Raw genomic sequence first — 114397 nt, 5'->3', positions numbered from 1 at the left:
GGCATCGGCATAGGACACCTTCCTGGCTTCAGGCGATCGGAGCCTGCGGAGCAGGGCAGTCCTTCGTCTGGCTCTGCAACATGGCTCGGAAGCTGGTCAATAGCTCGTTAAGGCTTGTTAGATGCTGTGAGCAGTTGCGTGATGCCGGGCAGGGTGAAGGAAGACAAGCTCAGCATTTCTGTCCCATGTCCGCTGACACGGACGGAGTGAACAAGCTGACGGGACTCTGTGCGCCGGCTCGTTGTCCGGGAACGCGTCAGCAGCGGGCCTCGCTGCGCAAGGACATCGCAAACTCTCTCTCTGCGACATCGCGCAAGCAAGCCTTCTCACGCTAGGTGGCTGCCTCCGCCGCAGCAATGATCGCTTCTGCCAAAACCAACGCCGATAAGGATGAAAACACGGTCAGGCAGGCGAGCGCATCGATTGGCCTGATTGGTGGCGCCGTAGAGTCATGCCGTCGCGCGATTTCACTGTCGCCCTCGTCGTCATGCTGTTGACGCAATGTCTGTCTTAGACGGCGACAAGTAAAACACGTGCTGGAACTGTTGGGGTTCCTACAAACGGTTCCGGAGCCAGGGGTTGGCTCGATCCGCAAAACGATTTGCGGCATCGGAACCGAACAATCGAAAATCACAGGAGATATAATGGGGTTCCGATCGAGCGCCGCAATCTGCGGCGCCGTGATTGCACTTGCCGTTTCCGTTTCTATTGCGCGATGTGAAGCTGGTGGGGTTCACTCAAGCGCTGTCGACAACGCCGCTTCCGGGGAAACGATCGTTGGCGCGGCATCCATGTACAATCCGTTCAAGCCAGGCAAAGAGGAGGGCGGCCCGAAGACGGCTTCCGGCGAGCGCTATGACCCCTCGGTCTGGTCGGCCGCCATCAAGACGAGCTTGCGCAAGAAATTCGGTGGGGTCCAATTTGGCGCGAAGCCGAAATACGCCCTCGTCGAGGCCGTCGGCAAGAAGGTCATCGTCAGGATAAATGACGTGGGACCGCTACGGCCCGGCCGCATCATCGACTTCAATGAGCGGACGATGCGCCATTTCGATCCGAGCCTGGAGCGCGGGGTCATTCCCGATGTCAAAGTTCGGCCGCTTGCTGGTGGCGATTGGACCCCCGGACCAGTTGGCTGAACCGTCGCACCAGGAGGTCGCGCAGCACGGCCCTTCCACAATAGGCGAAACGCTTCGATGGCTCTCCATGCGGTCGGCGAGGCGTTGCCCACCGGCGCGACGGTGGTCGGATGTTTGGGAAAACCGACATATCTCCATGCTCGACCAAAGCCGAATAGCGGAGTGAAATCTGCGCGTCTAGATTGAAAGAATGGAAAGGCAAGTGGGGCGGGCAGCCGTTGCTCCGGCGGTCTCATCAACTTGCCTTTTTCCGACGGTTTTTATCAGCGTTCTACGCCCACGCATGTTCGCCAGTATCGATGTCATTGCGAGGCAGTGCCACTGGAGCGGTGTGCGATTGCACGCAACCGCGGAGAACGCAGATGAGCAGCTTCCCTTGGCCCTTGTGGCAAAAGCACAAGAACAAATCGCTGGATCGTGCGGAGCCTCCTTCGGACAAGGTGGAGCCTTCGTCCGAACAGTTCGAAGGCGGGGGTCGGCGACACCTGCTGCAGGCGCTGTCCGTCTTCGCCGCCGGCAGCGCGTTGGGGGAGATGTCAAACCCCGCCGAAGCAAAAGACTCCAGTGATTTGCCACCTCCAAGACGTGCACTGACCGGCCGCGATGAAGCCGGCAAGTCGGTGTTGAAGTCTTTTGAGGTGACTCCAAAGCTGGTGGAAATCGATGCCAATCCAGGACTGACTTTCTATGAACTGTATATGACTGAGGGAGTGCCAGGACTGACTGGCCTGGAGCCGGATCCGATGTCGGCAGGAACGAAGGGCGTTTCCGGGGCCTGCGGGGACCATCTTTCGATTGATCTCGTATCCGCCGAAGCGTCCTGAAGGTTGGAAGCCGCCGCCTGGCGTCACGTTCGAGAGTGGGCTTAGAGAAATGTCGGACAAGATCCCCGGCATGGGAGATCATTTTGAGCGCGGCGCTCCAGGGATGCACACATCGGATACAATAGACTACGGAGTCGTGGTTCGCGGCGAGATGACGCTGGAATTGGACGACGGCCAGAAGGTCCATTTGCGTCAGGGTGATTGCATCGTGCAAAACGGAACGCGCCATCGCTGGCGCAACCCATTGCCCGAACCCTGCCTCATGGCGTTTGTTTCGATCGGCGGGAAGCGCGCCTGACGCGTGGAGACGCGGCGCCTCGTTGGCTGAAATCAGCCATGTCTAGCGTACAAACTGCTAAGCGGCCGTGATCTTCGAAGCCGGGCCTTCGGCTCCAGTGCCAAGGAGTCCACACCCGTCGCCTCTATGCAGAGTTTAAGCGCCCCGCCCAGAGTTGCAGCAGCCAGATCCGCCTTGGCACCTTCCCGCAGGCTTTCCAGCGCCGCTGGGTCGATGTCCTTCATCCAGCAACCCAGAATGATTGTGGCCTTCGGCAATTTACGGCGAAGGCGTCGCACCGAGTAACGCATGTGGGCGGGGCTGCTTGCATCCATATAGACGAGGCAGACAATGGCGACCCCGGTGGTCTCCAGCCGGAAGATATTCGCCGTCGATAGCGCTTCCGCTGCTTCAACTCGTGCCGACAAGCCATGCGCACCGGTCAGTTGAGCCAGCATGATCGCAGCGGCTTCGTCGATCGGATTTCGCCCGGCCACACAGAGGACGGGATGTTCGCCTTGCCATCCAGTGGGCAAGTCCTCCTTGCGCAGAACCCGCAGACTCTCATAAGGCGCGTCCTCAGCCACGCCCTCTATGGCAGATGTAGCTTCGACATCTGTGGTCGGGCCGACCTTCGGCGGCGGACGCTCATCCTGCTCCGAAATGTTATTGGCAAATTCCTGGACCGCATCCCTGATTTTGGTCAGCCGGTCGGGATCCAGAGCGCCGCGCTCGGCATCCGCTTGAGCCAGTTGCAGTCCTCGCAGGGCGACTTCGTCGTAATAGGAGCTGAGAGATCGCTCCTTCAAGAACTCCTCGGCTTTTGCAGATGCTTCTGTCGGGTCGCCGGCGAGCATCCGCTGATAGAATATCTCAGGCGGAGAGAGTGCTGGTCGGTCTCCAAACATGACGTCCAGGAACTCCAGCCGCTCGACATGGCGGCCCAGTACGACGAGACACACCGTGAGTGGTGTCGCCAGAACGAGGCCGATCGGACCCCAGAGCGCCGTCCAGAACGTCGCAGAAGCCACAACGGCCACCGGCGACAGTCCCGTGCTGTGTCCATAGACCATCGGCTCCAGCACATGGCCGACGACGGGCTCCACCACCACGAACAGCGCGATCGTCCAAAGCAGCATCGTCCAGGTTGGATCGACCGCGACCGCGAGAGCGAGAGGAAAGGCGGCGGCGATGACCGCCCCGATGTAGGGCACGAAGCGCAGCACTGCTGCCAGAATACCCCACAGGATCGCGCTTGGAACGCCGATCAGCCAGAGACCCATTCCGATGACGATGCCGAAGCTGCCGTTCACGAGAAGCTGGATAAGGAAAAGCCGGCTGAGGCGGCTCGCCGCGTCATCAAGGGCAGCCGTGGTGCGCTGCAGGTCATCCGAACCGGCCAGCCTGATCAGACGATTACGAAGATCCTCGCGTTGAAGCAAAATGAAGATCACGAATATGACGATGATCCCGGTCGTTGCGAGCGGATGAAGCAAGGGTGAAATCAGCGTTTGCAAGCTCTCCAGCGCGCCGGGATCGGGCTGAAGCACTTCCACAGGAACGGGCCTCGGCGCGGCCGCTTTCGGAGCTGCTATGGTCCCCAACGAATTCGTGGCCTCCTTGGGCTTGTCGAGTTCTTTGCTGAGGTCCTTCAACATGCTCGAAGCCCGCTCGAGCGTGCCTCGACCAGCGGTGGTCTCACGGAAGGATTGGATCTTCTCGCTTATTGTGGACTGATATCGCGGCAAATCGCCAGCCAGCTGCGTGAGTTGGGTAGCAAGGAGACTGCCCATCGCAAATATGAATGCGAAGGCGATCACGACCACGCTCACCACAGCCAAACTGCGTGGAATGCGCAGACGCTGAACCAGTCGAACCAGGGGCGCCAGCACGAAGCTGAGCAAGACGGCCAGCGCTATGGGGATGATGATCTCGCGACCATAATACAGCACCATGACAATGATCGCGGCGAGAATGGCCATCGCCACGGCGCTCAATAGCGAAATCAATTCTTCCGGTGTTCGTGCTTTGAATGGCTGCCTGATCACAGCTCCTCGCTAGGCCGGGAAAAGCGGCGAGTTTGTTGACGTCCAGTGAGTTCAAAAAAGCCGCGGATTGCTCCGCGGCTTTTGCATTCACAGGATTCGTATCTCAGTAGCGGTCGGTGCCGATCCCGACGCTCACGCCGGGAGCGCGGAAGCCGATGCCGCTGCGCTCTTCATAGCCGCGCCGCTCGATGTAGCGCTCGCGAGGCGCATATCCGTAGGAATCGCGCCCTTCGCGGATGATGACACGGCGTTCGCCGCGCTCACGCCAGCAACGACCGTCTTCGTTGCAGACCATGCGCACGTTCTGAATGTTGCTGTCCGGAGCGACAGACAGGGTGGGAGACAGCGGGGCTGCAGCAGCGGCGGTCACGAGAAGGGTACTTGCTGCGGCCGCCAGAGCGGCTGTGAAAAATTTCATCGTGTTTCTCCCAAATGTGATGTGTCAGTGAGGCAATAGACTGGGAACCCAATGGTTCCATGGCTGAACAGATATCGTCAGCTGCCGCCATTCTGTTCGCAGGCATTCCCTGCCCGAAAGACAGGTGAACTCGCCATGATTGGCGATCATGACCTGGAAGATGGGATTGCGGAGAGAGGCATCGCGCGGTCTCTGTGAAGATCGGCTTCGAGATCCTGCCGGCCCAGCGCGGAAAGCTCCAACATTGACATCATGCTCCTGTTTTGCCCGACGGAGCAAGTAGATTCGTCAAATCCGCAGAAGACGGGGCGGTAGCCAAGCCATTGAAATCGCTGTCCCCGGCTACTGTGCATGGGGTTGTTTTCGCGTTTTTGATGGAGCGACCCCACCGCCGGCTCTGTTGGCGATGGACGTGCGGCTACCCGGCCTTGGCGATGCGGCCGTCCGCCGCGCCTGCGCGCAGGTTCTGGAAGAACTTCTCCACCTCGCGCGACAGCGTCTCCGCCGTCTCGGTCACGCTGCTCGCAGCCCTCAGCACCGAGGAGGCTGCAGTATCGGTCTCGCCGATGGCGTCGCGGAGCGAGCTGATGTTGGCGACGAGGGTCTCGTTGCCTTGGGCAGCCGATTGCGCGTTGGACGAGATCTCGCGCGTGGCGGCGTCCTGCTGGCCGATGGCGCCGGCGATCGCCGAGGTGACGTCGTTGATCTCGCGCACCGCGCCGCCGATCTCGCGGACGGCGTCGACCGCGTTGCGGGTGGAGGACTGGATCATCGAGACGTTTTCGCTGATGTCGGCGGTCGCTTTCGCGGTCTGCCCCGCGAGCGCCTTCACTTCGTGTGCGACGACGGCAAAGCCGCGGCCAGCATCGCCCGCGCGCGCCGCTTCGATGGTGGCATTGAGCGCGAGCAGATTGGTCTGCTCGGCGATCGCCTGGATCAGGCTGAGCACGCCGTCGATGCGTTGCGTGGCGGCCGCCAGGCTCTCGATCTCGGCAATCGATTTCTCGGTGCGCTGCCCGGTCTGCTCGACCGCGCTGGCGGATTGCCGCACCTGCCGGCCGATCTCCACCACCGACGCAGACAGCTCCTCGGCCGCGCCTGCCACCGCCGTGACGTTGTGCGATGCCTGTTCGGTGGCGTTCGCCGCCGTGCCGGCGCGACTGCTCGCGTCCGCGGTGACGCGGGTGATGGTCTGCGCCGTCTCGCGCATGACGGAGGCGTTGTCGCTGAGGCCGCGCATGATCGCGCCGATCGCCTCGCGAAACGCGTCGACGGATTGCTCGATGTGGCGGGCGCGCTCCTCGCGCGCGGCGGAGTCCTGCGAGACCTGCGAGGCGAGGTTGCGGTTGCGCCCCATCGCGTCCTGGAAGATCTGGATCGCGCGCGCCAGTGCGCCGATCTCGTCGGCGCGGTCAGAGTGGGGCACCACGACGTTCTCGGCGCCGTCAGCGACCTGCTTGATGGTCGCGGTGATGGCGGAGAGCGGGCGTGCGATCGAGCGGGCGATGATGACGATGCCGATCACGACGAGGGCGAGCGCCACGCCGGCGAGGCAGGTCAGGACGAAGGACAGGATGCGATTGGTCTCGGTCTCGTGCGCGATTTGCCTCGCGCGCTCGGAATAGACTTTGGACAGCGCCTCGAGATCCTTGTTCAGCGCCGAGCGCACGGCGCGGTTGGCCTCGTTGTCGCCCCATTCGCGGCCCGCGGCCGCATTGATCTCGACGCCGCGGCGCACCAGCTCCTTGCGAAACTCGACGAACTGCTCGATGCGCTTCTTGAAGGTGGCGAACTGTTCGGCATCGTCAGCCTTGACGATGGTCTCCCAGCGCTTCACGACGTCGAGGATCTGGGCGTTGAACTTGAGCAGGCCCTCGCCGTATTTCTTCACCACGGCCGGTTCGGTCGACATGTAGACGCCGCGTGATTCCATCACGACCGCATAGACCAGCGAGTTGACCCGCTCAACGTTCAGCGCGGCGGCGTTCGCGGTCTCGATCGCGGTGGTCAGCTCGGCACCGCGGCGGCTGTTGTAGTCGGACAGCATCGCGATCGCGGCCGTGAGCAGCGCGAACAGCGCGAAGATCGCGTAGAGCTTGTTGGCAAGCGTGAAGCGGCCGGCGAGGCCGGCGGCATTCCCAGATTGGTCGGTTTTCATGGTTTCAGGGGCCCGAATGGCCGGGAGCGGCCGGAGAGCGCAGTCGTACAAATCAATGCAAAACTATGCAGAATGAAGATGGACGCGGCGTTAACGCCGGGTTTGGCCTCCTTCGCCCTCGGTCGAAAGAAAGGTCGATATTTCAGCGTCTTGATCTGAAGGTATAGTCTTGGGATTGCCCTGGAGTCGGCCTTTGGCCGACGAACCCCGGAGAGACCCTTGGTCTACCGCCACACCATCGACGCCACGACGTACACGTTCCCGGATTTGCGCGACCTGCTCGCCAAGGCGACGCCGCCGCGCTCCGGTGACCGGCTGGCCGGGATCGCCGCCGCCAGTGCCGAACAGATGATCGCGGCGCGGATGGTGCTGGCCGACGTCCCTCTCGGGCAGTTCTTACAGGAAGCCGTCATCCCCTATGAGACCGACGAGGTCACCCGCCTCGTTATCGACAGCCACGACGCCAAGGCGTTCGCGCCGGTGGCTTCGCTGACGGTCGGCGCCTTTCGCGACTGGCTGCTATCGGACGCCGCGACGCCCGAAATCCTACGCAAGCTGGCCGGCGGCATCACCCCGGAGATGGCGGCGGCGGTGTCGAAGCTGATGCGCAACCAGGATTTGATCCTGGCGGCGCGGAAATGCGAGGTCACCACCGCTTTCCGCAACACCATCGGTCTGAAGGGCCGGATGAGCACCCGGCTCCAGCCCAACCATCCCTTCGACGACGCCAGAGGGATCACCGCCTCCATCCTCGACGGCATCCTGCTCGGCGCCGGCGATGCCTGCATCGGCATCAACCCGGCGAGCGACGACCCGGCCGTGATCGGCCAATTGCTGCGGCTGCTCGACGAGGTCATCGCGCGGCTGAAGATCCCGACCCAGGCCTGCGTGCTGACCCATGTCACCACGACGCTGTCGCTGATCGGGCAGGGGGCGCCGGTCGACCTCGTGTTCCAGTCGGTCGCCGGCACCGAGGCCGCCAACCGCAGTTTCGGCGTCGACCTCGCGCTCCTCAAGGAGGCCCAAGAGGCCGGGCTGTCGCAGAAGCGCGGCACGGTCGGGCAGAACGTGATGTATTTCGAGACCGGGCAGGGCTCGGCGCTATCGGCCAATGCCCATCACGGCGTCGACCAGCAGACCTGCGAGGCCCGCGCCTATGCGGTGGCCCGCGCCTTTGCGCCCCTCCTGGTCAACAGCGTGGTTGGCTTCATCGGCCCGGAATATCTCTACGACGGCAAGGAAATCATCCGGGCCGGGCTGGAGGATCACTTTTGCGGCAAGCTGCTCGGCCTGCCGCTTGGGATCGACATCTGCTACACCAACCACGCCGAGGCGGACCAGGACGACATGGACAATCTGCTGACGCTGCTTGCGGCCGCCGGCGTCACCTTCATCATGGGTGTCCCCGGCGCCGATGACGTCATGCTGAACTATCAGTCCACGTCTTTTCACGACGCGCTCTATGTCCGCGACGTCTTCGGATTGCGTCGTGCGCCGGAATTCGACGACTGGCTGGTGCGGTCGGGCATTGCGGGCCCCGATTTCCGTCTTGCCGGCGATGCAGGCCTGCTGCCCGATTTTGCCTCACGGTTGATCGCGTGACGTGGCGGAAGCACCCGGTGGCCCGAGGAAACCATTGGTGCCCAAGGGAATTAAGCTCTGCCACAATATTGAGAAATTCCGGCGGCAGCATTACGCTATGTAGCTGTCTGGCAATTTCCGCAGCTAAGTCGAGCGTGGCGGGGGAGCTTTGATGCGAGCTGAAAGTAACGGGACGTCCCGGCGGATTCTCTGCGTGTTTCCGCGATACACATCGTCGTTCGGGACGTTCGAGCATTCCTACCCACTAACCGATGGCGTCCGCGCCTTCATGCCGCCGCAGGGACTTTTGCTGCTCGCGGCCTATCTGCCCGAGGAATGGCAGGTCAAATTCGTCGACGAGAACCTTCGCCGTACGACCAGAGAAGAGTTCGAATGGGCCGAGGCGGTCTTCGTCAGCGGCATGCACATCCAGCGCCAGCAGATGAACGATATCTGCCGCCGCGCCCACGAGTTCGATCTGCCGGTCGCGCTCGGCGGCCCCTCCGTCAGCGCCTGCCCGAACTACTATCCATCCTTCGACTATCTCCATGTCGGCGAGCTCGGCGACGCCACCAATCAGCTGCTCGAGATACTGTCGCGCGACATCTCGCGTCCCGAGACCCAGGTGGTTCTGACCACCAAGGACCGCGTGCCGATGACGGAGTTTCCGATCCCGGCCTACGAGCTCGCCGACGTGAAGAAATACTTCCTCGGCAGCATCCAGTATTCCAGCGGCTGTCCGTATCAGTGCGAGTTCTGCGACATCCCCGGCCTCTATGGCCGCAACCCGCGCCTCAAGTCGCCGGAGCAGATCATCGCCGAACTCGACCGCCTGCGGGAATGCGGCATGACCGACACGGTCTATTTCGTCGACGACAATTTCATCGGCAACCGCAAGGCGGCGCTCGACCTCCTGCCGCATCTGATCGAATGGCAGAAGAGGACCGGCTACATGGTGCGGCTCGCCTGCGAGGCGACGCTCAACATCGCCAAGCGGCCGGAAATCCTCGAGAAGATGCGCGAGGCCTATTTCGTCACCATCTTCTGCGGCATCGAGACGCCCGACCCCGATGCGCTGAAGGCGATGCACAAGGACCACAACATGATGGTCCCGATCCTCGAGGGCGTGCAAACCATCAACTCCTACGGCATGGAGGTCGTGTCCGGCATCATCATGGGGCTCGACACCGACAAGCCGAACACTTCGGAGGCGCTGCTCGCCTTTGTCGAGGAGTCCCGAATTCCGCTGCTCACGATCAACCTGCTTCAGGCGTTGCCGAAGACGCCGCTGTGGGACCGTCTGGAGCGCGAGGGGCGCCTGGTCGAGGACGACGGGCGCGATTCCAATGTTGACTTCCTGTTGCCCTACGACGACGTCGTTGCGTCCTGGAAGCACGCCATGGCCGTCGCCTACGAGCCCGAGAAGGTCTACGGGCGCTTCCAGTATCAATGCGACCACGTTTACGTGCACCGCCTCAAGATGCCAACGCCGGACGAGATGAAGACCTGGACCAACATCAGGCGCGGCCTCGTCATGCTGCGAAACATCTTCTGGAAGGTCGGCGTGCTCGGCGACTACAAGCGCGTGTTCTGGAAGTTCGCGCTGGGCCGCATCAAGCGCGGCGATCTCGAAGGCCTGATCGGCTGCACCCTGATCGCGCACCATCTCATCACCTTTGCGCGGGCGGCCTCGACCGGCCAGCAGAACGCCTCGAACTATTCGATCCGGCTACGCGAGGCCTCCGTTCCCGCCGAATGACACAACATGTCTGATCCGGCCATCCCGCGTCGTCCGACCCTCGATCTGCGGTCGCTTACGCCCGCGCGCGTCGCGCTCGGGCGCAGCGGCGCGAGCCTGCCGACGCGGGCATTGCTCGATTTCACACTGGACCACGCCCGCGCCCGCGATGCCGTACACGCCGTGTTCGATGCGCCGCGGCTGGTCGCGGATCTCTGCGCGCTTGGCCTCGTCGTCACCGAGGCGAACAGCCGGGCGGTCGACCGCGGGGACTATCTGCGGCGGCCCGATCTGGGCAGACGGCTCGATGCCGGATCAGCCGAGTCCTTGGCGCGGAGCGCCTCGGAGCCGTGCCAACTCGCACTCGTGATTGGCGACGGCCTGTCGGCGGCGGCGGTCCACGCCCATGCGGCCGCGCTGGTGATGCGCCTGCTGCCGTTGCTCGCGGCCGACGATGGTGTCGCGATCGGCCATGTCGTCGTCGCCTCAGGCGCGCGCGTCGCGCTCGGCGACGAGATCGGCGCCATTCTCGGCGCGCGCATGGTCGCGATGCTGATCGGCGAGCGGCCGGGCCTGTCGGCGCCCGACAGTCTCGGCGCCTATCTAACTTTCGCCCCCAAGCCGGGTCGCACTGATGCCGAGCGCAATTGCGTGTCGAACATCCACAAGGCCGGGTTGAGCTATGACGAGGCCGCCTTCAAGATCGCCTGGCTGGTCCGCGAGGGGCTCGCGCGGGAAGTGACCGGTGTGGCGCTGAAGGACGAGAGCGCAGACCGCGCGCCGCGTCGAATTGGCACGGCTTTGCCCGAATGAAGGGCATTAAGGCAAAATCGCCACATCTTGATCGATTCGGCCACACTCCGCCTGCTTGCGAGAAGGGCGATTGACCTGCTAAACCCCTCGCAGCGATTTTCTGCGCATTTTCAAAGGGCAAGCCTCCCATTGGTATGGCATTTTCAAGCCGTTCGCGGGGCGCGACAAGCTCACAGACCCGAGCCGATTTAGGAACTGGACAAGGCATGCTCGAAAAGCACAGCGAGAGTGAGGTTCATGTCGACAAGGTCGAGCAGGGACCTGCGTCCTCGATCGCCTTCGGGCTGGAGCGCATCGGGCTGATCGCAGTCCGGGCGCCCATCGTCTCCTGCGTCGTCCTGCTCGTGCTAATCGTCGGCGCCGTGTTCGGCATCCACCGGATCAAGATCGACGATTCGCTCTCGCAGCTGTTCCGGTCCAACACGCCGGAATTCCGCCAGTACGAAGCGGTGACCAAGAAGTTCCCGGCCGAGGAATTCGACGTCCTCGTCGTAGTCGAGGGCAAGACCCTGCTGGCCCGGAACAACCTCGAGAAGCTGCGCGACTTCGTCACCGACATGCAGCTGGTCGAGGGTACGCGCGGACTGGTCTCGCTGTTCTCCGCGCGTCAGGCGCCCGCTCCGGGCAAGCTTCCCGCCGCACTGTTCCCGCCCGAGCTGCCCGAGGGCGAGGCCTATGACAAGTTCATCGAGGGCGTCAAAGCCAACGAGATCATCCGCGGCAAGCTGTTGTCCGAGGACGGCACGCTGGCGCTGATCGTACTGTCGCTCGATCCGGAGGTGGTCGCCTCCAACAAGCTGACCAAGACCGTCGCCGACATCCGCGCGCTGATAAAGGAAGACCTCAGTGACACCGGGCTCAACGTGCAGCTTTCCGGCGTGCCGGTGATGCAGCTCGAGATCCGCAACGCGGTCGAGCGCGACGGGCTCACCTACAACATCCTCGGCATTCTCGCCGGCTGTGTCATCGCCATCATCTTCTTCCGCAAAATCTCGTTCATGGTGGCGGCGGCGTTCCCGCCGATGATCGCGATCCTGCTGGCGCTCGGCGCGCTCGGCTGGGCCAATTTCAATCTCAACATGTTCCTGAACGTGATGACGCCGCTCATCATGGTCATCAGCTTCTCGGACTCGATGCAGCTCACCTTCGCCGCGCGCGACCGGCTGATCGCGGGCCAGGACAAGTTCACCGCATTCAAGAACGCGGTGCTGGTGGTGGGACCGGCCTGCGTGCTGACGCACGGCACCGCAGGCATTTCCTTCATCGCGCTCCAGTTCTCCGACTCCGATCTGATCCGCAAGTTCGGCGAGGCGGGTCTCGCCGCCACCATCATCGCGCTGGTTGCGGTGTTGTCGCTCGTGCCGGTGTTCGGCGTGCTGCTCGTGCGCAACGAGAAGGTCTTTGCGACCAAGTTCCAGAGCGCGGATGCCGGCGTACAAGCGCTGCGTAATTTCTGCTACTGGATCGCGGTGCGCATGGTGGGCCGTCCCGGCCTGTTCAGCCTGATCGCGGTGGTGTTCGTGGCGGGCCTCGGCGTCATCTACGCAAATCTGGAGCCGCGCTACCGGCTCGCCGACCAGGTGCCGGACAAGCGCCAAGCGGTCGCGGCCAGCGACCGGCTCGACGCCAAGCTCACCGGCGCCAACCCGGTCAACGTTCTGATCCAGTTCCCCAAGGGTGAATCGCTCTATTCGCCGGAGACGCTGCAGACCATCGCGGACGTGCACGCGACGGTGGAGAAGGCCGCCGGTGTCGGCAATGTCTGGTCGGTCGAGACCCTGCGCCGCTGGCTCGCGGACAAGGCCGGCAGCGCCGACGTCGCGACCCTGAAGGAATATGTCAGCGTCATTCCGGAGCATCTGGTGCGCCGGTTCATCGATGCCGAGCAGGACGCGGTCGTGGTCGCAGGTCGCGTGCCGGACAAGGATTCCAGCCAGCTCCTGCCGATCGTCGACAAGCTCGATACCGAGCTCGACGCCGTCCGCAAGAAGCATCCCGGCTATGAAGTGGCGGTCACGGGTCTTGCCGCGATTGCCGCGCGCAATTCGGCCGGCATGATCGAGAAGCTCAACCGCGGGCTCACCGTCGAATTCGCGCTGGTCGCGATTTTCATCGGCCTTGCCTTCCGTTCCTGGGTCGTGATGTTCGCCTGCATCCTGCCGGGCATCTTCCCCGTCGTGATGTCGGGAACAGTGCTGTGGGCGATGGACGAGGGACTGCAATTTGCCAGTGTCGTAGCTCTGACCGTTTCGTTCGGCCTGGGCTTAAGCGCCACCATCCACTTCCTCAACCGCCTCAGGCTCGAGAGCAAGCCGGGCGTCGGCTCGGCGCTCGCAGTGGAGCGCGCGACCGTGCTGGTCGGCCCGGCGTTGATCCTGACCACGTTGGTGCTGGCCTGCGGTCTCGTCGTCACGGTGTTCTCCGATCTGCCGTCGCTACGGCTGTTCGGCTGGCTCAGCGCCTTCTCGATGGTGATGGCGCTCGTCGCCGACCTCTTCATCCTGCGGCCGACGGCGATGTGGTTGATCAATCTGCACGCCAAGCTTCAGGGCACCGACAAGCCGGCGATCTGAGCGGCTGCATCCATCGGACACGGAATCGGCGCGGTCCGGACGATTGCGCCGCGCCTCCGAAAAACAACAAGCCCCGGTTCGCGAGAACCGGGGCTTGTCGCTTTCGAAGCGGTAAGAGCTGTCAGCCCTTCGTCATCGTGATGTTGACGCCGCGAATCTCGCCCTTGGATGAGATCTGCACCGTCTGCTTGGTGCCGTTGGTGCGCAGCGACAAATTGGCGGCAAATCCGTTGGCCTCGACGAACACCTCGATCTGGCCGCCACCGGCGGTGCCTTGGAGATTGCCGAAGATGTTGCGGTTGGTCTCGCTCCAATTGCCGGAGATGCGCTCGCCTTGGCTGGTCACATCGCTGGTGAGGTCGAACTTGTAGCTGTCGGAGGCGCAGTGCAACGCCTGCTTGAGACTGAGACCGGTGCCGGCAACCTTGTAGTCCGCCTTGCAGCGGATGCGCTCGGTCGAGCCGTCGGACAGCGACACCGTACCCGTCCCGGTCCATGCGCCCTCGAAACCTGCAAACGGTCCGGACGACTGAGCCTGACTTGTCGAAACCGAGAAGAGCAGCGCAGCGCCGATGCCGGCCGCCTTGATTGCCAGTTCAGTCCGTCCAAAGAATTTCATCTCAAAATATCCCGTTTAGAACGACGTCCGCTTCTCACGAAGAACGTCTCGCCACATCGAAAGTTTAGTGTTCCGAGCCAGTGACAGGTTCAATGCCCGACTGCCAGAGATGGCAGTTCACGACGCCTTGCGCCATGCTTCCACCTCTCGATTTGTCGTATTTCGGCATGTTTCTTGGTCCCGAGGCGGTATCGAGAGATGCAGCTCTGCAACAGGTGCGCAGCAAAACGCGGCGCACCTGAATTATGACGTAGTATCAGTCTCTTACATTTGCCAGAGAAGACGCAGGGAAGCCCTGATTTGGTGGACGTGGCGCCAATTTGGCCGCATTTGCCAGTGCTTGTGCCTTCTCCGAGGCCGCTCCTCCCGCGGCGACTTGCCATCAGAACAATCCGCTCCGGTCGTCGCCCTGTGCTGTCCGGGATTGGTGCGATTCTGCCGTCAGAATGAAGGAATACAATGCGTAAGCTTCTCGTCGCTCTCACCTTGCTGTCGGCCTCCCTCTCGACCGCAGCGTTCGCCCAGCAAGGGCGCGGCACGGACGCCGAGCAGAAGGCCTGCTCGCGCGATGTGCAGAAGCTCTGCCGTCCGGTCATCGACCAGGGTGATTTCACCATCCTGGCCTGCCTCAAGGAGAACCGGGCCAAGATCTCTCAGGCCTGCGACCAGGTCCTGAAGAACCACAACCAGTAAGCTCGGCCACTGGCCCACAAAAGGCGGCCCCGGGGCCGCCTTTTCGACCTGATCCGCAAAGGGCAGCCATCGAGAGACAGGATTGGTTTTGCGGCCGTATTCCCCTATATGGGGGCCGCGGCGGCATCGCCCGCACGGGCTCGCGCGAGCGAAAAAGCCCTTCCTGTCCAAACGATTGTAGACCAGCCCTCGATGACCTCTGCGAGCGAATTGCGATCCGGCAAGGGTGAGCGCGACGAGAATTTTCCCGTCGCGTCCTGGATCATTCATCCGCGTCATCGCGCGCTGATCCTGGCGTATTACAATTTCGTCCGCACCGCCGACGACATCGCCGACCACGCCACGCTGCCGCCGGACGAGAAGCTCGCTTATCTCGACCTGCTCGAGGCGGAATTGCTCGGCAAAGGCGACACCCAGGCCGAGGCCGTCAGCCTGCGGCACGCACTGGCCGAACGCGGCATGGCGTCGCGCCACGCGCTCGACGTGCTCATCGCGTTCCGTATGGACGTGACCAAGTTGCGCTACGAGAATTGGGACGAGGTCATCCATTATTGCCGCTACTCGGCGATGCCGGTCGGCCGCTTCATGCTCGACGTCCATGGTGAGAGCACCTCGACCTGGGCCGCGTCAGATGCGCTCTGCGCAGCGCTGCAGATCAACAACCACCTCCAGGATTGCGGCAAGGATTTCCGCGAGCTCAACCGCGTCTATCTGCCGCGCGATGCGCTGGCCGCGAGTGGCGCCTCGGTCGAGCAGCTCGGACTGGCGCAGTCGCCACCGGCGATGCTGGCCTGCCTTCAGGCTCTCGCCGTCCGCAACGAAGCGCTGCTCGCCGAGGGCAGGTCGCTAGCTGCGGAGATCCGGGATTTCCGCCTCGGCGTCGAGGTCTCGGTGATCCAGGCCTATGCCGACCGCATCGTGCGCCTGTTGAAGGTGCGCGATCCCCTGCGCGAGCGCGTGCACCTGAACAAGCTCGAGCTCCTCACCTTCAGCCTCGCCGGCATGATCGGCGAAGTCGGCCGCCGCACGGTCGGACGCAAGGCCATTTCCAGACCGGGGACTGCACATGACGCTTGAGGCGACCTCGCCCGGCGCCAATTATGGCTCGACCGCATCCGGCAGTTCGTTCTACGCCGCGATGCGCATCCTGCCGCACGACCAGCGTGAAGCGATGTTCCAGATCTACAGCTTCTGCCGCCAGGTCGACGACATCGCCGATTCCGATGGCCCGCGCGACGAACGGCTCGCCGCCCTTCAGGCGTGGCGCAACGACATCGATGCGCTCTACCAGGGCAATCCGCCGCCGCGGCTGAAGGACTACGTCACCTCGGTGAAGACCTTCGGCCTCAAGCGCGAGGATTTCCTCGCCATCGTCGACGGCATGGAGATGGACGTGCCGCAGGACATCCGCGCGCCCGACATGGCGACGCTGGATCTCTACTGCGATCGCGTCGCGAGCGCCGTAGGGCGGCTGTCGGTCCGGGTCTTCGGCTTGCCAGAAGAAGACGGCATCGAGCTCGCCCATCATCTCGGCCGCGCGCTCCAGCTCACCAACATCCTGCGCGACATCGACGAGGACGCGGGCCTCGGCCGGCTCTATCTGCCGCGCGAAGCGCTGCTGCATGCCGGCATCACCTCCAACGATCCGGACCGCGTGATCGTCGAGCGCGCGCTGCCGAAGGTCTGCCTGCCACTGGCGCAGCGCGCAAAGGTGTATTTCGAGAAGTCGGACGAGATCATGAACCGCAACCGGCGCCGCGCGGTGCGCGCGCCGCGGATGATGTCGAAATACTATCATGCCATTCTGGATCTCCTGATCGCGCGCGGGTTCAACGCACCGCGCGAGCCGGTGCGTGTGTCGAAGATCACACGTATCGCCATCCTGCTCCGATACGCTCTCATCTGATGCAAAAAACAGCTCACATCATTGGCGCTGGAATCTCCGGCCTCTCCGTCGCCGTGCGACTTGCCAATGCCGGCTTCAAGGTCGCCGTGCACGAAGCGACGCAGCAGGCCGGCGGCCGTTGCCGTTCCTATTTCGACGGCGCCACCAATCTCACCATCGACAACGGCAACCATCTGCTGCTGTCCGGCAATAGCCATGCGCGCGCCTATGCGCGTTCGATCGGGACCGAGGCGGGCCTCGTCGGTCCGGAGCGCGCGCAGTTTCCCTTCGTCGATCTCAAGACCGGGCAGCGCTGGCAGATCGACCTCGGCGACGGCCGGCTCCCGACCTGGGTGCTCGACGAGAGCCGCCGCGTCCCCGACACTGGGCTGACCGATTATCTGAAGCTGGCGCCGCTGATCTGGGCATCGGAAGAGACGCTGGTCGGCAAGTCAATTCCGTGCGAAGGCGTTCTCTATCAGCGCCTGGTGCAGCCTCTGCTGCTCGCGGCCCTCAACGTCGATCCACCCGAAGGCTCGGCGGGGCTTGCCGGCGCGATCGTGCGCGAGACGCTGCTCGCCGGCGGGCAGGCCTGCCGTCCCCTGATCGCGCGCGACGGGCTCAGCGCGGTACTGATCGAGCCCGCCGTGACGTTCCTGCAGGGGCGCGGGCACAGCGTTCAGCTCGGCCATGAGCTGCGCTCGTTTGCGACCCATGACGGCAAGGTCGGCGCGCTGAATTTCGGCGGCGAGGATGTGATCCAGATCAGCGAAGGCGACGTCGTCGTGATGGCGGTGCCGCCGCGCGCTGCCTCCAACCTGCTGCCGGGCCTGAAGACGCCGACCGAATTCCGCGCCATCGTGAATGCGCATTTCCGCGTCGAGCCGCCGGCGGGATCGGCACCGATCCTCGGCGTGATCGGCGGCGTCGTGGAATGGCTGTTTTCGTTCCCGAACCGGCTGTCCGTCACCATCAGCAACGGCGACCGTCTGGTCGACATGCCGCGCGAGGAACTCGCGCAGGCGATCTGGAACGACGTCTGCAAGGCGGGCGGTGTTTCCGGCGAGCTGCCCCCCTGGCAGATCGTGCGCGAGCGCCGTGCCACATTTGCGGCGACGCCGGCGCAGAATGCCCTGCGTCCAGGGCCGGTCACTGCGCTGAAAAACCTGTTTCTTGCAGGCGATTGGACTGCTACGGGATTGCCTGCAACCATCGAGGGATCGGTCCGATCCGGTGATCGCGCCGCCGATCTGGTTCTGGCCGCCAAGGGATAGTGACAGGCGGCCCTGACGGGCATTTGTCCCAGTCAATTTCGGCCCATTCAATCGACTATCGGAGCAATCGAGCGAGATGGATTCCGTGAACGCGACCAGCCGCGAAGCCCAAGAATTCAGGAACTTGGAATCGAGCATTGCGTCGGCCACCGAAGGCGTCCTCGGCTTCCAGCAACCCGACGGCCATTGGGTGTTCGAGCTCGAGGCAGATTGCACGATTCCGGCCGAATACGTCCTGCTGCGCCATTATCTCGCCGAGCCGGTCGATGCCGTGCTCGAAGCCAAGATCGCCAATTATCTTCGCCGCGTGCAGGGCGCCCATGGCGGCTGGCCGCTGGTGCATGACGGCGAGTTCGACATGAGCGCCAGCGTCAAGGCGTATTTCGCGCTGAAGATGATCGGGGATTCCATCGACGCGCCGCACATGGTGCGTGCGCGCGAGGCGATCCATTCCCGCGGCGGCGCCATTCACAGCAATGTCTTCACGCGCTTCATGCTTGCGATGTTTGGCGTCGTGACCTGGCGCGCGGTACCGGTGCTGCCGATCGAGATCGTGCTGCTGCCGTTCTGGTCGCCGTTCCACATCAACAAGATCTCCTACTGGGCGCGCACCACCATGGTGCCGCTGATGGTCATCGCCGCGCTGAAGCCACGGGCGAAGAATCCCAAGGGCGTCGGCATCGACGAGCTGTTCCTGCAGGATCCGCGCTCGATCGGCATGACCGCCAAGGCGCCGCACCAGAGCATGGCCTGGTTCGTGCTGTTCCGCGCGCTCGACGGCATTTTGCGCGTGGTCGAGCCGATGTTTCCCAAGAGCCTGCGCAAACGCGCCATCGACGCGGCGCTCGCCTTCACCGAGGAGCGGCTGAACGGCGAGGACGGCATGGGCGCGATCTATCCGCCGATGGCCAACATCGTCATGATGTACGACGCGCTCGGCAAGGACGAGAACTTCCCGCCGCGCGCGATCACGCGCCGGGGCATCGACAAGCTGCTCGTGATCAAGGACGACGAAGCCTATTGCCAGCCCTGCGTCTCGCCGGTGTGGGACACGACGCTGACCGCCCACGCGCTGCTCGAAGCCGGCGGCGACAAGGCGGTGCCGGCCGCCAAGCAGGGTCTCGACTGGCTGATTCCGAAGCAGGAGCTCGAGGTGAAGGGCGACTGGGCGGTGAAGCGGCCCGACGTACGCCCGGGCGGCTGGGCCTTCCAGTACAACAATGCCCATTATCCCGATCTCGACGACACCGCGGTGGTCGTGATGTCGATGGACCGGATGCGCCGGGAGCACGGTGCGGCCGGCTATGACGCCGCGATCGACCGTGCCCGGGAGTGGATCGAGGGCATGCAGAGCAACGACGGCGGCTGGGCCGCCTTCGACGTCAACAATCTCGAATATTACCTGAACAACATCCCGTTCTCGGACCATGGCGCACTGCTCGATCCACCGACCGAGGACGTCACCGCCCGCTGCGTCTCGATGCTGGCCCAGCTCGGCGAGACCGCGGAGACCAGCAAGCATGTCGCGGACGGGATCGCCTACCTGCGCAAGACCCAGCACTCCGAAGGGTCCTGGTACGGCCGCTGGGGCATGAACTTCATCTACGGAACCTGGTCGGTGCTGTGCGCCCTCAACATGGCCGGCGTCCGCCATGACGATCCCATGATCCGGAAAGCCGCCGGCTGGCTGGCCTCGATCCAGAACCAGGACGGCGGCTGGGGCGAGGATGCCGTCAGCTACCGGTTGGACTACCGGGGCTGGGAGGCCGCCCCCTCGACCGCCTCGCAAACGGCATGGGCCTTGCTTGCCTTGATGGCTGCTGGCGAGGTTGATCACCCGGCCGTCGCCCGCGGGGTGGAGTACCTGATTGCAACACAGAACGAAAAAGGACTGTGGGACGAACAGCGGTACACCGCCACGGGCTTTCCCCGTGTATTCTATCTACGGTACCATGGTTATCCGAAGTTCTTCCCGCTGTGGGCGTTGGCGCGGTATCGGAACTTGCGGAACACCAACAGCAGGGTGGTAGGGGTCGGAATGTGACTTTGGGGACGGGGGACTATCTTACCGCGGGTCAAACCGTTGATCCGCGGCCGATATTGATCGTGACTGGACTGGTTCAGGAGGCCCGCATCGCGGCCGGGCCTGGCATGGCGGTCATCTGTTCGTCGAGCAGCCCCACCCAGTTGCGGGCGCTGTTGACGGTGCTGGATCCCGAGACGATTCGCGGTGTGATCTCCTTCGGCGTGGCCGGCGGGCTCGACCCGACGCTGCGCTCCGGCGACGTCGTGCTGGCGACCGAGGTGCTCGCGGGCGATACCCGCTGGGCCGCTGGCCTCTCGCTCGGCGACGACCTCATCGACCGCCTGACGTCGGGGCGCCGCCGCGTTGTGCGCGGCAGCCTCGCGGGTGCCGAGGAAGTGGTCACGGGGCGCTCCTGCAAGGCGGCGCTGCATTCGGAGACGGGAGCGGCCGCCGTCGACATGGAAAGCCACATCGCGGCGGCCTACGCCGCCGAGGCCGGCTTGCCGTTCGCCGCGGTCCGCGTCATCAGCGATCCCGCCCATCGCGCGCTGCCGGCGCTCGCCCGCGCCGCCATCAAGCCGAATGGCCAGATCGACGTGCTGGCCGTGCTGCGCGGCATCGCGCGCAACCCGACTGCGCTGCACGGACTGGTCTCGACCGGCCTCGACTTCAACCGCGCGCTACGCAGCCTGCGCGGCTGCCGCGACTTCCTGATCGGCACCGAACTGGTCGACAGCGAGGCGCTGGTCTCCGAGGCGGCCTGAGCGGGTTCTGCGATCACTAAAAACAAAAGGCCCGGTCGCCATTGGCGATCGGGCCTTTTCTTGTTGGTGGGACTAGCGCGCTTACGCGGCGGTCGACGCCTTCCGTGCGGCCTTCTCCTGTGCGGCGGCGGCCTCGTCCTTGCGGATCTCCGACAGGCGCTTCTGCACTTCCGCGGAGAAGATGTACTGCGCAGGACGCTGCTTGGACATGTCGATCTCCGGCGCCATCGGACCCGTGGTCCTGATGCCGCGCAGCGACACCCACATCGCCTTCAGCGGGTTGTTGATGGCGGCGGTCGCCGCCGTCGGCTCGTAGCCGCAATGGGCCATACAGTCGGCGCACTTCTCGTACTTGCCGGTGCCGTAGGTCTCCCAATCGGTGGTGTCCATCAGCTCCTTGAAGGTTTTTGCATAGCCTTCACCGAGCAAATAGCAGGGCTTCTGCCAGCCGAAGATGTTGCGCGCGGGCATGCCCCAGGGCGTGCACTCGTATTCCTGGTTGCCGGCGAGGAAGTCCAGGAACAGGCCGGAATGCATGAAATTCCACTTCTTGCCCTTGCCCATCGCAAAGACGTCGCGGAACAGCTTCTTGGTCTTGGTGCGGTTGAGGAAGTGCTCCTGGTCCGGCGCGCGCTCATAGGCGTAGCCCGGCGACATCGAGACGCCGACGCCGAGCTCGACGGTCAGGTCGAGGAATTTGGCGATCTCTTCGGCCGGGTGGCCGTCGAAGATGGTGGCGTTGACGTTGACGGTGAAGCCGCGGGCCTTGGCCGCCTTGATCGCGGAGACGGCGCGGTCGAACACGCCCTTCTGCGACACGGCCTTGTCGTGGTGCTCCTTCAGGCCGTCGAGATGCACGGAGAAGAACAGGTAGGGCGAGGGCTCGAACAGATCGAGCTTCTTCTCGAGCAACAGCGCGTTGGTGCAGAGCGAGACGAACTTCTTGCGCGCGACGAGGCCGCGCACGATCTCGCCGATCTCCTTGTGGATCAGCGGCTCGCCGCCGGGAATGGCGACCATAGGCGCACCGCACTCGTCGGCCGCGTCCCAGCACTCCTGCGCCGTCATGCGGCGGTTGAGGATCGCATCCGGATAATCGATCTTGCCGCAGCCGACGCAGGCGAGGTTGCAGCGAAACAGCGGTTCCAGCATCAGCACGAGCGGATAGCGCTTGCGGCCAAGCAGCTTCTGCTTGATCAAATAGCCGCCGATACGCATTTCCTTGAAGAAGGGGATAGCCATTACAAGTTTCTTTCTGGGCTTGAAATTCGGGTGGGTCAGCTCGCAGCCAGTTCGGCCGGAAGCCGGAATTCGATGTTTTCCTCGCGGCCCGGGAGCACCGAGACCTTGACCGGTCCGATCCGCCGCATTGCTTCGATCACGTCATCCACGAGTACCTCGGGCGCCGAAGCGCCAGCCGTGACACCGACGGTTCTGGCATCTTTCAACCACTCGGGATTGAGCGCGCTGCCGTCGGCAATCAGATAACTCGCGACACCGGCCTCAGTGCCGATTTCGCGGAGCCGGTTCGAATTCGAGCTATTGGCAGCGCCCACCACCAAGATCACGTCGACCAGCTTGCTCAAGTCCCTTACCGCAGATTGGCGGTTCTGTGTCGCATAGCAGATATCCCGGATATCCGGGCCTTGAATATCTGTAAAGCGGGCCTGCAGGGCCGAAATGATGTCCTTTGTGTCATCCACCGACAGGGTGGTCTGGGTGATATAGGCCACTGGCGTATCCGCCGGCAGCTCAAGGGCCTTAACCTCTTCAACGCTTTGGACCAGCAGTACGGGGGCGGGAACCTGGCCCATCGTACCCTCGACCTCGGGGTGGCCGGCATGGCCGATCAGGATCAGAGTGCGGCCCCTGGCGATGTAGCGCTTCCCCTGATTGTGAACTTTCGTGACCAAGGGGCAGGTGGCATTGAGCACCGGAAGGTCGCGCGCGGCCGCTTCTTCCTCGACGCTGCGGGCGACGCCATGAGCGCTGAAGACCGTCACCGCCTTCGGCGGCACCTCCGACAGTTCCTCGACGAAGATCGCGCCCTTGTTCTTCAGGCTCTCGACGACGTACTTGTTGTGCACGATCTCATGGCGCACGTAGACGGGCGGGCCGTACTTCTCCAGCGCCCGTTCCACGATCTCGATCGCACGCACTACCCCCGCGCAAAAGCCGCGCGGTTGCGCCAGATAAACTTCCATTGGACGGCCATCACGCAAGTTGCACCAATCCGCTCTCCAGTTCAGGGGACACCCCGATACGAACCAATGAGTTGCAATATCCGCACCATCGGTTCGGCGCACGCGGTAGCCGCCCACCCCTGCCGGGGCCCCGGTGCATGGAGGTGCAGTACTTTGTGTCAAAAAATCGGCAGTAAGGAAAGGTGGAATGAACTTTGGTTCCCTGCCGGATCAGTTTCGCGGTATTATAGTAGAGGGTGCCCGTGGCAGCAACGTGGCGACATTTGTGCGCACGCTTCGTCACTTTCCCGCCTCAACTCCTCGGCTATACCGATGGCCCGCATGATTATGCCATGGTCTTCCGCCGTTTACCTCGAAGCTTCTGACGGCGATAACCACTCAAAACAGCAATAGGTTTCGGCCGGGAACTCCGTTAAACAGCGGGCGTTTCCGGCAAGCTGTTAACCGCAGAAAGAAAAGTAGTGCTGCAAAGCGTCGTCGTTGCCATCGTCAGGGCCTGCACCCGGTTTGCCTCCCTCGTCGTCGTTCTCGGGCTCCTGCTGGCGGTGGGGGCGGGCTATTACACGTCCCAGCATTTCGCCATCAACACCGACATCAACTCGCTGATTGCCCAAAATCTGGACTGGCGCCAACGCGACCAGCAGTTCGATCGCGCCTTCGACCGCGATGCGACGATTACGGCGGTGGTCGAAGCCAAGACGCCGGAGATGGCGACCGCGGCGTCGGACGCGCTCTATGCCAAGCTGAAGGACAACAAGACCGAATTCCAGTCGATGCAGCAGCTCGGCACCGGCGAGTTCTTCGAGAAGAATGGTCTGCTGTTCCTGCCGACAGAGGAAGTTGCCAAGGTCACCGGCCAGTTCGAATCCGCAGCACCCCTGATCGAGATCATGGCGGGCGATCCCTCGATCCGCGGCCTGACCGGCGCGCTCGAGACGGGACTTGCCGGCGTCAAGCGCGGGCAGGTTAAGCTCGACAACACCGAACGGCCCTTCAACCAGATCGCGCAAACGGTCGAGACCGTGCTCAACAAGGGCAATGCGACGTTCTCCTGGCGCCAGCTCGTCAGTGACGAGCCGCTGACGGATTCGGACAAGCGCGCCTTCATCGAGTTCAAGCCGATCCTCGACTACAACGCGCTTGAGCCCGGCAAGGGCGCAACCGACGCGATCCGCAAGGCCGCAGCCGATCTGGATTTTGCCACCAAATATCAGGCGCGAGTCCGGCTGACCGGGCCGGTCCCGATCGCCAACGAGGAATATGCAACCGTCCAGGAAGGCGCCGTCGTCAATGGCATCGGCACGGTCCTCGTCGTGCTGCTCATCCTGTGGCTGGCGCTGCATTCGGCGAAGATCATCTTCGCGGTGTTCGTCAATCTCTTCGTCGGTCTTGCGCTGACCACCGCCGCCGGCCTGATGATGGTGGGCTCGCTCAATTTGCTGTCGATCGCATTCGCCGTGCTGTTCGTCGGCCTCGGCGTCGATTTCGGCATCCAGTACAGCGTCCGCTATCGCTCCGAGCGCTACAAGCACAACGATCTCTCGGGTGCGCTGATCCTGGCCGCCAAGCGCTCGGCAATTCCGTTGTCGCTGGCGGCAATGGCGACCGCGGCTGGCTTCCTCTGCTTCATCCCCACGGACTACAAGGGTATCGCCGAACTCGGCCAGATCGCCGGCGTCGGCATGCTGGTCGCGTTCCTCACTAGCATCACCGTGCTCCCGGCGATGCTGAAGCTGTTGAACCCGCCCGGTGAGAAAGAGCCGGTCGGCTATGCCTTCCTGGCGCCGCTCGATCACTTCCTGGAGAAGCACCGCGTGCTGGTCGTCGGTGGCACCATGTTTCTGGCGGTCGCCGGCCTGCCGCTGCTCTATTTCATGAAGTTCGACTTCAACCCGATGAATCTGCGCAACCCGAAGGCAGAGTCGATCGCGACCTTCCTCGACTTGCGCAAGGATCCCAACACGGGCGCCAATGCCATCAACGTGATGACCACGTCGGAAGAGCAGGCAAGGCAGGTGGAGGCGAAGTTGGAGAAGGTGCCGGAGGTGTTGCGGGTGATGTCGCTCAACAGCTTCGTTCCTGAAGACCAGCCGCCGAAGCTGAAGCTGCTCGCGCAGGGCGCCAAGGTGCTGAACCCCGCGCTCAATCCCGACCAGATCGACGCCGCGCCGTCGGACAAGGAAAACGTCGATGCGCTGAAATCGTCGGTCGACAATCTGCGCCGGACCGCAGGCGATGCGAAGGGCCCGGGTGCGGTTGCCTCGCGTCGGCTCGCGGATGCGCTGGAAAAGCTCGCCAATGCCGATGAAGCCACACGGAACAAGGCGCAGGACGTGTTCGTCGCGCCGATGAAGATCGTGTTCGACCAGCTCCGGAACGCGTTGCAGGCCGAGCCGGTCACCCTGAAGTCATTGCCGGCAGATCTCGTCAGCGCCTGGAAGAGCAAGGACGGTATCATCCGCGTCGAGGCGCTGCCGAAGGGTGATCCCAACGACAACGACACGCTACGCAAATTTGCGGCGGCGGTGCTCGTTGCCGAGCCGACCGCGATCGGCGGTCCGGTCTCGATCCTGAAATCCGGCGACACCGTGGTGAAGGCGTTCATCCATGCCGGAATCTATGCGCTGCTGGTGATCGGCCTGTTGCTGTGGATCACGCTGCGCCGGTTCGTCGACGTGTTGATGACGCTGGTGCCGCTGTTGGTGGCAGGCGCGGTCACGCTCGAGATCTGCGTGCTGATCGGCTTGCCGCTCAACTTCGCCAATATCGTCGCGTTCCCGCTGCTGCTCGGCGTCGGCGTGGCCTTCAAGATCTACTATGTCGTGGCCTGGCGCTCGGGCAGGACAAACCTGCTCCAGACCAGCCTGACGCGCGCGATCTTTTTCAGCGCGCTGACAACGGCCACCGCGTTCGGCAGCCTTTGGCTGTCGAGCCATCCCGGCACGTCCAGCATGGGCAAGCTGCTGGCGTTGTCGCTGGTGACGACGCTCGCCGCCGTGCTGCTGTTTCAGCCTGCCCTAATGGGCAAACCCCGCAATCTCAGGGAGTAGGCAGATGTCGCCGACCTGGTCGGCGGCGCCCTTCTGACCGGGTTTGGCGGTGCCGGCGGCCTTCGGGGCTGCGGGCGCAGGCTGCGCCACCGTAGCGCCGGTCGTTCCCGGGGCTTTCGGCGCCGCGCCGGTGGGCTTCGGCGCGCCCTTGGCCATGGCGTTGGCGGAGCTCAAGGGAATCGGGGGGCTGACCCGGGTCCAGGTCTCGCCACCGCACAGGAACCCCATCACGCAGCCCTTGATCTCGAGCTGGTCGGTGCCAACCGGCGTGATGGTTGCGCTGTAGAGCTGGCCGTCCTTGGCATTGTAGACCTGACCTTCCCATTGATCGGCGCCGGGCTTTTTCTTCATGTCGATCAGGGTCGCCATGCCCAGCGTGGGCCGGGTCTTTTTCGACGCGTCCGGATTGTTCTCGTCGCGGCCCCCGGGCTGTTTTTCCCAGGAAACCGCGCCCCACATGCTGCCATTGCATTGGGCGACACGAATGTTGGCGACGCCGTCGGCAACCCGCCAGTCGCCGGTCGGATCGGCCGCGAGCGCCGGGTTCAGGCAGGTGTAACCGCCAGCCAGTATTAGTCCGGTGTAAAGGGCTAAACGCATGATAGTTCCTTGGCAGTGCAACATGGTCTAAAGCTCTGCTTGCGAAGATGGTCCGAAAAAGGGCAAAAGGCCGCACAGACCGTTTTCAGCGACGTTCCGTTTTCAGTTGACGAGACGGCCCTCAACCGAAGTATGTAGCGGATGCACAGCCCAAATCCAGACATGTCTCAGCTGTTCGCGGACCGCCAGGCCCAGCGCAGCGCCCTGCATAATCGGCATCTGAACGAGCAGTTCGTTCGGGTTCTGAAGACCATCGGCTACGATGTCGGCTTCCAGAAGGGGCAGGGACAGTATCTCTACGACCGCGACGGGGCGCGCTATCTCGACCTCTTGTCCGGTTTTGGCGTGTTTGCGATCGGGCGCAATCATCCTGTCATGCGCGAGGCGCTCAAGAGCGTGCTCGATGCCGACCTGCCCAACCTCGTCCAGTTCGACGTCTCGGTGCTCGCCGGCGTGCTCGCCGAGCGGCTCCTGAAATACGTCCCCTATCTTGATAAGGCGTTCTTCGCCAATTCCGGCGCCGAATGCGTCGAAGCGGCGATCAAGTTCGCCCGCGGCGCCACCGGGCGTCCGGGGATCGTCTATTGTGCCCACGGCTATCACGGCCTGACCTATGGCGCGCTGTCGCTGACCGGTGATTCGAACTTCCGCACCGGCTTCGAGCCGCTGCTGCCGGGATGCACTTCGATCCCGTTCAACGATCTCGCCGCGCTCGAAAAGGCGCTGGCCTCGCGCGAGGTGGCGGCCTTCGTCGTCGAGCCAATCCAGGGCAAGGGCGTCAACATGCCCACCGACGAGTTCCTGCCGGGTGCAGCTGCGCTCTGCAAGAAATACGGCACGCTGTTCGTCGCCGACGAGATCCAGACCGGCATGGGCCGCACCGGCCGCTTCCTCGCGGTCGAGCACTGGAACGTCGAGCCCGACATGGTGCTGCTGTCGAAGTCGCTGTCCGGCGGCCATGTGCCGGTCGGCGCGGTGCTGACGCGCAAAAGCATCTTCGACAAGATATTCAACCAGATGGACCGCGCCGTCGTGCACGGCTCGACCTTCTCCAAGAACGACCTGGCGATGGCTGCGGGCATCGCCACGCTTGACATCATGGAGTCCGAGAAGCTGATCGAGTCCGCCGCCAAGCGCGGTGCCGAGCTGCGCCTCGCGCTCACGCGCATGGTGCCCGGCTACGAGCTGTTGAAGGAGGTCCGCGGCAAGGGCCTGATGATCGGCGTCGAGTTCGGTCCGCCGAAATCGCTGCGGCTGCGGGCGTCCTGGAACGTGCTGGAGGCAGCCAACAAGGGTCTGTTCTGCCAGCTCATCACCGTGCCGCTGTTCAAGGACCACAAGATCCTCACGCAAGTCGCCGGCCATGGCAGCCACACCATCAAGCTGTTGCCGCCGCTCACCATCACCGAGGAAGATTGCGGCTGGATCGAGCGCGCCTTCGACGACGTCATCGCCGGCAGCCACAAGGTCCCCGGCGCGATTTGGTCGCTCGGCAAGACGCTGGTGGACAATGCGGTGCGAAGGTCTGCGTAAGGCCTCTGCTGCGGCCTGATGTCGCGACGTGCGACCTGCTGAAGCAGTCCGTCTCCCGAAATTCCAAATCGACGCTTATTTTCCGGCATTGACCTGACCGGGAGAGGAGTGGGCGATGCCTTTGAGTGGCGGCTGTCATTGCGGCGCGATCCGTTATGAAGTGAACGGCGACATGATGGTGCATGCGCTCTGCCATTGCGCGGATTGCCGCCGTCACTCCGGGGCACCGATGGTTGGCTGGGCGATGTATTCGCTCAAGGCGGTCAAAGTCGTGCGCGGTCAGCCGAAGATCTATCAATCATCCGAGCATGGACGACGTCACTTCTGTGCCGATTGCGGCACGGGGCTGTTCTACATCAACGAAAACCTGATGCCTGATATCATCGATGTCCAGAGCGGCACCTATGATGACCCCGATGCCACGCCGGCGACGATGCACATTCAAGTCGCCGAGCGGATTGGCTGGATGGAGCGGGCTCACGAACTGCCCGTCTTCGAACGGTTTCCTCCGCTCGAATGACTGGATGCGCAGAGGCTAACCGTTCATCGCCGCCTCGAACTTGTCGACGAATTCGGCAAGCTCGTCTGCGCCGAGATCGCTGACGGCCCAGAAGCTCAGGCCGCGATTGCCCCAGCGCCGGCAGTTGAAGCCCTGCATGGTTTCGGTCTTGGGCGCGCGGTATTCCGCGTTCGATGTCTGCGACACGAACAGATTGACGACGTGCTGCCGGCGCTTGTAGACGACGGCACCGATGGCACGGGCGTCGATATAGTCGAGCCTGCCGCCGACCAGCGTAAAACCTTGCGCGGTGAGGTCGATCACGGGTGGGGCGACGTCGAGCTTGCCGTTGAACCACGGCTTCACCGTGTGCTGGTCGGTCGAGACCACGTCGATGAGATGGCCGGCCTGCAGCGAGCGAAGATGCGCGGAGACGACCTCCGACAGGATCCGCTGCTGGTCGTCCTGGCGCAGCACCAATGCGACGACGCCGGAGGCGGCGAGCGCGGAGACTGCCGAGCCCATCGCAAAGCCGCGCAGCACGGAGCGGCGGCTCGGCTGTTGATGCTGCGGCTGCGGCAGCGAGGCCTCGATACGCGCACGCAGACTCGCCGGTGCGGTGTAGCGCAAATCGGCGTCTGCGAGCACGCGCTGCATCTCGCGCTGCGCGGCGAACTCCGCAGCGCAGGCCGGGCAGCCGGCGATATGGGCTTCGACCTCGCGCGCGTGGCCGGCATCGAGCTCGTTGTCGAGCAGCGCGTGAAGCAGGATTCTTGCTTCGTCGCAGGTCATCTTGCTTGCTCCTCATCCGCCGTCCAGGCCGCGCGCAGCATGGCACGGGCGCGGGCGAGGCGGGACATCACAGTGCCGACGGGCACGCCGGCGGCCTCGGCGATTTCACGATAGGATAGGTTGTTGATCTCCCGCAGCACGAACGTTTCCTTGAACGGCTCGGCGAGCGCGTCGATCAGCTTGCGGATCGCGCCCGCATCGCGGCTGCGCAGCACTTCGGTTTCGGGGCTGGCCTCGGTCTCCTGCCAGATCGGCGTCTGCTCGGCAGCGCCGGGCGTATCCTCGATCGCGCTGTGCCTGTGTGCGCGCCGTGCATATTCGGCATTGCAGACGTTACGCAGGATCGCGAACAGCCAAGGCTTTATCGCCGGCCCGCGATAGCTGTCGAAATGCTTCAGCGAGCGCAGATAGCACTCCTGCACCGCGTCCTCGGCATCGGAGGGGTCACGCAAGAGATAGCGCGCGAGCGTGTAGACGTCGTCGAGATGGGGCAGCGCCGCCTCGCGGAAGCGTTGCGCCTTCTGCAAATCGTCGTTGGCGGGCATCGCTCCTCGCTTTGCCTCTTGTTCTGCTCGTTGCTTGGTTTCGTCGCTGTTCGTCTCGTCCCTATTCGTTTCGTCCCTGAGTGTGACCGAAGGCACACGGGCCCGGCCGGTGTGGGACCACCGGCCGGGCAAGACGTTGATGCCTTGGTTCGAGGTGTTACTCAACCTTGATCATCCCCGTCATGTGCGGGTGCAGAGAACAAAAATATTTGTAGTCGCCCGCATTGGTGAAGGTGAACGAGAACTTGTCGTCAGTGTCCAGGGTCTTGGACCTGAACTTCCCGGCCGACACCACGGTGTGGGGGATGTCGTCCCGGTTGGTCCAGGTCACGGTGGTGCCGACCTTGATCTTGAGCTCGGCCGGCTGGAAGACGAAATTGTCGATATGCACCTCCATGTCGTCGGCATGGGCGGTTGTGGCGGGTAACAGCATGGCCGCGGCCAAAGCAAGACCGAAGGCGACACCGAGGTCGCGGCGATTGAGAGTCTTCATTGTCAGCTTCCGTTAGTCCTGCATCAACTCTGGAGCGGCGTGTCGATGATCGCGAGCCGCTGCTCGTTCTGCTTGAAGTTGATGCTGGCAACGCCGAGCATCGCGCGGAGCTTTGCGTCCTCGACCTTCATCGGTCCGGGCGAGGGGGCAGCTCCCGGCGCCGGCTGCGGAAAGGCGGTGGAGCGTGCGGTGTGGAAGGTGACGTTGCCTTCGACCTTCTGCATCACCTGGTGAATGTGGCCATTGAGCACGGTGACCGAACCGAAGCCTTTCACCTGTTCCAGCGCGCGGGCGCCGTCCTCAGTGCCCCAGCCCCATTCGGGGTAGACGGTCCAGAGCGGGATGTGGGCGAACAGCACGATCGGCGTCGATTTCGACTTGCCGCGCAGATCGTCCTCGAGCCAGGCGAGCTGCTCGGCACCGAGATTGCCGAGGCCGCCGGCCTTGAGGTCGACGACATTGACGAGGCCGATGAAGTGCACGCCGCCGGCGTCGAACGAATACCAGCCTGCCCCCTTGGTACCGCGGCCGTAGCGCTCGCGATAAAACTTCACGTCCTCGTCGAGGAAATCATGCTCGCCGGGCACGTAGTGCACGTCGAGCTTGCTCTGCGAGATGATGCGATCGGCATTGTCGAACTCGGCGGCCTTGGAGAGATGCGTGATGTCGCCAGTGTGGATCATGAAGGACGGCTTGACCGGCATCGCGTTGATCTTGTTGACGGCTTCCTCCAGCGTGCCGAGCGCGTTGGGATTGGCCGGCTTGTCGAAGCCGACATGGCTGTCGCTGATCTGGAGGAAGGTCATTCCGGGCGCCGCCGCGGTCGCAGCCTGCGCGGAATCGATGATGCCGAGCGAGCGCGGGACGCCACCGGTGACGGTCCAGAGCACCCCGGTGCCCGCCCAGGTCATACATTCCAACACCTTGCGGCGGCTTAAGCCGTCCTCACCGTGATCGTGTCCGCTCATCGCGCAGCTCCACTCCGCCCGGAATTGGGCTTCGGAGATGTGATTGGGAGAGGAGGGGACTTATTCCCGGACGCGATGACGTTTTCGTGAGGTGGTTGGACGCGTAGCCCGTATGGAGCGTAGCGGAACACGGGACCAGACTTACGATACTCCCTGGATTTCGCTACGCCCGATCAAAGCTACGCATTCACTTTGCATCCTCCAAAATCATCGTCGCGCCTTTCTCGGCGATCATCGCGGTCGGCGTGTTGGTGTTGCCAGACGTGATGGTCGGCATGATCGAGGCATCGACAATGCGAAGGCTGCCGAGACCGTAGAAGCGCAGGCGTTCGTCGACCACCGCCATCGGATCATTTGCTGCGCCCATCTTCGCGGTACCGACGGGATGGAAGATGGTGGTGCCGATGTCGCCGGCGGCCTTGGCAAGAGAGGCATCGTCGTCGCCGACGGCGGGGCCGGGTAGATATTCGCTTGGGCGGTATTTTGCCAAGGCCTTCTGCTGCATCAGGCGGCGGGTGGTGCGGATGGCATCGGCGCCGACCTGACGGTCGTCGTCCGTTGAAAGATAATTCGGCGCGATGATGGGCTTCTCGTCCGGCGCCGCCGAACGCAGACGTACGGTGCCACGCGATGTCGGCTGGAGATTGCAGGCGCTCACCGTGATCGCGGGAAAGCGGTGCAGGGGATCGCCGAACTTGTCGAGCGACAGCGGTTGCACGTGGAACTGGATGTTGGCGCGTGCGCGCGTCGCATCGGAGCGGGTGAAGATGCCGAGCTGCGACGGCGCCATGGTCAACGGCCCGCGGCGGCGGAAGGCGTAGTCGAGGCCCATCAGGCCGCGTCGAACCAGGTTGTAATAGGTCTCGTTCAGTGTGCGCACGCCTTCGACCTTGTAGATCGCGCGCTGCTGCAGATGATCCTGCAGATTGCGGCCGACGCCGGGCTTGTCCATCACGATGTCGATGCCGAGCGGCGACAGCCAGTCGGCAGGTCCGATGCCGGAGCGATGCAGCACCTGTACCGAGCCAATCGCGCCTGCCGAGAGGACCACCTCGCGTTTCGCACGCGCCTCGATGATCTCGCCATTCTGGATGAAGCGCACGCCGACGGCGCGGCCCTGTTCGATGATCAGACGATCGACCAGCACATGCTTTTCGAGCCGCAGGTTCGGGCGGTTCAATACCGGCTTGAGAAAGCCGCGCGCCGACGACCAGCGCCGGCCGCGCTTCTGATTGACGTGGAAATAGCTGGTGCCTTCGTTGTCGCCGGTATTGAAATCCGGGATGCGCTTGATGCCCATCTCCTCGGCCGCATCGCCCACGGCATCGAGTATGTCCCAGGACAGCCGCGGCGCCTCGATGCGCCAGCCGCCGCCGGCGCCGTGATGCTCGCTTGCGCCGAGGAAGTGATCCTCGAGCCGTTTGAACAGCGGCAGCACGTCGTCATAACCCCAGCCGGTCATGCCGAGCTGGCGCCAGTGATCGTAATCGGCGGCCTGTCCACGCATCGAGATCATGGCGTTGATCGCCGAGGAGCCGCCGATCACCTTGCCACGGGGATAGGCGAGCGAGCGGCCGTTCAGGCCGGGCTCGGCCTCGGTCCTGAACATCCAGTCCGAGCGCGGATTGCCGATGGCGAAGAGATAGCCGACGGGAATGTGGAACCAGATCCAGTTGTCGTCGCCGCCGGCTTCGAGGAGGAGGACGCGATTGCTGGAATTGGCCGACAGCCGGTTGGCGACGATGCAGCCCGCCGTGCCGGCCCCAACGACAATATAGTCAAACTCACCTTCGAGCCGCCTTGGCATTCTGCTTCCACCCAATAGGCATTATGCCCAGGCTTGTCCCAGGCATCCACGCACTTTCCGTTCTAATAGTCAGACGTGGATGGCCGGGACAAGTCCGGCCATGACGGGAGGACAGAGCTACCCCAGATCCCCGCCAGTTGGGTGGACTGGTGCTTGCATGGTAGACAGGCCTGCATTTTCAACAAAGCTTGAGACCCTCCATGCCCATCGTGAACCGCGTCGCCGACCTTCAACCCGATATTCAGGCCTGGCGCCGGGACATCCACCAGCATCCGGAGCTGCTCTACGACGTCCACCGCACCGCAGCATTCGTCGCGGACCGCCTGCGCGAATTCGGCTGCGATGAGGTCGTGACGGGCATCGGCCAGACCGGCGTGGTCGGCGTGATCAAGGGCAGCAAGCCGGCCGGCGAGGGCCTCAAGGCCATCGGCCTGCGTGCCGACATGGATGCCCTGCCGGTCGAGGAACAGACCAACCTGCCTTACGCTTCGAAGACTCCCGGCAAGATGCACGCCTGCGGCCATGACGGCCACACCGCGATGCTGCTCGGTGCTGCGCGTTATCTCGCCGAGACCCGCAACTTCGCCGGCGATGCGGTGGTGATCTTCCAGCCGGCCGAGGAGGGCGGCGCGGGTGGCTTGGCCATGGTCAAGGACGGCACGATGGAGCGCTTCGGCATCGAGCAGGTCTACGGCATGCACAACGGTCCGGGCATTCCGGTGGGCTCGTTCGCGATCCGGCCGGGTCCGATCATGGCGGCGACCGATGAGGTCGATATCATGATCGAGGGCCTCGGCGGCCATGCCGCGCGGCCGCACAAATGTGTGGATTCCGTTCTGGTCGGTGCACAGGTGATCACGGCGCTGCAGTCGATCGTTGCGCGCAGCGTCGATCCGCTGGAATCGGCCGTGATTTCGATCTGCGAGTTCCACGCAGGCAATGCCCGTAACGTGATTCCACAAACCGCGACACTGAGGGGCACCATCCGCACGCTGTCGCCGGAGGTGCGCAAGCTGGTGGAGAAGCGCGTCCACGAGGTTGTGGCGGGCGTGGCGCAGATCACAGGCGCCAAGATCGATCTGCACTACAAGCGGAATTATCCCGTGGTGAACAATCACGCCGCGGAGACCGAGATCGCACGTCGCATCGCGGGGCAAGTTGCGGGCGAGGCCAATGTGCTCGAGATGTCGCCGCTGATGGGCGGCGAGGATTTCGCCTATATGCTGGAAGCGCGCCCCGGCGCCTTCATCTTCTGCGGCAACGGCGACAGCGCCGGCCTGCATCACCCCGCCTACAATTTCGACGACGACGCCATCGTTTACGGCACATCGTATTGGGTTAAGCTGGTCGAGGAATCGCTCGCGGCATCGTAAGGCCAAGCGCAAGATCAAGCCGAAAGCACAAACGAAAAAGGGCCCGCGCATCGCACGGGCCCTTTGTCTTCGAGTGACTGATCGGCTTCAGAAGATCCGCGAGAAGATCACGTACAGCGTGCCCGACAACAGGATAGCGACGGGCAAGGTCAGCACCCAGGCCATCACCATGTTCCTGATGGTGGCGACCTGGAGACCCGAACCGTTCGCGGCCATGGTGCCGGCGACGCCGGACGACAGCACGTGGGTGGTCGAGACCGGCAGGCCGAACGCGTCGGCGGCGCCGATCGTGGCGGCGGCGACGAGCTCGGCGGAGGCACCCTGCGCGTAGGTGAGATGGGTCTTGCCGATCTTCTCGCCGACGGTGACGACGATGCGCTTCCAGCCGATCATGGTGCCGAGACCGAGCGCGATCGCGACCGCGACCTTCACCCAGGTCGGGATGAACTTGGTCGCGCTGTCTAGCCCGCCTTTGTAGGCGTTCAAGGTCGCGACCTCTTCCTTGCTGAGGTCGTTTTCCTTGTCCTTCATCAGGAATCGGATCGCTTCCGAAGTCAGGTACATGTCGTTGCGGGTGTTGCCGACGACTTCCGCCGGCACCTTGTTCAGCGAACCGTATTTCGCGACCTGCTCGCCGACATCCTTCACCAGCGCTGACAGCGAAGGGTAGGTGCCTTCGCTGATGTGATGCGAGGTGACGTACTGCGTCACCGCAGGACGGGGATCGCCGATGATCGCATGGCCGGCGCCCTTGGCCGCAACCACCTTGGAGGCGGCATCCGAGACCTTCGCGAACTGGGCGACCTGCGACTCCGGCAATGCGCGGTTGAGCGCATAGGCTGTGGGCACGGTGCCGATCAGGATCAGCATGATCAGGCCCATGCCCTTCTGGCCGTCGTTCGAACCATGGGCGAAGCTGACGCCGGTGCAGGTCAGGATCAGCAGGCCGCGAATCCACATCGGCGGGGCTTTGTGACCCTCAGGGGCGGCATAGAGCGCCGGGTTCTTGATGATCAGCTTGAGCAGCAGAAGCAGGCCGGCGGCGCAGATGAAGCCGACCAGTGGCGACAACAGAAGCGCATAGCCGATCTCCGTAGCCTTGCCCCAGTCCACGCCCGAGGTGCCGTCGCGGCCGCGCATCAGCGCGTTCGCAACGCCGACCCGATGATCGAGCCGATCAGCGTGTGCGAGGAGGAGGCCGGCAGGCCGAAATACCAGGTGCCGAGGTTCCAAAGGATCGCGGCGATCAGCAGCGCGAACACCATCGCGAAACCGGCGCTGGAGCCGACCTGCAGGATCAGCTCGACCGGTAGCAGCGAGACGATGCCGAAGGCGACCGCGCCGGACGAGAGCAGCACGCCGAGAAAGTTGAAGAAACCCGACCACATCACCGCGACTTCGGCCGGCAGCGAATGGGTGTAGATCACGGTCGCTACCGCGTTGGCGGTGTCGTGGAAGCCGTTGACGAATTCGAAGCCGAGCGCGATCAGCAGCGCGACAAACAAGAGGATGTAGGGCAGATAGCTCGTGACCCGCGTGCCGGTCGCATCGACATCCGAATAGATGCTGTAGGCCACATAGAGCAGGCCCGCGGCGAGGATGCCGAAGAACAGGATCATCGTCAGCGGATTGAAGCCCTTGTCGAGATTTGGCCGCGAGGCCGGCTGGATCGGCGCGGGATCGGCTACCGCGCGGTCGAATGCAACATCGGTCATGTCTGGAGGCCCCTTAACTTTCTGTAGGGGCTATTGTCCGCGATGGATTTGAAGGCTGGATGACAGGCGAGGCATGAAAGGGGTTTTCCCGCCCGTATTCAGGCGGCGCGCGCGGCTTTCTTCTGCAACCCGGCGACGATCTTCAAATCTTCGACAAAGCGCCGATATTCCAGCACCTTGGCTTCCGGATCGGGCAGCCGCAGCAGATAGGACGGGTGCACCGTCACCAGCGCCTTGTGACCGTCGGGCAGGTCGATGAGCCGGCCGCGGTTCTTTCCGATCGGGGTGATCTTGCCGAACACGCTCTGCGCGGCGGTCGCGCCCATCGCGACGATGAGATCGGGCTGGATGACGGAGACCTCCCGCTCATACCACTGCCGGCAGGCCTTTATCTCCGGCGTATTCGGCTTCTGATGCAGGCGAATCTTGCCGCGCGGCACGAATTTGAAGTGTTTCACCGCGTTGGTGACATAGACCTTCTTGCGGTCGACGCCGGCCTCCTGCAGCGCCTTGTCGAGCATCTGGCCGGCTGGACCGACGAAGGGATGGCCGGCGAGGTCTTCCTTGTCGCCAGGTTGTTCGCCGACCAGCATGATATTGGCGGACTTCGGACCCTCGCCGAACACGGTCTGGGTGGCGTCCTTGTAGAGATGGCAGGCGCGGCAGTGGGCGGCCTCCTCGCGGAGCGCTTCGAGATCGTCGGCAGCGGTCTTGCGTTTCATCGGAGCCTCCGGCCGCTTTTGAGGCTTGTGCGGATCGGTTGGGGCATTGGCGATCATGGCGCCGGTCATGCGCTCGGCGTCCTCAATCAGGGGCTTAATGATCGAAGCCTCGGGCAGGTTCCTCCAATATTTCTTCGGCATCTCGGTCTGCATTGCCTTCACCTTCAGGCGGGCCGGATTGAAGATGCTGGCATAGTAGCGCCGCCAGGTTTCCTCCAGCCGGTCTTCGTTCGGCGCCTCGCTCTTGCCGACGCCGGACGTGAACGAGAGCGCGTGGCCATCCCAATGCGCGCACAAATCCGGCGTCAGGATCGACCAGGGCATATCGGCGAAGCGCTTGGCGAAGAACGGCGCGGCGAGCTCGACGATATGATGCTCCGGCTCGAACCAGGCGACGTAGTGTGCTTCGCGTTCCCTGCCGATCTCGCGGAAGCGCACGAAGGCATGCATCTTGTGCTCGTCGCGGTAGACCGCCTTTGCCATGGCCGTGACTTGCGCGACATCGAGATCGGTCGCGACCTCGATGAGGTCGTGATTGTCGTTCAGCCGAAACAGCAGGCGATAGAGGATCGCGAAACGCTCGGGATCGCGATGCAGGATCGCGGCCTTGGCGAGCTCGACGAATTTTGCTGGCACGTTGAAGGTGCTATCGCCACCGGCCGGCAGCGGAGACGGCGAGGGTGGCGCGAACAGCTCCGCTTCGCCGCCCTGCACGGTCCAGGTGACATCGACCGGTTTCATTTGGTGAAGCACGAGGCTACGCGCGGCTTTGCGCCAGCCGTCGAAATCGGTTTCGTTCTCGAGGGTGATGTACTGCATCAGAAGCCAAATCCCAGTTGTGTGGCCTTCGGCTTGAACCGTTCGATCAGCCGTGCCTCGTCGAGGCGGTGCGGCGCGGGCCGGTGATCGCTCAGCACGATGAACGGCAGCGCTTTGTTCCGGGGCACATGCAGCCGCGCGAGATCGGCGACGCGGATGGTGGTCGTGCGGCGCGCCGCGATGATGCGCTCGACCGCCTTGGTGCCGAAGCCCGGCACGCGCAACAATTCCTCGCGGCTGGCCCGGTTGACGTCGAGCGGGAAGCGGTCGCGGTGGCGCAGCGCCCAGGCGAGTTTTGGATCGATGTCGAGCGGCAGCATCGCACTGTCGTCGACGATCTCGCCGACGTCGAAGCCGTAGAACCGCATCAGCCAGTCGGCCTGGTAGAGTCGGTGCTCGCGCAGCAGGGCGGCGCGCGCAGAGGCAGCGCGCGGCTGGCATCGGGGATCGGGCTGAACGCGGAATAATAGACGCGCCTCAGCCTGTATGAACTGTAGAGATTGGCGCTGGTGTGGAGGATAGTGTGGTCGGAGGCCGCGTCGGCGCCGACGATCATCTGCGTGCTTTGGCCGGCCGGTGCGAAGCGCTGCGGCTTGGCTTTCGTCTTCGCGCTACGGCTTTCCTCGGCCTCGTCCAGCTTCAGCCGCAGTCGGCCCATTGTGCGGCGGATCGCGCGCACGTCCTTCTCGGGCGCGAATTGCTGCAGGCTCGTCTCCTGCGGCATCTCGATGTTGATAGAGAGACGGTCGGCATATTTGCCGGCCTCGGAGATCAATGTATCGTCGGCCTCGGGGATTGTTTTGAGATGGATGTAGCCACGGAAGTGATGCTCCTCGCGCAGTTTGCGCGCGACGCTTACCACCTGCTCCATGGTGTAGTCGGGGTTGCGGATGATGCCGGAGGAGAGAAACAGTCCTTCGATGTAATTGCGCCGGTAGAAGTCGAGCGTCAGCTTGACGACTTCGTCGATGGTGAAGCGGGCGCGTGGCACGTTGGAAGAGGCCCGGTTGACGCAATAGAGGCAGTCGTAATTGCAGGCGTTGGTCAGCAGCACCTTGAGCAGCGAGATACAGCGACCGTCCGGCGCGTAGGAATGGCAAATGCCCATGCCGGGCGCGGTCGATCCCATGCCCTTGCCGTCGCTGGAATCCCGCCTCTCGGTGCCGCTGGAGGCGCAAGACGCGTCGTACTTGGCGGCGTCGGCCAGGATTTCCAGCTTGCGTTGCACGTCCATATTGGATCCCTTTGATTCAGCTCATGAATCCCAAGGCCCGCCAATTCGATTGACTCCTGGGGCGTCGTTAGCTTTATATTAGAACATATCATGAACAAATGAGCTAGCCGCTGGTTCTCTTTTTGAGAGCCACCGGCAATCACTCCTGAGGAGCGGCGTATATGAGCGGCGCACGAACAAGCGCGCTTGCAGCCTTGCGCGGCCAGATCGAGCGCATCGAGACGGCGGAGGTCGTGCATCATCGCGACCGTGTCGCGCTCGGCCATCGCGAGGCCGACAGCGCGCTAAAGGGCGGGCTCGCACGCGCGGCAATCCACGAGGTATTTTGCGAAGGACGTCAGGGCGCGGCCGCGACCGGCTTTGTCACCGGACTTGCGGGGCGCATGACGGCACGCAAACCGCTGCTGTGGGTGCGGCAGGATTTTTCAGAAATTGAAACCGGTGCGCTGTCGATGAGCGGGCTCACCGAGATCGGTCTCGATCCGCGCCGTATGGTGATGGTGCGCGCCGCCGACGTGGAGAGTGCGTTGCGCACGTCGGCCGATGCGCTCGCCTGCGACGCGCTGGGCGCCGTCGTGCTCGAGCTCTGGGGTGAGACCAGGCAGTTCGATCTTGTGGCGAGCCGCAAGCTGACGCTGGCTGCGCAGTCTTCCGGTGTCACCGGCTTGCTGCTGCGGATGGCCGCACAACCTTTGCCATCGACCGCGGAGACCAGATGGATGCTGCGCGCGGCGCATTCGCCGCCGGGCGCGATGTGGAGCGCCTGGGGCGCGCCGCGCTTCGATGCCGAGCTCTTGCGCAATCGTCATGGCCCGTGCGGCCGGTGGATCATGGAATGGAAATGTGATGAGTGCCAGTTCTCTGAATCGTCGACGTATCCTCAGCCTGTGGCTGCCGCGCCTGCCTATCGACCGGATCCAGCGGTTCTTCGGCAACGTCGGACTGCATAAAAACAATGAGCCCAGCATCGTCGTCGCCAAGGACAGCAACGCGCTGGTGATCCATGCGCTGGACGAGGCCGCCGAGCGCCTCGGGCTGCATATCGGCCAGCCCTTGGCCAATGCCCGGGCGATGTGTCCGGATCTAAAGGTGTTCGATGCCGATGCCGTGGCCGATGCCAAGACGATCGGCGACATCGCCGACTGGTGCGACCGCTTCACGCCGCTGGTGGCGCTCGATCCGCCGCACGGGCTGTTCCTCGACATCACCGGCTGCGCGCATCTGTTCGGCGGCGAGGCTACGCTGTTGCAAACCCTTGTCCGTGCCCTCGATCGCCAGGGCTTTGCCGTCAGCGCGGCGATCGCCGGCACCTCGGTCTGCGCGCGCACGCTGACGCGGCAGGCATCCGGTAGCATCGTTGCCAATGGCGGGGAGGCGGCGGCAATCAGCCGGTTTCCAGTGTCCGCGCTTGGTGCGGGTGAGGCCATCAGCACCGGCCTGCGCCGCGCCGGCCTGAAAACCATCGGCGATGTCGCCTCGCGCACGCCGAGCGAAATCACGGCGCGGTTCGGTGCGCGGTTCTCCACGCTGCTTGCGCACGCGCTGGGACAGGGCGATGCGCCGATCAATCCACGAAAGCCGCTGCCCGATTACATCGTAGAGAAACGCTTTGCCGAGCCGATCGCGACCGACACCATGATCGCGATGACGCTGTCGCGCCTCGCCGACACGCTGATCGCGTCGATGGAGAAGCAGGGCAAGGGCGCGCGACGGTTAGAAGCCACATTCTTCCGTACCGACGGCGCGGTGCGCGCCATCATGGTCGAAACCGGACGTCCCGTGACGCGGAGCGCGGTCGTCGACCGGCTGTTCCGCGAGCGTCTCGATGCACTCGCCGATCCCCTCGATCCCGGCTTCGGCTTCGACATGGTGCGGCTGTCGGCAAGCCGCACCGAGATCGTGGTGCAGGAGCAGCGCGATCTCGACGCCCATGTCCACGACAATGACGAGCTTGCCGCGCTGATCGACCGCATCGCCGCGCGCATCGGCGGAAAGCGCGTCGTCGTGCACCTGCCTGAGGATACCCATATCCCTGAATGTGCGGTGCTGGCGGCGCCTGCCCAGCATCATCTCGCCGTGGCCATGCAGGCCGAATGGCCCGCGCGCACCGAGGGTGAGCCGCCGCTGCGTCCGTTGCGGTTGTTCGACAAGCCTGAGCCGATCAATGTGCCGTTCGCGACCGTGCCCGACGGGCCGCCGCATCAATTCACCTGGCGCCGCGCGCAGCATGCGGTGGTGCGGGTGGAGGGCCCCGAGCGCATCGCCATGGAATGGTGGCGGCAGGACGGCAAGCAACTGACACGGGATTATTTTCGTATCGAGGATGCCGAAGGCCTACGCTTCTGGATCTTTCGCGACGGTCTTTACGAGGGGGAGTGCTTCGACGACGACGGCAAGCCCGCTCCTCCCGGTTGGTATGTGCACGGTCTCTTCGCATGAACACGCCCGCTTATGCCGAGATCGGCATCACCACGAATTTCTCCTTCCTGCGCGGCGGCTCGGATCCGCGCGACTATGTACACCAGGCCAGCATCCTGGGCATTCCCGCGATCGGCATTGCCGATCACAACACGCTCGCCGGTGTGGTGCGTGCCTACAAGGAGCTCGACAATGACAAGGTGCTGCACAAGCCGAAGCTTCTGATCGGCACCCGCATCGTCTTCATCGACGGCACGCCGGATATCCTGGTCTATCCGTGTGACCGCGCCGCCTATGGCCGGCTGTGCCAGCTTCTCACCCGGGGCAAGCGCGGCGACGACATCACGCGGATCGCGAAGGGCGAATGCCATCTCACCTTCGCCGATCTCCTTGCGTTTTCCGAAGGCCAGCTCCTGATCCTGACGCTGCCGCATCGCTTCGATGCGGCGCAAGCGCAGGACATCCTCGCCAAGCTGAAGGCAAGTCGCGCCGAGGGCGTGTGGCTGGCGGCGAGTCTGGTCTATCGCGGCGACGATCGCCGTCGCCTCGCGCAGCTCGATGATCTCGCCGCAAAAGCAAAAGTGCCGCTGCTTGCGACCAACGAGGTGCTCTATCACCACCCCGCGCGCCGTCCCCTCCAGGACGTTCTGACCTGCATCCGGGAAAAGACCACGATCGAGGCGGTCGGCCGGAAGCTGGAAGCCAATGCCGAGCGATTTCTGAAGACGCCCAGGGAGATGGCGCGGCTGTTCCGCGATTTCCCCGAAGCTATCGCGGAGACCATGCGCTTTGCGGACAAGATCACCTTCTCGCTCGACCAGCTCAAATACCAGTATCCGGATGAGCCGGTGCCACCGGGGAAGACCGCGCAGGGGCATCTGGAGGATCTGACCTGGGCCGGTGTCGACAAATATTTCGGCGGCAAGATCGACGACAAGCTGCGCGCCACCCTGAAGAAAGAACTCGCGCTGATCGCCGATCTGAAATACGCGCATTACTTCCTCACCGTGCACGACATCGTGCATTACGCCCGCAGCCAGAACATTTTGTGCCAGGGGCGGGGATCGGCGGCGAATTCGGCGGTCTGCTACGTGCTCGGCATCACCTCGGTCGACCCGACCAAGGTCGATCTGCTGTTCGAGCGCTTCATCTCCAAGGAGCGGCTGGAGCCGCCCGACATCGACGTCGATTTCGAGCATTCGCGGCGCGAGGAGGTGATGCAATATGTCTATCGCCGTTACGGCCGCCATCGCGCTGCGATCATCGCCACCATCATTCATTATCGCCCGCGCAGCGCCATCCGCGACGTCGGCAAGGCGCTGGGCCTGACCGAGGACGTCACCGCGGCCCTTGCCGACACCGTCTGGGGAAGCTGGGGCAAGGGCCTCAACGACATGCAGGTCAGGCAGGCCGGCCTCGATCCGCAAAATTCAATGATCAACCTCGCAGTCGAGCTCGCGACCGAGCTGATCGAATTCCCCCGTCATCTGTCCCAGCATGTCGGCGGCTATGTGCTCACGCAGGACCGGCTCGACACCTATGTGCCGATCGGCAATGCCGCGATGGACGATCGCACCTTCATCGAATGGGACAAGGACGATGTCGACGCACTCAGCATGATGAAGGTCGACGTGCTCGCGCTGGGCATGCTGACCTGCATCCGCAAGTGCTTTGATCTGATCGAGCAGCACAAGGGCGAACGCTGGATGCTGGCGAGCGTCCCGCAGGATGATTCCAAAGTCTACGACATGCTGTGCGACGGGGAGTCGCTCGGCGTGTTCCAGGTCGAGAGCCGCGCCCAGATGAACATGTTGCCCCGGCTGAAGCCACGGACCTTCTACGATCTCGTCATCGAGGTCGCGATCGTGCGGCCTGGTCCGATCCAGGGCGACATGGTGCATCCTTATCTGCGGCGGCGGAACGGCTTGGAAAAAGTGAACTATCCATCGCCGTCACCGGAGCATGGCGACAAGGACGAGCTTTACAGAGTGCTGCACAAGACCCTCGGCGTGCCCTTGTTCCAGGAGCAGGCGATGCGGATCGCGATCGAGGCCGCGAAGTTCACGGCCGAGGAGGCCAACGGCCTGCGCCGTGCGATGGCAACGTTCCGCAATGTCGGCACCATCGGCAAGTTCGAAGACAAGATGATCGGCAACATGATCGCACGCGGTTATGCGCCTGATTTTGCCAGGAACTGTTTCGAACAGATCAAGGGTTTTGGCAGCTACGGTTTTCCGGAGAGCCATGCCGCAAGCTTCGCGCAGCTTGTCTATATCTCCTCATGGCTGAAGCATTATCACCCTGATGCATTCTGCTGCGGCCTCCTGAACTCGCAGCCGATGGGTTTTTACGCCCCGGCGCAGATCGTCAGCGACGCTCGCAAGAATGGCGTCGAGGTGCGCGATATCGATGTGTCCTACAGTTTTGCGCAGAACACGCTGGAAGAAGGAAGTAGCAAATATTGCGCCGTGCGCCTGGGCTTCCGCCAGATCGACGGTTTTCATTGGCTCGATGAGGATGAGGAAAGGCTGAAAAGAGGCGCGTCCCGGAATGACCGTGTGGAGAGAGCGCCCGACTGGGCCGACCGCATCGTCTCCGCGCGCAACCGCCGGCCCTTCACCTCGCTGGAAGATTTCGCCCGCGACACCGGACTGCCCAAGCGCGCGCTGATCCTGCTTGCCGATGCCGACGCGTTTCGCTCGCTCGGGCTCGATCGCCGCGAGGCGCTGTGGCAGGTGCGGCGCCTGCCCGACGATGTGCCGCTGCCGCTGTTCGAGGTGGCCACCGCACGCGAGCAGCCGGACGAGCACGCCAGGCCGTTGCCGGTGATGCCGCGCGCCGAACAGGTGGTCGCGGACTACCAGACCATTCGCCTTTCGCTCAAAGGCCATCCGATTGAATTTTTGCGGGAGATGTTTACGCGCGAGCGCATCGTCGCCTGCAAGGACATCAATCACGACAACGAGCGGCGCCGTGTCCGCTGTGCCGGCGTCGTGCTGGTACGGCAGCGGCCGGGCAGCGCCAGCGGCGTCGTGTTCATGACACTGGAGGACGAAACCGGCATCGCCAATGTCGTGGTGTGGCCGAAGATCATGGAGCAGTACCGGAAGGAGGTGATGGGCGCACGCCTCATCCTGGTCGAGGGCTACATCCAGAGCAGTCCCGAAAAGGTGACGCATCTGATCGCCCAGCGGATGATCGACCGTTCGCACGATCTGGTCGGCCTTGCCAACGACGCCCTCGGCCGCAAGCATCCGGTGCCGGCAGGCGCCACCGTGGTCGAACCGCTCAACGACGACCCCCGCGCCCACACGGATGCGCCCGCGCAAAAAATCCGTCATCCCCGCAATGTCCGCATCCTGCCGCCGTCGCGGGATTTTCATTGAGGGTGGGGGCCGCGCCCTCTCGCCCCGTCATTGCGAGCGCAGCGAAGCAATCCAGACTGTCACCGCGGAGAAATACTGGATTTGCTTCGCTACGCTCGCAATGACGAGTTTGTTCTAAAAATTCACCCGGTTCGAGATCGCGCCGTCCACCACCAGATTGGAGCCCGTGGTGAACCCCGACACCGGGCTCGCCAGAAACACCGCTGCGCTCGCGATCTCCTGCGGCGTCGCCATGCGGCCGGTGGGGTTACGCTTCATCGCATCATTGTAGCGCTCGGGCATGTTATGCTCGATCGTATTCCAGACGCCGCCCTTGAAATAGACCGTGCCTGGCGAGACCACGTTGACGCGGATCTTCTTCTTCGCGTACTGCCGTGCCAGCCCCTTGGCCATGTGGATTAACGCAGCCTTGATCGGGCCGTAGGAACTCGCCGTGTCCGCTTGCGCCGCGGAGATCGATGAGATGATCACGAAGGCGGCGTCGCCACCCTTGTCGCCACTAGCCTCGAGGAACGGCCGCGCGGCGTCGAACGCGTGCACGGCGCCGAGCAGGTCGAGTCGAAAATTCTGCTCCCACGACGCGGCATCATGGCCTTGTGCCATTGCGCCCGCGTTAGAGAACAGCATGTCGATGCCGCCAAGCTCCTTTGCAGCATTCTCGATCCAGGATTTCAGTGCCGCGCCGTCCGTGACATCCACCGGACCGCCGGTCGCGCGGATCCCGCTGGCCTTCAACTCCGTAACCGTGGCGGCAACCTGGTCCGCGTTGCGTGCACACACCGCGACATTGCTGCCTTCGCCGGCCAGCGTCGCCGCAATCGCCCGCCCGATGCCGCGCGTCCCGCCAAGTACGATGGCGTTCTTGCCTTTGAGACCGAGATCCATTGGTTGGTTTTCCTTTTTTGTTGGTCGCAGCTAGTGTAGCTGTTTCGAGAGATGCCCAAAAGCCTCCACATCGTCATTGCGAGGAGCTCTTGCGACGAAGCAATCCAGACTGCCACCGCGGAAAGACTCTGGATTGCTTCGCTTCGCTCGCAATGACCGTGTGGAAACAGCGGCCCTCACTCCGGTGCCGCCCCCACCGGCGGGCCGCCGGGCGGGCGGTGCAGGAATGTCAGTGAGACGTAGGCGCCGGCCCAGGAGCCGATCGCCGCGAAAGCCACATAGAAAGCGTTTTCGGTGTAGCTGATCACCGCATAGGAGGAGAGCATGTACCAGACCGCGCTCCAGTTCGCCGCGGGCACGCGCTTGCGCGCGATCACGGCCGAGGTGAACATGACATAGACCGCGTCGGTGGCCGCCGTTGCGATGAACACGGCGCCTGCGGTGAGAGGATCGATGGCGGCCATTGCATGTCCTTGTGTGCTAATGCGATGGTCGCAAACTAAAGGGAGAGAAGGGTCATGCAAAGCCCCACCGAGATTCTCAGCAACATCTGGACCCCCGCTGGCGGTGACGCCGCCGCGCTCGCGCGCGTCCGGCTGACGGGCGAGGAGCCGCAGATCCCGTCCTCATTTCGCGTCGCAATTGCCGGCCAGACAACGATCGCCGCCGCCGGCCTTGCCGCCGCCGAAATCTGGAGATTGCGCAGCGGCGAAGCGCAGGACGTCAGCGTCGACCTGCGCCATGCCGTCGCCGAATGCCGCTCCGAGCGCTACTTGCGCGTCGACGACAAGCCGCCGCCGCCCGCTTGGGACGCCATCGCCGGCGTCTACAGAACCGGCGACAACCGCTTCGTCCGCTGCCACACCAATTTCCCGCATCATCGCGACGCCGTCTGCAAGGTGCTCGGCTGCGAACCCGAGCGCGAGAAGGTGCAGGCCGCATTGATGCAATGGAAGAGCGAGGATTTCGAGACTGCGACCTACGCCGCGGGCGGCGTCGTTGCCCTGATGCGTTCGTACGACGAATGGTCGGCGCTGCCGCAGGCCCGCGCGCTCGCCGAATTGCCGCTGGTCTCGATCGAGAAGATCGGCGAGGCCCCGCCGAAGCCATGGCCGCAACGATTGCCAAAAGGCGATCGCCCGCTCGCAGGCCTGCGCGTGCTCGATCTCTCTCGCGTCATCGCGGGGCCCGTCGCCGGCCGCACGCTCGCCGCGCATGGCGCGGATGTGCTGCTCGTGTCAGGCCCCGAACTGCCGGCCATTCCGTGGCTGACCATCGACACCGGGCGCGGCAAGCTCACCACCTTCATCGAGCTGAAAAGCGAGGCCGGGCGTGCGCAGTTGCGCGAGCTCTTGAGAGACGCCGATATCTTCTCGCAAGGCTATCGCCCGCGCGCGCTTGCCGCTCTCGGCTTCACGCCGGAGGACGCAGCGACAATCAACCCCGGCATCGTCTACGTAACGCTGTCAGCCTATGGCCATGCCGGTCCCTGGGCTGAACGGCGCGGCTTCGATTCGCTGGTGCAGACCACGACCGGGTTCAACCATGCCGAAGGACAGGCTGCCGGCATCGATGGACCGAAGGAATTGCCGGCGCAGATGCTCGACCACGCCACCGGCTATCTGATGGCGTTCGGCGCGATGATGGCCAAGGCCCGCCAGGCCCGCGAAGGCGGCAGCTGGCACGTGCGCGTGTCGCTGGCGCAGACCGGGCGCTGGCTGTGGAATCTCGGACGGCTCGAAAAGGGCCTGAATACCCCGGATATTACGGGCGAGGCCGTACATGCTGCATTCATCGAGGGCATGCCATCTGGCTTCGGCACGTTGAAGGCGGTGCGCCATTCGGCACTGCTGTCGAAGACGCCGGCGCAATGGAGCCGTCCGGCGATGCCGCTCGGCAGTCATCCGGCAGAGTGGCCTGCGATAAGCTGACGTGAAGCTGACGTGTCGCAAATTTTTAACGCAAACTGAAAGGCGCCCGGCGTTTTTTAGGTTGTTTGAAATCACAATTCGGCACTATTAGCGCGACCGATGACGCAGGCATCCGCCGGTATCATCGCAGACATGACCGGGCCCCATGGTAGTTGAAAATACCAAGCGATTGCAGGTGCTTACAAAACAACGGGTAATTACATCCGTAGTTTTACTAGCTCTTGCCGGTGCCGGGGCCTACGGCTTCCTCTATGCGGGAGCCAAGGAGAAGAGCCACTCCGAGATCTCCAGCCAATCGCGCAGAAATGCGCAGAACTTCACGCCGACGCCGTCCGAATGGGCGACGCTGACGATCGAGCCGGTCAAGGCCAAGACCTTCCGCGCCGAGTATGTCACCGAGGGCAAGGTCGCAGTCGACGAGGACCGTTCGACGCCGGTGTTTTCACCCTATGCAGGCCGGGTGACCAAGCTGCTCGCCAAGCCAGGCGAGGTGCTGAAGCAAGGCCAACCGCTGTTCACGATCGAGGCCGCCGACACCGTGCAGGCCCAGAACGATTTCATTGCAGCGATGAGCTCGCAGAACAAGGCCAAGTCGGCGATCGATCTTGCCGATATCCAGTTCAAGCGCGCCAAGGACCTCTACGAGGGCCATGCCATCCCACTGAAGGACTATCAGCAGGCGGAAGCGACCCAGGTTCAAGCGCAGAACGACATGCGCTCCTCGGCGACAGCGCTGGAAGCCGCGCGCAACAAGCTGCGGATCCTCGGCTTCACCGACGAGACCATCAAGGCGTTCCAGGACAAAGGCGTCATCAATCCGGAAGTCACGATCTATTCGCCAATCGCAGGCACGGTCGTGCAGCGTAAAATTGGCCCCGGCCAGTACGTCAATTCCGGCGCCAGCGATCCGGTCTTCGTGGTCGGCGATCTCTCCACCGTCTGGCTCACCGCCTTCGTGCGCGAGAGCGATGCGGCTGCCGTGTGCGTCGGGCAGGACATCAGCGTCAACGTGATGGCGCTGCCAGGCCGCCCCTTGACCGCCAAGGTCAACTACGTCGCCGCCGCGATCGATCCGAACACCCGTCGCCTGCTGGTCCGCGCCACCATCGACAACAAGGACGGTCTGCTGAAGCCGGAGATGTTCGCCAACGTAACGATCTATTCGTCCGGCGACCGCGCCGCGCCGGCGGTACCGAAGCAGGCCTTGATCTACGAAGCCGACAAGGTCCGCCTCTGGGTGGCACGCGAGGACAAGTCGGTCGAGCTGCGCGAGATCAAGATCGGTCTCATCAATGGCAATCTCGTCGAGGTCACCAGCAATCTCAAGCCCGGCGAGCAGGTGGTCACCAAAGGCAGCCTGTTCATCGACCGCGCCGCGTCCGGCAGCTGATCGACGGGCCGGGAAAAGACAAGCTGAAGACCTGAATGGATCGCCTCGTCGCCCTTGCCGTCAACCGGCGCTTCCTGATGGTCGGGATGTTCGTCGCCGTCCTCATCGGCGGCCTGATCGCGTTCAACCAGCTCAACATCGAGGCTTACCCCGATCCGACTCCGCCGATGGTCGACATCGTGACGCAGAGCCCGGGCCTGTCGGCGGAGGAGATCGAGCGCTACATCACCATTCCGATCGAGACCCAGGTCGCGGGTCTGAAGAACGTGACGACCATTCGCACCATCTCGCTCTACGGGCTTTCCGACGTCAAACTGCAGTTCTCTTTCGCCTACACCTATGACGAGGCGTTGCAGCAGGTCTTGAACCGCCTGGCGCAGCTCGCGCCGCTGCCCGGCAATGTGCAGCCGCAGATCTCGCCGCTCAGTCCAATTGGCGAAATCTTCCGCTACCGTCTCGTCGGCCCGCCGAACTACAGCGTGCTCGACCTCAAGACCATCCAGGACTGGATTCTCCAGCGGCGCTTCCGTGCCGTGCCCGGCGTGATCGACGTCACCGGATGGGGCGGCAAGAGCAAGACCTACGAGCTCCAGGTCGACTTCAACAAGCTGGTCGCCAACGGCCTGACGCTGCCGCAATTGCTCCAGGCGGTCGGCAATTCCAACGTCAATGTCGGCGGCAACACCGTCAATATCGGTCAGCAATCGGCCGTGGTGCGCGGCGTCGGCCTGATCCGCTCGATCGACGACCTCGCCAACACCATGGTCTCGCAGACCAACGGCAATCCGGTGCTGGTCAAGGACGTCGCCACCGTCACCGTCGGCCAGAAGCCCCGTCTCGGCATCGCCGGCCTCGATGAGTCCGACGACATCGTGCAAGGCATCGTCCTGATGCGCCGCGGCGAGCAGAGCTCGCCAACCATCAAGCGCGTCCACCAACTCGTTCAAACCATCAACGACTCCAGCATCCTGCCGCCCGGCGTGCGCATCGAGCGCATCTATGACCGCGGCGACCTGATCGACCTCACGACCCACACTGTGCTCCACAACATGGTGATCGGAATTCTGCTGATCGTGTTGCTGCAGTGGATATTCCTCGGCGATCTCCGCAGTGCGCTGATCGTCGGCGCCACCATTCCGTTCGCGCTGTTCTTCGCGGTGATCATCCTGGTGCTACGGGGGAATCGGCGAACCTGTTGTCGGTCGGCGCGATCGATTTCGGCCTGATCGTCGATGCCACCGTCATCATGGTGGAGGCGATCTTCCGGCGCCTGACGCAGACGACGCCGATGTCGGAATCCGAGCAGATGTCGTCCGAGACGCTGTTCGGCATGAAAAGCCACGCCATCCTCAGCGCGGCGGCCGATGTCTCTCGTTCGATCTTCTTCGCCGCGGCCATCATCATCGCGGCCTTCCTGCCGCTGTTCACGCTCTCCGGCGTCGAGGGCAACATCTTCGGACCGATGGCCCGGACCTATGCCTACGCGCTGGCCGGCGGTCTGCTTGCGACGTTCACCGTCACTCCTGCGCTGTCGGCGATCATTCTGCCGGCGCATGTTCATGAGACCGAGACCAGGGTGATGCTGATCCTGCATCGGATCTACATGCCGGTGCTGCATTGGGCGGTCGCCAACCGCGGCATCATGCTCGGTGGCGCGTTCGGCCTCGTACTGATGACGGTTGCGCTCAGCCGCTTGCTTGGCCTCGAATTCCTGCCGAAGCTGGAGGAGGGCAATCTCTGGATCCGCGCCACGCTGCCGCCGACCATCTCGCTTCAGGAAGGCAACTCCTACGTCAACGAAATGCGCAAGGTGATCCGCGCGCGGCCTGAAGTGGAATCCGTGGTGTCGCAGCACGGCCGCCCCGATGACGGCACCGACGCCGCCGGCTTCTTCAACGCCGAGTTCTTCGCGCCCCTCAAGCCCGCCAGCCAATGGCCCGGCACCCGCGACAAGGAAGAGTTGACCGCGCAACTGCTCAAGCAGCTTGACGATCGCTTCCCCGGCGTCGAGTTCAACTTCTCGCAATATCTCCAGGACAATGTCTCCGAAGCCGTTTCCGGCGTGAAGGGCGAGAACTCGATCAAGCTGTTCGGCAGCGATCTCCAGGCGCTGACCGACACCGCCAACAAGATCAAGTCGGTGCTATCAACCGTGCAGGGCGTCACCGACCTTGCCGTGTTCACCTCACTGGGGCAGCCGACCATCCAGATCGATATCAACCGTGCCAAGGCCGCGCGCTATGGCCTCGCGCCGGGCGACATCAACGCCACCATCAAGGTCGCGATCGGCGGCGACACCGCCGGTGACATCTACGAGGCAGGAAGCGACCGCCACTTCCCGATCATCGTTCGTCTTGCGCCGGAATTCCGCAGGAGCGCCGAGGCGATCCAGAATTTGCGGATCGGTGCGCCCGGACCGAACGGCACCGTCACGCAGATCCCCCTGAGCGAGGTCGCCACCATCAGCCTCGTCTCGGGTGCGGCCTACATTTATCGCGAGCAGCAGGAGCGCTATCTGCCGATCAAGTTCTCGGTACGTGAACGCGACCTCGGCAGCGCCATCCGCGAGGCGCAGCAGAAGATCGCCGCTCAGGTGCAACTGCCGCCCGGCGCGCACATGGACTGGGTCGGCGAATTCGGCAATCTCCAGGACGCGATCCGGCGATTGTCGATCGTGGTGCCGATCTCGCTGGCGCTGATCGGCGTCCTGCTCTGGTTCAATTTCGGCTCGATGACCGACACGCTGCTCGCCATGAGCGTGATTCCGATGGCCATCTTCGGCGGCGTGCTCGGTCTCTTGATCACAGGTACCGCCTTCAGTGTCTCGGCGGCGATCGGCTTCATCGCGCTGTTCGGCATCGCCGTGATGGACGGCATCATCATCCTGTCGCAGTTCAACCAACTCATCGAAGAGGGCATGGACCGCATGACCGCGGTGATACGCACCGGCGAATTGCAGCTTCGGCCGGTGCTGATGACCTGCGTCGTCGCCGGCATCGGCCTGTTGCCGGCCGCGCTGTCGGAAGGCATCGGCTCGCAGGTGCAGAAGCCGCTTGCGGTCGTCGTGGTGACAGGCATGATGCTCGCCCCTATCGTGATCCTGGTGACGCTGCCGGTGTTGATCTCCTTCTTCTCCCGCCGCGCACGCTGACGCCGCCAATCACAGCATCCGCTGCGCGATCCGCACCAGCATCATGGTGCCGAGGCCCAGCAGCATCAAGCTGGCCAACCGACTGCTCATCGACAGCATGCGCGGCGTCAGCCGTGACCGCGCCATTGCCACGATCGTGCTGAGCACGGTCCACCAGATCGCGGAACCGACGAAGACACCGGCGATCAGCGGGGCTGCCGCGGTCTGCATTGAAAAGGCGTGCAGCGCAGCCAGAAACAGGATGACGGTCAGCGGATTGGTGAACCCAAGCGCGATGGCGCTGAGATAGGCCCGCGCCAGATGCACGTTGTCGACGACGTCGGTCGTCTGGAGCGCGACCGAGCCGCGATGGGTCCGGATCGCGAACCACAGCAGCGTGAGCGCCGAGACGGTGCCGAAGCCGGCGGCATTGGCCTCGACCCGGGGCTGTGCCAGCGAGCCCAGTCCTAAAACCGCGAGAGCGCTGTAGGTGAGATGCACGGTCGCGGCGCCGAAGCCGGTTGCGAGGCCCGTGGCCATGCCGGATGCCAATGTGCGCTGTATGCACAGCATGCCCATCGGTCCGATGGGGGCGGCCACGGTGAAACCAATTCCAATGCCGGAAAAAAGCGCGGCAAGATAATGCGATAAAGGCATGCACCCGCACGAACAAATGAAATCTGTGCGTGTGCGTAGCCCCGAAAAAGAATCGCCGCCTCAACCAGAAGGGTGAGAAACGGACGAGAGCACAAACACGTTCGTGTGAGTCCAACGAGTTTGTGCCTTCGCGACAACAGTTCCACGCCTCATTGTGGAACCGTGTCGCGGTCGTTGAACCGAATTGCGCTTGGCGCGACTCAGAACCCGTAGAGTTGCGCCGGGTTGTCGACCAGGATCTTCTTGCGCACATCTGCATCCGGCGCCCACACCGGAAGCTGGTTGAGCAGGCGGCCGTCGTCGATCTGGTAGAGCGGCGCGATGTCGGTGGCTTTGCGTCCCTCGACACGGCTCGAATCCGGATGCGGCCAGTCCGTGCCCCAGACGATGCGGTCCGCATTCGCCGCGATCAGTGCGCGGGCATAGGGCACCATGTCCTGATAATCGGGCGCGAGCTTCGAGGAGCGATAGGCGCCGGAAATCTTGACATAGGCCTTGCCGGATTTCACCAGCGCGACCAGGTCGGAAAATCCCGGCTGCTCCAGCCCAAGCGAGGCCTCAAGGCCGCCGAAATGGTCGAATACAACGGGTACTGGCGCCGTCTCGACGAGGTCCTTGATCGCCGAGATCATGGGAAGCGTCGTGTAGAGCTGCACGTGCCAACCGCGCGCCTTCATGCGCTCGACTGCGGCGGTGAAGCGCGGCCGGCCGACATTGGGGTCGTTGACGCCGCCGGTCGCGAGATTGAGGCGGACACCGCGAAAGCCGTCTGCCTGCATCGTGTCAAGCTGGGCCTCGGTCGTTTTGTCGTCGATCACGGCCACCCCGCGCGCGGCCGCGCCACGCGCTTTCATGCCTAACAGCGTCGACGAGTTGTCGGTGCCGTAGACGCTCGGCGTCACGATCACCACGCGCTCGATATGCAGCGCCTTGTGCAGCGCGGCCATCTCCTCCGGCGAAGCCGGTTCCGGCGTGTAGACGCGGCCCGCGAAGAACGGAAATTTTTCGACATCGCCATGGATGTGGGTGTGACAGTCGCAGGCATGGGCCGGGACGTCGAAATTGACCGGAGTGGCGGGCTGCGCGGCACGTGCGTGGGCTTTGTTCGACATGGCAACTCCGGCGGCAAGGGAGGCAAGCAGGACGCTGCGTCGGCTGAGCATGGTTTCTCTCCCTGTATTATTATTTGGCAGTGGCATCGTGACAGTATCACATCAGCCCGGCAGCCGCTGCGCTTCGCTGCATAGCTGCTCGACGAGGTCCGCAAGCAGGCGTGAGCCGTCGACGCGCACGACCGGGCAGGGCAGCTTCGCGAGCCACGCCTCATCTCTTGCGAGACTGCGACCCTCGCGATCGCCGGCTTCGTAGTGCGAGGCCCAGTCGACGAACGACTCCGCCTCCTCATGACGCCAGCCGCCCTGTGCGACGGCATCCGCTCCGAAATGCGTAGCCTCGCGGTCACGCAGGCGCTGCAAGCGAAGCTCGCGCGGCGTCGTCACAAAGACGACGAGATCGAAGAATGGGATGAACTCGTCGCCCCAGCCGGTGACCGTTCCGCTCAGCACCCAATCGAGCCGCGGCAGAAACATCTCGCGCATCAGGCGCAGACGCTCGGCAGCGGGGCGCGTGGTCTGGTAGGGCGGCGCCGTCGGCAGCCAGAAATAATCATCGCTGTCGTGATGCGGCAGCGCAAGCCGGCTCGCGAGCGCGCGGCCGATCGTCGTCACGCCGGAGCCGGAGGCTCCCATCAGATGGATGCGGCGGCTTTTCATCGGCACCAAGCCAGACGATTGAAACTACTGCCCCGATGGCGTGCGCAGGCCGTGCCAGGCGTCGCGGACCTGCTGGTAGTGCACCTCGGGCAGATAGTCCGGCGTGTTCAGGCTCAAGGTCTTGACGTCGAGATGGCCGACGGCGCTGAGCAGCGTGTAGGAAGCGATCACGCGGTCGCGATTGGCGCCGATCAGGCGGGCCTTGGCCTGGATCAGATCGGCCTGCGAGTTCAGCACATCCACCGTCGTGCGCTGTCCGCCGGCGGCCTCGCGCTGCACGCCCTGGAGCGCGACGGTCGCCGCCTTCACTTCGGACTCCGAAGCCGAGACCGCGATCTTGGCGCCTTCATTGGCAACCCAGGCGCTGACCGCCGCCGTGCGCGCCTGGTTGCGCACCTGATCGAGCACGAGCCGGCTCTGCGCCCTGATTTCCTTGGCCTGCCGGGTCTGTGCGGCGGCCTGGCCGCCGTCGTAGATCGGCACGGTGACATTGGCGACGATCGAGGCCTGATCTTCGGCGAAGGTGCCGAGCGTCGGGTCGTTGTTGCGGCTCTTGCTGGCGCTGCCCTGGACGCTGGCGCTCGGCAGCAGCGCGCCTTCGGCGACGCGGATGTTGGTGGAGGCGACATCGACGTCGAAGCCCGCCGCCATCACCGCTGGGTGCTGGCGGATCGCCATCGTCAGCGCGTCTTCGCGGCTCTTCGGCAGATAGCGGTCGACGACTTCGGCGGCCCGAAGCTGCGACGGCGCATTGCCGATCACCTGCGCGTAGATCGCCTGGCTCACCGCCAGCGCGACTTCCGCGGCGTTGAGATCGGAAAGCCCGCGGTTGAGCCGCGCCTCGGCCTGGGCGCTGTCGGTCGGCGTGACGTCGCCGGCGTTGAGGCGCCGCTGGGTGACCGAGAGCGTTTCGCGCAGGAAGGCGACGTTGGAGCGCTGCGCCTCGACCAGCGACTGGTTGGCGAGGACATTGGTGTAGGCGGTGACCGCGTCGAGCAGCACACCCTGGCCGACGTTGCGCAGCGCCTCGCGGCCAGACTGCACCTGGAGTTCGGCGGCGCGCACGTTGTTGGCGGTGCGGAAACCGTTGAACAGGGTCTGCGACACGGTGACGCCGATGATCCATGGCTTCAGATTGGCGGTCTGGATGGTGTTGTCGGGCAGCAGGTTGCGCACCGACTGCAACCCGGCGCTGAGGCTTGCCACGATCTGTGGCCGGTAGCCGGCGAGCGCCTGCGGCACGTTCTCGTCGGTGGCGCGCTGCCGCGCACGCTCGGCATTGAGTTGCGGATTGGTCTGGTAGGCCTTGGCGAGCGCCTCCGGCAGCGCTTCCGCCCGTGCGGCCGAGGGCAGGGCGCAACACAGCGCCAGCGTGGTCCATGTCGCGAGCACAGGAGCCACGCCCGATCGATGCCGCGTCATCACGCGACCAGCTCTGGCGGCACGCCCAATCATGTAATCCCGCAAATCCCGGCTGTCCGCCCCCGCCGACGGCGGCTCTCTTAGCTGTTTAACCAGCCGAGGTCCCGCAGGCAAACTGCCGCGGGGGAAACCCCCATGTATTCCGTGCTTGTTGCAGGCACGTCACAGGGATTCTGCGGGAAAGCGGCAGAGCCTTACACCAGGCTGACCGCTCGCCTGCCTTTACCTGTTCTTGTTCACCGGCTTCCGCTTCTCGATGAACGCCGCCATGCCCTCGGAGCGGTCCTCCAGTGCGAAGGTCGAGTGGAACAGGTTGCGCTCGACGCTCATGCCCTCGGCGAGCGTGGTCTCGAAGGCGCGGTTGACCGCTTCCTTGGCCATCGCGACCGCGGGCCGCGACATCGCGGCGATCTTCTCGGCCGCGGCCATCACCTCGTCCATCAGCTTGTCGGCGGGAACGATGCGGCTGACCAGGCCGCTGCGCTCGGCTTCGGCCGCATCCATCATGCGGCCGGTGAGGCAAAGGTCCATCGCCTTGGACTTGCCGATCGCACGGGTCAGGCGCTGGGTGCCGCCGATGCCGGGGATGGTGCCGAGCGTGATTTCGGGTTGACCAAATTTGGCGGTGTCGGCGGCGATGATGAAGTCGCACATCATCGCGAGCTCGCAGCCGCCGCCGAGCGCATAGCCTGCGACCGCGGCGATCGTCGGCTTGCGGCAGCGCGCGACCCGATCGCCGCCGATCGCGGCAAAATCCTCCGAGAACATGTCGATGAAGCCTTTCGGCTGCATCTCCTTGATGTCGGCGCCGGCAGCAAACGCCTTCTCGCTGCCGGTCACGACGATGCAGCCGATGGCGTTATCGGCTTCGAGATCGTCGACGGCCGCGGCGATCTCGCGGAAGACGCCGAAGGAGAGCGCGTTGAGCAGCTTCGGCCGGTTCAGCTTGATGATGCCGACCGCGCCTTTGCTTTCGACGATGATGTGTTCGAACGTGCTCATGCTCCACCCACGCTTTTGGTTGAGCGGGCAATGTGCCCGCTCGCGCGGTGGGCTTCAAGAGGCCGCAAAGCCATCGGCGCGAGGACGGCCGGAACACGCGGCCAGATGCGCGTTCCGGACCAGGTCCCGCGGGCCGGCGATCAGGCCAAAATCACGCCATGAACATACGCGCGGCGGAGGCCAGCGTCAGCAGCGTGCCGACGCCGATGAAGATTTTTCCGATCAGGGAGCTCTGGTCCCAGGCCGAGCTCTGCTGGCTGCTTGCCATCACCGGCGCCGGACGCGGCTGCGCGTCGATCACCGCCCTCTGCGCCGGCGTGTTGTCCTGTTGCAGGGCGCGGTCGATGTCGTTGAGCTGATCGGGTGCGACGACCTGGCTCTCGGCGTTCGGGGCGGCGGTATTATCGGCCGCGGCCTGGACGTTGTCGTTGGCCCGGCCCGTCATTGCGGAAGCGGCAGCCGCGGTCGGCGTATCGGCGGCGGCGAGTTGCGCGTTGGCGTTGGCGATTTCCGGCGGCATCTGGCTCGAGGTCGGCGCGTCACGATTGTCGGCCTTCGTCTCATCGGCCGTTGCCGCGGCGTCCTTCTTGTCGGCCTTGTCGTCGGATTTTTCTGCCGTCTTGGTGTTGTCGCGGTGACGCGACGTGTGATGCCGCTGCTTGGTCGGCTTGACCGTGTCGGCCTGTTTGCCCGCGCTGTCCGACTTGCTGCTTGCGGCTGAATTCGGCGCCGCCTGTGCAACGCCCCCGAACAGCAAGAAAAGCCCGGCCAGGAGAATCAGGGCCGCGCGCCCGCTGGCTTTCATCATGTTGACGATCTCCCCAAATTCCGCCCGTCCCGGGACTGAACAGAGACCCTGGGGCGTGACCACAGCGGGGCAGAAAATGGGAATCTTCGGGCCACACCGGGCAAAAGCGCGGCAAAACCGCTGCCTTCGCAGCCGGCCGCGGGGTGCGGACTGGACCGATCGGTGTTATGAGCCGTCGCAGATCCTGACGGCCGCATCGGTCGCGTGGCCAAGCAAGATCACGAATTCGTGATCTGGCTGATGCCAGCGTAACAAACTGAAAGAGCGGCCGAATTGCATGGTGAGGGGCGCGCGTGCGCGGACGTGAGGACGAGTGGACCGGCCTGATGCGGTCGGCCATGGCAGGCGATGACGCGGCGTATCATCGCCTGTTGAAGGCGGTCACGCCTGTGCTGCGCGCTGCCGCGAGGCGCGGCCTGGCTCGGGCCGGGCAGCCTCCCGACCAGGCCGAGGATATCGTGCAGGAGATTTTGTTGGCGGTGCATCTGAAGCGGCACACTTGGGACAGCGAAGCCCCCTTCGCCCCGTGGCTGTTTGCGATCGGCCGCAACAAGCTGATCGACATGCTGCGGCGACGGGGCAGGCGGATCTTCGTCAACATCGACGATTTCGCCGAGACCCTGCCGGGCGAGGCGCCGCAGGAGACGGTCTCGGCCGGCGAAGTCGCCAGCCAGCTCAATACGCTGCCGCAGCGCCAGCGCGACGTGTTGCAGTCGATCGCGGTCGACAGCACGTCGATCAAGGACACGGCGGTGAAATATTCGATGAGCGAGGGCGCGGTGCGGGTCGCGCTACATCGCGGACTTGCCGCGCTGACTGCCAAACTGCGGGACCAGTAGTCATGGACACCGATCAACTCATTCGCTCGCTCGCGGCCGACAACGCCCATCGTCCGCCGCGCGTCGGCGCGGTGCTGACCATGGCGCTGCTGGTCGCTGCGCCGCTGTCGATCCTGATCTTCGCCACCTTTCTCGGTGTGCGTCACGACGTGATGAGCGCGATGCACAACCCGTTCTTCGACATGAAGTTCGCGGTCACGCTGTCGCTCGCGATCCCGGCGATCATCGTCAGCCTGCATCTGTCGCGTCCCGAGGCCTTGCTGCGTGGCTGGGGCTGGCTACTGCTGCTGCCGGTCGGGCTGCTCGCGGTGGCGATCGGCAGCGAGGCGATGATGGCGCCGGCCATGCCGATGACGATGCGACTGGTGGGCAAGAATTCCAGGGTATGCCTGTTCGCAATCCCTGCGATGTCGCTGCCGCTGCTTGCTGGGGCCCTGTTCGGCCTGCGTCACGGCGCGCCGTCCCATCCGGCGCTCGCCGGGGCTCTCGCCGGCCTGGTGTCGGCCGGGCTCGCCGCGACGCTGTACGCTTCACACTGCACCGACGACTCGCCGCTGTTCGTCGCGACCTGGTACACGCTCGCCACCGCGTTGGTGGCGGCAATTGGCGCGCTCGTGGGGGCGAGGGTCCTACGCTACTAGCTCGCCGGCTTCACGCCGCCGGCGTCGCGCCCTGCTGCATGCGGTGGAAGCGCAGCACCTGCTGCGCGGTCGAGCTGCGCAGCGCCTCGTAAGCGTCGCGTAGCGTCAGCATGTCGGTCTGCGAGCCGCCTGAGAGCTTCTCGCGCAGGGCAATGATGGCGCGGACGCTCGACCATTGCATGGCCGCGACCTTGGCGAGGATCATCACGCCCTCGATCCGGCTTTCGATCATCATGGTCTCGGCGGTCTCGACTGCGACGCCCGCAAGCGCCGCGAGCCCCGCATTGGTCTCGTCGAACTTGCCCTGCTCCGCGAAGGTGGCGACCTGGAGCTCGGTGAGGCGGCCGTCCTCATGCAGCGACTTCACCAGCGCGCGCGCCCTCTCGGTCTGCCTGGTCATGCTGGCGGCGCGGATTCGCTGGGCCGCTTCCTGGACCACGCTGGACACGTCGTCCGCGAACTCGGGGTGCGCGGCCTCCAGCTTCCTGCGCACGGCCAAGGAGGCCTTTGCGACCAGCTTCAAATAATGATGGCGGGGCAAGTCGGGCCGCAGGCCGATGCAACTGGCGAGGTCGTCGTCACGCTCGGCGCGGGTCACGAGGTCGGCGAGACTTCCCTCCGACAGTTGCGCACCCGGATTGCTGACGGTCGATTGCACCACGTCCTCGTCGCCGCGGGTCACCAGCACGTCGGTCAGCGCTTCCGACAGCACCCGCCGTAGCGAGATCGCCTTGAGATGGGCTTGACCCCTGGTGCGCGCGATCTCGATCAGGATCTCCTCGTCCAGCCGTTCGGATTTCGACAGCACCGGGCCGGAAACCTCAATCACCTCGTCGAGCGCGAGCGTGCGGATGATCTTCGGCGGCGCAGCCGCGATCGGTGCGAGGCGGTCGGCGAGCAGCGCCTTGGCGGACGTCTCGATCTGCTCGATCAGGCATTGGAACACGTCATCGAACACACGAACGTGGTCGTCGGAATAGTCCGAGGCGTTGCCCACGAAGAGATCTGTGACGCGGCGCAGCGTCTCGACCCGGTGCGCGACGGTGCCGTGCGAGAGCGCGGTTTGCAATTCCTCGAGCAGATTCTCGGATGATTTGGCGGATTTAGATCTCATTGCCCTGTCCTGGCGCGTTCGGCCCGGCAGCGGCTTCGGTCGCGCCGGGAGAAAATGGATTGATCAGCTGGTTGCAATGCGGTTGCGCCCCTGTGCCTTGGCGGAATAGAGCGCGCTATCGGCGCGCACGAGAAACGTGTCGGCGGTATCGTTGTCGCGCAGCGTCACGACGCCCGCGGAAATGGTCACGCGCATGCCCGGGGAGAATGCGCTCCAGTCCAGATCGGCGACGATGCCGCGCAGCCGATCGAGCGTGCGCGATGCCGCATCGCCGTCCGTCCCCGGCAGCAGCAGCAAGAATTCCTCGCCGCCGTAGCGGCCGAAGCAGTCGGCCGGGCGGATGTTGGCGAAAATGGTGATTGCGAAGGTGCGCAGCACCTCGTCGCCGACGGGATGGCCATGGGCGTCGTTGATGCGCTTGAACCAGTCGAGATCGATGAGTGCGATCGCGCAAGGGGTCGATGTCTGCCGCGATTTTTCGATCTCGGCGTCGAGAAGCCGCATGATGCAGCGGCGGTTGTAGGAGCCGGTGAGTTCGTCGAGCTCCGCCAGCTCCTCGATGCGCTGATAGGCGGCCTTCAGCTCGATGCTGCGCCGGTACAGGATCTTGCGCAGCGTGGCGCCGAACAGGCCGAGGAAGGCGCACTGGCCAATCACCAGCACGAAGCACAGCATCGAGGCGGCCCGTTGCAGCTGGGTCGTAACCGGCAGTCCGATTGGCAAGTCCGAGGCGAGGAAGACCAAGGCGAGCCCGCAAGTGGCGAGGCCCCAGGTGAGCATCGCCTGGCTCGATGTCATACGAAGCGTGCCGAAGGCGAAGATCAGAAACAGCACGGCAAGGAACGCAACTCCGACTGTCGGCACCGCGAGCAGGAACAGCAGCTGCAGCGACATATGCGCCGAGATCTGGAAGACGGTGAGGTAATGATCCTCGAACCGGTCGCCGAAGCCCGCTTCCGACAGCACGGTGAAGGTTCCGATGGTCAGAAGGCCGCCGAGCCAGAACAGTGACGGAACGCCCATGGAGATGACGCCGTCATAGGCGTAGAGCAGCAGGACGGAGGCGCCGAGCGAGTAGCTCGCCACCTGGCCGACATACATCTGGCGCCGCTGCCGGATCCGGCGCGCCAGGACCTCGGGTGCCGCAGCCGCGGTCGTCAGGGCGAGATCCGCGGCCTCAGCGGCATTCCTCTCGGGAAAGGACGTCGCAGCCGTGCTCATGGTCCCGCCCAATGGTGGATGTCAGCCCAAAAATCTACGTGGCAAGCCTTTAGGTTTGGTATCCTTCGAAACCGAATCCACGCTGTGCAGCGCAGGAGCGGGGACGTCGAGCGGCCGAGGAATTTGCCGGCCATGAGGCGTCGTGTGCGACGCGGTCGAGCCAAAGCAGGGCTTCGGAAGACATATGTCGTGCTAGGCTGCTAAGGTTCCATGCACGTCGGCCCCTCTATGCTGGACGGCATTGCTCAGGAAAGTGCTTCATTACTATGTTACCGTTCTTGAGCGCGGCGCCCAGCCGCGGGTGGCAAAAGGAAATTTCGCGTATGTGGGGTAGATCACACAGCCTCCCGTATGACTGCGGTAGGCTGAACAATTTTACCCCTCCCGTCGAACCGTCTGCCGCATCGACCCGACCAATCTTGCGAGACGGCCTTTGAGCGTGACACAAGCGGCTTCGGACGAGATCCTGATCGCCAGGATCGCTCAAGGCGACCGGCTCGCCATGCAGGTGCTGTACGGGCGGCACCATGTCAGGGTGTATCGGTTCGGCCTTCGGCTCGTGCGGGACGAGCAGGCGGCGGAAGACCTCATCAGTGAGGTATTTCTCGACGTCTGGCGTCAAGCCGGCAAGTTCGAGGGCCGATCCGCCGTTTCCACCTGGCTGCTGGCCATTACCCGATTCAAGGCCCTGTCTGCGCTTCGGCGCAGGAAGGATTTTGAGTTGGACGACGACGCCGCGAACGCGATCGAGGACACGTCCGACAATCCGGAAACGGCGGTGCAGAAGAAGGATACCAGTGAAGCGTTGCGGGAGTGTCTGACGGGCCTCTCGCCGGATCATCGGGAAATCGTCGATCTCGTCTACTACCACGAGAAATCCGTGGAAGAGGTGGCCGAAATCGTTGGCATCCCGGAGAACACTGTGAAGACGCGCTTGTTCTATGCGCGCAAGAAATTGGCCGAACTGCTGAAGGCAGCCGGCATTGAGCGAGGCTGGCCATGATGGCTTTGAGCAAGAAGATGCTGGAGCAAGAGCCCGGTGAAATTGAACTGCTGCTGCCGTGGCACGCCGCCGGCACGCTGAACCCGCGCGATGCGCGCCGCGTCGACGAGGCGCTAGCGCGCGATCCCGAGCTCGCGAAGCAATATGCCGCGATCCGCGGCGAGTATGAAGAGACCATTCATCTGAACGAGAGCCTGGGTGCTCCGTCGGCGCGCGCGATGCAGAAGCTGTTCGCGGCGATCGACGCCGAGCCCGCGCGGGCGGCCGGTTCGCTGCCGCTGTCGGCGCGCATCGCCACCTTCTTTGCGAGCCTGTCGCCGCGCACTCTCGCCTGGTCGGCGAGCCTTGGCGCCATGGCCCTCGTGCTGCAAGCCGGAATCATCGGCGCGGTGTTGACGCAGACCCAGACTGCGACCTTCCAGACTGCTTCGCTTTCGACCAGCGCTCCGATCACACGCGACCTCGGCACGACCGTCCCGCCAGCGCGCGCGCTGGTACGCTTCACGCCCGAGGCGCGCGTCGCCGACATCACCGCATTGCTCGACGGCTACCAGGCTTCGATCATCGGTGATGCCAAGGGCGGCATGTTCCGCCTCCAGTTCGACAAGGCGATGAGCCGTGACGAACTCAACTCGCTGCTTGGCAAGATGCAGCGCGAGAAGTTCGTCAACCTCGCCGTCGCGGCGCCGTAAGGCGCTTCCAAGCTGATGACGCGCAAGTCCGAAAGTGGAGTAAGAGCCGGGGTCTGCGCTTCGTCGGTCGCAGCCGCGCTTTTGCTCGCCGCCTGTCTCGGCGTCGAGGTTGCGCAGGCGCAGGCGATCATGCGCACGCCGACGATCAGCGTCCCCTCCCGAATGCCGACCATTTCTCCTGGCATCGCCGCACGCGTCAGTCCGGGCGTTGCAGCCAGAGCGGTGGCCGTCGGCCGCGGTCCCGGTCCGATCGTGACGACGAGGATTTCGGCGCGGATGGGGCCGACGCCGGTGCTGCCTTATGCGCGCTACTCCCCGAACCTCTATCCCGCCTGTACCGCGCCCGATCGCGACGCCGCCGGCGAATGCCTGGCGCAGCAGAACGCAGGCGGCGATGGCTCGGGCAAATCGGGCAAGAAGACCGCCGGAAAGCGGCGCGGCAACAACGCGCCCGTCGCCGCGGATTTGCGTACCTTCGCCGACGAATTCGTCGCCGAGATCGATGGCGGGCTGTCGTCGACCGAGGCCGACGAGCTTGCGCGTCGCCATGGCCTGACGCGCGTGTCCTCCGAGAATTTTCCGCTGATCGGGGCGACGTTCGGACTGTTCCGCATCACCGACGGCCGGCCCTCCGCGAGGGTGCGGCGTGAATTCGCGGCCGACGGCAGCGTGCGTTCGGTCCAGCCGAACTTCCGCTACCTGCTTCAGGACCAGAAATCGTCGGTGCCGACCGAGGGAGATCCCGCGCAATATGCGCTGGCCAAGCTCCGCCTGCCGCAGGCACATACTCTCGCGCATGGCGCCAATGTGACGGTTGCTGTGATCGACTCCGGCATCGACGCCCGACATCCGGAACTTGCCAATTCCATTGCCGACAATTTCGATGCGCTCGGTAGCGCCGAAGGCCCGCACATTCATGGCACCGGCATTGCAGGCGCCATCGTGGCGCATGCCAAGCTGATGGGCAGCGCGCCCGAGGCGCGCATCATCGCCATCCGCGCCTTCGGCGGCACCACCGGCGGGGCCGAGAGCTCGTCCTACATCATCCTGCGCTCTCTGAACTATGCCGCCGAGCACGGCGCGCAGATCGTCAACATGAGCTTTGCCGGTCCCAAAGACGCGGTGATCGAGCGGGCCATCGCGGCGACCGCCGCGCGTGGCCTGGTGCTGATCGCAGCCGCCGGCAATGCCGGCGCGAAGTCGCCGCCGCTCTATCCGGCCGCCAATCCCAACGTGATCGCGGTCAGCGCAACCGACCAGCAGGACCGGCTGTTCACCGCCTCCAACCGTGGCAACTACATCGCGGTCGCGGCCCCCGGCGTCGATATCTTCCTGCCGGCGCCTGACGGCAAATACCAGATGACGTCGGGCACCTCGTTCTCGGCCGCCTATGTCTCCGGCGTCGCGGCGCTGCTGCTCGAGCGCAACTCCGCCTTGAAGCCGGAAGCGCTGCGCACGACGCTGGCGAAGACGGCGCGTGACCTCGGTTCACCCGGGCGTGATGATCTGTTCGGCGATGGCGAGGCCGACGCGTTTGCCGCGGTCATGGCCGTTCCCGCCGCCGGCGCGACGCCGGTCGCGGCCGCATCCGGTACAACAAAACGTGAAGATATCGAGAAGCGTCGCGACGAGCCTGCCATCCGCGCATTAGAGCAACCCTCGTTGTCGAGCACCGAGGATAAAGCCACGGTTTCTCAGGCGGATAGGCCGGCGACGCGATAGCGGCTCCGACAACTTTGCGCGCGGCGCGAAGGTTGAAAAATCAAACGCCGCATTGAACGTTCGGCCCGCTGCCACGACCAAATTATGTGGGAGCGGTTATCCCTCCCCATAAGTCATATCAGGCGCGAGCGCCCATCCACCCCAAGCGCCCATATGGCTCGACCCGTCCGGTTGTCCCCCCGGACGGGTCTTTTCTTTTGGGCGTCCAATCCCTCGAAGCCTGCGCGAGATCAGCTTCCGGTTGAGAGATCGTGGCTCACTCATCGCCACTGCTCCGCCGGCACGCCGCAAGCGCGCTATGCTTGTGCGAAGCTTGACTCCAAAACCGCTTGAATCTCCGCACGACTACGGAGTTTGGCGACGAAAACATCGTCGTTGCTGGACAAGTCAAAACTTTTCCACAAAATATTCACGTCGCGTCTAAATTGATCTGTGTGCGTTGCGTTGCGTCGCGTCCGTATTTTCTCCTGACGGGCTGATTTATGACACATCGCCAAGAGGCTATTCGCGACGTGGCTATTGGCCGCGACATTGCGGCACGCTGGTGCGCTCTCGCCGAGCAGCGGCTGGTGCATCTCTCCGAGATGTTCGAGACCGGGCGCTGGCGCCGCTATCACTCCGAGATCGCATTTCTCGAAAACATCCAGGAAGCGAAGCTCGCCGTCCAGACCTGGCGCGCCCTTGCCACCGGCGCTGACGTCGCCACGGCGGCCGCGAGCGTGTCGCCCGCATTCGGCTGGTCGCCGGCGACCATGCCCCGCATGTTTCCGCGCGAGCAGCAGGCGCAGACAGTGCAACCGAAGGCCGTGCACATCGTCCCGGAGACCGCCGTGCCGGTCAGGCTCGATCCCAAGCCGGGCGGTCTCGCCGACATCTCCGAAGCCCCGGCCGCGCGGGTCGCCGCGCCTGCCCCGATGGCACCGCTCCAAGTGCCGGCTGCCATGGCGCCGCCCACCGCGCCCGTCGCGATGACGGGGCCCAAGGTGCCGGCCGCGACGGCAGCGCCCAAGGCGCTGGCTGCGATGGCGGCGCTTCTGCCGCAGTTCTCTCCGCCGGCAGCCGAAATTGTCGCAGCCCCCGAGCGCCTGGTTGAGTTCACCTTCAGCCTCGACGGGCTCGAAGCGAAGTATCCACTGCTGCGGAACGCGTTCTAGCGTTCGGGAGGAGGCGAGCAGCGGCAGCTATCGCCGCACCGCATTCCCGCCGACCACCAATTGCGCAAACCGCTGGGCGCCGTCCACCGACAGATCGGACGTCACGGCGCGCGCATGATCGAGCCCGACCACGGCGCCGCGCGGGGTTTCCGAGATCATGTTGTTGTTGACGAGCGCGGTGCCGGCGCCGGGCACGACGGACACCCCGACGCCGGCCAGTGCCTTGCGGATCACGTTGCCCGTGATCGCGACGTCGCGGAGATATTTGCCCCAGCCGGCGACGATGCCGTAGGACGGCGCGTTCTCGATCACGTTGCCGGTGACAGATGAATCCGCCTCGATGTAGATGCCGATGCCGGCATCGTCATCCGGCGCGGTGCCGATCGGCCGCTTCGGGATCAGATTGCGGATGATGTTGCCCTGGACCACGGCGATGCGGCCGCCTTCGTTGAAATTGCAGACGGAGACGCCGACCGCGGCGCCGTCCACAATGTTGTTGGCGATCACCGCGGCCTCGAAAGCGAATTCCGAATAGAGCGCGACCTCGCGCACATCGCTAACGCTGTTGCCGGTGATGTGGATGTTCGAGGTCGAGTTGCCGCGCACGGCGGAGTAATCGCAGTTCTTGATGCGATTGCCGCGCACGATGACGTTGCCGGCGCGGAACGTGTTGATGGCGTTGCCGTACTGGCCGGAGCCGCCGGGGCCGGCCTTGATGTCCTCGATGCGGTTATCGGTGACCAGCGTGCCGTCATCGCCGATGGCCGTGCGCAGGATCTCGATGCCGTTGTCGTTGGTGCCGGTGATGGTGTTGTGGGAGACGCTGAGACCCCTGGCATCGAACGACACCACTGCCGTCACCGCGATGTTGGTAAAGATGTTGCCCGAGATGTCGCCGGAGACCTGCTCGAGCCAGATGCCGCTGCCGCCGGAGCCGGTGATCGCGCAATCGGTGATGCGGACGTCGCGTCCGCCGAGGATCTGGATCAGCCCGCGCCGCGTCGGCAGCGGAATGCCGCCGCCGTCGAAGGTGATGCCGGAAAGGCCGATTGCATCGGAGCCGTCGCTCTGGATCGCCGAGGCCCCGCCGGTGAAGACGAATTTTGTCGCGCCGCGCACGCCGATCAGTTGCGCGCCATTTGGCAAGCGTAGCAACCCACTGCGGTAGATGCCGGGTGGCAGCGCTAGCGGCATCTGCGCCCGCGCAGCCTCGTCGATCGCACGCTGGAGCGCGCGGGTCTGATCCTCGCTGCTGCCGGGCCGCACGCCATATTGCGTGGCATCGCGGCCGAGCAGCGACGTCAGCGGCGCCGCACGCGCGGCGTCGGCTGGTATCGCGAGCGCGCCGGCGAGGCCTGCGGTCGATGCTCCAATGAGATGGCGGCGATTGAGGTCCATGACGCGTCCTCCGGCGGACGCGGGGGTCCGCAGCGGTTAGGTAGCGCAAAAACGGGACCGCGCGGCTGGGGCCGTGAGGATTGTTCGCGGTAGGGTTAAATGTTTACACAGTCGTGTTCCGAGCCTTCCGCGCCAACTGTACCATCTCCATCAGCATCGCTTCCCCGGCGTCCACCAGTTCCTCCAGCGTGATCCGCGGCGCGCCCTTGCGGCGCACGGCGCCACTGCGCGCGAGCAGGGGAATATGGATAAATGCGGCGAGCTTTGGCCCGCCGCCCCTGACGTTTTCGATCGCGCGCCAGCTCAGGTAATTGCAGAGATAGGCGCCGGCGTCGCGCGAGGGCCGCGCGTCGATGCCGGTGAGGCGGGCGGCGCGCAGCAGCCTTGCGGTGTGCGGGCCGAAAATCAGCGCGTCCGCATTACCGGCGATGCCGCGCTTGCTCGAGCGGGTGTTGGCGGCATCGGGCCAGAGCATGGTGACGGCGTTGCGCGCGCGGCTCTCGATGCGCAGATAGGGCGTGCGTGCGGCGAGGCCGAACATCAGCAGCGCGTCGGGCTTCTCTTTCGCGAGCACCTCCGGCAATTGCCGGTCCACCGCGGCATAGGTGACTGGGAAGATGTGGCTGGAGATCGCGGCATCGTCGAGTGCGGGACGGCGCAATTGCACCAGCCGGGCGACCAGCGGCTGGGTCGGATTGTAGGGCGCGCCGGGGAACGGGCCGAAGGCGGTGAGGAGAACGCGGAGCTTGTCGCTCATTGCAGCAACTCCAGGATTTTTTCGGCGGCGAGCGCCGGCGTGAGATGGCCGTCGGCCACCTCGGTCTCGATCTTCCGGACCTTGGTCCGCACCGACGCCTCGCTGCGCAACCGCGCCAGCATGCGCTGCTCCAGCATCGACCACATCCACTTCACCTGCTGCTCGCGCCGCCGCGCGGCGAAATCGCCGGAGGCGTTCATGGCCTTGCGATGATCGAGGACCTTTTGCCAGATCTTCGCGATGCCGTCGCCGGTCAGCGCCGAATAGGTCTCGACCGGCGGATGCCAGTGCTCGGAGCGTGGCGTCAGGATATGCAGCGCGCCGCGATAATCGGCGGCGGTGATGTTGGCGCGCTTGAGATTGTCGCCGTCGGCCTTGTTGATCGCGATCATGTCGGCGAGCTCGACCAGGCCCTTCTTGATGCCCTGCAATTCGTCGCCGCCGCCTGGCAGCATCAAGGCCAGGAAGAAATCGGTCATGTCGCAGACCGCGGTCTCGGACTGGCCGATGCCGACGGTCTCGACCAGCACGACGTCGAAGCCGGCCGCCTCGCACAGCAGCATCGCCTCGCGTGTCTTGGCCGCGACGCCGCCGAGCGTGCCCGAGGACGGCGAGGGTCGGATGAAGGCATCGTCGGAAGCCGACAGCCGGGCCATCCGCGTCTTGTCGCCGAGGATCGAGCCGCCGCTGCGGGCTGAGGACGGATCGACTGCGAGCACCGCGATCTTGTGACCCTGTTCGATCAGATGGATGCCGAGCGCGTCGATGGTGGTGGATTTGCCGACGCCGGGCGAGCCGGTGATGCCGACGCGGAGCGCTCTGCCGGTGTCAGGCAAGAGCATCTGCACCAGCTCGCGCGCCAGCGCCTGATGGTCGCTGCGCCGGCTCTCGACCAGCGTGATGGCCCGCGCCAGCGCCGCGCGGCTGCCGGCGCGAAGGTCATGGGCGAGGGATTTGATGTCCAGTGAAGGCTTTTTCTCAACCATGCCCTGCTTTACAACGCCCGCGTGGGGCAGGCGAGGGCCGCCCGCCCGATATCACCGGGATGTCGCCGCCACTCCGGTCCGCACCGGTTTCAGCTTTCGCCACGCCCAGACCATCACCGGCCACAGCAGCGCCCCGATCGCCATGGCGGCGAGGATCGCGGCCACGGGGCGCTCGAAAAACGGCAAAATGCTGCCGTCCGACTTGATCAGCGAAGTGACAAAGGCCTGCTCGACCATGGTGCCCATGACGATGCCGAGCACCATCGCGGCGACGGGATAACCGTTGGCTTCCATGACATAGCCGATCACGCCGAAGGCGGCGACGGTGACGACGCCGAACATGTTGTTGCCGATAGCGAACGAGCCGACTGCGCAGCACAGCATGATGATGGGCATGATGGCGGAGCGCGGTGCCAGCAGGATGTAGGCGGCAACCCGGATCATGGCGATGCCGAGCGGGATCATCAAAATGTTCGCGATGATGAACATCAGATAGATCGCGTACATGCTCGACGCTTTCTCGGTGAACAGCGTCGGTCCGGGGTTGAGCCCCTTCATGTAGAGCACGCCGATCGCGATCGCAGCGATGGTGTCGCCGGGAATGCCGAACAGTAATGATGGCACCCAGCCCGAGGCGATGCTGGCATTGTTGCTGGCGCCGGCCTCGACCAGGCCCTCGACATGGCCGGTACCGAATTTCTCCGGTTCCTTGGAGAAGCGCTTCGACATCGCATAGGACACCCAGGCGGCCATGTCGGCGCCGGCTCCGGGCAGCACGCCGATGATGATGCCGACGATGTTCCCGCGCGTCATCTGCCAATGGTATTTCTTGGTCAGCTTCCACTGACCGGCCATGATGCTTCCGAATTTGCGCCGCGGCAGCGGCGGCGGCTCGGGCGTCAGCATCGCGCGCATCACCTGGGCGACCGCGAACACGCCGACCAGCGCGGGGATCGGCTCGATGCCGCCGAACAGATCGGTGAGGCCGAAGGTGAAGCGCGGCACGCCGCCGGGATTTTCGATGCCGACGCAGGAGACCAGCAGACCGAGGAACATGCCGGCGATCGCCTTCACCGGCGAGGAGCGCGCCACCAGCGTCGCGCACATCAGGCCGAGCAGCGCCAGCCAGAAATACTCGAAGGTCGAGAACGAGAGCGCGATCTCGGCTAGCGGCGGCGCCAGAATCATCAGCGACAGCACGCCGGCGATGCCGCCCACGGCCGAGAACCACACGCCGGCCCCGAGCGCCAACTCGGCCTGTCCCTTCCGGGTCATGGCGTAAGCCTCGTCGGCATAGGCGGCGGAGGCGGGCGTGCCGGGGATGCGCAGCAGCGCACCGGGGATGTCGCCGGAGAAGATCGCCATCGAGGAGGCCGCCACGATGGTCGCAATCGCCGCGATCGGCGAGAGATAGAAGGTGACGGGGACGAGCAGGGCGGTTGCCATCGTCGCCGACAGGCCCGGCAGCGAGCCGATCACGAGCCCGTACACCGAGGCTGCGAACATCGCGATGATGACCTCCCAGGTGGAGATCAGTGCGAACGCTTCAATCAGGGTTTTCAGCATGGGGTCACCAGGGTGTCGGCAACAGGCCGGCGGGAAGCGGCACGCGCAGCAGCTTGCCGAAGATGAGGTGGATGGCGAACGGCGCCAGCGCTGCGAGCGGCAGCGCCAGCTTCCACTTTGCCCCCAACGCGGTCGAGGTGACGTAGACCATGATCGCCGCGGTGATGATGAAGCCGAGCCGGTCGGCCGCGACCACGTAGAACAGCAACAGCGCCGGCGGCAGCAGCGCGCGCAGGCCGTACAACTTTCCCTGAGGCGGCGGGGCAGCCGCTGCCTGGCCATCCTCGAGCGGGATCAGCTCTTCCGCCTCTTCGAAGGTGTGACCGATCCCGAACACGATCGCGAGCCCGCACAGCGCAAGCCCAATGCCGATCACGAGCGGAAATACGTTGGGGCCGACCGGCTGCCCGGGCACCGGCGGCAGCAGCCAGCCGCCATAGGCGGCTGCTGTGCCGAGCACGACGAGAAACGATCCCGTGACGGAGTCGGGAAGGCGCATGGGAGGATCCTATGAGATTTCTTATCCCTCACCCCGTTCTTACGGAGAGAGGGTGGAGTCCGGGGCTGCGTCCGCGTTGGCGGTGAAAGCTGGACTTGGAGAGACTCCCCCTCACCCGAATTTGGGCTGCGCTCAAATTCGACCTCTCCCCGCAAGCGGGGAGAGGTGACAAGATCACGCCTTGCTCAGACCCGCCGCCTTCATCGCTTCGCCCATCTGGGCGTCGCCCTTGTCCATGAAGCTTGCGAACTGGCCGGCATCGCCCCACACGGTGCCGAAGCCGCGATTGCTCATGAAGTCCTTGAACTCGGCGGAGTCGTAGACCTTCTGCAGCGCCGCGGTGAGCTTCGTTGCGATCTCCGGCGGCAGGTTCTTCGGCCCGGCGATGCCGCGCCAGGCGCCGGTCGCGTAGTCGATGCCCATCGCCTCCTTCAGCGTCGGCACGTCCTTGAAGATGGGATTGCGCGCCGGCGCCATGATAGCAAGGCTCCTGGCCTTGCCGGCCTCGATGATGGCGCGGGCTTCCGGCACCGAGCAGGTGGTGAGGTCGAGGCCGCCGGCGGCGAGGTCCTGCATCGCGGGTGCGGCGCCGTTGGACGGCACCCAGGCGACCTGGTTGGCAGGCAGGCCCATCGCCTGCATCCAGCCGACCAGCGCCAGATGCCAAATGCCGCCCTGGCCGGTGCCGGAGGCCTTGAACTTGCCGGGAGGGGCCGCCTTGATGGCTTCCGCGAGCTCCTTCACCGTCTTGTAGGGCGAGGAGGAGGAGACCTGGATGCCCGGGGGGTCTTCGTTCATCAGCGCCAGCGGGTGTAGCTCTTCGGCGCCAGCTCCGTCAGCCCTTGCCAGTGCATCATCGAGATTTCGACGGTGAGCATGCCGATGGTGTAGCCATCAGGTTGCGCGGTCGCGATCGCGGTATGGCCGACGACGCCGGAGCCGCCGGTGCGATTGACCACGTTGAAGGGCTGGCCGAGATCCTTCTCCAGAAGCGCTGCGACAATGCGCGCGGTCGCGTCAGTGCCGCCGCCCGCGCCCCAGGGAACGATCACGGTGACGGGCCGCGCTGGATAGGCTTGCGCGCGTACGGGTGTGAGACCGAATGCGGCGGATGCCGCGACTGCGGCAGATGAAGCCGCAAAGCTGCGGCGCGTAATCTTGGACATCAATGCCTCCCAGCGGCGCCCACGACGTCGGGCGCTCTTGTCTTATGGCGACATTCTAGTCGGCTTTGCAGCGCGGCTGCAAGGTAGCGCTACCAGCGCTCTGCGGGCAACGCGGCCCTCATGCGTGGAATAGTGGAAGGCGAGGCCGGGAGTCTTGCCCGCCTCGGTTGAGGACGCAAACGTCACCGCGCCCATCTGAGCAGGCTCCGCTTCAATTCCGCGAACCAGTCGTCGCAGTCGCGCTCGCATCGCGCTTCATCTTTGCGACCATGAGCGATGCAGTCACCCCCTTCACCATTGCGGTCATGGCGGCGTCGTTGTCGGCGGTCTCGGTGAAGAATGGGCGGATTGCCGAGCGGCGGCCGAATTACTCTGCCGCCTCGCTATGCCCGAGCCGGGCGTTCAGCTTGCGGATCAGCTCCTCGGCCGCGTCCGCGATCACCGTGCCCGGCGGGAAGATGGCTTCCGCGCCGGCCGCGTAGAGCGCATCGTAATCCTGTGGCGGCACCACGCCGCCGACGATGATCATGATGTCGTCGCGGCCCTGCTTCTTCAGCGCGGCCTTGAGCTCCGGCACTGCGGTGAGGTGGGCGGCGGCAAGCGAGGAGACGCCGAGGATGTGGACGTCGTTCTCGACCGCTTGGCGCGCGGCTTCGTCGGCGGTCGCGAACAGCGGCCCAATGTCGACGTCGAAGCCGATATCGGCGAAGGCCGACGCGATCACCTTCTGGCCGCGGTCGTGACCGTCCTGACCGATTTTTGCGACCAGGATGCGCGGACGGCGGCCTTCCGCCTCCTCGAAGGCGTCGATCAGCGCCTGAACCTTCTCGACCCGGTTACCCATGCTGGACGCCTCCCGCTTGTAGACGCCGGTGATGGATTTGATCTCGGCGCGGTGCCGGCCGAACACCTTCTCCATCGCGTCCGAGATCTCGCCGACGGTTGCCTTCGCGCGCGCAGCGTCGATGGCCAGCGCCAACAGATTGCCGTTGCCTTCGCCCGCCGAGCGCGTCAGCGCGGCGAGCGCGGCCTCGACGTCCTTTTGGTTGCGTTCGGACTTCAGCCGCGTCAGCTTGTCGATCTGGAGCCGGCGGACATTGGTATTGTCGACCTTGAGGATATCGATCGGAGCTTCGTCCGTCGGCTTGTATTTGTTGACGCCGATCACCGCCTGCTTGCCGGCGTCGATGCGGGCCTGGGTCTTGGCCGAGGCTTCCTCGATGCGCAGCTTCGGTACGCCGGCCTCGATCGCCTTGGCCATACCCCCGAGCTCCTCGACCTCCTGGATGTGGCCCCAGGCCTTGGCGGCGAGGTCGCGGGTGAGACGCTCGACATAATACGAGCCGCCCCAGGGATCGATGATGCGGGTGGTGCCGCTCTCGTGCTGCAGGAAGAGCTGCGTGTTGCGGGCAATGCGCGCCGAAAAGTCGGTCGGCAAAGCGAGCGCCTCGTCGAGCGCATTGGTGTGCAGCGACTGGGTGTGGCCTTGCGTCGCCGCCATCGCTTCCACAGTCGTGCGCATCACGTTGTTGAAGACGTCCTGCGCGGTCAGCGACCAGCCGGATGTCTGGCAATGCGTGCGCAGTGACAGCGAGCGCGGATCCTTCGGATTGAAAGGCTTCAGCAGCTTCGCCCAGAGCAGCCGCGCGGCGCGCATCTTGGCCACTTCCATGAAGAAGTTCATCCCGGTCGCCCAGAAGAACGACAGCCGCGGCGCGAAGCGGTCGACATCGAGGCCCGCCGCAAGGCCGGCACGAAGGTATTCGACGCCGTCGGCCAGCGTATAGGCGAGCTCGAGGTCCTGCGTCGCGCCGGCCTCTTGCATGTGATAGCCGGAGATCGAGATCGAATTGTATTTCGGCATTTTTTGCGAGGTATACGCAAAAATGTCCGAGATGATCCGCATCGAAGGCGCGGGCGGATAGATGTAGGTGTTGCGCACCATGAACTCTTTCAGAATGTCGTTCTGAATGGTCCCTGAGAGCTTCTCCGGCGGCACGCCCTGTTCCTCGGCGGCCGCAACGTAGAGCGCGAGGATCGGCAGCACCGCGCCGTTCATGGTCATGGACACGCTCATCTGGTCGAGCGGAATGCCCGCAAACAGCGTGCGCATGTCGTAGATGGAATCGATGGCAACGCCGGCCATGCCGACGTCGCCGCCGACGCGCGGATGGTCGCTGTCATAGCCGCGATGGGTGGCGAGATCGAACGCGACCGAGAGGCCCTTCTGTCCGGCCGCGAGATTGCGGCGGTAGAACGCGTTGGAATCCTCCGCGGTGGAGAAGCCGGCATATTGCCTGACGGTCCAAGGCTGGTTGACATACATGGTCGGGTAGGGGCCGCGCAGATAAGGCGCGATGCCCGGATAAGTCTCGAGGAAGTCGAGCCCGGCCAGATCGGTCTCGCTATAAGCGGACTTCACCAGAATGCCCTCGGGCGTCAGCCACGGCTCGGCGCTGCCTGATGGCGCGGCGCTTGTGGTGCGCTCGAACGCGATGTCTGCGAAATCAGGAATGCGGCTCATGGATTCAACCATATCATAGGCGCTCAATCATGGTCCGGATGCTGATGGCTGACGATGGTCGCCATCTTCTCCGGTCCGTAATTCTGCTGCGTGGTCTGGCTTGGAAGATTGGCGATCCCGACCACCCAGCCGAGACGGGACTCGGTGCCGAACTGCCGCGTCGGCACCACGTGGTCCGGGCGGTCGAACGCGCCGGTCATGATCTCGATCCGATCGCCGTCGATGCGGCCAAAGCTCAGCGGCGTGCCGCAGGCGGCGCAAAAGCCGCGCTCGGCGATGGAGGAGGAGCGGAAGAACGACGGCTTTCCCTTGGTCCAGGCGAAGTCCGTCTTGTTGATGTCGGCAAAAGAGGCGAACGGCGCGCCGCTGGCCTTCTGGCACATCCGGCAGTGGCAGATCGAAACCCTGTTCGGCGCCGTCATGACTCCAAAGCGCACTGCCCCGCATTGGCAGCCGCCGGTGAGAACGGGTTTGCCTGCTTCCGTCATGGCTGCTCCATCCGTCGATACGTGTCTTGCAGCGTCGCAAGCGCATCGGCACCGGCAAAGACGAAGCCGGTGACGCCGGCTGCACGCAGCGCCGCCTCGGCATCGGTCGGGCGGCCTGCCAGATAGATAAGTCGGGCCCCGGCGGTTTGCAGGGCCTGCGCCGCGGCTTGGGCGTGTTCCGCATAAACCTTGTCGCTGGAACAAAGACAGGCGAGCCCGGCGCCGGAGGCCTTGAAGGCGGCAGCCAACTGGGCCGGATCGGCGAAGCCCTGGCTGTCGACGGCCTGGATGCCACCGGTCTCGAACAGGCTTTTGGCAAAGGTCGCGCGCGCCGTGAAATCAGCGGGCGTGCCGAGATTGGCCAAGAAGACTTTCGGCCGCGCGCCGTGTGCCTTCAAGGCCGCATCGGATTTGTCCCGCAGCGCCTCGAACGGTTCCGCCAGCCGGATCGGCGGCAGTGCGTCGAATTTGTATTTTTGCTCGCCATAGGGCGCCAGCGCGATCGGCGTCGCCTTCAGCACCGTCGTCTCGTTCTCGTGCAGGTTCGGAAACTCGCTGGCGCCGGTCAGCACGTCGCGGCGTCTTGCGATGTTGGCGTCGCGGGCTTTTCGCGCGGCCGCGACCTTGCTCTGGAACAGGCCCTGCTGAAGCGCAGCGAAGGCGCCGCCGGCTCTCTCGCTCTCCTGGAATAGCGCCCAGGCCGCGTCGCAGAGCTGGCCGGTCAGTGTTTCGATGCCGCCTGCGCCTGCCGCGGGATCGCTGACCTTGGCGAGGTTGCTCTCTTCCAGCAGCACGAGCTGCGTATTGCGCGCCACGCGCCGCGCGAATGGATCGGGCAGGCCGAGCGCCAGCGTATGCGGCAGCACGGTGACCGCGTTGGCACCGGCAAGTCCGGCCGCAAACGTCGCCATGGTCGCGCGCAGCATGTTCACATAGGGATCGCGCTGCGTCAGCATGCGCCAGGCGGTATCGGCGGCGATGTACAGCGGTTTTGGCGTGAGCCCGCACGCCGTCTCGATACGCGCCCACAGCAGCCGCAATGCGCGGAATTTTGCCATGGTGAGGAACTGGTCTGCATCCGCGGCAAGCCGCGCATAGACCATGCCCTGCGCCTGCTCCAGCGGAACGCCCGCGCCCTCGATCGCGCGGAAATAAGCGACGCCGCAGGCGAGCGCGAAGGCGAGCTCCTGCACCTCCGAGCCACCGGCATCGTGGATCACGCGTCCGTCGGCCGATGCAAACGGCCCCTTGAAGCCGAGCGCGGCGAGGCCCTTGACGCCGCCGGTGATGGCCGGAACGATCTCATCCCAGGTATAGGGGCTGTGGCCCCACACCGCGCAGGCCGCGAGCGGATCGAGCCCGAAGCGGATGTCGCAGGCCCCGGGATCGATGCCCTTGCTCTTCACATATTCCGCGACGTGGATCGCCGCCATCCGCGATTGCGGACCGATCTCGAGCTCGAGGCCGATGCCGGCATCGAGATGGACGTCCTTCAAGATCTTTGCGACTGCGTCCGCGGTCGCTTCCAGCCCGAAACCGTGAGCGGCATTGCCGCCGGCGAACACCAGCGCCAGCCCCGTCGCGCCATTTTCGAGATCGGTCAGTGCCTGTGCATTCGCCGCACTTGCATCGGGATGGTCGATCCGCTGCATGATCTGCCAGGGCGCGGATGCCGGCCGTCCCACCACGGGCGCAATGCCTTTGGCGCGCGGATAGAGCGGATCGATCTTGATCCCGTCATAGGTCTTGCCAACCAGCTTCTCGAACGGCGCGCCCTTCAGCACGCCATCGACCAGCTTGCGCCAGTCCTCGACGGTCGCCTTGGGAAAATCCGCCGCCAGCGGCAGGTCGTCAGTCGCGGAGGTCATGCGGCGAAGGGCTCCCGAAAATCTTGTTGTTCGCAGGCGAAATTGCCACGGCCGGCCGTCCCTGCAAACGGTTGTTTTTGGTTAACCGGTATCCGGAAGCCGCTCAATGCCTTGTGTCGAGACGCTGGCGAGACCGTCATGGACACGAATGCCTGCGATCACGCGGTCGGGCGCGATCTCGGCCAGCGGCACCAGCACAAAGGCGCGCTCGAATAGGCGCGGATGCGGCAGGGTCAGGTCAGGCTTCTGCATCGACACATCGTCATAGGCGATCATGTCGAGATCGAGCGTGCGCGGGCCCCAGCGCCGCTCTTTATCGCGGGTGCGGCCGAATTTCTGCTCGACCTTCTGCATCACGAACAGGAGCGCATGCGGATCAAGGCTGGTCTCGATCTCGATGCAGGCGTTGATGAAGGGAGCCTGGTCCTCGTCGCCCCAGGGCGGCGTCGCATAGTCCGACGAGCGCGCGATCAAAGCGGCCTGCGCCATGCCGCAGATATGGGCGATTGCCTTCTGGAAGGTCGCGCGGACATCGCCGACATTGCCGCCGAGCGCAATCAGGACGCTCGCCATGTCAGGGGTGCCGCGAGCGCGTCAGCATGACGCCGACGTCGTCGAAGATCGCGGCGATCGGCGCATGCGGCTTGTGCACGGTGATCTTGACCGCACGGATGCGCGGAAAGTGCGACAGGATAGCGTCGGCCACCGCGCCGGCCGCGCGCTCCAGTAGCTTGTAATTGGTGTTCTTGAAGGCCGCGGTGGTGGTCGCCACGACGTCGGCGTAGGACACGGTGTCGGCGAGCCGGTCGCTGCGGGAAGGCTCCGACAGGTCGGTATAGAGCTCGAGGTCGATGACAAAGCGTTGGCCGACCTCGGTCTCGTGCTCCATCACGCCGTGGCGGGCATGGATCGACAGGCCGGTTACGAAGATCGTATCGGTCATGGCTTGCTCTCGATTGCGTGCGCCACTCGCAGGGCCTGCAAGGTCTCGGCGACGTCGTGGGTGCGGATGATTTTCGCGCCGCGTTGTGCGGCGAGCAGATGTGCGGCGATCGAGCCGGCGAGCCGCTCGGTCGGCTCCGACGGCGACACCGAGGCGATGAAGCGTTTTCGCGAGGCACCAACGAGGATCGGCAGGCCGAACATGTCGAGCTCGCGAAGTCGTGCCAGCGCAATCATGCTCTGTTCTGCCGTCTTGCCGAAGCCGATGCCGGGATCGAGCACGATCTTGTCGCGGGCGATGCCGGCTTGTGCCGCGATATCCAGCGAGCGCTGGAAGAACGCCTTCATGTCCGCAATGATGTCGATGGCGGGATCGACCCTGTCGCGGTTATGCATGACGATGACAGGGACGCTCCTCGCGGCCACCAGCGGCGCCATGCCGGCGTCGCGTTGCAGGCCCCAGACGTCGTTGGCGATCGCAGCGCCCTGGTCGAGCGCAAAGGCCACCACTTCCGCCTTCATGCTGTCGATCGAGACCGGCACGCCGAGCGCCACGATGTCCGATAGCACCGGCTTGAGCCGGGCCAGTTCGTCTGCCGCGGTGACCGGCCGGGCGCCCTTGTAGGGCCGGGTGGACTCGGCACCGATATCGATGATGTCGACCCCCACCTCGATCATCGCCCGCGCCCGCGCGAGTGCCTGCTCGGGCGCGATGAATTCGCCGCCGTCGGAGAATGAATCCGGGGTGACGTTGAGCACGCCCATCACCGCCGGGATCGGCCGCTCCAGCAGCGTCCGCAGCACGTCAGGCCCGACTGAACCGGCCGCCGGGACGGATGGGGAGTGCGAGGCATTCATGCGGCCCGCTTTAGCGGTCGGGGAGGGGGAGTCAAGACGGGAAGGCGTGGGTTGCCAGCGTTTGGACAGGGCGTCGCACACCCTCGCTGTCATTGCCCGCGAAAGCGGGCAATCCAGTATCCAGAGACAGTGCCGCGATACGGAGGAGCCGCGGCGTACTGGATACCCCGCTTTCGCGGGGTATGACGGCAGAGTTGGGATGCATTGTTGCTCATCGGGCAAAACAATGCCGAGAGAGTAGCGCCCACCCCGTATGCGGAGAGCAGCAGTCCTAATACGAAATCTTTGGCGGCAGCTTCTTCGCCTTGGCGATGATGTCGCCGACCGACTTCTCCGAGGGCAGGATGCGGAGCAGCTTTTTCTTCTCGTTGGCGTCCCGCATGCTCTGGGCGAGCCTTGCCGGGTTACGGTAGGCGAGCTCGCGCACGGTGGTGACGCCGGCGGCGCGGACCAGACCGACCTTGGCCCTGCCCATGCCGGGGATGCGCATGTAGTCGGAGACGTTGGCCCATTCCAGCAGCAACTGCTCGCTGATGCCGGTCTTCACGGAGAGCGCCTTGCGGCCCTTCACGGTCGAAGCCGCCTCGAGCAGCGCGTCGGTGGTGCGGATACCCTGCGCCTTCAACTTGTTGGCGGCAAAGGCCGACAGGCCCTCAATCTCGGAGATCGGATATGTCATGATACTCGATGTGAAATGCGCAGGCGTCAGGCGAACTGGCTGAGGCCCGGGGTCCCCGCGATGATCTTGCCCATCTGATCCGCTCCGATTTTGTCTCGGCCGAAGCGAAAAAGTTCACGGGCGATGTTCTGAATCTCGGACATGCCAAGTCCCAGGCCCATCAGGCGCGTGCCGACCGCCATCAGGCCGCCGCCCATCAGCCGCGACAGTCCTCCGCCGGTGCCGGATGCCTCGATTGCCGCTTCTGCACCTGGAATCTGGTCGATCAGGACCTGGACGCTGTCGGAAGGACCCTCGTTGCGGAGGAAGCCCAAGATAATGCCGACGGTCTTTTCGGCGACAGCACTATCTATGCTGGCGTTTGTCGCCAGCCGCCCGATTAGCTCGTCCATATGGCCGCCCCTCAGCCGGTTCACATGCCGGAGTATTGCTTTCGAAAATGATCTTGAGCCGGTGTGGTGTGAAATACAAGCGATGAACGCCATCAACGTTCCGATTCATTCTCGAACGCGCGAGAAGTGTTGCAGTGATGCAAGAGCGGAGATGAAATCGGCAAAAAAATGCCGCGATGCGAATGCGTCCTTCCTACTTTCGGCGGATGTCCACCTGCATATTTCCGACGATGTCGCATGCCCGGAGCGCGTTGAATGGTTTCAATCAGCGCGCGACATGCGTTAAACTACGGAACTGTGCATTCGAGTTTCGATATGCGAAACAGGGCAGAGAGATCAGGGAATAATGACCGCACAGGACAGCAAGCTCGGTGATACCGACGACAAAATCTTCGTCGGTAAAGGAAACGAGCAGGCTTGGCTGACGCTGGCGTTCGCCAATCGCCACGGCCTCGTCACAGGTGCAACCGGAACCGGCAAGACGGTCTCGCTGCAGGTTATGGCGGAAGGATTTGCGCGCGCCGGTGTTCCGGTCTTCGCGGCCGACATCAAGGGCGACCTCTCGGGCATCTCCGAGGTCGGCGTGCCCGCGGATTTCATCGTCAAGCGCGCCACCGAGATGGGACTGACGTTCGAGCCCGACCAGTTCTCGACGGTGTTCTGGGACGTGTTCGGCGAGCAGGGCCACCCGGTCCGTGCGACCGTCACAGAAATGGGCCCGCTGCTGCTCGCACGTATGCTGGACCTGAACGACGTGCAGGAAGGCGTGCTCAACGTCGCCTTTCGCGTCGCCGACGACAACGGGCTGACCCTGATCGACATGAAGGATCTGCGCGCGCTGCTCGATGCCATCGTGCCCGATGCGGGCAAGAAGGGGACGGATGCCGAGGACAGTCCGCTTGCCGAGATCAAGAAGGCGGCGCAGGGTTTTGGTAATGTCACCAAGGCCACGGTCGGCACCATCCAGCGCCAGCTTCTGGTGCTCGAGAACCAGGGCGCCACCAAATTCTTCGGCGAGCCGGCGCTGACGCTGAAGGACTTCATGAAGACCGACCGCGACGGCCGCGGCATGGTCAACATCCTCGTCGCCGACAAACTGCTGCAGAGCCCACGGCTTTACGCGACATTCCTGCTGTGGATGCTGTCGGAATTGTTCGAGGAGCTGCCCGAGGCCGGTGACCTGCCCAAGCCGAAGCTGGTCTTCTTCTTCGACGAGGCGCATCTGTTGTTCAACGACGCGCCCAAGGCGCTGATGGACAAGATCGAGCAGGTGGTGCGCCTGATCCGCTCCAAAGGCGTCGGCGTTTATTTCGTGACTCAAAACCCGGTCGACGTGCCCGACCGCGTGCTCGGACAATTGGGCAACCGGGTGCAGCACGCGCTGCGCGCCTTCACCCCGCGCGACCAGAAGGCGGTCGCCGCTGCGGCCCAGACCTTCCGCCCCAACCCGAAGCTCGACACCGCCAAGGTGATCATGGAGCTCGGCAAGGGCGAGGCGCTGGTGTCCTTTCTCGAAGGCAATGGCACGCCGGCGATGGTCGAGCGGGTGATGATCCGGCCGCCATCGGCCCGGATCGGACCGATCACGCCGGAAGAGCGCAAGGCGATCATGGATGCAAGCCCGGTGAAGGGCAAATACGACACCGCCGTTGATGCAGAGTCCGCCTACGAGATGATCCAGAAGCGCATTGCCGGCACGGCGGCGACTGCCGATCCCGGCGCGGCTGGCGGCATTGGAGGCGGTGGCATCCTCGGCCAGATCGGCTCGATGGTCGGCACCATCTTCGGCACGAACGTCAAGCGCGGCCGCCTCTCGACGGGCCAGGTCATCGCCCGCGACGTGACCCGATCGGTCACCAATCAGGTAATCGGGGGGATGGCGGCCAATATCGGCAAGTCCGTCGCCGGCCAGCTTGGTGGCTCGATCGGCCGCACGCTGGTCCGCGGCGCGCTCGGCGGCTTGCTGCGCAGGTAGGCAGAAAGCCTCGTTTGAGGCAACTCCTCCGCAAACCCGCCGCTTGTGCGCGGCGGGTACAAATTCGGGTGATCAGGACTCTCCAAGCGTTCGTTGGTCTGCTAGGTGCTATGGCCCCTGACTGGACCACATCGTGACCTCACCTAAATCTTTCGTTCGATCCGGCGCACTCCGAACCCTGTCGTTGCGTGCGCCACTCGACCTGCTCTTCCTGCTCTGCTGCTTCATCCTGGCTGCCGATGTCCTTGGTCCCGAGATCTTCGGGCACGGCAAGACCAAGGACTACGGCCTGTGGTACTGGGCCGGGCAGCAGGTCTTGAAGGGTGGGCCGCTCTATCCCGGCGATATCCACCAGTACTTCGAGTTCATCTACCCACCGCTGCCGGCGATCCTGCTGGCAGTCCCGAGCTGGTTCGGCAAGATCGCGCTCTACAGCGTGCTGTCGATCCTGAATATTGCGGCGTGGTGGTACACCGGGATGCTCTCCAATGTCATGAGCGGTTCGGGCCGCACGCCTGGCCCTTGGCTGGAGGCGCTGCCCGCTCTCGTCACCGTGACCTTCGTGTTCGACATGTTCGATCTTGGCCAGCCGAACCTCGTCTTGCTGGCGATGATGCTCTACGGCTTCTGGAGTTTGCAGCATCAGCGCTCCTGGCTCGCAGGCTTCATGTTCGCGCTCGCCGCCGCCATCAAGGTGTTTCCCATTGCGGTGCTGCCCTATCTGGTCTGGCGGCGAAAGTGGGGAGCCGCCGTCGCTACGGTCGCGTTCGCCGGCATCCTTCTCTATATCGTGCCGGCCCCCATTCGCGGCTTCGAGCGCAACGCCGCCGAGGTCAAGACCTGGTATCAGGGCATGGTCGGGTCGAGTTCGGAAAAAGGATTTGGCCAGCGCGACGAGCAGAACTGGTCGTGGGTGAACCAGTCACTCATTGCTGTCACGCACCGGCTGGTCCGGCCAATCAACTACAATCAGGAGGATCCGAGCAAGCCGCCGCGCACGATGAATGTCATCGACGTCGATTACAGGACGGCGAACTGGATCGTGCTGGCGCTGTCGGCGTTGCTCGGACTCGGCTTCGTCGCGGTCATGCCACGGCAAGCGCGGCGCACGGCGCGCTCGGACGCCGAGGAACTCGGCATCCTGTTCTGCCTGATGACGGTGGCATCGCCTCTGGCGCGGCAATACTACTTCATGTGGCTGTTCTTCCCGATGACGGTGCTGATGCATCGTGCCGCCTTCGACGAGCGGGCGAACGTGCGCCTGGGAACCTGGCTCGCCCTTGGCGCCGCCGGCATCCTCATGCTGCTGGCGCTGCCGTGGTTTCCAAATGTCTTGCAGGCCTGGGGCAACAACCTCGTCGCCACGGCGGTGCTCGCAGCTAGTCTCGCATGGCACATCCGGCATCCGCCGGTTGCGGCTGGCCCCAACGCCGCGGCAGCGCTAAAAGCCGATAGTTCTTGAGAAGACATCTTGAGCCCCGACGTCTTGGGATTCGAACGCAGGGAATACGACCAATGGCAAATGCGCAGCTTCAATCCGTGCTCGACCACATCGACAAGGAGTTCGACAACAGCCTGGAGCGCCTGTTCTCGCTGTTGCGGATCAAGTCGATCTCCGCCGATCCGGCCTTCGCGGCCGATTGCAAGGCGGCGGCCGAGCATCTTGCCAGGGACATCGCGAGCCTCGGCGTTGCCACTGAAGTGAGGCCAACCGCCGGCCATCCCGCGGTCGTCGGCAAGAGCGTCGCGGGCGGCCGTCCGCATGTGCTGTTCTACGGCCACTATGATGTGCAGCCCGTCGATCCGCTCGAGCTCTGGCACCGTCCGCCATTCGAGCCTGTTGTGACCGACCATGCCGATGGTCGCAAGATCATCGTGGCGCGCGGCGCCGAGGACGACAAGGGCCAGGTCATGACCTTCGTCGAGGCCTGCCGCGCCTGGAAGAGGGTGACGGGGTCGCTGCCGATCGACGTCACGTTCCTGATCGAAGGCGAGGAAGAAGTCGGCTCGAAGAACTTCGTGCCCTTCATCGAAGCCAACAAGGACGAGTTTAAGGCTGACTACGTGCTGGTCTGCGACACCGGCATGTGGGACCGCAACACGCCGGCGATCACGACCTCGCTGCGCGGCCTGCTCTATGAGGAGCTCAAGATCACCGCCGCCAATCGCGACCTGCATTCCGGCGTGTTCGGCGGTAGCGCGATGAACCCGATCCGGGTGCTGACCAAAATTCTCGGCGCGCTGTTCGACGACGACAATCGCATCACCATTCCGGGCTTCTATGATGGGGTGAAGGACACGCCGCCGGATATTCTCGCGCAGTGGAAGAAGCTCGATTTCACGCCGGACACATTCCTCAAGCCCGTTGGGCTATCGATACCGGCCGGCGAGAAGGGCAGGCTCCTGGTCGAGCAAGCTTCCACGCGTCCGACCTGCGACGTCAACGGCATCTGGGGCGGTTATATCGGTGAGGGCTCGAAGACGGTGATCCCGTCGCAGGCCTCGGCCAAGGTCTCGTTCCGACTGGTCGAAGGGCAGGATCCGCAAAAGACCCGCAAGGCTTTCCGTGAGTACGTGACGGCGCGCATTCCGGGAGACTGCAAGGTCGAGTTCGGCGACCACTCTGCCGGGCCTGCGATTGCGCTCGACTGGAACATGAAGCCGCTCGCCGCGGCCAAGACCGCGCTGACCGAGGAATGGGGCAAGGAGACCGTGTTGATGGGCTCGGGCGCCTCGATCCCGATCGTCGCGGACTTCAAGCGTACGCTTGGGCTGGATTCGCTGCTCGTCGGTTTCGGCCTCGACGACGACAATATCCACTCGCCGAACGAGAAGTACGACCTCCGCAGTTTCCAGAAAGGCATCCGTTCCTGGGCCCGCATCCTCGCGGCGCTGGCGGAGGTGAAGTAGGGCGCTCTTTCCTCGTCATTGCGAGCGTAGCGAAGCAATCCAGAAATCTCTCTCCGGCGCCAGCCTGGATTGCTTCGTCGCTTCGCTCCTCGCAATGACGGGGCCAAATAAAAAACGCCGCCCGGAATTGGGCGGCGTTTCATTCCAAAAGGCGTAGAGGTTCGTTGACCGTTACCCTACACCAAATCCCGAAAATTTCAAGAGCGGTAGCCCGGAAGCTCGCGGTCCAGCTTGCGTAGCAGCGGTGGCCACACGAGGTTGGTGGCGCGCAGCTCGGCGCGGTCGCGGTTGGCGAGCAGCTCGGTGTTCTTGTCGATCGCGACATCGTCGACCGGGTAGACCGGCGTGCCCAGCGCGCGCGTACGCACCTGCATCGAGCAGGCTCGCTCGAGGTGATACATGCGCTCGAAGGCCGAGGCGACCGAGCGCCCGACCGTCAGCGTGCCGTGGTTGCGCAAGAGCATGTGGTTGTGGTCGCCTAGGTCCTTCTGCAGCCGCGGCCGCTCGTCGTGGTCGAGGGCGATACCTTCGTAGTCGTGATAGGCGAGGTCGTGGGTGACGAGCTGGGCGGTCTGGTTCAGCGGCAGCAGGCCTTCGGCGCTGCTCGAGACAGCGGTGCCGTCGAGGGTGTGAAGATGCAGCACGCAGATGGCGTCCTCGCGAACCTCGTGGATCGCCGAGTGGATGGTGAAGCCGGCGGGGTTGACGCTGTATTCGCTCTCGGAGAGCTGGTTGCCGTGCAGATCGACCTTGACGAGGCTCGACGCCGTGATCTCGTCGAACATCAGCCCGTAGGGGTTGATGAGGAAATGATGGTCGGGGCCGGGCACGCGCGCTGAGATGTGGGTGTCGACCAAGTCGTCCCAGCCGTAGAGCGAGACGAGGCGATAGCAGGCGGCGAGATTGACCCGTTGCTGCCACTCGGCCTCCGTCATGTTCGACGGCACTTCCTTCAGGCGCGCTTCCGCTGGCGACATGGCTGATCTCTCCGAACATCGTTGTTGCAGGGAGGGAGCGTAGTCCTGCCGCGACCTGCCAGCAAGGCACACAAAGCGCGGCAGTCCAGCGTAGCCCGCATGAGCGAAGCGACATGCGGGGCTGCCTGATAGGCCCCGGATGTCGCTGCGCTCATCCGGGCTACGGTCCTACAAGAGAGAAGAATTTTTACGGCGCCGGGATCGAGAGCAGGCTGGAAATGCTGCTGCCGCGGATATCGTAGACGCGGGCGAACACCACGTCGTCGCGCTTGATCTCGACCAGCACGGGGGCGGTGAGGCCCTTGCAGTAGAACTCACCGAGCGTCATGGCGAAATCGGCGGCATTGGAATCCCAGCCAATGGTGAAGTCGGGGCCGAGCGCGACCTGGGCGGGACGCTGCGGACCGCACACGGCAACCTTCCATTTCCGATTGCGCGGCGGCACTTCCTGGCGTTCGACCAGCTGCTCGCGCAATTCGTCGGAGGCCTGCTTCAGCGCGAGGCCCCAATAATCCAGCATGAAGCGGTCGTCGGCGCCGCGCACGGTGCCGGCGATGTGGTTGAAGTGGGTGTATTGATAGGGATGCAGGCGGATCATCTCGGCGAGCGAGAGCGCAAGGCCAAAGCAGAAGGTGGCGAGCACGACCGGCTGCCAGGTGCGATGATTGGCGCGCAGGCGCTCCATGGCCCAGCCAAAGGCGACGCCGCCGAGCACCGCCATCGGCGGGATCACGAAGACGAAATGGCGGATGCCATTGTACAGCGCCGGTCGCTTCACCATCGCGATCGCGAGCGGCAGCGTCGCGGCGAGCGTGAGCATCAGCAGGATGGTCTTGCGGCGGGCTGGGACCTCGCGGCGGGGCAGCATAACCAAGGTGCCGATCACGGCGCCGAACGTCAGCACCAGCATCACCTCGGGCAACTGAAGTGCGAACAGCGTCGGCAGATAGGACCAGGGCATGTCAGGCACGGATACGATCGCGCCGTCGAACATCTCCTTCCAGGGTTTCTCGAAGAAGTGCGAGAAGTAGGTCAGCGCCTCGAAGGGATTGCCGGGCTCCATGATCGACCACGGCCAGATCAGCCCCATCACGAGATAGCCGAGCACGAGGCCGGGCAGCAGCACGTAGACGACATGAGCGAAGCGTCGGACCGACTCGCGGAGGCCCTCGCTGCGCAGTTCCTCCAGGAACAGCGGCATGAAGCCGATCACGGCATAGACCAGCGCAAGCCCGCCGAGGATGCGGGTGCCGAGCGAGAGGCCGGCACCAAGGCCGACGATGAGGATCGTGCGCGGCGAAGGCTGCGGATATTCCTCGGCGAGGCGGACGAGACCCAGCATCAGGACGATCATGGCCACGGCGAAGGGCGCATCCTTCGGGTTCATGAACATGTGGCCGTAGAAGATCGGGCAGAGCGCGAGCAGCAAGAGTGAGGCAAGTCCCGCAAGCGGGCCGCCGATACGGCGGCCGAGCCGCCACATCACGGCAAGTCCGATCACGCCGACGACGGCGCCGACCAGACGGCGCGTCTCGAACAGCTCGAGCGGAATCACCTTGTGCAGGAGGGCCGCGACCATGTCGAAGCCGCCGCCATACATATAGAGGTTGGCGAAGGAGAGTGCCGCGGTGTCCTTGAAACCGGAACCGAACATGCGCAGCAGCAGGTCGGCATATTCGGCGTGGGTGTAGTCGTCCCAGCCGAGCCCATAGTCGCGGAAGGTCAAGCCTGCAATGACGGCGACCGCAGCCAGCACCAGCATGGCGAGATCGTCGCAAGTCCGTTCAACCGAGCGCCGCAGAGGCGTGTCGATCGCCGAAGTCGTGATGGATGTCATGGCTATTGGTGACCCGGAATCCCCTCTTGGCCCTGCTGGTGCGCGCGGGCCTGCTCCCCGGAATCCCTATAGCGCAGTTCCATTACCAAGTAATTGGGCATTATGGCTAAATTCCTGATGCAACGCAGCAAATCCGACCAACTTGAGAGCAGCCTAGAAGTAGCGAGCCGTAGCTGAAGGGAATGTGAATAAGTCCCTGATTTCCTTTCCTTTAGGAACGCAGCCTATAATTCGACGTTGGCGTGGAACACCGGATGACGGTATCGTGGCGTGACGAGTGTCGCGTATGGCTGCGCGGCCGGGGGTGAGTTCGATGGCGTTGGCATTGTTGATCGCGGGGATTTTCGCCGTTTTGGCGGGCCTCCTTGCGATCCTGTTCGGCTTCACCGTCAGGGAATTCAGTCTCGGCAGTACCCTCATAATCTCCGGTACCATCGGCGTCTGCTCCGGACTGTTACTGGCCGGCCTCTACGTGGTGGTCGCGGAGTTGAAGGGCATCGCTCGCCGGCTGGCTGGATCAATTGCACCATCCGACGTTCGGGTCAGGCCCGTGCTGCCGGGTCTCGGGATGGCCGGGACGCCTGCCCCCGCGCCTGAGCCGGCGGGCGCCGAGAAGATGGAGCCGGCGCCGCCATTGCCGGCCGCAGGACCGCCGCCTTGGCAGAACGAAGCAGCCGCGCGCGAGCGTCCGCGCGTCGAGCCGCCGCCAGCGCCGGAAGCTCCGAGCCCGCCTGAGGTTCCGGAACCGCCGCGCCGGCGCAACCTGTTGTTCGCCTCGACCTCCCGCAAGGAGCGTGAGCGCGCGGAAGCGAAGACCGGCGAGGGCTTGCCGCCGCTGCCGCATGCCGAGCCGTCGGCGGAGCCTGCCGCCCCGGAGACGCCGCCTGCGAGCTTTGACGACGCCTGGCCGAAGCCGGACCGTATGAGGCCTCCGGAGCCGCCGGCCGCCGCGCGGCGCCCGCCACCGCGCTCGCCGTCGACCTTCGCTGAGCCTGCTCCGCCGCCCGCACCCGAGCCTGCGGCTGCGGCCGAGCAGGCGCCTGTGACCGTGCTCAAATCCGGCATCGTCGACGGCATGGCTTATTCGCTCTATTCCGATGGCTCGATCGAAGCCCAGATGCCTGAGGGGATGATGCGCTTTGCCTCGATCGACGAGCTGCGCTCCCACCTCGACCAGCGCGGCGCTTGAGAGCGGGCGCAGGCAAATCTGGTGCAGGCAAAACGCTAGCGTAGACAAGTAAAGCGGTGGTGTTCTTGTCACTTCGTCAGTAAATCAGCCCGGATTCCTTAGTCGTCCCATTTCAGCCGAACGTATTGTTGACACGGAATACTTTGGCGTCGTCTCTCGCGTGAGACGCAAGGTGGAGAAAGGCGGGGCCGATGTCGGATGCTGGGGCTAAGAATTTCGTTGAGCTGACGGCGGGCATCGTGTCGGCCTATCTCAGCAACAATCCAACGCCTGCGGCTGAGATTCCTGAATCTGATCAGCCAGGTGCATGGCGCGCTGGTGCGCGTTTCGTCAGGCCGCACCGAGACGGCGCCGCTCGAGCCAGCGAAGCCGGCGGTCTCGCTGAAGAAGTCGATCGCGCCCGATTATCTGGTTTGTCTGGAAGACGGCAAGCGCTTCAAGTCGCTGAAGCGCCATCTGCGCACCCAATACAACATGACGCCGGAGCAATATCGCGAGAAATGGGGCCTGCCGGCCGACTATCCCATGGTCGCACCGAACTATGCGGTGGCCCGCTCGCAGCTTGCGAAGCAGATGGGACTGGGACAGCAGCAGCGGAAGCGGAAGTAGAGTTTCTACGACGCTTCCGCGAGCGCCTCTTTCGCGTCGGTCTTGATCCGCTCGACCATCGAGCGCAGGCCGTTCGAACGCTGCGGCGTCAGATGGTCGCGAAAGCCGAACTCGTCGAATACGGCAATGGCGTCGGTCGCAAGAATCTCCTGTGGCGTGCGGCCGGAGTAAAGCGACAGAACGATCGCGACCAGCCCGCGCACGATGTGGGCGTCACTGTCGCCGCGATATGTCAGGATCGGCGCGCCGTCATCGCGACGATCAATCAGCTTCTGAAGCCAGACCTGGCTGACACAGCCATTCACCTTGTTCTCGGCCGAATGCTCGGCTTCGGACATCGGTTCCAGGGTGCGGCCGAGCTCGATGACGTACCGATAGCGGTCGTCCCACTCGTCCAGAATCTCGAAATTATCCCTGATTTCATCGATCGTCGTCATGCTGGCCCAAAGTTCCCGTTCAGGCCAATATAGGGACGCAAAGCGCCGAAATCGATAGGGTTTGGGCGCTAATTCGCTGTCGCGGGCGCCGGGCCGCGCCATTCCAGCGCGAGGTCGTCCTGGGACAGGGTGTCGCGCGGCGCCTCGCTCGCAGCAAGATCGCCTTCGCCGGCCAGCGCGATCGAGCCGGTGTGGTCGGGCGCCTTCTTGTCGGGCTTCTCGAGCTGCTCTTTCTTGTCGTTAATGATCTGGTAGATCTTCTTTGCGCCGTCCTGCGCCCGCTGGCCGATGATGGTGGCGGCCTGTCCGCCGACCTCGCACGCCGTCGGCTGGCGCTTGCAGAACTGGGTCATGTCGGAGACGGCCGCGGTCGCAGCCTGCACCGCGTCGGCAGCGCCGATCTGCGGCAGCTTGTCCGATTCGGGCGTCTTGTCCCGCGGCAGGAGCACCAGCACCAGCCCGAGCCAGAATGTGATGCGAAGCAGAAAGCGCATCTTGCGACCTGTATGTTAGATCCCGCCGCGGCGATCTCCGCGGATGTCGGACCTAGCAACTCTCGATAAATCGCAAGTGATTGCCTTCCGCTTAATTCGCGGAAAATTGAGTCAAGAATCTTTGCTATCGATGGTGTCGTAAATTTTCGATTGACGTCCGTGCCGTGAGCGCTGCCGCCACGCCCGTCCACCATTTCGAAACCATGCGGATCACGGTGAAACCCTGTGTTCACCATCCTCGCCGATGACGTCGTCAAATCGTCTAAAAAGCCCTGCGATGACGGGGTGTCCGGCGGCGCGCCGCGATGCCTTAGTGTTCGTTTAAGGTCGCTCTGACACGGTGGCTCAACGATAAGGAGGCGTTCCGGCGCGTCTTCCCGACGAATGAGCCGAAGCGCGAGACCCGTGACAGTTTTGAGTATCATCCGCGATTGTCTCGATGCGCTGCTGCATCCCTCCGCGCGTTACGACGCGCTGACGCGAGCGCGCCATCGTGCCTTCATGGCCCCGCGGCTGCTCGGCAGCCTAGCCGCCTTTGCCGCATTCCCGGTCTATCTCGCCATGCGCGGCGCGCCGAGCGCGATCGAGGTGGCAGCCTTCGCCTGGCTGATTGCGCCGATCCTGTTGTCCTGGTTCCTGTCGCGCACCGGCCGTTACGAAGGCGCGCATGTGCTGTCGTCGCTGGCGCTCTCGGGCCTGATCATGGCGGTTGCGGTGACGACCGGCGGCATCGAATCATTCGCCGCAATCTGGCTGGTTGTCGTTCCCCTCGAAGCTGCGCTGTCGGCCTCGCGCCGCGTCGCGGCCTTTGCCTCGCTGCTGGCGCTGTCCTGCGCCGGCATCCTGATCCTCGTCAGCCAGCTCGGCTGGCTGCCGATTGGCGATACCAGCGCTGCGGAACGCGGCGTGCTGATAGCGTTCGGCGTCGCCTCGGCGACGCTCTATGCCGCAGGTCTGGCCTTCGGAGCGGAATCGCTCGCGCGCACCAGCGTTGCGCTGCTGTTGCGTGAGGAAGAGCGTTACCGCCTCCTGGCGCGGAACATGAGCGACGTCATCTCGAGGCATCAGCGCAACGGCGCGGTGCAGTTCATTTCACCGGCGGTGGAAGCCATGCTCGGCGTGCCCGTCGCGCAACTGCTCGGCCACGGCCTGTTCGATCGCGTCCATGTCGCCGATCGGCCGGCGTATCTGACGGCGCTGTCCGATGCCGCGCGCGGCGACGTGCGCAGTGTCGAGTTCCGGTTGCGCCGGGAGCGTGCCGGCTCTGAGCGCGGCCAGGTTGATTTCATCTGGGTCGAGATGCGCTGCCGCCCGCTCGATCAGGATATGGGCCGTGATGCCACGCGCGAGGCCGATGTCGTCGCCGTGATGCGCGATGTCACCGACCGCAAGCTCGGGGAGCAGGCGTTCGATCAGGCGCGCAGCGCTGCAGAGGCGGCGGACGCCGCCAAGACGCGCTTCCTCGCCACCATGAGCCATGAGCTGCGCACGCCGCTGAACGCCATCATCGGCTTCTCCGAGATGATCACGCAGGAGCAGACCTTGATGCTGGGCGCGGCCCAGCGGAGGGAATACGCCCAGCTCATCAACGATTCCGGCCAGCATCTGCTCTCGGTCGTCAACGGCATCCTGGACATGTCCAAGATGGAGTCGGGCAATTTCGAGATGGCGTCCGAACCGTTCGCGCCGCGTGCATCATTGATGCATTGCTGCAATCTGCTGGCGCTGAAGGCGCGGGAGAACGGCGTCGATCTTGTCACCGATGCGCCGCAGGATCTGCCTGTCATGACCGGCGATCCGCGCGCCTTCAAGCAGATCGTGCTCAACCTCGTCGCGAACGCCGTCAAGTTCACCGAGCGTGGCGGTCAGGTCACCGTAACGGCCGCGGTCTCGGGCTCGCAGCTTGCGCTGCGCGTCAGCGACACCGGAATAGGCATCGCGCCTGACGATCTCAAGCGCATCGGCGCGCCGTTCTTCCAGGCTGGCAAGACCTATCAGCGCCGTCACGAAGGCACCGGCCTCGGACTTTCGATCGTGAAGAGCCTGGTGGCGTTGCATCTCGGCGAATTGACGGTACAAAGCAGGCTCGGCGAGGGCACTGCCGTCACCGTCAAGCTGCCGCTCGTCTACACGCCGCAAGCCAAGACGTCTGATATGAAGACTTCTGATGGCAAGATGTCCGACAGCAAGGCGAGCGAGAGCAAGATCGCGACCCTGAAGCCGGTGCTACGCCAGGAAGTTCAGGACCATCCTCACGACCAAGTTCAGGACCAACCCGCTCTGGTGAAGAAAAGTGCCTAAAAAGTCTGCCAAGGACGAAGCCGCTCCGCGCCGCCGTGGCGCCAAGGCCGCGGTCATCGATGTCGAGACCGAGCGCAATCTCGTGCTGCGCGTGCTGCTGCATAGCCCCAAGGATACCCTGGCCGGTCTCGTCGCCGTTGCCGCCATCGGCGCGATCGCTGCCAATGCGCTGTTCCTGCAGACCGGCCGGCATCCAGCGCCGATGTTCGGCACCGTGATCAATCTTCCCGCACCGTCGTTCCTGGCGCTGTCGAACCCCTTGCCGCGTCCGCGTCCCGTCGGCGCCGATACCTCGCCGCTCGAGCCGAGAGCGACGGAGTTTCGTGCCGAACCCAGACCTGCGGAAAAGCCGCCTGAAAGGCCTGTCGAGGCGACCGCATCGACGCCGCGCTCGGGCGATCCCATGACCAATCTGGTCAAGCAAACGATTTCGGCGCCGCCCTCCGTCACGCGTCCTCCGGCGCCGATCCCCGTGCAGCAGAGCCCGGCCGCGCGGCGCATCGCCGGCGTGCAGCGCGCGCTGTCCGAATATGGCTACGGGAATTTGAAGATCACGGGCGCGATGGGCGCCGAGACCCAGTCCGCGATCCAGAAATTCGAGCGCGAGCACAAGATGCAGGTCACCGGCCAGCTATCCGACCGCCTGCTCCGCGAGCTCGGCGCCGCGATCGGCCACCCCGTCGAATAGTCGTGACTGTTGTGCGAAGGCTGGTGCTGATTGCACCGCTGTCCTATCGTGCGCTCCATGCGTTTGAAATCAAATATCTGGGTCTCAGCCTATCTGCGCCGGTGCCAGACCGAGGGCGTGTACGGCGCGGTGCGGCGTCGCGGCGCGGAGGAGGCGGGTGCGGTGTTCGTGAAGGTCTCGCTGCTTGACGGCAATGCGATGCTCTATGTGCCGGCGCCGCAGACCTCTTATGAAGACGGTCGGCCGGTCGATCGCTTCTTTGTGCCGCTTGCGCCGCAACCGATGCCGGAGCCCGCGGTGGAGGAGCGCCTGACCAAGGAAATCCGCTTCGACCCCGATATCTGGATCGTCGAGACCGAAGACCGCGCCGGGCGGCATTTTCTCGAGCTGGCGAAGGCCTAACGATCCGATCCGTCAGTCCCTGTCCGCACCGCGGGCGCGGAGCCGGGCTGCACGCCCGGGCGCGTCTGGCTTGCGCCCGCACGTGCGCGCTGGCGCTCGCTGTCATGCAGCGAGGGCTGGTACTTTGCGCGGGTGACGGCGAGCGTCGAGCCGCGCCAGGCGGCCAGCATCACCAGCGCCGCGCGATCGCTGAGGCGATCGTAAAGACGCGACAGCCGGTACACGTCGGTCACGGAGTTGCCGATCTCCGGCTTGAAGAACAGCAGGATACGCTGGAACACCGGGCTCGGCATGTCGAGCGCGCGCGCGGCGACTGCGAGCGCTTCGCCGCTTGCATCGTCGACGATCTGGGCTGCGACGCGCGAGGGCAGGATCAGGCTGTCGCCGAGCTCGGAGGTGAAATTCTCGACATCGCCCGCGATCGCCGCCATCTCGAGGATCTGGATCGCGCGCTTGGCGCGCACGGTCGGAATCCGCGGCGCCGCCTTCAGCGGGGTCTGCGCCAGATTGTGCAGGATCAGCGCGCGCTCGGCGGCGCCGGCGCGGAAGAACATGTCGTGGATATCGGCCGCGTCAGTTGGCTGCATTGCCATGTTCGAGGCCATGCGCAGCTCGGCGTCGCTTGGCGTGCGAACCGGCAAGGGGGCAGGAGGGGGGCAGAGGCGGGCGCCGGGATTTCGCGCGCGAGCGGAACCCTGCGGCCCTCCTGCGCGGCCGACAGTCCGAGCTTCTGCATGATCGGGGCGGGTGTCGACGGATAGATCGCAAGCCGCGCCTTCACGGCCGCGCGCGTCGCGTCGTCGACCTGGTCGATCAGTCGTGTGGCGAGCTCGACGAACTGGCGCTGCTCGTCGTCGCTGTGGGTGCTCGACTGGACATAGAGGTCGGTCAGCACGCGCAGCAGCGTCGGACGAACATCGACGCCTTCGCGACGGGAGAGGGTCATCAGCCCGTCGAATCCTGGAAACAACGACTTGGTCATGGAGAGATACGCGACCTAGAAGAGATACTCGCCGGCAGCCTATCGCGGGCTCCTTTAAAGGCTCGTTAAGGAAAACGAGGCGTGAAGCCGAACGCCTGCTTTGAAGCGTTCTCGTGCCGCAACGGGACGGTGGGTCCCGCCCGTGCGGTTACGGTGCCGCCGGCACGTTTACACCCCGTTAACCATGAACTGATCTTAATGATCCCCATGTTGCAGAGGCGCGCCGGGTCGCGCGGCAATTGAAGAGAGCTGATATGGGGACCATCATCGAATTTCCGGCCGGTCGCCGGGTGGGCGCGTCGGTGGACGTGGCTCCGCGCGCGGACATGGGCACGATTTTGATCCTTCCCGTGATCCGCATCGAGCGCGAGAGCGACGAAACCAGCGGCGATCACGGGCCGGAGCAGGGCACAGCGCCGGGGCGCCGTCGTCGTCGCCGTTAGCCTTCGGACTTTGCAATGCCGGAGAACCTCCGTCAGATCCGGCCCATCGTAACGGCCCTCATGCTCGCAGTGCTGGGCGCGACGCTTGCCGCCTGTAGTGGCGGCGATTTCGGCCGGACCCGTGCCGACATGCGCAGCGACGACATGCATCGCTGGCTGGGCGCGGAAGTCACCTCCAGCGTTGGCCTGAAGCCATCCCGATTCCAGCTCACCGACGAGGAGCGCCAGCTTCGCGACCTCGCCTATCCCCTGATCGAGCCGCCGCTGTCGCGGCCCGCCTGGAAGAGCGTGTTCGGCGACTACAAAGCGCTGCCCTCGCCCTGGCGGCAAACGATCGTGTTCGACCGCACCATGTATGGTCGCACGCTGATCGACGAGCCGCACCGTTCGCATTCTTCGCGCTATACGCAGCTGATGGAAGACGTGCGCAACGACATCACCCGCTTCGAGCCGTTCTTCGCCTCCGCGATCCGCGTCATCGACCTCGACAAGAAGCGCAACGCCAGCATGGCGCGTGTCTCTTCCCTCTCGCCGAAGGAGAAGGAGGACGCGGTCGAGCGCATGCAGGAGAATTCGCTGATCATCCAGTGGGTGCAGCAGTGCCTCGAGCAGCGCGTGTCGTCCTATCGCTGGGGTCTGGAGCGGCTGGTGATCCAGGCGCCCGACGGCATGGCCGCCGATGCCGACCGCCTGATCGGCGAACTCGCCGCCCAGACCGCCAACCCGCCGGTCGCGGCCCAGCCGCCCTACGGCCGTGCGGTCGTCTCGAAGGGTTAGGATTTTCCGCGGGCGCGCGATCGTTGCCCCGCGGGCTTGCGCCGCTGCTTCCGGAGCTTGCTGACAAGATCCTTCAGCGCATCCGGTAGCGGCACGGATGCGCGATAGGCGAGCCCGACCTCGCGCTTGACCTTGACCTCGATCTCGCGCACCGCGACATCCGGATTGCCGCGCGCTACGCCTTCCGGGACGATGGCGATGCCAACGCCGGCTGCGACCAGCGCCATGGCCCAATCCTCTGATTGCGCGATCGCCGCGGTCTGTCGGGCCTGCGGGTTGCGGCGGAAGAACTCGCTTTGCTCGCAATGGCAGCGGTCGATCAAGGGGACGCCGGCGAGATCGGCGGTGCGAAGCTTCTCCTTCAGGGCCAGCGGATGCGACGGCGGCAGCGCTGCGACATAGCGCTCGCTCCACAGCGCCACGAAATGTTCGTCAGCGCGCAGCATGCTCTTGGAGATGATCCGCGCGTCGGCGCGCTCGTCGCTGCCGACGAGGCGGAGTGCGATGTCGGCGCGCGCCGTCAGCGGCTTGAGCAGTGCGATCGTCCGGGGCACGTCGAGCGTGCGCATCAGGCCGAGCGTCACATTGGTTTTGGTGCTCGGTCTCCTGAACAGGCTGCGCGCCGCGTCGGTCTCGTCGATGATGCGGCGGGCGAGCGTGTGAAACTGCTCGGCCGAGGCGGTTGGCGCGACGCCCTTCTTGTGCCGGATGAACAGCGTGGTGCCGAGCTCGGCCTCCAGATGGGTGATCGCGGTGGAGATCGACGGCTGCGAAACGAAGCAGACGCGCGCCGCCGCGGTCAGGTTGCGCTCGCGGTAGACGGCGGCGAAGTAGCGGAGTTCGCGTATGTCCATAGGATATGCCTAGAGATATTATCAATATTCGATATTTTACCTATGGATCTAGCGATGACAAGAACGCTCTGCTCACAACAGGCAGGGAACGCGCGATGAAAATTCACCATCTCAACACCGGCACGATGTGCCCGATGGGGCGGCGCCTCGTGAACGGCACCGGCAGCCTGTTCCAGCGCGCCCGCATGGTCTGCCATTGCCTGCTAGTGGAGACCAATGACGGGCTCGCCCTGGTCGATACCGGCATTGGACTTGGCGATATCGCAACGCCCGATCGGCTGGGACGACGATGGCTGCGGCAGACCGCGCCAAGGCTCGATCCGGCGGAGACGGCGGTGCAACAGGTGAAGGCACTCGGCTATTCCCCCCAAGGACGTGCGCCATGTGCTGCTGACCCATCTCGACCGCGATCACGCTGGCGGCGTGCCGGACTTCCCGCATGCCGCGATCCATGTCCATCGCGCCGAATACGACATGGCGGTGCAGCGCAAGCCGGCGCCGCCGGAAGGGCGCTATGTCACCGGGCAGTGGAGCCATGGCCCGAGCTGGACATTCTATGGCGAAGCCGGCGAGGACTGGTTCGGTTTCAAGGGCGTGCGCGCCCTCGGCGACGCAGAGGCGGACATCCTGATGATCCCGCTCGCCGGCCATACGCTCGGCCATTGCGGTATCGCGGTGCGATCAGGCGACAAATGGCTGCTGCACGCCGGCGACAGCTATTTCCATCACGGCCAGCTCGACGCATCGCCCCGCATGCCGCTGGTGCTGGGCTATTTCCAGCGTCGCGCCGACATGGACCGCGGCATGCGGATCGCCAACCAGGTGCGACTGCGCGCGCTGAAGCTGAACCACGGCGAACGCGTCACGATCGTCAACAGCCATGATCCCGTCGATTACGAGCGTTGCCGCTGCAACGCGCATTGATCGCGCCCGTCAGCGCTGTCCGTCGTGCGCGGAGATCGCGGATGCCGCGAGGCCTCCGATGCGCGCGTGAGGCCGGCCGCCGGTCGCCATCACGAGCCCGAAGGCGATCTCGTCGCGCCGTGGTGAATCCCACAGCGTCATCTCCGCGGTGCCGAAATGGCTGCGGACATAGGCGGCGTGGATGTGCCCGAGCGGAACCATGAGCCGCGTGCCCGGACCGCCGATGGTCTTCGCCGCCGGAACGATCGCCTTGGGCTGACCGAGCACCTCGCGCACGCCCTGACCGCCGGCCTCGTGCCAGACCGCGCCGTGCTCGAGCTCGCCGTCCTCGCCGACGATGATGCCCTTGCCATAGGCTTCGATCTGCGGCGCCGCCGAGCTGCGCGATCAGCCGTGTTGCGAGCTCGCGCCCGAGTTCGCGCAAGGATGCCTGAAACGGCATCAGGTCGGGTTCGAAGCGGCCCGCGAAAGGATTGCCGATCACCGCAATGGCCGTCCCGACCAGCAGAGGCTTCTCCAGCCGGGGACCGCGCTCGTGCCAGGTGGTCTCGACGCTAAGCGCGGTCTTGCGGATGTCATGGGACACGTCTTGAGACGACATGCGCAGGCGCTATGCTTCGTCGACGACGGGATTGCGCAGCACGCCGATGTTCTCGATCTCGACCTCGACCACATCGCCGGGCGTGAGGAAAACAGGCGGCTTGCGAGTGAAGCCGACGCCGGCCGGCGTGCCGGTGGCGATAACGTCGCCGGGGACGAGGTCGAAGATGGTCGAGCTGTACTCGATCAGCCGCGGAATCGAGAAGATCAGCATCGAGGTGTCGGACGACTGCACCACCGCGCCGTTGACGCGCGTCTCGAGCTTCAATTTGGTGGGATCGCCGATCTCGTCCGGCGTCACCAGCCATGGTCCGAACGGGCCGGTGCCGACGAAGTTCTTGCCGGAGGCGATCTGCTGGGCGTGACGCTGCCAGTCGCGCACGCTGACGTCGTTGTAGATCGAATAGCCCGCCACGTGATCCCAGGCGTCGGCCTGGCTGATGTGACGGCCGCTCTTGCCGATGACCACGGCAAGCTCGCCCTCCCAGTCGAAATTGTCCGAGACTTTCGGCCGGATCACCGGCGCGTTGTGCGCGACCTGGGAGCGCCAGACCCGGAGGAAGATCGGCGGAAATTCCGTGATCTCGCGCTTCATCCCGAACGCCACGGCTTCATTGTGGTGGTCGAGATAATTGCGCACGGCGCAGACGATCTTCTCCGGACGCGGGATCACCGGCAGATATTTGACGTCACTGAGCGCCATTGTGGGCTTGTGCCCGGCGACGATGGCCTCGCGCCCCGCATAGTCGTCGCTGCCGAGGAAGTCCGCGAGAACAGGATACTGGGGCAGGGCGCGACCGAGATCCACCACGCCATTCTCGGCAACGGCGCCCCAGCTCTCCCGATTCCCGTCCAAGAACGACAGCAGCTTCATGGTACGCCTCAAAGGTTGGCATTTTCGATCTTGCCTATTATTTTCGAAAATCAGGCGAGGCGCAAGCCCGCGACGATAAAAAGCCGTTGCCGCCTATTCGGTATCGAGCAGATGCGCGGCGTAGGTCGCCACGTTGTCGGCGGTCGTGCGGATATGCGCCTCGATCAGCTGCACCGCGAGATCCGGATTGCGCGAGATGGCGGCTTGCATGATCGCCTGGTGCTCGCCGGCCTTGTCGCGCGGGCGGGGGCGGAAATTGGCCGAAAGGTGCCGATAGCGCTCGGCGCGATCGAACAGATCGGCGCGAATGGCGAGGAGTGTCGCGGAGCCGCAGGCGGACACCAGCGCCTGGTGGAATTGGCGGTGGGCGATCTTCCATTCGGGATCGCGCAGCGGATGTTCCGGATCGCGCTGCTCGATTCGCTTCAATCTGTGCAGGGTCGAGATGACGGCGATTTCCCAGTCGTCGTCGCCCCGCTCGATCGCGCGGCGGATCAATTCCACCTCGATCAGCACCCGGGCATCGGTGACTTCCACCAGGTCCTGGCGGCTGACCGGCGCCACCCGAAATCCGCGCTGCTCCTGCGCGTCGACCAGGCCTTCGGCGGTAAGCGCCGTCAGCGCCTCGCGCAGCGTCGTGAAACTTACGCCGAATCGTTCGCGCAGGACGTCGAATCGCAGCGGCTCGCCCGGCGCCAGGCCGCAGGCAATGATCTCCTCGCGCAGCCGATGGGTGATGTCGGCGGCAACGGTCTTGCCGAATTCCTTGCGGGAGCGAATGGCGCTTTCGGACATGATTTCTGTCATTTGAATCGATGGCTCAACATGCCGCGCCAACGACCATCTTGCAATAATTTTCGTAAACGTTATGATTTTCGAAAATATAGCTGGGGAGGCGTGTGACATCATGAGAGCGGTGCTGGTGCGTCAGCCGGGTGGGCCGGATGCACTCGAATTGGTTGAGCTTCCGGTGCCTGTGCCCGGACCAGGCCAGGTGCAGATTCGCGCCGAAGCGTTCGGCGTTGGGCAGCCCGATGTGCTGATCCGGCGTGGCGTCTACAAATGGATGCCGCCACTGCCGGCCAATCCGGGCAACGACGTCGCCGGCCGCATCGCCGCGCTCGGGTCCGGCGTCGAGGGGCTTGCGATCGGCCAGAAGGTGCTGCTGAGCGCACGCGACCTGTCGCAGCGCGGCGGCTGCTACGCCGACTATGTGGTCGCGCCTGCGGACGCCATTCATGTGCTGCCCGACAATGTCGATCTGCAGGCGGCCGTGTGCCTGTCGAACTACCAGGTCGCTTACGCGCTGCTGCACGAGTGCCGCCATCCGCGCGCACCGGCGAGCGTGCTGGTGATCGGGGCGGCGGGTGGTGTCGGCACCGCGCTGGTACAGCTTGCCAAGCTCGCACAGATGAATGTCATCGGCACGGTCTCCACCGAGGAGAAGGCCGCATTCGCGCGGGGCAACGGCGCCGATGAGATCATCTTCTACCGCCGCGAAGACGTGGTGGCGCGGACCCGCGAGCTGACGAAGGGCGAGGGCGTCGGCCTCGTGCTCGATCACGTCTGTGGGCCTGAGTTCACCGGCTATCTCGGCGCGCTCGGCAAATGGGGGACGCTGCTGTCGTACAACGCCTTCGCCGGGTTGCCGGAAGAAAACCTGATGGCGGCGATGCGCGACCATCTCGACATCTGCCCGGCGATACGCTGCTTCTCCTTTCATATCTACGACCACGATCGCGACGGGCGTCGCGCGCTCATGCGCAATGTGATTGACGCGCTGAGCCGCAATGCGATCAAGCCGGCGATCTCGGCGGTCCTGAAGCTCGACGAGGTCAGGCAGGCCCACACGCTGCTCGAGCAGGGCTCCGCGCTCGGCAAGATCATCATGACGCCATGAGGGGGTGGATCGCACGATGACGACACAAGCACCCATTGCACGCTTCACCCGGCTCCGGCACGCGAGCTTTGCCTCGCCAGATCCCGAGCGGTTGCTCGACTATTACCGCGCCGTGATCGGTCTTGGCCTCGTCGGCCGCGACGGCAACCGCATCTTCCTCGCCAACGATGCCGAGCAGCTTTCGCTGGTGATCGAACCCGGCCACGCGGCGCTGACGAGCATCGCCTTCGAGATAGCTCCCGATGTCCAGATCGAGACGCTCGGCGCGGCGCTGAAGCAGGCCGATCTGCGGCCCGAACTTCAGAGCGATCCCCTGCCTGGCGTTTCCAGGCTGCTGTCGTTCAGCGATCCCGAAGGAACGCGCTTCGAGTTGATCCAGGGCTGGACGCCGACGCCCGCGCAGGAGCGGATCGGAGCGCTTGCCGTCAGCAAGATCGGCCATGTCGCGCTTGCTACGCCCGATCCGCGCGCGGCCTCGGAGTTCTACGCGAACATGATGGGCCTGCGCGTCTCCGACTGGATCGAGGATCGCTTCGTGTTCATGCGCAGCGGCTTCGAACATCACACGCTGAACTTCGCCCGCGCGCCCGTCCGTGGCCTGCATCATGTCGCGTTCGAGCTGCGTGGTGCCGCCCACATGCACGAGGCCTGCGATCATCTCGCGCGGCACAAGCTGCCGGTTCTCTGGGGGCCGGTGCGTCATGGCCCCGGGCACAACACCGCGATCTACCACCGCAATCCCGACGGGCATGTGGTCGAGCTGTTCTTCGATCTCGACCGCATGACCGACGAGGCGCTCGGCTATTTCGAGCCGCGTCCCTGGCATCGCGACCGACCGCAGCGGCCAAAAGTCTGGGTCGGCCTGCCGCGCGATGTCTGGGGCATGCCGCCATCGCCTGAATGCACGGAGTTCGCCCGCTAGCGGATCAAACGCGAGTTGAAGAAACGCCGCCTCGTCGCGGCCAACGATAGAACAACCAAAAGGGAGGACGCATCCATGCAACGGATGAAGCGGCTTGCTGCGGCGATTTTTCTGTTTGGCGGTTTTTTCGCAACCACTTCGGCGTCGGCGGAGAATTATCCATCGCGCCCGATCCGCCTGCTGCACGGATTTGCCGCGGGCGGGGCGGCCGACACGCTGTCGCGCATCATCGCCGACGGGCTCTCGAAAAAGCTCGGACAACCGATCATCGTCGAGGCCAAGCCCGGTGCCGGCGGCAACATCGCCGCGGATGCCATTGCGAAAGCGGCGGCCGACGGCTACACGATCGGGCTCGTCACCGGCGCTCACGCCATTTCCGCGGCGACCTACAAGAGCCTCGCCTACCAGCCGGCCGAGAGCTTCGAGATGATCTCGACGCTGGTCTATTACGCGCTCGTCATTGCCGTGCGTAGCGACTACCCGGCAAAATCGCTGGGCGAGCTCGTCGCCATGGCAAAGCAGAAGCCCGGTGCGCTCAGCTTTGGATCGGTCGGTTTCGGCAGCACGCACCATCTCGCAGGAGAGCTGTTGAACGCAGCCGCCGGCATCGAGATCGTGCACGTGCCCTATCGCGGCGATTCCCAATCCGTCACCGCGCTGCTCGGCGGAGAGGTTCCGGTGATCGTCGGCACCCCCGTCCTGCTCGCCTCGCAGATCCAGGGCGGTGCGATCCGCGGCCTGGCGGTGACCTCGCCGGCGCGCACCGCATTGTTGCCCGACGTGCCGACGGTTCAGGAAGCCGGTATCAAGGGATATGACGTGCGCACCTGGGCCGGCCTGCTGGCCCCGAAGGGAACGCCGCCCGGCATCATCGCCGCACTCAATGCGGCGACGCTGGACGCTCTCAAGGATCCCGACCTCAAGCAGCGCCTGGAGACCGCCGTCGGCGGCGAGGTTCGCGGCAGCTCGCCGGAGGAGATGAAGACGCTGATCGAGACCGAGATCAGCAAATGGATCGGCGTGGTGGAGCGGGCGAAGATCCCGAAGATCTGATGGTCGAAGTGCAAAAGTGAACATAGTACCGCCTCGCGCATGCGGTAGTTAACAGCGCGCGAATCGGATTTCCGCGCCGGCGCACATTGTTCGACGGCCCGCTTGAATGTCGGGCAGCGGCGTGCGTCATTGATCGCTCGGGAGGTGAGCGTGGCCGCCAGAGCAATCAGGTATTCGATGCGGGCGTTGATCGTTGCGGCTTGCCTGGTCGCGGCTGCCCAGTCCGCGGCTCAGGAAGACAAGAAAACCGACGACGACAAGCCTGCCGATCCCGATACAGGCGAGAGCACGGTCGAGGAGAAAACGCTCGGGCTGCTGCCGAACCCCTGGCAAAAGTACGGGGTGAAGTTTGCGGCCACCTATATCGGCGAGGTGCTCGGAAATCCGACCGGCGGTCTGAAGAAAGGTGCGGTCTACGAAGGCAGGCTCAATCTCGCCGTCGATCTGGATTTCGAAAAACTCGTCGGCATCGACAAGCTGACCTTTCACGCCAACATGTTTCAGATCCACGGCGAAGGCCTCTCGCGCTCGAATCTGCAGAATTTCTTCGTCGTCAGCGGGATCGAAGCGTTGCCCTCAACGCGACTCTACGAGGCCTATTTCGAGAAGCAGTGGGGCGACAAGAAACTATCGCTCAAGCTCGGGCAGCTGGCGGCCGACAGCGAGTTCTTCAATACCAAGTACACGGATGTGTTCACCAACGCCTCGATGGGTTGGCCGGCGATCACGTCGCTTGCTTTGCCAAGCGGCGGGCCGTCGCCGCCCTTGGCGGCCGTGGGCGCGCGCCTCCTGTGGAACGTGACGGACCAGTTGTCCGTCCTTGGCGCGATTTTCGACGGCGACCAGGCCGGGCCCGGTTCCGGCGATCCGCAGGAGCGTAACCGGTATGGCGTCAATTTCCGGGTCAACGATCCGCCGCTTCTGCTCGGCCAGGTTCAATATGCCTGGAACAACAAAAAGGGTGATCCGAACTTGACCGGCCAAATCAAGGTCGGTGGCTGGCGTCATTTCGGATCGTTCGGGGATCAGCGCTTCGCATCCAACGGCGTCTCGCTGGCCGCGCCAACGAGCAGCGGGGAACCGCGGCTCTTGTCTGGCGATATTGGAGCCTGGGCGGTCTTCGAGCAGCAGATTTATCGGGTGCCGAACAGCGACGATCGCGGCATCGGCATTTTCGCACGCGTGTCCGGCGCGCCGGCTGACCGCAATCTGGTCGATGTCTATGCAGATGGCGGCGTCGAGCTCATCGGGCTCAGCAATGCACGCCCCGACGACAAGTTCGGCATTGCCGCCGGATATGCGCATGTCTCAAAAAGGGCCCAGACGCTCGACGCCGATTATGCCAGGTTCGTCGATCCGCGCTGGCCGGTGCGAAGCTTCGAGGGGCTGCTCACGGCCGTCTATCAATACCAGATCAAGGATGGCTGGACCGTTCAGCCGAACTTTCAATACATCGTCCATCCCGGTGGCGGCGCGACGGCTCCGGCTAGTCCGCTGCCGGGACGGGCATTGCGCAATGCCTCGGTTTTCGGATTGCGCACGACCCTGAAATTTTAAGTCGAGGCAAACGCGAGTGAGGCCATGTCGGCAATCATCGCGCCTCGACCACCTCGCCATCCTCCTTCACGAACCGGCCGACGGGATTGTCCAGGAGATCGATGACGGCTTCCGAGGGCCGGCACAAGCGTGTGCCCTTGGGCGTCACCACGATTGGACGGTTGATCAGGATGGGGTGCGCGAGCATCTGGTCGATCAGCTCGTCGTCCGACCATTTGGGGTCGTGGAGGCCGAGCTCCTTGAAGGGCGTGCCTTTTTCCCGCAGCAGCGCGCGAACGGAGATGCCGAGGGCCTTGACGAGCTCGACGAGCTTTTCGCGGGACGGCGGCGTCTTCAGATATTCGATCACGTCGGGCTCGACGCCGCTTTGCCGGATCATCGCCAGCGTGTTGCGCGAGGTGCCGCAGGCGGGGTTGTGATAGATCGTGACGCTCATAAGGTAGTCTCCGCGATTGGGATGGGGCCTCGCGCCTGGGGCGGTCCGAGCAGCCAGTTCATCAACAGCATGGCGGCAAAGGCTCCGCAGAGCTCCGCGAGAATGAATCCGGGCAGGTCGGTGGGACGTATGCCCGCGAACGTGTTGGTCAATGACCTCGCGATAGCCACGGCCGGATTGGCGAACGAGGTCGAGGCCGTGAACCAATAGGCCGCCGTGATGTACAGGCCGACCAGCCAGGGGACGGCCGCCCGCTGGAAACGGATGCCCGCGACGATCGTCGCGACCAGACCGAAGGCGGCGACGGCTTCGGCGAACCATTGCGGTCCCCCGGTTCGTATCTTCGCCGAGAGGTCGATCAACGGCAGTCCGAACATCAGATGCGCCGCCATCGTTCCCGCGATGCCGCCGGCAACCTGCGCGACGACGTAAAGTGCGGCGTCGTTCACCGGTAGCTCGCGCTTGCCGGTGAAGACCAGCGTGACGGCCGGATTGAAGTGCGCGCCGGAGATCGGTCCGAGCACGGTGATCAGGACGACCAGAATGGCGCCGGTCGGCAACGTGTTGCAGAGAAGCGCAAGCGCGACATCCTTGGTCAGCGTCTCCGCCATGATGCCGGAGCCGACCACGGTGGCGACGAGAATGCCCGTGCCGAGCGCCTCGGCCGCGAGGCGACGCGGAAGATCGAATTGATCAGGCACGGCTCCGCTCCCTTCGTCTCGGCTTGCAGCAGGCTTGCAGGGTTTCGACGACCGGCTCGCAAACTTCCGGCCGCCCGCCGCAGCAATCCCGCAGCAGGAAGACCGCAACGTCGCGGAATTCGGCAAGGTTGGCGCGGTAGACGATCGAGCGGCTGCGCCGCTCGGAGGTGACGAGGCGTGCCCGCGTCAGGATCGACAGATGCGCCGAGAGCGTGTTCTGGGGGACCTCCAACAGCCGGGCAAGATCGCCCGCAGCGAGACCATCAGGCTCGTGCCGGACCAGCGTCCGGAAGGCCTCAAGACGGGTCGACTGGGCCAGGGCGGCGAGGGCCAGGACGGCTTCTTCGGTTTCCATATATCCAGACCTATGGAAGTATGGCGGCTCCGTCAATCTGAATCCGAAGCGCGTCACCGGCCCCAGTATTTCGAATATTCTAGAAATACGGTTGACGGCACGGACCAGCGGGTGCATTGTGAGGCCATGAAGATCGACGCCGCAGCAGCACGCCTCGAAGCTTTGGGTAACCGGACGCGACTCCAGATCTACCGGGCCCTGGTCCGGGCCGGGCACTCCGGCATGCCCGTCGGTCGCTTGCAGGACAAGCTGAAGGTACCGGCGTCGACCCTGTCGCATCACATCAAGACCCTGGTCTCGGTCGGGCTCGTCAGCCAGGTCCGGGAATCGACGACTCTGATTTGCCACGCAAACTTCGACGCGATGCGGGGTCTGGTCGATTTCCTGGCGGCGGAGTGCTGCGCAGACGAAGTCGGATGCAAGACGACGCAAACGGCGGCGTGATCTTTTTTGGCTAGTATTGTTCGATGATTCTAGAAGTATGGGAGGAGCCGAATGAACGCTAAGACGGTCGCCATCATCGGGGCAGGGCCTGTCGGCCTCGCAGCAGCTGCGCACGTCCTGGAGCGTGGCATGTCACCCATCGTTCTGGAGGCAGGATCCGAAGCGGGGCACGCGGTGCGCCAGTGGCAGCATGTCCAGCTGTTCTCGCCGTGGGAATACAATATCGACAAGGCCGCGGCGCGCCTGCTCGCGCCGACGGGATGGAATTCGCCGGACCCGGGCTCCTATCCAACCGGTGGCGAACTGCTCGATCGATATCTGACGCCGCTTGCGACGCGAACGCCGCTGCGCGAGCTGATCCGGACATCCAGTCGCGTCTCGGCCATTAGCCGCGTCGGTTTCGACAAGGCGAAGACGAAAGGGCGTGAGCAGGCGCCGTTCGAAATTCGCTACCAGAACGGCAAAGGTCCCGAAGTGCTGCGCGCCGATGCCGTGATCGATACATCAGGCACATGGTTCTCTCCCAATCCCGCCGGAGGTAACGGTCTGCCCGCAATCGGTGAACACGAATGCGCAGGCCACATTGCCTATGGCATGCCCGATGTCCGGGGGGCCGGTCGCGCCAGATATGCCGGGAGGACCGTTGCGGTGCTCGGCGCTGGCCACTCCGCGGTGGGCACACTGATCGATCTCGTGCATCTCGCCGAGGAAGTGCCGGGGACGCAAGCTATCTGGCTGTTGCGCGCCGCCGATCCCGCCAAGGCGTTTGGTGGCGGCCGGACTGACAAGCTCGCTGCACGCGGAGAGCTCGGCAGTGCGTTCGCTGCGCTCGTTGCCTCCGGCAAGATCAGGGTGGAAACCGAATTCGGCGTCACGCATCTGGCTGAGACCGAGGGCCGCCTCGAGATCGCGGCCGGCTCGGGTTGCAGCGGACGGAGCGTGATCGTGGACGAGCTGATCGTCTCGACGGGCTTTCGTCCCGATTTTTCGTTCCTGTCCGAATTGCGCCTGCGGCTCGATCCCGCTATCGAGGCGCCGGTCGCCCTGGCGCCGCTGATCGATCCTAACGAGCATAGCTGCGGCACCGTGCGCCCGCACGGCGCCCGCGAGCTCGCGCACGAAGAGCCGGGCTTCTACATGGCGGGCATGAAGTCGTATGGTCGCGCGCCAACCTTTCTCATGATGACAGGATATGAGCAGGTGCGCTCGATTGCGGCCGATCTCGCCGGCGACAAGAAAGCCGCCGCAAGGGTGGAGCTCGTGCTACCGGAGACCGGCGTCTGCACGCGCGGCGGCGTCGAAGCCGCCGGCGCCGTATCAGGATGTTGCGGTGGGCCGGCGAAGCAGGAATCAACGGCCTGTTGCGCCGCCGACGAAGCAGCAAAGAAGGCCGGCGCTTCGGGGTGCGGTTGTTTATGAAGTCGGTTCTTGCAGCTGATGCCGGAGAGTTATCCATTGTGGTTCGTGCGCCGTTTCGGCGTGGGGGCGGGAGGACAGCATTCGTAACTTGAGCGGCCGGTCTCTGATCGCGGTGATGTGCATCGGCCAGGTCGGCAATCTGCTGCCGCACGTGACGCTATCCGCCAATCTGGCGCAGCATCTGATGCCGGCGTGGGGCCTCTCGGCGGCCGAAGGCGGCTTGATGGCGAGCGGTTACGCGTTCGGCTACATGCTCGCCGTGCCCGTGCTGACGACATTGACCGACCGGATCGACGCACGGCTCGTCCTGCTCTGGGGCTCGATCGTCAGCGGGCTGGCGACCGTAGCGTTCGGAATCTTCGCGCAAGGGTTTTGGTCCGCGACCGCGATCTGGTCCCTGGGAGGGCTTGGATTTGCCGGCGCCTACATGCCGGGCCTGAAGGCGCTGACGGATCGGCTTCCCGCCGGCGATACCTCGCGCGCCGTCACGCTGTACACGTCGAGCTTCTCGGTCGGCGTCGGCCTCTCGTTCCTGGTCGCGCAGCTGATCGCCGACCGTTGGGGATGGCGGACCGCCTTTCTTGTCACCGGCTTCGGTCCGATCGCGATGGTCCTCGCGTGTCTTCTGATGCAGGAGCAGCGGCCCGCGCCGAAGGCGGGGCGTCTGCTCAACTTCGCGCCCGTCTTCGCCAATCGCGAGGCGCTCGGATACATCTTCGGCTACGGCGCCCATTGCTTCGAGCTCTACGGCATCCGCACCTGGCTGGTCGGGTTTTGGACCTTCGTCGTCGCCCATCAAGGCGCCCCGTCGTGGTTGAGCCCCGTCGTGCTGAGCTTCTGCTTTGCGGTGATCTCGATGCCGGCCAGCATCCTCGGCAACGAGGCCGCGCTGAAATTCGGGCGCCATCGCGCGATCACGGTCGTGATGATCGCGTCGGCTTGCGTCGCGCTGGTCATCGGCCTCAACGCGACAGCGCCGGCATGGGTGCTGGCACTGCTGCTGCTCGTCTATGGCCTGACCGTGCCGGCGGATTCGGGCGCATTGACCGCCGGCATGTCGGCCGCGGCTGTGTCCGAACATCGCGGCGCGACCCTGGCTCTGCATTCGACGGTCGGCTTCGGCCTGTCGGCGGTCGGCGCCTGGGGCACCGGCGCCGCCCTCGATGCAGCCGGCGGCCCGCAGAGCGCGACCGGCTGGCTCTTGGCGTTCAGCGTCCTCGCGGTCGGGATTGCACTGGGGCCGCTGGCGCTGCTGTGGGCGCGGAAGGTGCAGCCTGGTGGGGCGAAGTCGATATGAGGTCGCGCAATTCTACTCGGCGGTGGAAAATCGATCGAGGCGCAATCGATGCCGATGATCGGTCAGAAGGCGAGCGCCTCCCGTCACGGCGGCGAGCGTCCCCAATCCCGTCCCGCCGGCGATCAAGAACATGATCAAGAGTTGATACTTGACGGCGTCGATCGGTTCGACGCCTGCAAGGATTTGACCGGTCATCATCCCCGGCAAAGAGACAAGGCCGATCGCAGCCATGCTGTTCATGATTGGCGTGAAGCCGCTTCTCAATGCGTCCCGCAGGACCGGCAGCAACGCCTGATACCGGGTACCGCCAAGAGCAAGGCAAGCTTCGACGGCGGCTCGTTCGCGCAACAGTGTATTCGTCAGCACGTCCAGGCCCAGGCTTATTCCCGTCATGGTGTTGCCCAGGATCATGCCCAACAATGGCAGCGCATAGCGCGGATGATACCACGGATCCGGGCGTAGCTCCGTCAGAAGCGCGAACATCGTGACGGTACCGGCCGCCAGCAGCATGCATCCCGCTCCTAAGCCATAGCTCCAGATACCCGGCAGGCGTCGCTTTTGCCGAGCGACGATTTCCCGTGACGCGAAGAGAACCATGATGACGGCGGCGAGGGCGGTCCAGAGCGGCGAGACCGCGGCAAACAGGAACGTCAATACGTATCCAACGAGCACCAGCTGAAGCACCATCCGCACGGTGGCGATGGCCAGCTGCTTTTCAAGCTTGAGGCGGAGAGCGAGCGAGAGAGCGCCGTCCATGACGACAAGGAGCGCGGGCAGAACCAAATCGCCGTATGCCAAGTGAATGTAACTCACGGCCGATTGTCCTCGATCCCGCCGTCGGCATTCATCACAAGGACCCTCGACCCGACGCGGCAGGCCTGGGCGTTGTCGTGAGTGCTCCAGACGACACTCGTTCCGTTCGAAATGCGTTCCGCGATCAAAGATTCCACTGCCGCCGTCGATGCCGAATCGAGGGCCGATGTCGGCTCGTCCAGGAGAAGAACCCGCGACCGCAGCATCAGCGCCCGCACCAGCCCCAGCCGTTGTCGCTCGCCGGTCGACAGTCTTTGGACCGGCCAGGGACCGCAACTGCACGGCAACCCCAGTCTCATGACCAGCGGTAAGGCATCATCCCAGCAGCTGAAGTGATCTTGCACGATGTCTGACCACCAGCCCGGCTCGGCAGCGAGGTAGGTCACCCGCTTGCGCCAAGCCGGAGCGGGCATGGCCTCCCTGAGCGTTCCGTCCAGTTCGACCATTCCTTCGTTGGGATCGAGGTCCGCGATCGAGCGAAGGAGCTGGGTCTTCCCGGCGCCAGAAGGCCCTTGCAGGGCGACGCATTCGCCGTCCTGCAAGTCGAATGAAACGGAGAGGTGCAAGCGCTTGAGCGCGCGGACCGTCAGCATGTGTCAAAGCTTGCGCCGGAGCCGATCGGCAACTCGCCTCGCGATCTCCGCCGGCGCCTCGTCCGGATAAGGATGCACCGAGCTGACATTGATCTCGCCGAGGACATAGCTGTCGGTCCCGTCGGGAAGGACCGGACCAAGCATGAAGTCGGCGTCCCAAATCGCAGGCAGGTCAAGTCGCGCAATATCCAGCAACGACGTCAGCTGGGGCGTCCACTCGTCTTCCATCAACCGACGCAGCCGCTGGAAACGCGGCTCTGCGTTCGAGGTGTAGAGGCGCGGTCCGGCCTCGGAACGGGCGGCCGGCGAGTCGACCAGGGCTTTGACCTTGTGATAGCCGAAGCCGGCACAGCGATCGCCCGCCATGTAGCAACGCACCACGCCTTCGCTTAAGCGAGGCTGGAATGGTTGGTCGATCACGCTGCCGTTCTCGAAATACTCCGCGCAACGACGGAGAAAATCATCCAGCGTCAGTTCCTCGGGCGCGTCTTTCGTCGCGTCCAGCACCTTTATCATGGAGGAGGTCGGCAGACTCTCGACCTTCCAGACGCCTTGGCCGCCATTGCCCCGGTTGCGCTTGATCACGCGCGGACCAGCGGCGAGCCGTGTCGGCAACTCGGCGCGCACGGCCTCGGCGCTTTGATATAACGCCGTGTCGCATCCCCAGCCCATCGAGCGGGTACGATAGAGTACCTCCTTGGTGCCCATCTTGAGGATGACATCGGGATGAGCGCTGACCCACACGCCCTGAGCCGCGACGTCCCGCAGCAATGCGTCGAGACCAGCGCGATCTCGACGGTCTTGAATGGGGTTGACCCAGACCAGCACGCCGTCAATCGCGAGCAATTGTTCACGAACGTCCTCGGCGAAGCTTTCATCATAGATCGCCGGCTGGGCTTCAATGCCGACGGCGGCGAGTGCTTCGAAGACGTGTACGAAGCGGCTGTTTTGCGCCGTCGCATCCCGCCGCGCGGCAGCGTCTCCGCGTGAGAGGATGGCGACGGTGTGTCGATGAGAAGGGTGTCGTTCGATGTCCATGCGCAAGCTCCACGAATGGCGTGCTGCGCAGAGCTTGGACCGAGGCCTCACGGGGAGTCTGCTTTGTCCCCACGCAAAGGACACTAGCGGGGCCGTCCGCGAGTTTCAAGACATGGCTGGCGCGGTTCCGCGGAGCGGTGAATTCTTTGTGACGTTCGTCGGCGACTTCGGTGGGCCGCCCGAAGCCTACGCCCGTTGACAGCCGCCGCCCTCGGGTTTTTACTTGGGTTCGGGGATGTGCGATCTCCCCGTGAGGCGACATGCCCAAGCATCGCGTCCTGATCACCAAGGGCGCACCATGTCATCATACTTTCCTCGATTGCATCCAGCAGACTGGCTCGATTTCTCGGCACGGCGTCCGCGCCGGTCGCATCGCTGTGCGCATTGATGCCCGCGGCCTGTTGCGCCGTGTTGGCACCGAGTAGGGGAAGATCGCGAAACGGACTTCACTTGGGGCAGGACAAGACCAGGAGAATGATCATGCGAACACGAGCAATCTTCCGCACGGTCCTGTTGCTTGCGATCGCGGGCGTGCTGTCGAGCGCGCACGCTCTGACACAGGAGGAGTTGGTCGCCAAGATCCAGGCGGCCGGCTACGCGCAAGTCAGCGATATCAAGTCGACGGCTGAAGGCGTCACCGCCAAGGCGGTGAAGAACGGCAAGGCGGTGACGCTGGTCGTCGACAGCAGTGGTCGGGTTAAAGAGCGAAACTAAGCCGAGGAGTAGCACGATGAAAAGAATCATCTGGGCCGTGGTCGGCATTGGCGTCTGCCTTCTTGCATTTCGCTTCGGCCCCTTCATCCCGGCATATGCCCAGGATGCCGACTGGCAGAAGGTGGACGAGACCCTGGGCCGCAAGCCCGCCGTCTCGGACGACGTCCGCCGTTACGGCTTTCCCCGCACCGATCTCTCCGTGACATTGGACGGCGTCGCGATCAAGCCGGCGCTGGCGCTCGGTGGCTGGATCGCGTTCAAGCCTGCGCATAGCGGCGCCATGGTCATGGGCGATCTTGTGCTGCTCGAAACCGAGATCAATCCGGTGATGGCGAAGATGATCGCGAGCGGGCTCGAGATCACCGCCGTGCACAATCATCTGCTGCGTGCGAGCCCGGCGACGTTCTACATGCACGTCGCCGGACATGGCGACCCGGTCAAGCTGGCCGCGGCGATCCATGATGCCCTGGCCGAAAGCAAGACCCCGCTGACGGTCACGGCGCCGGCGAATCCGCCGCCCGCCATCGACCTCGACACGGCGAAGCTCGACCAGATCATCGGCGTCAAGGGGCAGGCGAACGGCGGCGTCTACCAGTTCAACGTGAAGCGGCGCGACCCCATCACGGAGGACGGCATGCTGTTGACCCCCGTCGCCGCCATGGGCGTCGCAATCGCCATCAACTTCCAGCCGACGGGCGCGGGTAGGGCGGCCATTACGGGCGACTTCGTGCTGACCAGCGACGAAGTGAACCCGGTTATCCTCGCGCTTCGGACGCGCGGCATTGAGGTGACCGCGCTGCACAGCCACATGCTGGACGAACAGCCTCGGCTCTTCTTCATGCACTTCTGGGCCAACGATGATGCCGTCAAGCTTGCGGAGGGCCTGCGCGCGGCGCTCGACAAGACGGCGAGCACGAAGAGCTGATGCGAGGCGGGAGCTGCGCGCGAAGAGGTTCGGTGAAATGCGAGCTGGCCAAATTTACGCGCAAGTATCGCATTGCAGCACTGAAACGGCTCCGACCGTTCCGAACCCAAGCTTGTATCGGTCGTTACCGTTCTACGAACGGAGGAGGTAGGCATGCGTGTCCTAGTGATCACCGCGGCAGTATTGCTGTCTTGTACGCTCAGTCCCTCACGCGCCGACGAGACGGCTCCTGCACGTCAGGCGCAGGCGACCGTTCCGGTGCAGCCGGATCGAACTCCCGAGCAAGCTGAACAGGCCCGAGACCAAGACAGGAAGAACGCCGAAGACGTTAAGATCGAACGTGATTGGAAGGCGCAAGGCGGCACCGATGGCGATCGCGCCGGCCGAGCCGATCAATCGGATCAGGATCATCAAACGGTGGGACGTGATTGGCGGGCCCGGCCTGACAACGCCGAGCGCCGTTGAG

98 protein-coding genes and 7 pseudogenes (1 of these 105 only partly in view) are annotated in these 114397 nt (G+C 64.3%); 50 read left to right on the top strand and 55 right to left on the bottom strand.

Annotation, left to right across the window (positions count from 1 at the left end):
* Positions 1-11, bottom strand: partial view of an epoxide hydrolase family protein gene (locus AB3L03_RS06755; RefSeq protein WP_247363440.1) — the 5' end (the start) only. It extends 1327 nt beyond the left edge of the window; 11 of the gene's 1338 nt are visible here — the first part of the coding sequence; the start codon lies at positions 9-11; the stop codon falls past the left edge of the window.
* A gap of 633 nt (positions 12-644) precedes the next feature.
* Between AB3L03_RS06755 and AB3L03_RS06750 the strand changes: the two genes are divergently transcribed.
* From AB3L03_RS06750 to AB3L03_RS06740, 3 genes are all read left to right on the top strand, one after another.
* The gene (locus tag AB3L03_RS06750) at positions 645-1136 is read left to right on the top strand and encodes a septal ring lytic transglycosylase RlpA family protein (RefSeq protein ID WP_085352210.1); all 492 of its coding nucleotides are present in this window, start codon (positions 645-647) and stop codon (positions 1134-1136) included.
* Between the two features lie 362 nt (positions 1137-1498).
* Complete coding sequence (locus tag AB3L03_RS06745; protein WP_231188720.1) at positions 1499-1960, top strand: hypothetical protein; 462 nt, start codon at positions 1499-1501, stop codon at positions 1958-1960.
* Positions 1961-2009: 49 nt separating this feature from the next.
* The gene (locus AB3L03_RS06740; protein WP_231188718.1) at positions 2010-2258 is read left to right on the top strand and encodes a cupin domain-containing protein; all 249 of its coding nucleotides are present in this window, start codon (positions 2010-2012) and stop codon (positions 2256-2258) included.
* Positions 2259-2290: 32 nt separating this feature from the next.
* Here AB3L03_RS06740 and AB3L03_RS06735 read toward each other — a convergent pair whose 3' ends face one another.
* The 3 genes from AB3L03_RS06735 to AB3L03_RS06725 all read right to left on the bottom strand — a co-directional run bounded on the left by AB3L03_RS06735 (position 2291) and on the right by AB3L03_RS06725 (position 6861).
* A complete protein-coding gene (locus AB3L03_RS06735) occupies positions 2291-4219 on the bottom strand; it encodes an AI-2E family transporter (RefSeq protein WP_368509016.1) in 1929 nt (642 codons plus the stop codon).
* A 169-nt stretch (positions 4220-4388) separates the two neighbouring features.
* Complete coding sequence (locus AB3L03_RS06730) at positions 4389-4703, bottom strand: hypothetical protein (protein WP_018456931.1); 315 nt, start codon at positions 4701-4703, stop codon at positions 4389-4391.
* A 418-nt stretch (positions 4704-5121) separates the two neighbouring features.
* The gene (locus tag AB3L03_RS06725) at positions 5122-6861 is read right to left on the bottom strand and encodes a methyl-accepting chemotaxis protein (protein WP_368508367.1); all 1740 of its coding nucleotides are present in this window, start codon (positions 6859-6861) and stop codon (positions 5122-5124) included.
* A 219-nt stretch (positions 6862-7080) separates the two neighbouring features.
* On the opposite strand from AB3L03_RS06725, the gene AB3L03_RS06720 reads away from it, so the two are divergent.
* From AB3L03_RS06720 to AB3L03_RS06705, 4 genes are all read left to right on the top strand, one after another.
* Positions 7081-8463, top strand: coding sequence for an ethanolamine ammonia-lyase subunit EutB (locus tag AB3L03_RS06720; protein WP_204510662.1), 1383 nt, complete (start codon positions 7081-7083; stop codon positions 8461-8463).
* 151 nt (positions 8464-8614) lie between these two features.
* Positions 8615-10201 (top strand): B12-binding domain-containing radical SAM protein, encoded by a 1587-nt coding sequence (locus AB3L03_RS06715; RefSeq protein WP_085352431.1) that lies wholly within the window; start codon positions 8615-8617, stop codon positions 10199-10201.
* 6 nt (positions 10202-10207) lie between these two features.
* Entirely contained in the window at positions 10208-10993 is a 786-nt protein-coding gene (gene eutC, locus AB3L03_RS06710; RefSeq protein WP_018456927.1) for an ethanolamine ammonia-lyase subunit EutC, read from the top strand.
* Positions 10994-11199: 206 nt separating this feature from the next.
* Complete coding sequence (locus tag AB3L03_RS06705; protein ID WP_018456926.1) at positions 11200-13566, top strand: RND family transporter; 2367 nt, start codon at positions 11200-11202, stop codon at positions 13564-13566.
* Positions 13567-13687: 121 nt separating this feature from the next.
* Here AB3L03_RS06705 and AB3L03_RS06700 read toward each other — a convergent pair whose 3' ends face one another.
* A complete protein-coding gene (locus AB3L03_RS06700) occupies positions 13688-14185 on the bottom strand; it encodes a hypothetical protein (protein WP_018456925.1) in 498 nt (165 codons plus the stop codon).
* Positions 14186-14644: 459 nt separating this feature from the next.
* Between AB3L03_RS06700 and AB3L03_RS06695 the strand changes: the two genes are divergently transcribed.
* The 6 genes from AB3L03_RS06695 to AB3L03_RS06670 all read left to right on the top strand — a co-directional run bounded on the left by AB3L03_RS06695 (position 14645) and on the right by AB3L03_RS06670 (position 20827).
* Positions 14645-14878, top strand: coding sequence for a hypothetical protein (locus AB3L03_RS06695; RefSeq protein ID WP_007593627.1), 234 nt, complete (start codon positions 14645-14647; stop codon positions 14876-14878).
* A gap of 192 nt (positions 14879-15070) precedes the next feature.
* Positions 15071-15955, top strand: coding sequence for a squalene synthase HpnC (gene hpnC, locus AB3L03_RS06690; RefSeq protein WP_018456924.1), 885 nt, complete (start codon positions 15071-15073; stop codon positions 15953-15955).
* Positions 15945-16784, top strand: a complete 840-nt coding sequence (hpnD, locus tag AB3L03_RS06685) for a presqualene diphosphate synthase HpnD (protein ID WP_018456923.1) — start codon at positions 15945-15947, stop codon at positions 16782-16784. The genes hpnC and hpnD overlap by 11 nt, the downstream gene beginning before the upstream one ends.
* Positions 16784-18037 carry a hydroxysqualene dehydroxylase HpnE gene (gene hpnE / locus AB3L03_RS06680; protein ID WP_085352235.1) on the top strand — a complete coding sequence of 418 codons (1254 nt, stop codon included), beginning with the start codon at positions 16784-16786 and terminating at the stop codon, positions 18035-18037. The genes hpnD and hpnE overlap by 1 nt, the downstream gene beginning before the upstream one ends.
* 76 nt (positions 18038-18113) lie before the next feature.
* Positions 18114-20081: a squalene--hopene cyclase gene (gene shc / locus AB3L03_RS06675; protein WP_085352236.1), complete on the top strand. Its 1968-nt coding sequence runs from the start codon at positions 18114-18116 to the stop codon at positions 20079-20081.
* Positions 20078-20827: a phosphorylase gene (locus AB3L03_RS06670; RefSeq protein WP_026233265.1), complete on the top strand. Its 750-nt coding sequence runs from the start codon at positions 20078-20080 to the stop codon at positions 20825-20827. Before shc ends, AB3L03_RS06670 begins: the two co-directional genes overlap by 4 nt.
* A gap of 81 nt (positions 20828-20908) precedes the next feature.
* Here the strand turns inward: AB3L03_RS06670 and hpnH are convergent, their stop codons facing one another.
* Entirely contained in the window at positions 20909-22069 is a 1161-nt protein-coding gene (hpnH, locus tag AB3L03_RS06665; RefSeq protein WP_007593619.1) for an adenosyl-hopene transferase HpnH, read from the bottom strand.
* Between the two features lie 35 nt (positions 22070-22104).
* The gene (gene ispH, locus AB3L03_RS06660) at positions 22105-23031 is read right to left on the bottom strand and encodes a 4-hydroxy-3-methylbut-2-enyl diphosphate reductase (RefSeq protein ID WP_035993095.1); all 927 of its coding nucleotides are present in this window, start codon (positions 23029-23031) and stop codon (positions 22105-22107) included.
* A 461-nt stretch (positions 23032-23492) separates the two neighbouring features.
* Between ispH and AB3L03_RS06655 the strand changes: the two genes are divergently transcribed.
* Complete coding sequence (locus AB3L03_RS06655) at positions 23493-26081, top strand: MMPL family transporter (protein WP_018456918.1); 2589 nt, start codon at positions 23493-23495, stop codon at positions 26079-26081.
* Here the strand turns inward: AB3L03_RS06655 and AB3L03_RS06650 are convergent.
* The gene (locus AB3L03_RS06650; RefSeq protein WP_204510664.1) at positions 26049-26681 is read right to left on the bottom strand and encodes a DUF2147 domain-containing protein; all 633 of its coding nucleotides are present in this window, start codon (positions 26679-26681) and stop codon (positions 26049-26051) included. The genes AB3L03_RS06655 and AB3L03_RS06650 overlap by 33 nt on opposite strands.
* Before the next feature lie 141 nt (positions 26682-26822).
* Here AB3L03_RS06650 and hpnO point away from each other — a divergent pair, with 141 nt between their 5' ends.
* Entirely contained in the window at positions 26823-28214 is a 1392-nt protein-coding gene (gene hpnO / locus AB3L03_RS06645) for an aminobacteriohopanetriol synthase HpnO (RefSeq protein WP_026233264.1), read from the top strand.
* A 115-nt stretch (positions 28215-28329) separates the two neighbouring features.
* Entirely contained in the window at positions 28330-28734 is a 405-nt protein-coding gene (locus AB3L03_RS06640) for a GFA family protein (RefSeq protein ID WP_204510665.1), read from the top strand.
* A 15-nt stretch (positions 28735-28749) separates the two neighbouring features.
* Here AB3L03_RS06640 and AB3L03_RS06635 read toward each other — a convergent pair whose 3' ends face one another.
* The 5 genes from AB3L03_RS06635 to AB3L03_RS06615 form a co-directional block, all read right to left on the bottom strand.
* A complete protein-coding gene (locus AB3L03_RS06635) occupies positions 28750-29505 on the bottom strand; it encodes an anti-sigma factor (RefSeq protein ID WP_018456914.1) in 756 nt (251 codons plus the stop codon).
* A complete protein-coding gene (locus tag AB3L03_RS06630) occupies positions 29502-30050 on the bottom strand; it encodes a sigma-70 family RNA polymerase sigma factor (protein ID WP_368508366.1) in 549 nt (182 codons plus the stop codon). Before AB3L03_RS06630 ends, AB3L03_RS06635 begins: the two co-directional genes overlap by 4 nt.
* 157 nt (positions 30051-30207) lie before the next feature.
* On the bottom strand, positions 30208-30543 hold the full coding sequence (locus AB3L03_RS06625) for a cupredoxin family copper-binding protein (protein ID WP_018456912.1): 336 nt from the start codon (positions 30541-30543) through the stop codon (positions 30208-30210).
* A 23-nt stretch (positions 30544-30566) separates the two neighbouring features.
* A complete protein-coding gene (locus tag AB3L03_RS06620) occupies positions 30567-31511 on the bottom strand; it encodes a metallophosphoesterase (protein WP_204510667.1) in 945 nt (314 codons plus the stop codon).
* Positions 31512-31698: 187 nt separating this feature from the next.
* The gene (locus AB3L03_RS06615; RefSeq protein ID WP_204510668.1) at positions 31699-33318 is read right to left on the bottom strand and encodes a GMC family oxidoreductase; all 1620 of its coding nucleotides are present in this window, start codon (positions 33316-33318) and stop codon (positions 31699-31701) included.
* Between the two features lie 200 nt (positions 33319-33518).
* Here AB3L03_RS06615 and AB3L03_RS06610 point away from each other — a divergent pair, with 200 nt between their 5' ends.
* A complete protein-coding gene (locus AB3L03_RS06610; protein ID WP_368508365.1) occupies positions 33519-34691 on the top strand; it encodes a M20 aminoacylase family protein in 1173 nt (390 codons plus the stop codon).
* An 87-nt stretch (positions 34692-34778) separates the two neighbouring features.
* Here AB3L03_RS06610 and AB3L03_RS06605 read toward each other — a convergent pair.
* From AB3L03_RS06605 to AB3L03_RS06595, 3 genes and pseudogenes are all read right to left on the bottom strand, one after another.
* Positions 34779-36406, bottom strand: a pseudogene (locus AB3L03_RS06605) (inorganic phosphate transporter).
* A 98-nt stretch (positions 36407-36504) separates the two neighbouring features.
* Positions 36505-37947, bottom strand: coding sequence for a UdgX family uracil-DNA binding protein (locus AB3L03_RS06600; RefSeq protein WP_018456907.1), 1443 nt, complete (start codon positions 37945-37947; stop codon positions 36505-36507).
* Positions 37947-39181: pseudogene (locus AB3L03_RS06595) on the bottom strand (putative DNA modification/repair radical SAM protein). Before AB3L03_RS06595 ends, AB3L03_RS06600 begins: the two are co-directional and overlap by 1 nt.
* Before the next feature lie 161 nt (positions 39182-39342).
* Between AB3L03_RS06595 and AB3L03_RS06590 the strand changes: the two are divergent.
* From AB3L03_RS06590 to AB3L03_RS06580, 3 genes are read left to right on the top strand one after another with little or no spacing between them, the layout of a single operon-like run.
* Positions 39343-40131: an ImuA family protein gene (locus AB3L03_RS06590; RefSeq protein WP_018456905.1), complete on the top strand. Its 789-nt coding sequence runs from the start codon at positions 39343-39345 to the stop codon at positions 40129-40131.
* Entirely contained in the window at positions 40028-41620 is a 1593-nt protein-coding gene (locus tag AB3L03_RS06585; protein WP_018456904.1) for a DNA polymerase Y family protein, read from the top strand. Before AB3L03_RS06590 ends, AB3L03_RS06585 begins: the two co-directional genes overlap by 104 nt.
* Positions 41617-44985 (top strand): error-prone DNA polymerase, encoded by a 3369-nt coding sequence (locus AB3L03_RS06580; protein ID WP_018456903.1) that lies wholly within the window; start codon positions 41617-41619, stop codon positions 44983-44985. Before AB3L03_RS06585 ends, AB3L03_RS06580 begins: the two co-directional genes overlap by 4 nt.
* Positions 44986-45099: 114 nt before the next feature.
* On the opposite strand, the gene AB3L03_RS06575 is transcribed toward AB3L03_RS06580, so the two are convergent.
* Entirely contained in the window at positions 45100-45870 is a 771-nt protein-coding gene (locus tag AB3L03_RS06575) for an SDR family NAD(P)-dependent oxidoreductase (protein ID WP_018456902.1), read from the bottom strand.
* 176 nt (positions 45871-46046) lie between these two features.
* Positions 46047-46334 carry a hypothetical protein gene (locus AB3L03_RS06570; RefSeq protein ID WP_007593600.1) on the bottom strand — a complete coding sequence of 96 codons (288 nt, stop codon included), beginning with the start codon at positions 46332-46334 and terminating at the stop codon, positions 46047-46049.
* Positions 46335-46388: 54 nt separating this feature from the next.
* Here AB3L03_RS06570 and AB3L03_RS06565 point away from each other — a divergent pair, with 54 nt between their 5' ends.
* The 3 genes and pseudogenes from AB3L03_RS06565 (at position 46389) to AB3L03_RS06555 (ending at position 52342) form a co-directional block, all read left to right on the top strand.
* Positions 46389-47801 (top strand): CoA transferase, encoded by a 1413-nt coding sequence (locus AB3L03_RS06565; protein WP_368508364.1) that lies wholly within the window; start codon positions 46389-46391, stop codon positions 47799-47801.
* A 145-nt stretch (positions 47802-47946) separates the two neighbouring features.
* A complete protein-coding gene (locus tag AB3L03_RS06560; RefSeq protein ID WP_085352249.1) occupies positions 47947-49191 on the top strand; it encodes an efflux RND transporter periplasmic adaptor subunit in 1245 nt (414 codons plus the stop codon).
* A 35-nt stretch (positions 49192-49226) separates the two neighbouring features.
* Positions 49227-52342, top strand: a pseudogene (locus AB3L03_RS06555) (efflux RND transporter permease subunit).
* 9 nt (positions 52343-52351) lie between these two features.
* Here AB3L03_RS06555 and AB3L03_RS06550 read toward each other — a convergent pair.
* From AB3L03_RS06550 to AB3L03_RS06525, 6 genes are all read right to left on the bottom strand, one after another.
* Entirely contained in the window at positions 52352-52921 is a 570-nt protein-coding gene (locus AB3L03_RS06550) for a LysE family translocator (protein WP_231188709.1), read from the bottom strand.
* Between the two features lie 257 nt (positions 52922-53178).
* Positions 53179-54141: an amidohydrolase family protein gene (locus AB3L03_RS06545; RefSeq protein ID WP_368508363.1), complete on the bottom strand. Its 963-nt coding sequence runs from the start codon at positions 54139-54141 to the stop codon at positions 53179-53181.
* A gap of 51 nt (positions 54142-54192) precedes the next feature.
* Positions 54193-54750: a hypothetical protein gene (locus AB3L03_RS06540; protein ID WP_018456896.1), complete on the bottom strand. Its 558-nt coding sequence runs from the start codon at positions 54748-54750 to the stop codon at positions 54193-54195.
* A gap of 24 nt (positions 54751-54774) precedes the next feature.
* Positions 54775-56172 (bottom strand): TolC family outer membrane protein, encoded by a 1398-nt coding sequence (locus AB3L03_RS06535; RefSeq protein WP_204510676.1) that lies wholly within the window; start codon positions 56170-56172, stop codon positions 54775-54777.
* Between the two features lie 222 nt (positions 56173-56394).
* Entirely contained in the window at positions 56395-57174 is a 780-nt protein-coding gene (locus AB3L03_RS06530; RefSeq protein WP_018456894.1) for an enoyl-CoA hydratase, read from the bottom strand.
* 151 nt (positions 57175-57325) lie between these two features.
* Positions 57326-57982: a hypothetical protein gene (locus tag AB3L03_RS06525; protein ID WP_018456893.1), complete on the bottom strand. Its 657-nt coding sequence runs from the start codon at positions 57980-57982 to the stop codon at positions 57326-57328.
* Between the two features lie 293 nt (positions 57983-58275).
* Here AB3L03_RS06525 and AB3L03_RS06520 point away from each other — a divergent pair, with 293 nt between their 5' ends.
* Positions 58276-58821, top strand: coding sequence for a sigma-70 family RNA polymerase sigma factor (locus tag AB3L03_RS06520; protein WP_085352255.1), 546 nt, complete (start codon positions 58276-58278; stop codon positions 58819-58821).
* 2 nt (positions 58822-58823) lie between these two features.
* Positions 58824-59462 carry an NrsF family protein gene (locus AB3L03_RS06515; RefSeq protein ID WP_018456891.1) on the top strand — a complete coding sequence of 213 codons (639 nt, stop codon included), beginning with the start codon at positions 58824-58826 and terminating at the stop codon, positions 59460-59462.
* Between the two features lie 10 nt (positions 59463-59472).
* Here AB3L03_RS06515 and AB3L03_RS06510 read toward each other — a convergent pair whose 3' ends face one another.
* The gene (locus AB3L03_RS06510; RefSeq protein WP_026233261.1) at positions 59473-60576 is read right to left on the bottom strand and encodes a DUF2336 domain-containing protein; all 1104 of its coding nucleotides are present in this window, start codon (positions 60574-60576) and stop codon (positions 59473-59475) included.
* A gap of 63 nt (positions 60577-60639) precedes the next feature.
* A complete protein-coding gene (locus tag AB3L03_RS06505; RefSeq protein ID WP_018456889.1) occupies positions 60640-61797 on the bottom strand; it encodes a GGDEF domain-containing protein in 1158 nt (385 codons plus the stop codon).
* 433 nt (positions 61798-62230) lie between these two features.
* Between AB3L03_RS06505 and AB3L03_RS06500 the strand changes: the two genes are divergently transcribed.
* The 4 genes from AB3L03_RS06500 (at position 62231) to AB3L03_RS06485 (ending at position 66368) form a co-directional block, all read left to right on the top strand.
* Positions 62231-62800 carry a sigma-70 family RNA polymerase sigma factor gene (locus tag AB3L03_RS06500; RefSeq protein ID WP_007593582.1) on the top strand — a complete coding sequence of 190 codons (570 nt, stop codon included), beginning with the start codon at positions 62231-62233 and terminating at the stop codon, positions 62798-62800.
* Positions 62797-63492, top strand: coding sequence for a hypothetical protein (locus AB3L03_RS06495; RefSeq protein WP_026233260.1), 696 nt, complete (start codon positions 62797-62799; stop codon positions 63490-63492). Before AB3L03_RS06500 ends, AB3L03_RS06495 begins: the two co-directional genes overlap by 4 nt.
* Positions 63493-63507: 15 nt before the next feature.
* Complete coding sequence (locus AB3L03_RS06490) at positions 63508-65214, top strand: S8 family serine peptidase (RefSeq protein ID WP_204510677.1); 1707 nt, start codon at positions 63508-63510, stop codon at positions 65212-65214.
* 512 nt (positions 65215-65726) lie between these two features.
* Entirely contained in the window at positions 65727-66368 is a 642-nt protein-coding gene (locus tag AB3L03_RS06485; RefSeq protein ID WP_204513910.1) for a TIGR03809 family protein, read from the top strand.
* Positions 66369-66395: 27 nt separating this feature from the next.
* Here the strand turns inward: AB3L03_RS06485 and AB3L03_RS06480 are convergent, their stop codons facing one another.
* The 14 genes and pseudogenes from AB3L03_RS06480 to AB3L03_RS06415 all read right to left on the bottom strand — a co-directional run bounded on the left by AB3L03_RS06480 (position 66396) and on the right by AB3L03_RS06415 (position 80491).
* The gene (locus AB3L03_RS06480; protein ID WP_204510678.1) at positions 66396-67766 is read right to left on the bottom strand and encodes a TIGR03808 family TAT-translocated repetitive protein; all 1371 of its coding nucleotides are present in this window, start codon (positions 67764-67766) and stop codon (positions 66396-66398) included.
* Between the two features lie 103 nt (positions 67767-67869).
* Complete coding sequence (locus AB3L03_RS06475; RefSeq protein ID WP_018456884.1) at positions 67870-68523, bottom strand: pyroglutamyl-peptidase I; 654 nt, start codon at positions 68521-68523, stop codon at positions 67870-67872.
* Positions 68520-69509: a methylmalonyl Co-A mutase-associated GTPase MeaB gene (gene meaB / locus AB3L03_RS06470; RefSeq protein WP_018456883.1), complete on the bottom strand. Its 990-nt coding sequence runs from the start codon at positions 69507-69509 to the stop codon at positions 68520-68522. The genes AB3L03_RS06475 and meaB overlap by 4 nt, the downstream gene beginning before the upstream one ends.
* A gap of 51 nt (positions 69510-69560) precedes the next feature.
* Positions 69561-71075, bottom strand: a complete 1515-nt coding sequence (locus AB3L03_RS06465) for a tripartite tricarboxylate transporter permease (RefSeq protein WP_018456882.1) — start codon at positions 71073-71075, stop codon at positions 69561-69563.
* Between the two features lie 4 nt (positions 71076-71079).
* Entirely contained in the window at positions 71080-71574 is a 495-nt protein-coding gene (locus AB3L03_RS06460) for a tripartite tricarboxylate transporter TctB family protein (RefSeq protein WP_007608177.1), read from the bottom strand.
* Between the two features lie 174 nt (positions 71575-71748).
* Positions 71749-72740: pseudogene (locus AB3L03_RS06455) on the bottom strand (tripartite tricarboxylate transporter substrate binding protein).
* Between the two features lie 367 nt (positions 72741-73107).
* Positions 73108-75264, bottom strand: coding sequence for a methylmalonyl-CoA mutase (gene scpA / locus AB3L03_RS06450; protein ID WP_204510679.1), 2157 nt, complete (start codon positions 75262-75264; stop codon positions 73108-73110).
* A gap of 23 nt (positions 75265-75287) precedes the next feature.
* Complete coding sequence (locus AB3L03_RS06445; protein ID WP_007608185.1) at positions 75288-75752, bottom strand: GFA family protein; 465 nt, start codon at positions 75750-75752, stop codon at positions 75288-75290.
* Complete coding sequence (locus AB3L03_RS06440) at positions 75749-77620, bottom strand: methylmalonyl-CoA mutase family protein (protein WP_368508362.1); 1872 nt, start codon at positions 77618-77620, stop codon at positions 75749-75751. Before AB3L03_RS06440 ends, AB3L03_RS06445 begins: the two co-directional genes overlap by 4 nt.
* Before the next feature lie 81 nt (positions 77621-77701).
* Positions 77702-78193, bottom strand: a complete 492-nt coding sequence (folK, locus tag AB3L03_RS06435) for a 2-amino-4-hydroxy-6-hydroxymethyldihydropteridine diphosphokinase (RefSeq protein WP_018456875.1) — start codon at positions 78191-78193, stop codon at positions 77702-77704.
* Between the two features lies 1 nt (position 78194).
* Positions 78195-78563: a dihydroneopterin aldolase gene (folB, locus tag AB3L03_RS06430; protein WP_018456874.1), complete on the bottom strand. Its 369-nt coding sequence runs from the start codon at positions 78561-78563 to the stop codon at positions 78195-78197.
* The gene (folP, locus tag AB3L03_RS06425) at positions 78560-79420 is read right to left on the bottom strand and encodes a dihydropteroate synthase (RefSeq protein ID WP_247394557.1); all 861 of its coding nucleotides are present in this window, start codon (positions 79418-79420) and stop codon (positions 78560-78562) included. Before folP ends, folB begins: the two co-directional genes overlap by 4 nt.
* Before the next feature lie 271 nt (positions 79421-79691).
* Positions 79692-80099, bottom strand: coding sequence for a DUF4332 domain-containing protein (locus tag AB3L03_RS06420; protein WP_018456872.1), 408 nt, complete (start codon positions 80097-80099; stop codon positions 79692-79694).
* Positions 80100-80125: 26 nt separating this feature from the next.
* On the bottom strand, positions 80126-80491 hold the full coding sequence (locus AB3L03_RS06415; protein WP_018456871.1) for a hypothetical protein: 366 nt from the start codon (positions 80489-80491) through the stop codon (positions 80126-80128).
* Positions 80492-80837: 346 nt separating this feature from the next.
* Here AB3L03_RS06415 and AB3L03_RS06410 point away from each other — a divergent pair, with 346 nt between their 5' ends.
* From AB3L03_RS06410 to AB3L03_RS06400, 3 genes are all read left to right on the top strand, one after another.
* Positions 80838-82466, top strand: coding sequence for a helicase HerA-like domain-containing protein (locus AB3L03_RS06410; RefSeq protein ID WP_085362366.1), 1629 nt, complete (start codon positions 80838-80840; stop codon positions 82464-82466).
* Between the two features lie 133 nt (positions 82467-82599).
* The gene (locus AB3L03_RS06405) at positions 82600-83928 is read left to right on the top strand and encodes a glycosyltransferase family 87 protein (protein WP_247456206.1); all 1329 of its coding nucleotides are present in this window, start codon (positions 82600-82602) and stop codon (positions 83926-83928) included.
* A 53-nt stretch (positions 83929-83981) separates the two neighbouring features.
* The gene (locus AB3L03_RS06400; protein WP_368508361.1) at positions 83982-85376 is read left to right on the top strand and encodes a M20/M25/M40 family metallo-hydrolase; all 1395 of its coding nucleotides are present in this window, start codon (positions 83982-83984) and stop codon (positions 85374-85376) included.
* A 197-nt stretch (positions 85377-85573) separates the two neighbouring features.
* On the opposite strand, the gene AB3L03_RS06395 is transcribed toward AB3L03_RS06400, so the two are convergent.
* Both AB3L03_RS06395 and AB3L03_RS06390 read right to left on the bottom strand, forming a co-directional pair.
* The gene (locus AB3L03_RS06395) at positions 85574-86353 is read right to left on the bottom strand and encodes a class II aldolase/adducin family protein (protein WP_018456867.1); all 780 of its coding nucleotides are present in this window, start codon (positions 86351-86353) and stop codon (positions 85574-85576) included.
* A 187-nt stretch (positions 86354-86540) separates the two neighbouring features.
* Positions 86541-88190 carry an ArnT family glycosyltransferase gene (locus AB3L03_RS06390; protein ID WP_368508360.1) on the bottom strand — a complete coding sequence of 550 codons (1650 nt, stop codon included), beginning with the start codon at positions 88188-88190 and terminating at the stop codon, positions 86541-86543.
* 313 nt (positions 88191-88503) lie between these two features.
* Between AB3L03_RS06390 and AB3L03_RS06385 the strand changes: the two genes are divergently transcribed.
* Together AB3L03_RS06385 and AB3L03_RS06380 are read left to right on the top strand one after the other, a co-directional pair.
* Positions 88504-89379, top strand: a complete 876-nt coding sequence (locus tag AB3L03_RS06385; RefSeq protein WP_018456865.1) for a hypothetical protein — start codon at positions 88504-88506, stop codon at positions 89377-89379.
* A 191-nt stretch (positions 89380-89570) separates the two neighbouring features.
* Positions 89571-89988: pseudogene (locus AB3L03_RS06380) on the top strand (MucR family transcriptional regulator).
* 5 nt (positions 89989-89993) lie between these two features.
* On the opposite strand, the gene AB3L03_RS06375 reads toward AB3L03_RS06380, so the two are convergent.
* Complete coding sequence (locus tag AB3L03_RS06375) at positions 89994-90425, bottom strand: SufE family protein (protein ID WP_018456863.1); 432 nt, start codon at positions 90423-90425, stop codon at positions 89994-89996.
* 68 nt (positions 90426-90493) lie between these two features.
* Positions 90494-90919 (bottom strand): DUF5330 domain-containing protein, encoded by a 426-nt coding sequence (locus AB3L03_RS06370; protein ID WP_085362369.1) that lies wholly within the window; start codon positions 90917-90919, stop codon positions 90494-90496.
* Positions 90920-91303: 384 nt separating this feature from the next.
* Between AB3L03_RS06370 and AB3L03_RS06365 the strand changes: the two genes are divergently transcribed.
* The 3 genes from AB3L03_RS06365 to AB3L03_RS06355 are packed head-to-tail and all read left to right on the top strand — an operon-like array spanning position 91304 to position 94310.
* Positions 91304-93220, top strand: a complete 1917-nt coding sequence (locus AB3L03_RS06365; protein ID WP_204510686.1) for a PAS domain-containing sensor histidine kinase — start codon at positions 91304-91306, stop codon at positions 93218-93220.
* Entirely contained in the window at positions 93213-93908 is a 696-nt protein-coding gene (locus AB3L03_RS06360; protein ID WP_368508359.1) for a peptidoglycan-binding domain-containing protein, read from the top strand. The genes AB3L03_RS06365 and AB3L03_RS06360 overlap by 8 nt, the downstream gene beginning before the upstream one ends.
* Before the next feature lie 57 nt (positions 93909-93965).
* A complete protein-coding gene (locus AB3L03_RS06355; RefSeq protein WP_368508358.1) occupies positions 93966-94310 on the top strand; it encodes a DUF1491 family protein in 345 nt (114 codons plus the stop codon).
* Here AB3L03_RS06355 and AB3L03_RS06350 read toward each other — a convergent pair.
* Positions 94307-95292 (bottom strand): annotated as a pseudogene (locus AB3L03_RS06350) (DUF2336 domain-containing protein). The gene AB3L03_RS06355 and the pseudogene AB3L03_RS06350 overlap by 4 nt on opposite strands.
* Positions 95293-95546: 254 nt before the next feature.
* Here AB3L03_RS06350 and AB3L03_RS06345 point away from each other — a divergent pair.
* Positions 95547-95735 (top strand): hypothetical protein, encoded by a 189-nt coding sequence (locus tag AB3L03_RS06345; RefSeq protein ID WP_018458490.1) that lies wholly within the window; start codon positions 95547-95549, stop codon positions 95733-95735.
* Between the two features lie 15 nt (positions 95736-95750).
* The gene (locus tag AB3L03_RS06340; protein ID WP_204510690.1) at positions 95751-96512 is read left to right on the top strand and encodes a hypothetical protein; all 762 of its coding nucleotides are present in this window, start codon (positions 95751-95753) and stop codon (positions 96510-96512) included.
* Here AB3L03_RS06340 and AB3L03_RS06335 read toward each other — a convergent pair.
* Positions 96509-97366: a LysR family transcriptional regulator gene (locus AB3L03_RS06335; RefSeq protein ID WP_204510691.1), complete on the bottom strand. Its 858-nt coding sequence runs from the start codon at positions 97364-97366 to the stop codon at positions 96509-96511. The two genes, AB3L03_RS06340 and AB3L03_RS06335, sit on opposite strands and share 4 nt — an antisense overlap.
* Positions 97367-97750: 384 nt before the next feature.
* Here AB3L03_RS06335 and AB3L03_RS06330 point away from each other — a divergent pair, with 384 nt between their 5' ends.
* Positions 97751-98290: an MBL fold metallo-hydrolase gene (locus tag AB3L03_RS06330; protein WP_368508357.1), complete on the top strand. Its 540-nt coding sequence runs from the start codon at positions 97751-97753 to the stop codon at positions 98288-98290.
* Positions 98291-98299: 9 nt separating this feature from the next.
* On the opposite strand, the pseudogene AB3L03_RS06325 reads toward AB3L03_RS06330, so the two are convergent.
* From AB3L03_RS06325 to AB3L03_RS06315, 3 genes and pseudogenes are all read right to left on the bottom strand, one after another.
* A pseudogene (locus AB3L03_RS06325) lies at positions 98300-98891 on the bottom strand (amino acid synthesis family protein).
* 9 nt (positions 98892-98900) lie between these two features.
* Positions 98901-99764 (bottom strand): fumarylacetoacetate hydrolase family protein, encoded by an 864-nt coding sequence (locus tag AB3L03_RS06320; protein WP_204510693.1) that lies wholly within the window; start codon positions 99762-99764, stop codon positions 98901-98903.
* Between the two features lie 93 nt (positions 99765-99857).
* Positions 99858-100559 carry a GntR family transcriptional regulator gene (locus AB3L03_RS06315; RefSeq protein ID WP_018458496.1) on the bottom strand — a complete coding sequence of 234 codons (702 nt, stop codon included), beginning with the start codon at positions 100557-100559 and terminating at the stop codon, positions 99858-99860.
* Positions 100560-100671: 112 nt separating this feature from the next.
* On the opposite strand from AB3L03_RS06315, the gene AB3L03_RS06310 reads away from it, so the two are divergent.
* The 4 genes from AB3L03_RS06310 to AB3L03_RS06295 all read left to right on the top strand — a co-directional run bounded on the left by AB3L03_RS06310 (position 100672) and on the right by AB3L03_RS06295 (position 105196).
* Positions 100672-101664, top strand: a complete 993-nt coding sequence (locus AB3L03_RS06310; protein WP_018458497.1) for a zinc-dependent alcohol dehydrogenase family protein — start codon at positions 100672-100674, stop codon at positions 101662-101664.
* A gap of 16 nt (positions 101665-101680) precedes the next feature.
* The gene (locus tag AB3L03_RS06305) at positions 101681-102586 is read left to right on the top strand and encodes a VOC family protein (protein ID WP_085395560.1); all 906 of its coding nucleotides are present in this window, start codon (positions 101681-101683) and stop codon (positions 102584-102586) included.
* Between the two features lie 75 nt (positions 102587-102661).
* Positions 102662-103639, top strand: a complete 978-nt coding sequence (locus AB3L03_RS06300; RefSeq protein WP_204510694.1) for a tripartite tricarboxylate transporter substrate binding protein — start codon at positions 102662-102664, stop codon at positions 103637-103639.
* A 177-nt stretch (positions 103640-103816) separates the two neighbouring features.
* The gene (locus AB3L03_RS06295) at positions 103817-105196 is read left to right on the top strand and encodes a carbohydrate porin (RefSeq protein ID WP_368509015.1); all 1380 of its coding nucleotides are present in this window, start codon (positions 103817-103819) and stop codon (positions 105194-105196) included.
* Positions 105197-105230: 34 nt separating this feature from the next.
* On the opposite strand, the gene arsC is transcribed toward AB3L03_RS06295, so the two are convergent.
* From arsC to AB3L03_RS06280, 3 genes are read right to left on the bottom strand one after another with little or no spacing between them, the layout of a single operon-like run.
* Positions 105231-105632, bottom strand: coding sequence for an arsenate reductase (glutaredoxin) (gene arsC, locus AB3L03_RS06290; RefSeq protein WP_204510695.1), 402 nt, complete (start codon positions 105630-105632; stop codon positions 105231-105233).
* Positions 105629-106333 (bottom strand): MIP/aquaporin family protein, encoded by a 705-nt coding sequence (locus tag AB3L03_RS06285; protein WP_204510696.1) that lies wholly within the window; start codon positions 106331-106333, stop codon positions 105629-105631. Before AB3L03_RS06285 ends, arsC begins: the two co-directional genes overlap by 4 nt.
* The gene (locus AB3L03_RS06280; RefSeq protein ID WP_204510697.1) at positions 106326-106688 is read right to left on the bottom strand and encodes a helix-turn-helix transcriptional regulator; all 363 of its coding nucleotides are present in this window, start codon (positions 106686-106688) and stop codon (positions 106326-106328) included. The genes AB3L03_RS06285 and AB3L03_RS06280 overlap by 8 nt, the downstream gene beginning before the upstream one ends.
* 126 nt (positions 106689-106814) lie before the next feature.
* Between AB3L03_RS06280 and AB3L03_RS06275 the strand changes: the two genes are divergently transcribed.
* From AB3L03_RS06275 to AB3L03_RS06265, 3 genes are all read left to right on the top strand, one after another.
* Positions 106815-107132 carry an ArsR/SmtB family transcription factor gene (locus AB3L03_RS06275; RefSeq protein WP_368508356.1) on the top strand — a complete coding sequence of 106 codons (318 nt, stop codon included), beginning with the start codon at positions 106815-106817 and terminating at the stop codon, positions 107130-107132.
* A gap of 51 nt (positions 107133-107183) precedes the next feature.
* Positions 107184-108551 carry an NAD(P)-binding domain-containing protein gene (locus AB3L03_RS06270; protein ID WP_204510698.1) on the top strand — a complete coding sequence of 456 codons (1368 nt, stop codon included), beginning with the start codon at positions 107184-107186 and terminating at the stop codon, positions 108549-108551.
* A 115-nt stretch (positions 108552-108666) separates the two neighbouring features.
* Complete coding sequence (locus tag AB3L03_RS06265) at positions 108667-109848, top strand: MFS transporter (RefSeq protein WP_204513912.1); 1182 nt, start codon at positions 108667-108669, stop codon at positions 109846-109848.
* Positions 109849-109860: 12 nt separating this feature from the next.
* On the opposite strand, the gene fetB is transcribed toward AB3L03_RS06265, so the two are convergent.
* Genes fetB through AB3L03_RS06250 form a run of 3 tightly spaced genes read right to left on the bottom strand, consistent with a single transcriptional unit; the run spans position 109861 to position 112292 of the window.
* The gene (fetB, locus tag AB3L03_RS06260) at positions 109861-110661 is read right to left on the bottom strand and encodes an iron export ABC transporter permease subunit FetB (RefSeq protein ID WP_368508355.1); all 801 of its coding nucleotides are present in this window, start codon (positions 110659-110661) and stop codon (positions 109861-109863) included.
* The gene (locus AB3L03_RS06255; RefSeq protein WP_085395539.1) at positions 110658-111254 is read right to left on the bottom strand and encodes an ATP-binding cassette domain-containing protein; all 597 of its coding nucleotides are present in this window, start codon (positions 111252-111254) and stop codon (positions 110658-110660) included. The genes fetB and AB3L03_RS06255 overlap by 4 nt, the downstream gene beginning before the upstream one ends.
* Positions 111255-111257: 3 nt before the next feature.
* Complete coding sequence (locus tag AB3L03_RS06250; protein WP_368508354.1) at positions 111258-112292, bottom strand: Cj0069 family protein; 1035 nt, start codon at positions 112290-112292, stop codon at positions 111258-111260.
* Between the two features lie 480 nt (positions 112293-112772).
* Between AB3L03_RS06250 and AB3L03_RS06245 the strand changes: the two genes are divergently transcribed.
* The 3 genes from AB3L03_RS06245 (at position 112773) to AB3L03_RS06235 (ending at position 114396) form a co-directional block, all read left to right on the top strand.
* Positions 112773-113006: a hypothetical protein gene (locus AB3L03_RS06245; RefSeq protein WP_026233600.1), complete on the top strand. Its 234-nt coding sequence runs from the start codon at positions 112773-112775 to the stop codon at positions 113004-113006.
* Between the two features lie 16 nt (positions 113007-113022).
* The gene (locus AB3L03_RS06240; protein ID WP_094183500.1) at positions 113023-113931 is read left to right on the top strand and encodes a DUF1259 domain-containing protein; all 909 of its coding nucleotides are present in this window, start codon (positions 113023-113025) and stop codon (positions 113929-113931) included.
* A gap of 153 nt (positions 113932-114084) precedes the next feature.
* Positions 114085-114396, top strand: coding sequence for a conotoxin (locus tag AB3L03_RS06235; RefSeq protein WP_231188696.1), 312 nt, complete (start codon positions 114085-114087; stop codon positions 114394-114396).
* Position 114397: the final 1 nt, after the last annotated feature.

Origin of the sequence: Bradyrhizobium lupini, from assembly GCF_040939785.1 — a bacterium.
Taxonomy (GTDB): domain Bacteria; phylum Pseudomonadota; class Alphaproteobacteria; order Rhizobiales; family Xanthobacteraceae; genus Bradyrhizobium; species Bradyrhizobium canariense_D.
This window is presented reverse-complemented; position numbering and strand designations above follow the sequence as displayed.

Excerpts from the sequence above, each read along its gene's own strand:
- AB3L03_RS06750 (WP_085352210.1), top strand. The coding sequence starts at position 645 with ATGGGGTTCCGATCGAGCGCCGCAATCTGCGGCGCCGTGATTGCACTT.
- AB3L03_RS06745 (WP_231188720.1), top strand. The coding sequence starts at position 1,499 with ATGAGCAGCTTCCCTTGGCCCTTGTGGCAAAAGCACAAGAACAAATCG.
- AB3L03_RS06740 (WP_231188718.1), top strand. The coding sequence starts at position 2,010 with ATGTCGGACAAGATCCCCGGCATGGGAGATCATTTTGAGCGCGGCGCT.
- AB3L03_RS06735 (WP_368509016.1), bottom strand. The coding sequence starts at position 4,219 with ATGGCCATTCTCGCCGCGATCATTGTCATGGTGCTGTATTATGGTCGC.
- AB3L03_RS06730 (WP_018456931.1), bottom strand. The coding sequence starts at position 4,703 with ATGAAATTTTTCACAGCCGCTCTGGCGGCCGCAGCAAGTACCCTTCTC.
- AB3L03_RS06725 (WP_368508367.1), bottom strand. The coding sequence starts at position 6,861 with ATGAAAACCGACCAATCTGGGAATGCCGCCGGCCTCGCCGGCCGCTTC.
- AB3L03_RS06715 (WP_085352431.1), top strand. The coding sequence starts at position 8,615 with ATGCGAGCTGAAAGTAACGGGACGTCCCGGCGGATTCTCTGCGTGTTT.
- eutC (WP_018456927.1), top strand. The coding sequence starts at position 10,208 with ATGTCTGATCCGGCCATCCCGCGTCGTCCGACCCTCGATCTGCGGTCG.
- AB3L03_RS06705 (WP_018456926.1), top strand. The coding sequence starts at position 11,200 with ATGCTCGAAAAGCACAGCGAGAGTGAGGTTCATGTCGACAAGGTCGAG.
- AB3L03_RS06700 (WP_018456925.1), bottom strand. The coding sequence starts at position 14,185 with ATGAAATTCTTTGGACGGACTGAACTGGCAATCAAGGCGGCCGGCATC.
- AB3L03_RS06695 (WP_007593627.1), top strand. The coding sequence starts at position 14,645 with ATGCGTAAGCTTCTCGTCGCTCTCACCTTGCTGTCGGCCTCCCTCTCG.
- hpnC (WP_018456924.1), top strand. The coding sequence starts at position 15,071 with ATGACCTCTGCGAGCGAATTGCGATCCGGCAAGGGTGAGCGCGACGAG.
- hpnD (WP_018456923.1), top strand. The coding sequence starts at position 15,945 with ATGACGCTTGAGGCGACCTCGCCCGGCGCCAATTATGGCTCGACCGCA.
- hpnE (WP_085352235.1), top strand. The coding sequence starts at position 16,784 with ATGCAAAAAACAGCTCACATCATTGGCGCTGGAATCTCCGGCCTCTCC.
- shc (WP_085352236.1), top strand. The coding sequence starts at position 18,114 with ATGGATTCCGTGAACGCGACCAGCCGCGAAGCCCAAGAATTCAGGAAC.
- hpnH (WP_007593619.1), bottom strand. The coding sequence starts at position 22,069 with ATGGCTATCCCCTTCTTCAAGGAAATGCGTATCGGCGGCTATTTGATC.
- ispH (WP_035993095.1), bottom strand. The coding sequence starts at position 23,031 with ATGGAAGTTTATCTGGCGCAACCGCGCGGCTTTTGCGCGGGGGTAGTG.
- AB3L03_RS06650 (WP_204510664.1), bottom strand. The coding sequence starts at position 26,681 with ATGCGTTTAGCCCTTTACACCGGACTAATACTGGCTGGCGGTTACACC.
- hpnO (WP_026233264.1), top strand. The coding sequence starts at position 26,823 with ATGCACAGCCCAAATCCAGACATGTCTCAGCTGTTCGCGGACCGCCAG.
- AB3L03_RS06640 (WP_204510665.1), top strand. The coding sequence starts at position 28,330 with ATGCCTTTGAGTGGCGGCTGTCATTGCGGCGCGATCCGTTATGAAGTG.
- AB3L03_RS06635 (WP_018456914.1), bottom strand. The coding sequence starts at position 29,505 with ATGACCTGCGACGAAGCAAGAATCCTGCTTCACGCGCTGCTCGACAAC.
- AB3L03_RS06630 (WP_368508366.1), bottom strand. The coding sequence starts at position 30,050 with ATGCCCGCCAACGACGATTTGCAGAAGGCGCAACGCTTCCGCGAGGCG.
- AB3L03_RS06625 (WP_018456912.1), bottom strand. The coding sequence starts at position 30,543 with ATGAAGACTCTCAATCGCCGCGACCTCGGTGTCGCCTTCGGTCTTGCT.
- AB3L03_RS06620 (WP_204510667.1), bottom strand. The coding sequence starts at position 31,511 with ATGAGCGGACACGATCACGGTGAGGACGGCTTAAGCCGCCGCAAGGTG.
- AB3L03_RS06615 (WP_204510668.1), bottom strand. The coding sequence starts at position 33,318 with ATGCCAAGGCGGCTCGAAGGTGAGTTTGACTATATTGTCGTTGGGGCC.
- AB3L03_RS06610 (WP_368508365.1), top strand. The coding sequence starts at position 33,519 with ATGCCCATCGTGAACCGCGTCGCCGACCTTCAACCCGATATTCAGGCC.
- AB3L03_RS06600 (WP_018456907.1), bottom strand. The coding sequence starts at position 37,947 with ATGCAGTACATCACCCTCGAGAACGAAACCGATTTCGACGGCTGGCGC.
- AB3L03_RS06590 (WP_018456905.1), top strand. The coding sequence starts at position 39,343 with ATGAGCGGCGCACGAACAAGCGCGCTTGCAGCCTTGCGCGGCCAGATC.
- AB3L03_RS06585 (WP_018456904.1), top strand. The coding sequence starts at position 40,028 with ATGAGTGCCAGTTCTCTGAATCGTCGACGTATCCTCAGCCTGTGGCTG.
- AB3L03_RS06580 (WP_018456903.1), top strand. The coding sequence starts at position 41,617 with ATGAACACGCCCGCTTATGCCGAGATCGGCATCACCACGAATTTCTCC.
- AB3L03_RS06575 (WP_018456902.1), bottom strand. The coding sequence starts at position 45,870 with ATGGATCTCGGTCTCAAAGGCAAGAACGCCATCGTACTTGGCGGGACG.
- AB3L03_RS06570 (WP_007593600.1), bottom strand. The coding sequence starts at position 46,334 with ATGGCCGCCATCGATCCTCTCACCGCAGGCGCCGTGTTCATCGCAACG.
- AB3L03_RS06565 (WP_368508364.1), top strand. The coding sequence starts at position 46,389 with ATGCAAAGCCCCACCGAGATTCTCAGCAACATCTGGACCCCCGCTGGC.
- AB3L03_RS06560 (WP_085352249.1), top strand. The coding sequence starts at position 47,947 with ATGGTAGTTGAAAATACCAAGCGATTGCAGGTGCTTACAAAACAACGG.
- AB3L03_RS06545 (WP_368508363.1), bottom strand. The coding sequence starts at position 54,141 with ATGCTCAGCCGACGCAGCGTCCTGCTTGCCTCCCTTGCCGCCGGAGTT.
- AB3L03_RS06540 (WP_018456896.1), bottom strand. The coding sequence starts at position 54,750 with ATGAAAAGCCGCCGCATCCATCTGATGGGAGCCTCCGGCTCCGGCGTG.
- AB3L03_RS06535 (WP_204510676.1), bottom strand. The coding sequence starts at position 56,172 with ATGACGCGGCATCGATCGGGCGTGGCTCCTGTGCTCGCGACATGGACC.
- AB3L03_RS06530 (WP_018456894.1), bottom strand. The coding sequence starts at position 57,174 with ATGAGCACGTTCGAACACATCATCGTCGAAAGCAAAGGCGCGGTCGGC.
- AB3L03_RS06525 (WP_018456893.1), bottom strand. The coding sequence starts at position 57,982 with ATGATGAAAGCCAGCGGGCGCGCGGCCCTGATTCTCCTGGCCGGGCTT.
- AB3L03_RS06515 (WP_018456891.1), top strand. The coding sequence starts at position 58,824 with ATGGACACCGATCAACTCATTCGCTCGCTCGCGGCCGACAACGCCCAT.
- AB3L03_RS06510 (WP_026233261.1), bottom strand. The coding sequence starts at position 60,576 with ATGAGATCTAAATCCGCCAAATCATCCGAGAATCTGCTCGAGGAATTG.
- AB3L03_RS06505 (WP_018456889.1), bottom strand. The coding sequence starts at position 61,797 with ATGAGCACGGCTGCGACGTCCTTTCCCGAGAGGAATGCCGCTGAGGCC.
- AB3L03_RS06495 (WP_026233260.1), top strand. The coding sequence starts at position 62,797 with ATGATGGCTTTGAGCAAGAAGATGCTGGAGCAAGAGCCCGGTGAAATT.
- AB3L03_RS06490 (WP_204510677.1), top strand. The coding sequence starts at position 63,508 with ATGACGCGCAAGTCCGAAAGTGGAGTAAGAGCCGGGGTCTGCGCTTCG.
- AB3L03_RS06480 (WP_204510678.1), bottom strand. The coding sequence starts at position 67,766 with ATGGACCTCAATCGCCGCCATCTCATTGGAGCATCGACCGCAGGCCTC.
- AB3L03_RS06475 (WP_018456884.1), bottom strand. The coding sequence starts at position 68,523 with ATGAGCGACAAGCTCCGCGTTCTCCTCACCGCCTTCGGCCCGTTCCCC.
- meaB (WP_018456883.1), bottom strand. The coding sequence starts at position 69,509 with ATGGTTGAGAAAAAGCCTTCACTGGACATCAAATCCCTCGCCCATGAC.
- AB3L03_RS06465 (WP_018456882.1), bottom strand. The coding sequence starts at position 71,075 with ATGCTGAAAACCCTGATTGAAGCGTTCGCACTGATCTCCACCTGGGAG.
- AB3L03_RS06460 (WP_007608177.1), bottom strand. The coding sequence starts at position 71,574 with ATGCGCCTTCCCGACTCCGTCACGGGATCGTTTCTCGTCGTGCTCGGC.
- scpA (WP_204510679.1), bottom strand. The coding sequence starts at position 75,264 with ATGAGCCGCATTCCTGATTTCGCAGACATCGCGTTCGAGCGCACCACA.
- AB3L03_RS06445 (WP_007608185.1), bottom strand. The coding sequence starts at position 75,752 with ATGACGGAAGCAGGCAAACCCGTTCTCACCGGCGGCTGCCAATGCGGG.
- AB3L03_RS06440 (WP_368508362.1), bottom strand. The coding sequence starts at position 77,620 with ATGACCTCCGCGACTGACGACCTGCCGCTGGCGGCGGATTTTCCCAAG.
- folK (WP_018456875.1), bottom strand. The coding sequence starts at position 78,193 with ATGGCGAGCGTCCTGATTGCGCTCGGCGGCAATGTCGGCGATGTCCGC.
- folB (WP_018456874.1), bottom strand. The coding sequence starts at position 78,563 with ATGACCGATACGATCTTCGTAACCGGCCTGTCGATCCATGCCCGCCAC.
- folP (WP_247394557.1), bottom strand. The coding sequence starts at position 79,420 with ATGAATGCCTCGCACTCCCCATCCGTCCCGGCGGCCGGTTCAGTCGGG.
- AB3L03_RS06420 (WP_018456872.1), bottom strand. The coding sequence starts at position 80,099 with ATGACATATCCGATCTCCGAGATTGAGGGCCTGTCGGCCTTTGCCGCC.
- AB3L03_RS06415 (WP_018456871.1), bottom strand. The coding sequence starts at position 80,491 with ATGGACGAGCTAATCGGGCGGCTGGCGACAAACGCCAGCATAGATAGT.
- AB3L03_RS06410 (WP_085362366.1), top strand. The coding sequence starts at position 80,838 with ATGACCGCACAGGACAGCAAGCTCGGTGATACCGACGACAAAATCTTC.
- AB3L03_RS06400 (WP_368508361.1), top strand. The coding sequence starts at position 83,982 with ATGGCAAATGCGCAGCTTCAATCCGTGCTCGACCACATCGACAAGGAG.
- AB3L03_RS06395 (WP_018456867.1), bottom strand. The coding sequence starts at position 86,353 with ATGTCGCCAGCGGAAGCGCGCCTGAAGGAAGTGCCGTCGAACATGACG.
- AB3L03_RS06390 (WP_368508360.1), bottom strand. The coding sequence starts at position 88,190 with ATGACATCCATCACGACTTCGGCGATCGACACGCCTCTGCGGCGCTCG.
- AB3L03_RS06385 (WP_018456865.1), top strand. The coding sequence starts at position 88,504 with ATGGCGTTGGCATTGTTGATCGCGGGGATTTTCGCCGTTTTGGCGGGC.
- AB3L03_RS06375 (WP_018456863.1), bottom strand. The coding sequence starts at position 90,425 with ATGACGACGATCGATGAAATCAGGGATAATTTCGAGATTCTGGACGAG.
- AB3L03_RS06370 (WP_085362369.1), bottom strand. The coding sequence starts at position 90,919 with ATGCGCTTTCTGCTTCGCATCACATTCTGGCTCGGGCTGGTGCTGGTG.
- AB3L03_RS06365 (WP_204510686.1), top strand. The coding sequence starts at position 91,304 with ATGAGCCGAAGCGCGAGACCCGTGACAGTTTTGAGTATCATCCGCGAT.
- AB3L03_RS06355 (WP_368508358.1), top strand. The coding sequence starts at position 93,966 with ATGCGTTTGAAATCAAATATCTGGGTCTCAGCCTATCTGCGCCGGTGC.
- AB3L03_RS06345 (WP_018458490.1), top strand. The coding sequence starts at position 95,547 with ATGGGGACCATCATCGAATTTCCGGCCGGTCGCCGGGTGGGCGCGTCG.
- AB3L03_RS06340 (WP_204510690.1), top strand. The coding sequence starts at position 95,751 with ATGCCGGAGAACCTCCGTCAGATCCGGCCCATCGTAACGGCCCTCATG.
- AB3L03_RS06335 (WP_204510691.1), bottom strand. The coding sequence starts at position 97,366 with ATGGACATACGCGAACTCCGCTACTTCGCCGCCGTCTACCGCGAGCGC.
- AB3L03_RS06320 (WP_204510693.1), bottom strand. The coding sequence starts at position 99,764 with ATGAAGCTGCTGTCGTTCTTGGACGGGAATCGGGAGAGCTGGGGCGCC.
- AB3L03_RS06315 (WP_018458496.1), bottom strand. The coding sequence starts at position 100,559 with ATGTCCGAAAGCGCCATTCGCTCCCGCAAGGAATTCGGCAAGACCGTT.
- AB3L03_RS06310 (WP_018458497.1), top strand. The coding sequence starts at position 100,672 with ATGAGAGCGGTGCTGGTGCGTCAGCCGGGTGGGCCGGATGCACTCGAA.
- AB3L03_RS06305 (WP_085395560.1), top strand. The coding sequence starts at position 101,681 with ATGACGACACAAGCACCCATTGCACGCTTCACCCGGCTCCGGCACGCG.
- AB3L03_RS06300 (WP_204510694.1), top strand. The coding sequence starts at position 102,662 with ATGCAACGGATGAAGCGGCTTGCTGCGGCGATTTTTCTGTTTGGCGGT.
- AB3L03_RS06295 (WP_368509015.1), top strand. The coding sequence starts at position 103,817 with ATGCGGGCGTTGATCGTTGCGGCTTGCCTGGTCGCGGCTGCCCAGTCC.
- arsC (WP_204510695.1), bottom strand. The coding sequence starts at position 105,632 with ATGAGCGTCACGATCTATCACAACCCCGCCTGCGGCACCTCGCGCAAC.
- AB3L03_RS06280 (WP_204510697.1), bottom strand. The coding sequence starts at position 106,688 with ATGGAAACCGAAGAAGCCGTCCTGGCCCTCGCCGCCCTGGCCCAGTCG.
- AB3L03_RS06275 (WP_368508356.1), top strand. The coding sequence starts at position 106,815 with ATGAAGATCGACGCCGCAGCAGCACGCCTCGAAGCTTTGGGTAACCGG.
- AB3L03_RS06270 (WP_204510698.1), top strand. The coding sequence starts at position 107,184 with ATGAACGCTAAGACGGTCGCCATCATCGGGGCAGGGCCTGTCGGCCTC.
- AB3L03_RS06265 (WP_204513912.1), top strand. The coding sequence starts at position 108,667 with ATGTGCATCGGCCAGGTCGGCAATCTGCTGCCGCACGTGACGCTATCC.
- AB3L03_RS06255 (WP_085395539.1), bottom strand. The coding sequence starts at position 111,254 with ATGCTGACGGTCCGCGCGCTCAAGCGCTTGCACCTCTCCGTTTCATTC.
- AB3L03_RS06250 (WP_368508354.1), bottom strand. The coding sequence starts at position 112,292 with ATGGACATCGAACGACACCCTTCTCATCGACACACCGTCGCCATCCTC.
- AB3L03_RS06245 (WP_026233600.1), top strand. The coding sequence starts at position 112,773 with ATGCGAACACGAGCAATCTTCCGCACGGTCCTGTTGCTTGCGATCGCG.
- AB3L03_RS06240 (WP_094183500.1), top strand. The coding sequence starts at position 113,023 with ATGAAAAGAATCATCTGGGCCGTGGTCGGCATTGGCGTCTGCCTTCTT.
- AB3L03_RS06235 (WP_231188696.1), top strand. The coding sequence starts at position 114,085 with ATGCGTGTCCTAGTGATCACCGCGGCAGTATTGCTGTCTTGTACGCTC.